Below are 115,343 nucleotides of genomic sequence, written 5' to 3' on the forward strand. Positions count from 1 at the left end.
AGCAAACGAACGTCCTGACCTGCCAGGGATAAACGCGCGGTGTAGCCAAAAAACTTACTTTCTTCTTTTAACTGCTGGTTGTGCTGGCGGGCCAGAAGATCAACATACCAGGCGCCCGCGTTGTGGCGGGTTTGGGCATATTCGGCTCCGGGATTGGCCAGCCCGACGATCAATTTAATGCTGCTCACGGTTTTCGCTTCTTAATCGGGTGAGGTTTAGCGGGGTAGTTTACCTGTCAGTTTTCGCTGTGCCAAATATCCGGCCACGTTATTCCGTTAAATGGGGTCGTTTCTGAATAGTTTCTAAAGTTAATTATTAACTCTCCGAATGTATCTGACTGGAAAACGTAAAGAATTGTCATCTAATGTTCTCTGTCTGTGATCGTGACCGCAAAGTGAACCGGATGGGACGTCTATAGTTAAGGCAGGAAATGACAAGACAGCAATGATGCTAAGACTATCGACAACCGGAGGTGACAGATGAAACGTAAAACCGCAATGAGACTGGGCAATGCCCTGATGGGACTCGGTTTGCTCACAATGGTCGGTGGCGTTGGTTATTCCATTTTAAATCAATTGCCTGAATTGGGATTACCGCAGTTTATGGCTCACGGTGCTGTCGGCAGTATTTTCATCGGGGCTATTTTGTGGCTGGCCGGTGCCAGAGTCGGCGGGCGCGAACGCGTTGCAGATCGCTACTGGTGGGTGCGTCACTACGACTCACGGTGCTCAAACAGTAAGACACATCGCCATTCCTGATTAAACGGCCTGAAAAGAAAAAACCGTTGTCGCTCACGCTTCAACGGTTTTTTGCATTTCTGAATCAGTAAGTTTTTACAGAAAACAAAACGCCCCTGAAAAGGGGCGTTGTGATTAATGCTCGAACATCGCAGAAATGGATTCTTCATTGCTGATGCGGCGGATAGCCTCAGCCAGCATGCCTGACAGGGTCAGGGTGCGTACTTTTTTCAGTGCGCGAATTTCTGCGGACAGCGGAATGGTGTCGCATACAATCACTTCGTCGATGACGGAGTTTTTGATGTTTTCCACTGCGTTGCCGGAGAAGATTGGGTGAGTTGCGTAAGCGAATACGCGCTTAGCACCGCGTTCTTTCAGTGCTTCAGCGGCTTTACACAAGGTGCCACCGGTGTCGATCATGTCATCAACCAGCACACAGTCACGGCCCGCGACGTCACCGATGATGTGCATCACCTGAGAAACGTTGGCACGTGGACGGCGTTTATCGATGATAGCCATGTCGGTATCGTTCAGCAGTTTCGCCACGGCACGGGCACGAACAACGCCGCCGATATCCGGGGAAACAACGATTGGGTTTTCCAGGTTCTGTTGCAGCATATCTTCGAGCAGGATAGGGCTGCCGAAAACGTTGTCTACTGGTACATCAAAGAAGCCCTGAATCTGCTCTGCGTGCAGGTCAACGGTCAGAACGCGGTCAACACCGACGCTGGACAGGAAGTCAGCCACAACTTTCGCGGTGATTGGCACACGGGCAGAACGCACCCGGCGATCCTGACGTGCGTAGCCGAAATAAGGAATAACGGCTGTGATACGACCAGCGGAGGCGCGGCGTAAGGCATCAACCATGACGACCAGTTCCATCAGGTTATCGTTAGTAGGCGCGCAGGTGGACTGGATAATGAAAATATCTCCGCCACGTACATTTTCGTTAATTTGCACACTTACTTCACCGTCGCTGAAACGACTGACGGCGGCGTCACCAAGGCTGGTGTATAAACGGTTGGCAATACGTTGTGCTAGTTCCGGGGTGGCGTTACCAGCAAAAAGCTTCATATCAGGCACGAGAAGAACCTCAGGCTTGCGTCCAGGGAAGACATTGGCTTTTGGCACCACCGGGCGGTGAGCGGTACCAAAGCATTATGCTCACGATACTTCTAAATCTTACTGCTTAAACAAAAACCGGTGAATAATTCGCTGGCAAAGAACAGACACAAAACCGCTGTGACTCTCTACGCTTTGCCCGCAGTTCTCAACGCGGCTTCGCGAAAACGGTGTAACGGAGAAACGTTGACACCGCGTGCAACAAAACCCCGACTCCATGCCGGAATTTCATTTAATACCTGACGGGCTTCGGTTTCGGTGTCGAATTCAGCAAACACACAAGCACCTGTTCCGGTCAGTCGCGACGGCGCGTATTCTAACAGCCAAGAAAGTAGCTGTTCAACCTCGTAAAAACGTTTTCTCGCAATCGGTTCGCAATCATTTGCGTAAGGCGTGTTCAAAAGCACATTTACAGGGCGTTTTGGTGTATTTCTGGTCAGTTCCGGATCGCCGAAAATCACCGGGGTCGGAATGTGAACACCGGGATGAACCACCAGGAACCATTTTTCCTCCGGTGTGACCGGTTGCAGGATTTCACCAATGCCTTCGGCAAACGCGGCAAAACCCATCACAAATACCGGCACGTCCGCGCCCAGCGTGATGCCGAGTTCAGCCATTTCCGTATCCGTCAGCCCGCAATTCCACAAGGTGTTCAGGGCAACCAGAACGGTGGCAGCGTTAGAGGAACCGCCACCCAGGCCGCCGCCCATCGGGATCTGCTTTTGCAGAGTAATATCCGCGCCAAGCGGGGTTCCCGTGTGTTTCTGTAAAAGACGTGCGGCGCGCACCACCAGATTTTCGTCGTCTGAAACGCCCTCAACCGGCGTGGTCAGGGCGATAACGCCGTCGGTGCGCACGTTAAAACTCAGGGCGTCGCCGTAATCGAGAAACTGAAACAGCGTCTGCAAATCATGGTAGCCGTTGGGCCGCTGTCCGGTGATATAAAGGAACAAATTGAGTTTAGCCGGAGACGGCCACAATTGCTGCGTCATCTCAGTTTAATGTCCAGTTATCCATTTTCAGCTTGATGCGCTGTTCGCCCTGGGTCATTTCCAGACGTTGCGGCAGGGACGGTTTGGCGTCGTCGTCATAAGCCTGATACACCACGGTGCCGCTCTGACCATTCTGGCTGAACTTAACCTGGGACAGACGATACTGGCTGTCGAGGGTGAAATCAGTGCCATCACCCGGCAGGCCGAGTATCCACAAACGCAGGTTGGACAACGGAATCGACATCCCGGTCAGCTTGCGGATCATGTCGTCAGGATTGTCGCTGGTGTAATGCTTGCCTTCGTTGTTGGTCAGCTGTGCGATGCCGCTTTGCACTTTCAGCTCCATTTCGGTGCTGCCAAGCGGATTGGTCAGCAGCAGACGGTAGCTTTCCGGGGAGTATTGTTGCCAGAAGAAGCGGGCATAGACTTTCTGTTTATCGGAAATGTAGGCGAATGAGCCGCGGGTCTGATAATGCTCGAGTTGTTTGACCTGGGCTTCATGTTCACGCCATTGCGGAGACGTCGGGCTGGTCGCCGGGCCTTTCGGCGCATTAATCGAACACGCAGCAAGCACTAAACTTGCCAGAGGGAGAAGGCGAACAAAATGTGTTTTACGCATTGGCATAACAGGTTAAATCCTTTGTGCTTTGGCGGCAGTGGCTTTTATAAACAGAAAAGGGGCCAGTCAGATACGGCGTGCGCTAGTTTAGCACAGCCAGTGCATCGGGTGATCGGCACCCGGTACAGATGATCGACGATCGGAGAGTTTTGGGACAATACTGATTTGTAAATGGATTTAACGTTAGATGCTGTACGGCTTTTATTGATCCCGCGCATCTTGTAGAATGCGCAGCAGACGTAAACCCATACTATTATAAAGTATAAGTCGATAATCGCTTCCCATATGACCCTGCTTGCATTAGGTATCAACCACAAAACCGCCCCGGTGTCTCTGCGTGAACGGGTAACATTTTCACCCGAGACTCTTGATCAGGCGCTCTCCAGTCTGCTCCAGCAACCGCTGGTGCAGGGCGGAGTCGTGTTGTCTACCTGTAACCGGACGGAGCTCTATCTGAGCGTCGAACAACAGGAAAACCTGCAAGAACAGCTGGTTAAATGGTTATGCGATTATCATCATCTCAGTGAAGATGAAGTCCGTAAAAGCTTGTACTGGCACCATGATAATGACGCCGTCAGCCATCTGATGCGCGTGGCGAGCGGGCTGGATTCGCTGGTATTGGGCGAACCGCAGATCCTCGGGCAGGTCAAAAAAGCCTTCGCCGAATCGCAAAATGGCCGTGCCGTTTCCGGCGAACTGGAACGTCTGTTCCAGAAATCCTTCTCCGTTGCCAAGCGTGTCCGCACTGAAACCGATATCGGCGCAAGTGCCGTTTCCGTCGCCTTCGCCGCCTGTACGCTGGCGCGACAGATTTTCGAATCCCTTTCTGATGTGAATGTGTTGCTGGTCGGTGCGGGTGAAACCATCGAACTGGTGGCGCGTCATCTGCATCAGCACAACGTCCGTCACATGATGATTGCGAACCGTACCCGCGAACGTGCGCAGGCGCTGGCGACAGAAGTGAATGCGGAAGTGATCAGCTTGCAGGATATTGATTCACGTCTGGCCGAAGCCGACATTATTATCAGTTCTACCGCCAGCCCGCTGCCGATTATCGGTAAAGGGATGGTGGAGCGTGCGCTCAAAGCGCGCCGTAATCAGCCGATGCTGATGGTTGATATCGCCGTTCCGCGTGATATCGAACCGGAAGTCGGTAAGCTTGCCAACGCGTATTTATACAGCGTTGATGACCTGCACAGCATTATTCAAAACAATCTTGCCCAACGTAAAGCCGCCGCTGTTCAGGCGGAAACCATCGTTGAGCAGGAAAGCTCAAACTTCATGGCCTGGCTGCGTTCGCAGGGAGCCGTTGAAATTATTCGTGATTATCGCTCACGTGCTGATATTATTCGCGCCGACGCACAAGCAAAAGCCTTAGCCGCCATCGCGCAGGGCGCTGACGTCGAAGCGGTGATCCAGGAATTAGCCCACAAATTGACCAACCGCCTTATTCACGCGCCAACCCGTTCTCTGCAACAGGCAGCCAGCGACGGTGATGTGGAGCGTTTGCAAATTTTACGCGACAGCCTCGGGCTGGATCAGCAGTAATTCTCCTTTTCTCACAGGGTTAAACACCACGCATGAAGCCTTCTATTGTTGCCAAACTGGAAGCGTTACAAGAGCGCCACGAAGAAGTGCAGGCGATGCTCGGCGATGCCAGCGTCATTGCCGATCAGGATAAATTCCGCAGTCTTTCCCGCGAATACGCTCAGCTAACGTCTGTCTCTGAATGTTTTCTGGCCTGGCGTCAGGCGCAGGAAGATTTAGAAACTGCCGAAATGATGCTCGACGATCCCGAGATGCGCGAAATGGCGCAGGACGAAATCAAAGACTGCAAAGCCACCATCGAAGATCTCGAACAAAAATTACAACTTCTGTTACTGCCGAAAGACCCTGATGATGAACGCGGGTGTTTCCTTGAAATTCGTGCAGGAACCGGCGGTGATGAAGCGGCGATTTTTGCCGGTGATTTATTCCGCATGTACAGCCGTTACGCAGAATCGCGTCGCTGGCGTGTGGAAATCGTGAGCGCCAACGAAGGCGAGCACGGCGGATATAAAGAAGTCATCGCCAAAGTGAGCGGTGAGGGCGCGTACGGCCAGTTCAAATTTGAATCCGGCGGTCATCGCGTTCAGCGTGTGCCGGAAACTGAATCTCAGGGACGTATTCATACGTCAGCCTGTACGGTTGCCGTGATGCCGGAAATTCCGGAAGCCGAATTGCCGGAAATTAACGCCGGTGATCTGCGCATTGATACGTTCCGCTCTTCCGGCGCGGGTGGTCAGCACGTTAACACCACCGATTCCGCAATCCGTATTACCCATATTCCGACCGGGATTGTGGTGGAATGTCAGGACGAACGTTCTCAGCACAAAAACAAAGCCAAGGCGATGTCCGTGCTCGGCGCACGTATCCGTGCGGCAGAAGTGGCGAAACGTCAGGCGGAAGAAGCCTCTACGCGCCGTAACCTGCTGGGCAGCGGCGACCGTTCTGACCGTAACCGGACCTATAATTTCCCTCAGGGCCGCGTGACCGATCACCGCATCAACCTGACCATTTACCGTCTGGATGAAGTGATGGAAGGCAAACTCGACTCGCTGATCCAGCCGATTGTGCAGGAATATCAGGCCGATCAGCTCGCAGCACTTTCTGAGCAGGACTAATGGATTTTCAGCGCTGGCTGCGTGATGCCACCCGCCGTCTGGCTGCGGGTGAAAGCCCGAAGCGTGACGCTGAAATCCTGCTCGGCTTTGTGACTGGCCGGGCAAGAACCTTCATTATGGCGTTTAGCGAAACATCGCTGACAACCACTCAGCTTCAACAACTGGAAACTCTGCTGGCGCGACGCGAGCAGGGTGAACCCGTTGCCTATCTGACCGGTGAACGCGAGTTCTGGTCGTTGCCGCTGTCCGTTTCTCCTGCCACGTTAATTCCGCGCCCGGATACCGAATGTCTGGTCGAACAGGCGCTTGCCCGTCTGCCGCCAGAGCCGGTGAAAGTGTTGGATTTGGGCACAGGAACGGGTGCGATTGCATTAGCGCTGGCCAGCGAGCGGCCTGACTGCCAGCTGACCGGTATCGATTTGCAGCCAGACGCGGTAACACTGGCACAACACAACGCGCAAAAACTGAATATCACCAACGTGCGTTTCTTACAGGGCAGCTGGTTTTCACCGGTTGCCGGTGAAACGTTCGCGCTGATCGCCAGTAATCCGCCGTACATTGACGCCGCCGATCCGCATCTGGCGCAGGGTGATGTCCGTTTTGAGCCGTCGAGTGCGCTGGTGGCAGAAAATGCCGGTCTGGCTGATCTGGCTCATATTATTCAGACGGCACCCGCGTATCTTCAAAAAGATGGCTGGCTGTTGCTCGAACACGGCTGGCAGCAGGCGGCAGACGTACAAAAACTGCTGTGCGAGGCCGGTTATCAGCAGGTTTCGACCGTGAAAGATTATGGCGGCAACGATCGCGTCAGCCTCGGGCAGTGGAATTCGTAGTCAAAACCTTTTGAATTCAAAACAATAAAAGAAGGAAACAGGCAATGGCGTATGTCTGGATAAAGCATCTCCATCTGGTCACGATCACCCTGAGTATTGCGCTGTTTGTTTTACGATTTTTTTGGAAATGGTCGGGTTCTGCTATCATGCAGAAACGCTGGGTGAAGATAGTTCCGCACATTGTGGACACCTTGCTGCTTTTGAGCGGCATTTCGCTTATCTTCATCACACACTTTTATCCGTTCAGCCCACAGGGAACCTGGCTGACCGAAAAGATTTTTGGCGTTATTATCTATATCGCGCTGGGCTTTGTGGCCCTGAGCAAGCGACCTGTTAGCCAGAAAACCCGCTGGCTGGCCTTTATTCTGGCGCTCGCTTGCCTGTATCTGGTCCTCAAACTGGCGCTGACGAAAATACCGCTGCTAATGGGATAACTATGAGTACCCTTGCTGATTTTGAATTTAACACCACCCGGCTCAGTACCGGGGTGATCAAAGTAACGGAATCTGTGCGTTTTGATTTCAATGCGGACGATGTGCGCCAACAGCTGCAAACGCTGGTTGATGAAGCACGCCGCGTGGTTCCTGAGGAGCTTGATCAGGATCAGCAGCTTGAAGTGTTGATTGAACTGTTTTACCGCACCTGGGGATTTGGTGGCGCGGGCGGGGTTTACCGCCTTTCAGACGCTATCTGGATCGACAAAGTGCTGGCTTCGCGACAGGGCACGCCGGTTTCGCTGGGCGTGATTTTCCTTCACATCGCGCATGAGCTGGATTTACCGCTGATGCCGGTCATCTTTCCGACACAACTGATCCTCCGCGCTGACTGGATGGATGAAGAAATGTGGCTGCTCAACCCGATCAACGGCGACACGCTCAATGAGCACATGCTCAACGTGTGGCTGAAAGGGAACCTGGGCGTGACGGCGATTATCGAAGACGATGACCTTGAAGAATCCGACAACACGATGATCGTGCGTAAAATGCTCGACACGCTGAAAGCCGCGCTGATGGAAGAAAAACAGTTCGAACTGGCATTGCGGGCGAGTGAAACGGTTTTACAGTTTGATCCGGATGACCCGTATGAAATCCGTGACCGGGGTCTGATTTATGCTCAGCTGGAGTGTGACCACGTGGCGATTTCCGATCTCAGTTATTTTGTTGAGCAGTGCCCGGAAGACCCGATTTCAGAAGTGATTAAAGTGCAGATCCACTCGATTGAGCACAAGCAAGTCACGCTGCACTAATTTTAAATTACCTTACGTTATCACCGGATAAATGCTGATGAAACAACGCGTTGATGCATTTTCAGGTGAAGGATTTACCATTAAAAAGGCCAAAGCATGAAACATAAAGTGGTTAGCATTCAGGACATTAAAGTCGCCAACGATCTGCCGTTTGTGTTGTTCGGTGGGATGAACGTACTCGAATCACGCGATATGGCGATGCGTGTGTGTGAACATTACGTCACCGTGACACAGAAACTCGGCATTCCTTACGTTTTCAAAGCGTCTTTTGATAAAGCCAACCGCTCCTCTATTCATTCCTACCGCGGTCCGGGTCTGGATGAAGGTATGAAAATCTTCCAGGAACTGAAGAAAACCTTCGGCGTGAAAATCATCACCGACGTTCACGAATCCTGGCAGGCACAGCCGGTTGCAGACGTGGTTGATGTGATTCAGCTGCCTGCTTTCCTGGCACGTCAGACCGATCTGGTTGAAGCTATGGCGAAAACCGGTGCCGTGATCAACGTGAAAAAACCACAGTTCGTGAGCCCTGGCCAGATGGGTAACATCGTGGATAAATTCAAAGAAGGTGGCAACGATCAGGTTATCCTGTGCGATCGCGGCAGCAACTTCGGTTACGACAACCTGGTTGTCGACATGCTGGGCATGAACGTGATGATCAACGCCACGGGCGGACATCCGGTGATCTTCGACGTGACTCACGCACTGCAAACCCGTGACCCGTTCGGCGCGGCTTCCGGCGGTCGTCGTGCGCAGGTTGCAGAACTGGCGCGTGCAGGTATGGCGGTCGGTATCGCGGGCCTGTTCATTGAAGCACACGAAGATCCGGCTCACGCGAAATGCGACGGCCCGTCAGCGCTGCCGCTGGACAAACTGGAGCCATTCCTGGTTCAGATGAAAGCCATCGACGATCTGGTGAAAAGCTTCCCGGCGCTCGATACCAGCAAGTAATTTGCGGTTTGAATGTCAGTAAAAAGGCGACCCTTGGGTCGCCTTTGTTGTTTCTGAAACAGATGTTTTGAAGACTTACATCGCCTCCGCCAGACTCCCGTGGAAGCTCAGGCGGCCTTCGACCGGCTGCATTCTGGCGCGCGCCAGCGTTTTCAGCGGCTGGAAGGGGATTTCTGCAATTCGCAGCTCCGTATCTTCCGGCAGTGCGTCAATGAAATTGCGCAAGGCGTTAACGCCGCCGGCATCCAGAACGGCGACGCGATCCCACAGCAGGACGATCACTTTTTTGCCTTCGGCACGCGCCTGGAGTTCGCTGAAAATGCGCTCGGCGGCGGCGAAGAATAACGGCCCGTTGACGCGCAGAACCAGCGTGTTATCCGGTGTTTCGACGGCAACTTCAGACAGGCGCGTCAGCCGTGCAATACGGCGCATAAACAGCAGCGAAGCCATCACAATCCCGGCCGTAATCGCAATCACCATATCGAACAATACCGTCAGGCTCATGCAGGTCAGCATCACCAGAATGTCGTCTTTCGGCGCGCGGCGCAGTAAATCCACCACTTTATGCGCTTCACTCATATTCCACGCCACCATCAGCAGCAGTGCTGCCATCGCCGCCAGCGGAAGCCACGAAAGCAGCGGAGCAAGAATGAGCAGGGCAAGAATGACCAGCAGCGAGTGAATAATGGCGGAAACCGGCGATGTCGCACCGGCACGCACGTTCGCCGCCGACCGCGCGATGGCCGCCGTGGCCGTAATGCCGCCAAAGAACGGGCTGACCATGTTACCAATACCCTGACCGATCAGCTCATTGTCTGAGTGATGCTTTTTGCCGGTCATACCGTCGAGCACGACCGCACAAAGCAGGGATTCAATCGCGCCGAGCATCGCCATGGAAAATGCGGCGGGGAGCAATGCCTGAACCAGCGACCAGCTCAGGCCGCTGCCGTCAGGCTGTGTCCACGGCAGCGCGAACTGAGGCAGGATCGGCGGAATGCCGTTGCCCTGCGTGCCATCCGGCAAAAGGAAGTGAAAACGCGAACCGATGGTGGCAACCGGATGACCTGTCTGCATGAATATTGCCATCACGGCGCAACCGGCGAGTAATGCAGGAAGATGGCCGGGAACGCGCAGCCCGAGTTTCGGCCACAGAATCAGCACGCCAAGCGTCACGATACCAATTGCCGCATCGCCGATATCCAGCGTCGGTAGCGCCATTACCAGCGCGGCGACTTTACTGAGGTAATGTTCCGGCACGCTCGCCATCGTCAGGCCAAAGAAATCCTTGAACTGCATCGTCCCGATGGTGATCGCAATACCGGACGTAAAACCGAGCGTCACCGGCAACGGAATATATTCGATTAACCGCCCAAAACGCGCGAGGCCCATCAGCAGCAGAATAAACCCGGACATCAGCGTCGCCAGCAATAATCCCGACAAACCGAACTGCTGTGAAACCGGATAGAGAATGACGACAAACGCCGCCGTGGGGCCGGAAACGCTGAAACGCGAGCCACCGAAAATGGCAATAACGATGCCCGCAATCGCCGAAGTGTACAGCCCGTACTGCGGCGGAACCCCGCTGCCAATTGCCAGTGCCATCGCCAGCGGGATGGCGATGATTCCCACGGTGACGCCTGCAATGGCATCTTTGAGTAAACGCTGAAGGGTATATTTTTCACGAAAACAGGCGTCTGTCAGGGCGCTGAAAAGCCTGACATGGCGTCTTCCTGAGGTATTCATAGGGCGTAAACCACCTGGAGAAAATATTGAAAAGAACCCGGTCTTCCTAAACCGGAAATTTGTAGCCTACGCCGGTTACACTGATTTTGCATGGACCTAAATCAAAGCAGGGCAAAGCAGCCGGATACGGACTTCTCCTTATTATGATTGCTGGCAATGTGACATGTCGCCAGTTATTTCACAGACGCACACGACGAACGCATTCATCATCTATATTTAAGTTAATACCCGTAAATCGGTCAGGGAAAGCGTAAGAGGGCGCCGTTATCTATGCCGGACATAATGTCACTGGGAAGTTTGTATGGGGATATTTGCGTCACCTACGCCACGCTTTCAATCAGTTTTTTTGTCCTGAGCCGCAGTGAACCTTTCACGTTTAAAGGCGCCCACTGGAAACGGCTGGCGTTCGGACTGGTTGCGGGGATCACAGCCTTGTACCTGCGCGGTAACCAGCTGGTGCTGAACGAAAATTTGTCCTTCAGTTTTGAAATGTTGCCGATGATTTTAGTGACATTTTTCGGTGGCTGGCTCAGCGGGTTAACCAGCTATTTCGTTGCATTTCTCTTCAGTGGCATGTTCACGCTGAATAATCTGTTTATCGGTATTATTCTCGGCACGCTGTTTTTATTTCGCGTCTGGCGAAGGCGTAAACATCGCGAACTGTATATTACGATCGTGCTGGTGGGTATTTTCCGTCTGGCGCTGGTTTCCGGTATTCACGGTATTGCAGTGCCGTGGACAGAGCTGATTTTCTATCAGGCGATTGCCGCCTGCTGCATGATCCTTTGTTATCACGCGCTGAATTATAAAGAAATCTACATGAATAAAGTCTTCACCATCCGCGTGAAGGCCGCCACAGACGAACTGACTCAAATTAATAACCGCGCCAGTCTGGATTACTGGCTGGCTCAGCGGCAAATCCGGCGCGAAGCCTGCGGGTTAATTCTGCTGGATATTGATAACTTCAAACGGGTCAATGACACGCTCGGCCATCTGGTGGGCGATCGTGTATTAATTGAGGTAGGACGTTTATTACGCCACCTGACGCGCAACGAAGATTTTGCCGGGCGTTACGGCGGCGAGGAATTTCTGGTGATGACGTCAGCGTATGATCCCGCCACGTTACTGGCGATTGCTGAACGTATCCGCAAGGAAGTGGAGGATTGCGTGATCATTCTCGAAGATGGTCGCACGCTGAGAGTGACAGTGTCACTGGGTGTCTCGTTATATTTATCGGGTATGATTATCCGCAAGTCGCTGAAACTGGCCGATCTTTCGTTATATGAAGCGAAACGGAAAGGGAAAAACTGTGTCGTAGCCAGTTCCATTCTGACGCTGGCCGCGCTCGGCGCTAAACGCCACCCGCAACGAATGTAAACAAGGAGCCATCAGCGGCTCCTTGTTTACCTGTTTACCGCTACTTCTGCGTGCCTTCTTCAATTTTTGGCGGATAGGTCAGATCCGCGTCTTTACGCATTTTCGCCACGTCTTTCGCCGTCACCGTTGCGCCTGCCGGATTACCGAACTGCGTGCTGACATAATTGCTCAGCGTCGCAATCTGCTCATCATTCAGCTGGTTTGCGAACGAAGGCATCATGATTTCGCCTTTATCCATATGGCGCTGGACGCCATTTAAGATCACCGAAACCTGATTACGGCTGTCATAAGAACCGGTGCTGGTGTGGCTGAACAGCGACGGATAGGCGTGGAATCCTTCGCCGCTGCCCGCGCCGCCTTTACCGTGACAGGCTGCGCAGCTGGCGTTAAACAGCGCGGCGGCGGATTCATTCACAGTCTGGCCTTCGGCGCGCAGAGGATACACATCCTGATTCTGCTGGCCCCAGGCATCACGCGGTTTGGTCTGCTTGTCGTCACCAACAGCCGGAACGGAACGGATATAGGTCGCGATCGCGTTCAGGTCGCTGTCAGACAGATGTTGCAGGCTGTGCTCGATAGCTTCACCCATCGCACCGGACGCTGACGCTTTCCCGGCCACAAAACCGGTTTTCAGGTACGTCACCAGTTCCTGTTGCGACCACGTGCCGATCCCGGCGTTTTTGTCCGGCGTGATGTTAAATGCCACCCAGGAACCTAAATCACCGCCGGAAAACGCTTTGTCGGTGTCCATGCCCATGGTCAGCGTGCGCGGCGTGTGGCAGGTGCCGCAGTGTTCAAGCGCTTCCACCAGATACGCGCCGCGGTTCCAGTCCGCAGATTTGGACGGATCGTTTTTCAGCTCGCCTTTGTCGAAGTTAAATAACTTCCACACGCGCATGCCCCAGCGCTGATTGAACGGGAAAGACAAATCGGTTTGTGGCCCGGCGGAATGCACCGCAGGCAGCGACATCAGATAAGCTTTCACCGCCAGCACGTCGTCGCGTTTCATCTTAGTGAAAGAGTCATACGGCATTGCCGGATACAACTGCTGCCCGTCTTTGCCGACACCTTCTCGCACCGCACGCACGAACTCATCATCCGTCCAGCTGCCGATACCAAATTCTTTATCGGAGGAAATATTGGTGCCGTAAATCACCCCGAACGGCGAGGCCAGCGGGTAACCGCCGCCAAATTTCGCGGTTTTATCCGCACCCGGTGCCGTATGACACGCGGTGCAGTCACCCGCAGTCGCCAGATACTCGCCGCGTTTAATCAGTTCCGCATTACCGGAGGCGTCATCCGCCCAGGCGCTGGTCGCTGCCACTAACGGCAGCATCGCCAGCATGAATTTCATTTTCATTGCTCAGTCCTCAGAAAATCAATCAGGCCAGGCTTTTCAGCACCGTGTCCGCCATGCGTAATGCCAGTGCTGTACCGGACAGCGTGGAGTTCACCGTGGAGGCCGACGGCATAATGCCGGTACCGGCAATGAACAGGTTCGGGTGGTCATGTGTACGACAGTCGCCATCCACCACGGAATCCTTCGGATCGCTGCCCATAATCATGGTGCCGGTGATGTGCTGGTTGTTGTCGTAAACGCCACGCTTGCTGTACACCACTTCGGTGCCGCCCATCTCTTTGACGATTTTCTGGAAATCGAGCATTGACTGGTCATAGCCGCGATGTACGTATTCCGGGAATTTGTAGTGGACTTCCAGACGCGGAATGCCCCATTCGTCTTTCTCCGTTTTACTTAGCACCACGCGGTTTTCCGGCTCAGGCAGCATTTCCAGCAGGCATTTCAGCTGGATAAAACGCTCGGACTGGAACGCCAGTTTGTCGTTCAGCGCTTTGCCGTAATAGCCCTGATGCACCAGCCGTTCCGTGAGATAACGTACCGGAGACGTATTGGCGACGTCGATACGTAACGCGGAACGGTCGCTGCGGAATTCACCGTCGCGCAGGTTATTGATACTGCCCGGACGCATCGGGCCGCGGCCAAAATAGACCGGTTCATCGGCATAGAACTCTACCGAGGTGCCGGGGTGATCCATCAGGTTACGACCGACCATGCCGGAACTGTTGGCGATGCCGTCCGGGTATTTATCACTGGTGGACATCAGCAGCAGTTTCGGGCTTTCGATGCCGTTGGCGGTCAGAACGAAACGCTTACCGGTGACTTTGTGCGTGACTTTGTCAGCATCGAGATAATGCACGGCCACAATCTCACCGCTGTCGCTGGCTTCGATCTTGTACACCACGGCATTGGCAATCACGCGGACACCGGCTTCGATGGCTTTACGGGCGGAAATTCCGCCGTGGTATTGCGCATCAATCGGGCAGACCGGCATGCAGTTATTGTTGCCGCAGCAGGCAGGGCGGCCATCGTAAGGAATACTGTTGCGCGCCTGCGGGCCGATGCCCAGCACGTAGCCCAGTTTGGCAATACGCTTGCTGATGCGGTCAAAGCCGTAAGGCAGCGGAATGCCCGGCAGCGGATACGGCTGCGAACGCGGGGAATCCAGCGCATCGTCACCGGAAACGCCCATCTGAATTTCGGCTTCGGTGTAGTACGGTTCCAGCTCTTCATAACTGATGGGCCAGTCGCGTCCGATGCCATACAGCGTTTTGATTTTCATGTCGTTTGGCAGCAAACGGAACGCCTGTCCCGCCCAGTGCCAGGTGGTGCCACCGACGCCGCGCAGGTATTGCGCGGCATACAGATCCGGGCCTTTCTGAATCAGATAATTGTTATCTTTTGGCTGGAATTTCGGTTGCGGCGCCCAGGGTTTTGGCGGATAGGGTTCGGTAAAATCGCCTTTCAGCGGCGACTGACGAAACAGTTCGACTGCTTCGTCACGTTTAATTACCGGGCCGGAATCCAGCATCAGTACGGAAACACCGGCTTTCACCATTTTCAGCGCGGCGAGAGAACCGGCGATACCGGCACCAATGACGACGACGTCAGCATTCAGCGCATCAGCCATGAGTGACCTCCGGGGAATTTTGTTGCGTTGTGGCAGGTTTGTTAACCCAGAAATTCGGCTCGCCCGGCGCGTAGCTTGGCGGCAGCAGGTTATTTTTCAGCAGCTGATAGCTGACGATGTTTTCGAATCCGATGCATTTCTGGCTGCCGGGCTGGCCGACCACGCCGAGGTACCAGCCGCTGACCAGTTGCTGATAAAGCTGCGCCAGTTCCGCGGGCTGTTGTGCCAGCAGCTGATGAAGATCATCGCCGACCACGCCGTCATGCGCGGTGAGCAGAGCGGAAAGGGCGTCGAGCTGGGCATCGAGTTGCTTACCATGCAACCAGCTGTAGAGCGCCTGGCCGAGATGCGGTTCGAGCGATGCCATACCGGTCAGTTGTTTTGACAGCGTCATAAACCCGGCGGGCATAGTGATGGCTGAAGCCAGTGGTGGTGCGGCATGTGCCAGTGTGGCAAATACGCCACCGCCAAGCATCTGGCTGCCAAAACCCGCAGCCAGCACGCCCGCGGTGCCGAGAACCATCCGGCGACGAGAGAGATTGATCATGCTGAAATTCCGTATACGTTCTGAAACGGCCACGGGCGTGACCGTCAACAAGAAGAATTAGAGAAAAGTGCCTGTTATTTCAGGACGCCGGCCGCTTTTTCAGAAGACTGGTTATCAATATCCTGCTTCGGTGTGCTGACGCCTACGGCGCCAACCACTTCGCCGTTCAGGGTCAGCGGGAACCCGCCACCCAGCGCAACCGCGTGCGGGATCGCCAGCACCGTGGTTTCGCCACCGGCCAGACGCTGCATGAACTTCAGCGACGGCGCGTGATACAGCGCAGAGGTGCGGGCTTTGCCAATTGATGCATCGACACAACCGGCCGGGGAACCGTCGAGGCGCTGGAATGCCAGTAATGAACCAGATGCGTCAACAACGGCCACGCAGCCGGTGCTGTGCTGTTCGGCCAGCGTGGATTTCACGCTGTCGATCACTTTGGCAGCCTGGGCGTTATCGAGCTGAGGATGCCCGGCAGCGAAGGCGGATGTGGCAGAAAACAGCAGTGAGGAGACACAAAGTAGTGTTTTAGCGGTGTGTTTTTTTACAGACATAGACTCATCCCTTGTAACAGTAGCAACAACATTGCCTTGAAAGTGTTTTGAAATAAAAACGCTGAAAATAAATAAGTTAAAAGCCAATAACGTTGCCGGGCTGAGCATTTATCGATGCTTCTTAATGCCACAACGAAGAAAGTGTTATTGCTTTTTGTTTCGTGGATGTTAATTCAATTAACAAAATAGCAGAAGTGACGGTTGCGGCTGGCAACTAATTCTTACAGGGGGTTTGTGGGGGTATTTCCACCAAATCGGGCTTGCAAGCCTTGCAGAATAAGGGTTGAGCATTTTGTGCGGTTATGTACCAGATGATCCGTTTGTATTAACAAAGTGTGATCCAATTAACAAAAAACCTCCCGTTAAAGAGGTTTTTTGTGAAGGCACAGGTGCGGGATATCAGTGCGTCAGGGGGCGTGGGCTGCCTTCCGGTGAGAGCCCCGCAAGGGCGCGATCGCGGTTTTCCAGCCAGGCGATAATGCTGCTTGCCGCCTGACGCCCGTCGTCCATTGCGGTCACCACCAGATCCGCGCCGCGTACCACATCACCTCCGGCAAAAATCTGCGGATGGCGGGTCTGGTACGGGTAAGCTCCCGCGTGCGATGTGACCAGACGCCCGGCCGAATCGCGCTCAACGCCCGGTTCGTTCAGCCACGGCATGGCGTGCGGCTGGAATCCGAACGCCATAATAATGGCATCAGCCTCGAGTAAAAATTCAGAACCGGGGATCGGTTCAGGGCGTCGTCGTCCGCTGGCGTCCGGCGCGCCGGGCGCGGTACGTAACAGGCGGATCCCGCAAACCCGGCCCTGTGAATTCAGTTCGATACTGACCGGCTGAACGTTGAACTGGAATTCCGCGCCTTCCTCACGGGCATTTTTCACCTCTTTTTTTGAGCCGGGCATGTTTTTCTCGTCACGACGATACGCGCAGATCACGCTGGCGGCGTCCTGTCTTAATGACGTCCGCAGGCAATCCATCGCCGTATCGCCGCCGCCCAGAACCACCACGCGCTGGCCCTTCATGCTGATGTACGGCTCGTGCGGCAGTTCCGGCAAGTGCATCAGATGTTTGGCATTGGCAATCAAAAACGGCAGGGCGCTGAACACACCCGGTGCGTCTTCGTGCTCAAGTCCGGCTTTCATCGACTGATATGTCCCGACGCCGAGGAAAACAGCGTCAAATTCTTCGAGCAAATCCGCAATGCCGGTATCCGTACCGATTTCACTGTTCAGACGAAACTCTATGCCCATGTCAGTGAAAATCTCCCGGCGTTTCACCAGCACTTGCTTATCGAGCTTGAACGCCGGAATGCCAAACGTCAGCAGCCCGCCAATTTCCGGATGACGGTCAAACACTACTGTGCTGACGCCGTTGCGCGCCAGGATGTCCGCGCATCCCAGTCCCGCTGGCCCTGCGCCGACAATCGCGACGCGGTAATCGCGTTGTTTCACGGCAGACAAGTCTGGTTTCCAGCCCATCGCCAGCGCGGTGTCGGTGATGAAACGCTCGATATTCCCGATGCTCGCTGATCCCGGTTTTTTCAACGTACAGGAGCCTTCACACAACCGGTCCTGCGGGCAGACGCGGCCGCAGATTTCCGGCAGGCTGCTGGTGCGGTGAGAAAGTTCGGCGGCTTCGAGAATTTTGCCCTCTTTGACCAGCGACATCAGGCCGGGAATGTCGTTATGCAGCGGGCAGGTCCAGGCGCAGAAAGGGTGGTCGCTGCACTGAATGCAGCGCCCGGATTGTTCCTGCGCCTGTTCAGACGTAAAACGGCGGTAGATCTCATTGAACGTACTTTTACGCTCGGTGAGTGCGATCCGGATGGCATCCAGACGCGGCGGGTTCAGCGCACCGGCGAACACGGTTTCTGTGGCGCGTGCGCGTGGGGCTGGCCGGTGACTGGTTTCCGCCAGTGCGGAAAGCCGCTGTTTACTGGCGCGGTTTTGCCGCAACGATTGCCCGGTCACCAGATGCAACGCCTGCGTCGGACACGCATTCACGCAGGCCTGACCGGCGCTGTTTGCGGCGCAAAGATCGCATTTTTGTACGGTTGCCTGTGGCGTAACAGGATTTTCGGAATACCCGATAATATCCAGCGCACCAAACGGGCAGGCAATTACGCAGGTTTTACAGCCGATACATTTTTCTGCCAGTAACTGAACGCCGTTGTCGCGGTAAACCATCGCCTGCGTCGGACAGACGCTAACGCACGGGGCTTCTTCACAGTGGCGGCACAGCACGGCATTGCTGAAAGTATCATTCTGAATGACGTGAATACGCGGTAAAAATGCGTCTTTTGAAGGATAACGTTGTGCATTGTGCGATAAAACGCAGGCCACTTCACAGGCCCGGCAACCGATACAATCATGCGGATCGGCAAGAACAAATTGATTCATTTTTCGCGTCTCAGCCCGGCCTTCGGTGCGAACTGAAAGCAGGAACTCTTTATGTGCCCGGGGTTTTATTTTGAAAAGAATAAGAGGGGTAAACCTCGGGTTTTGCAGGCGGAGTCACATTTTACAGCTGTAAACGTTTCAGCTTTGGTAATTAACCACAAATAAATAAAGGGTAATTTTATGCCCGGATTTTGAGCGAATTTTCAATTGGGCGTCAGCACGGGTTTTCCCGTCAGGAACAGGCATTTGTACAGGTTTTTAAGTGAGGTTATCTTCAGGGGAATCATTCACCGAACTTGTCACCGCCCCGCATTGACCCGGAATAACCGGTTAACGCGGGGCGGCAGATGGGCCCGGTTTATTTCGCCGTCGGCCAGCTGATTCGGCATTCGTCACGACGGAAATTCAGCACGCGGCTGCGGTTTGAAATCAGCCGGACGCTGTAACCCTGGAAGTAGAGGCAGAAGTTTTTCTTCCAAGGCCCGTCGGGGAGTTCGACCAGCAGACGCCCTGCACCGAGCGACGTCAGTTGCCCGCAGGCGCGTAAAGTGCCAACCCCAATCCTGAGCTGATCGCCTTCGATATCAAAAGCGGCTTTGGATTCGGGATGGACCCAGCGCCCCTGAACCATTTTCAGGCAATCATTGGGTTCTACGGGCGTGAAATACCGTGATGCATGGCCGATTTCGCCCTGAATCGCTTTGCCATCCCAGCGCAAACGCATCGGCATGTGTGCGGAAAGCGTAATGGCTTCTTCCGCGTCTGCGCCCTGATATAAGTTGTCGGCGGAACCGAGATAGCTGGCGGTGCCGTTGCTGACTTTCAGCCAGTACGGCTCGGCGGTGCTGGCGTAAAGACCGTCCGGCAGCGCGTTGCTGCGCGGCGGTAACGGGGCGGCGAGCAGGGCGGACATGACTTCCAGCGCGTGAGTGTACGCGGTGGTGTCTTCGCGGTTGGAAACCAGCGCCACGCCGACGTCCAGTTCAGGATGCAACAGGAAATAGGTTTTATAGCCAGCATGTGAACCGCCGTGGCCGTAAACCGTATGTTCACCGATTTGTGAAGACGTGGTGCCCAGCCCGTATGCCGACGGGATCTCGCCGTGCAGATAACGTTGTTGCGTGAGGGTTTTCAGCACGCCTGCGCCGGGACCGGTATTGCTGAGTAAGCTTTGCAGCCAGACGGTCAGCGAGCGCACGCTGCCGGTCAGGCTGCCGGACGCGGAAAGGTGAAGCCCGGCGACGGCGGTTTTCCAGCCGGTCACGTCCTGCCAGTAGCCGGGCACCAGCCCGTGGACGATATCAAACCAGGTTTCCGGCGCGTGGAAAGCAATGTCCAGCGGTTGCGCGATATGCTTTTGCAGCAGGTCTTCGAACAGAATGCCTTTTTGTTTCAGGATCTCTTCAACCAGCCGGTAGCCGGTGTTGCTGTAAGAAATCTCGGTACCCGCCGGGAAATTCAGCGCGCCGTCCTGCGCCAGAAAATCCATGATTGCCCCGGCTTCACTGACGTTATAAACCGATACGCCCAGCAGCGATAAGGTTTCGCGCACGTCCGGCAAACCCCCGGTCATGTCCAGCGCCTGGCCTATCGTCACTTGTGCCATCGGGGCTTTTAGCTGGGGTAAATACTGGCCGAGGGTATCGCTGAGGGAAAGTCCTGCATCACTGCGAAGCAGTGCGAGAGTGGCAAAAATATGTTTGGTGACGGAGGCATAGCGCACGACGGAATCAACGCTGAAAGGTTCTGTGGTCGTCAGATTCGACAGGCCGCCGGTGGCATAACCGCGCAGCGTTTTGCTGTCAAAAAGGGTGATTGCGCCACCCGGTTCACCGGGTTTATTCCATTTTTCAGTGATGCGTTTTGCTGTCGTTTCAGCCGCCTGCCACTGTAAAGCAGACTGTGCGGTGGATGTCATTAACATCTCCTTAATTGTCTATCAGTGAATAAGACGGGCAGCCCGGACTGCCCGTGAAAACCGAATCCGCCGCCGGGGCTATTCGGGCTCCTCTAAACTGAGACTTAACGATCTTAACTCTGCTGTGTGCGGATGGGTGACGTTGCCTGTCCGCAAATCGTCTGCACTCAGAAGCTCGACCATTTCACCACCAATCATCACGCCGATGCTGGTGCAAAGATGCGCTACGACGGCCAGATTGTGGCTGACCAGAATATAGGTGAGTTTCCGGCGCTCACGCAGATCGCTCAGCAGGTTCAGAATTTCGGCCTGAACCGAAACGTCCAGCGCCGACGTGGGTTCATCAAGCAGCAGGATTTCCGGCTCTGAAATCATCGCCCGCGCAATCGCCACGCGCTGGCGCTGCCCGCCGGAAAGCTGGTGCGGGAAACGAAAACCCACCGCCTGCGGCAGCCCGACTTCGGCCAGGGCATCGGTAATGCGCTTTTCGATATTCAGAAAACCGTGAACGATCAGCGGTTCACTCAGAATGCGGTCGATGGTCTGACGCGGATGCAGCGAGCCGTACGGATCCTGAAAAACCATCTGCACACGGCGGAAAAATCGCTTCTGCCGCACCGGCATCTGGTCTTCGCCGCCAATCACCATTTCACCCGACCACGACCGGTTCAGCCCGGCCAGTGCGCGTAAAATCGTGGATTTACCCGAGCCGCTTTCGCCGACAATGCCAAAGCATTCGCCGGGTGCCACGCTGAAGCTGACGCCTTTGACCACTTCCGTATCGCCGAACGCGATGCGCAGGTTATTGAGGATGATTTTGCTGTTATCTAAAGAAGGGGATTCTACTGTCATGAGGTTTTCCAGGCTACATCACGCACCAGCACCGGCAGTCTGTCACGCGGATGTTTCAGTGACGGCAGGCATTCCAGCAACCCGCGCGTGTAAGGATGTTGGGCTTTCAGCAAATCACCGGCCTGTAACGTTTCGACGATGCGCCCCGCGTACATCACCGCCACGCGGTCGCAGAATTTGGAGACCAGCGGCAAATCGTGGCTGATCAGAATCAGGCCCATTCCCCGGCTGGACACCAGGTCATCCAGCAAACGCAAAATTTCCGCCTGGACGGTGGCATCGAGCGCGCTGGTGGGTTCGTCGGCAATCATCAGTTCAGGATCCGGTGCCAGCATCATGGCAATCATGATGCGCTGGCCCATACCGCCGGAGACTTCGTGCGCGTAACGTTGTGCCACTTTATGCGGCTCACGGATTTTCACCTGATCAAGCAGTTCAATGGCGGCGTTCATCGCCTGTTTATTCGAGCCACCTTTGTGCGTCTGCCACGCTTCGGCCACCTGTTTGCCAACCGGCATCACCGGGTTGAGCGAGTATTTCGGATCCTGAAGGATAAAGCCGACGCGCTTTCCGCGTATCTGGCGCATCTGTTTTTCACTGGCATTACGCAGATCAATGCCGTCGAAAGAGAGCGTTTCCGCGCGGCATTTCGCGCTGGACGGCAACAGGTTCATCAGACAGCGTGCGGTCAGGGATTTTCCCGAACCGCTTTCGCCCACGATGCCGAATTTTTCCTTGCCCAGAGAGAGTGAAACGCCGCGAACGGCATCAAAACTGCCGCTGTTGGTCTGGAAGGTAATATGCAGATCTTTGATATCAACCAGCATCATTTCTCCTTAGGATCGAGGACGTCGCGCAGCCCGTCGCCGAGGAAGTTAAACGCCAGAGACGTCACGAAAATAGCAATCGCCGGGATCAGTGGCACCCACCATTCGCTGAACAGGAAACGGCGTGCGGTCGCAATCATCGCGCCCCATTCCGGCGACGGCGGTTGTGCGCCCATGCCCAAAAATCCGAGGCTGGCGGCGGTGATAATGATTGAACTCATGTCCAGCGTGATGCGCACGACCAGACTTGGCACGCACAGCGGCATGATATGGCGCAGCACAATGCGGGCGGGCGTCGCACCGGTCAGACGGCAGGCAGCAATGTAATCCGTGCCGCGCACCTGCATGGTTTCGGCGCGTGCCAGACGGGCATACGGCGGCCAGGCTGTGAGGGCGATGGCGAGAATGGCGCTTTCGATGCCGGGCCTGAGTGCCGCCACGAAAGCCAGCGCCAGAATCAGACGCGGGAAGGCCAGAAAGATGTCGGTGATGCGCATCAGTATGCGATCCAGCAATCCTCCGGCGTAGCCCGCGACACAGCCGATCAGCAGGCCAACCGGCGCGACAATCGCCACGACGATAATCACCATGCCGAGCGTGATGCGTCCGCCGTACAGAATGCGGCTCAGCGTGTCACGACCCAGCTCATCGGTGCCGAGCCAGTGCAGGGACGACGGTTTCGCCAGACGGTGCGCCAGATCCTGCGCACCCGGATCATAGCCGGTCAGCCACGGCGCACAGATTGAAATCAGCAGAACCACCAGCACGGTAAACAGGCCGGTGATCGCCAGTGGATTCTTGCGCAGGCCGAGCCAGATGCGGTATCTGCGTCCCCAGACCGCTTGTCTGCGGGTGTGAGGCGTATCCGCCAGCAGCCAGGCGCGGCTGCCTGCGCGGGGTTGCGATGTGACAGGTAAAATGCTCATGTTACTCGGGGATCCAATAGTCGGTAGAGAAGGTCGGCCAGCAGGTTAAGCAGCACGTAAATGGCGCCAATCAGCAACGTAGAGCCGATCACCGGGTTCATATCGGCGTTCATCAATGACACGGTGAGATATTGCCCGAGGCCCGGCCACGAGAAGACGTTTTCCGTGACGACGGCGCCCTCGAGTAAACCGGCGTAAGTCAGGGCCAGAACCGTAATCAGCTGCACGCCCACGGTCGGAAACGCGTGTTTCCAGATGACACGCTGTGCTGACAACCCTTTGGCGCGCGCGGTGATGACGTATTCGCCACCGAGCGCGTTGAGCATGAAAGTGCGGGTCATACGTGTGATGTAGGCCATGCTGAAATACGCGAGGATCAGAACTGGCTGAGCCATGTGCGCCAGCGCATCCCAAAATGCCCCCATATCGCCTGCGATCAGCGAATCGACCGTCAGTAAACCGGTGACCTGCGGGATCATGTCCTGATAGATGATGTCCTGACGGCCCGGGCCGGGCGCGATGCCTAACGCGGAGTAGAAGATCAGCAGGCTGAGCAGCGCGAGCACAAACACCGGCAGGGAGTGGCCGGCCAGACACACCACGCGGATGGTCTGGTCAATCCAGCTTCCCTGACGCGTTGCCGCCCAGACGCCCAGCGGAATGCCGACGATGGCCGCAATAATTATCGCCGCCGTGGCCAGTTCGAGCGTGGCCGGGAAGAAACGCGCGATATCGGTCGTGACCAGATTGGACGTCAGGGCAGACCGGCCTAAGTCACCGTGAAAGACCTGACTGATGTAATGAAAGAACTGCATCCAGAGGGGCTGATCCAGCCCCATTTCATGACGAACCCGTTCGACGACTGCCTGCGGTGCATTGTCGCCCACCGCAGCCAGAACCGGGTCCGTCGGCATGACGCGACCTATAAAGAAAGTCACCACCGACAGACCAAACAAAGTAAGACAAACGCTGATGCAGGTACTCAGAAATCCATTGAGTCTCTTGCTCACGCTTTAACAACCTTCTCGTAAGGGCTGGTGCTCATTACAGTTAATACCACACCGGAAATCACGTTACGGCAGGCGGCGGTCATGGTCGGTTGCAGCATGATGGCAAACGGGCTGTTTTCCATATGTTTGGTCTGCAATTCTTCGTAGAGTTTGATGCGGGTGGCCGGATCTGATTCTTTCAGCGCCTGAGTGCTGAGGTCAGAGATTGATTTATCCTGCCAGCTGCAACGCCACGCCAGCGTGCGGCTTTTTGCGGCATCGGTGTTATCCGGGTTGCTGCAAAACGCTTCGGCGTTAGAGTTTGGATCAAAGTAGTCCGCACCCCATTGGGTCATAGCCAGCTGTTGCTGACGCGCACGCATTTTGGTCAGTACCTGACGGCTTTCTGCCGCGAGCAGCGTCACTTTGATCCCGACTTCGGCGAGGTTAGATTGCAATGCCTGCACGATGTCAGAAGAAGGCGACGCGGAATAGTGATCGAGCGTGATTTCAAACCCGTTCGGGAAACCGGCTTCGGCCAGCAGCGCTTTGGATTTCGCCACGTCGCGTTTGTACATGATGGTGTTCACCGCCGCCGGGAACCCTTCAGGCAGGAAGCTCTGATGGATTTTGTGCGTCAGCGGCACGATATGCTGCTGAATGTTTTCGTAATCGATCGCCCATTTGATCGCCTGCCAGACCTGCGGTTTCGCCAGGTTCGGGTGCGCGGTATTGGCGGAAAGCATGAATGTTCCGGCAATGCCTTTCTGAACCAGCGTGAAGTTTTTATCTTTCAGCAGCGGACGCAGCTGTTCGGTGGTCAGGTTACGTGCGATATCGATATCGCCTTTTTGCAACATCAGCAGCTGGGCAGACGGGTCGATAATGTGGCGCATGATGATGCGCTGGATTTTGCCCGCGTGCGGGTTGTTCTTGTTGCTTTCGAGAATAACGGATTCACTGACTTTCCAGTCACGCAGTTTGAAGGCACCGGAACCGGCGCTGTTTTTCTTCAGCCAGGCGTTACCTAAATCCTCACCGGCCTGATTCGCCAGACAGGCGGATTTCTGCACGATGCTGCCGACGTTGGCGGTCAGGCAATATAAGAGGAAGGATTCGGAAGCGGGTTCAGCGGTTTTGATCACCAGAGTTTCGGCGTCTGGTGCAGTAATCAGGCTGTCAACGTTGTCTTTGGTGTAACCAAACTGGTTGATGATGTAGGCCGGGCTTTTATCCAGTTTGACCACGCGTTGCAGGGAGAACGCGGCATCTTCAGCGGTAACCGGTTTGCCGTCGGCCCATTTGGCTTTCGGATCCAGTTTGAAGGTGAAGGTTTTTTTATCGTCAGAAGCGGTCCATGAAAGGGCCAGATCGCCTTCGATTTCATCAGGGGAGGCCAGCTTGGGTTTCACCAGTTGCTGATACATATTGCCGGTAATTTCGCTGCCCACGGACTCGAAGCTTTCATGCGGGTCAAGGCTGGTAATGATGTCGAGTTGGATCGCCATCACCAGAATCGAGGCGGGCGTGGCCGCAAACACGGAATCAAATTTAAGGTATGACAGCACAGGTATTGCAGAAAAACCGGTAACAAATTGACGCCTGGTAACCATAACTACTCCCATCGTGTTGATATATAAAAGTAAAATTAAAAATTACGTTGTCAGACCCTTGACTTAAACTCAGGCAACTGGCTTAAATGAAAAAACGTTGCTTTGCACCTGTCGACGTTTCGTATCGAAAAAACTAATCTGAAGCGTACTGTGTTTGTTCTTCGCTGGTGCAATCGTTCGCAGGTGATGCACTTCGTCTGAGCAAATCTCCGTTGTCTTAGTCATGCTTAATCAAAGGTAGACCTTTTTTATGAATAACGTAGCGCACGGAACTGAAGAATTAATGCCGGTATTTGATGGACATAACGATGTTTTGTTACAGCTTTGGAAAGAACATCGTCAAAATCCTGAACGCGCATTCCTTCAGGGACCCGCCAGCGGACAATTAGACCTGCCGCGCTGTCGTGAAGCGGGCTTTGCCGGCGGGCTGTTTGCCGCGTGGGTACCCACTCCAGATATTGATCTTGCAAATAGCGTGCCTGATCGCTCAGTCGACACGCGATTCCTTGTGGAAGGTACTCAAAAACATCCTGATTTTTCTCCGACACCTTCTTTCGATTTTGCACGTGATGTCACATTTGGCATGATGGCTTTTTTGCTCAGAATTGAAGAACAGTCGCAAGGAAAGGTGAAAATTTGCCGCACGGCGCAGGAAATCCGTCACTCCATCGATAACCATGCATTAGCTGTGGTGATGCACATCGAAGGAGCGGAGGCGATTGATGAGGATTTGTATAATCTGGACGTGTTGTACAGCATGGGGCTGCGCTCTCTGGGGCCGGTCTGGAGCCGTCCGAACATTTTCGGTCACGGCGTGCCGTTCAAATATCAAACCTCGCCGGATACCGGCCCGGGGCTGACGGAAGCGGGCGTCCGGCTGGTGAAAGCCTGCAATCAGAAACGCATCATGATTGATCTGTCGCACCTCAATGAAAAAGGCTTCTGGGAAATTGCCCAGCTGAGTGATGCGCCGCTGGTCGCCAGCCATTCCAATGCGTTCAGCATCTGCCCGCAGTCACGCAATCTGACCGACAAACAGCTGGCTGCTATCAAAGAGAGCAACGGTTTCGTCGGCCTGAACTTTGCCGTGCCGTTCCTGCGTGAAGACGGTAAAAGAAGCGACGATACCGGCACCGACATTATGGTGCGCCATGTGGATTATCTGGTGGAACATCTGGGCGAAGACAACGTGGGCTTTGGCTCGGATTTTGACGGCGCGTCAATGGCACCGTTCTTGTCGGATGTGCGCGGTTTGCCTGTGCTGGTCAATGCGCTGCGTGAAGCGGGTTACGGGCAGGCGCTGCTGGAGAAGATTTGCTACAAAAACTGGGTTAACGTTCTGGAAAGAACCTGGGGAAAATAACGTTCGCTGAGAACCACGCAGCGACGTGAATTGCAGAAAGTAAAAAGGCAGCCCTGAAAGGCTGCCTTTTGTATTTCAGCGTTAGTCAGACTTATTTGAAGAAGTCTGCGCTTACGGTCAGGTTGCCGCCGCTTTTGTTCTGCCACTGACGGGTAATGTGGTAGAACTTGGCGCCTTTCGCCGCAGCACGGTTCGCCACTTCCTGAGAAACGTCGGTGGTGCTGTTGAAGTGGCCGGTGAAGGTAGTGGAATCGAACGGAACCATCTGAGCAGCGGTGACGTCGTTCACTTCCTGAATTTTAGCCCCGTTAGTTGCCGTGACGGTGTAACGCTGGCCGGTAGAAGACTGCGTTTCGAAGAAACGGCCTACTGAACGGCTTGGGCTGCCAGAAGAAGCCACGCCCGGGATCTCAACTTTCTTCGCTGCTGCACCGCCTGCTGCCAGCGCCGCTTTACCCGCTTCGGAATCAGCAGGAATGGCATCCGGAGACTGAACTACGCGTTTAGGTGCATCTTTTTTATAAATGAACGCAGTGATGTACTGGTTGCCGCCGCTGTTGGCATCAATCTGGCGCACGATGAAGAAGGAGTAAGCCCCTTTCTGTTTCGCGGCCTGAGTAATAGCATCATTAACGTCTGGCTGGCTGCGGTAGAAACCGCTGACAGTCACAGTATCAAAAGGCTCAAGGCCGTACGCGACGTCTTTCGGAAGCTCTACAACGCCGTTAATCACGCGGTAATGCGGGTCATTGCTGACTTCAGGCGCATCTTTTTTATAGATATCTGCAACTACGCGCCAGTTACCGCTATTGTTAGTGGTATTGGTATCTTGAATATAGAAATAATCTGCACCCAGCGTATCGGCACGGCGGGAGACGGCGTCAGACGCGTCGCCCAGCGTGTTAAATCGCCCGGTAATAACAATGCGATCAAAAGGCTTGATGGCTGCTGCTTTCTGCGGGCTAATTTCCTGCGCGGCATGTGCTGCGTACAGCGCAGAAATAGAAAACAGGGCCGATGCGATGATCGTTTTTGTCAGCTTCATAAAAAATCCTTTCACCTTGCGCTGTAATGTTGAAACGTGCTGAATTCTTGATGTGTAACAGGTTAGCGGCCGATTATTGCATGTAACAATGCTGAGTGTCTCAGCAATTTATGGCAATAATGCGAGCGGCATCGTGATATCACACCTCTTTTTTTACTGTCCCTAACTTATATAAGTTTGATGAATAAACCAAGTAGTGAAATAAATGTTAATTATTCACTATTTTCTAACTTTTATGCCCGCGCCGGGCGGGGTAGAGTGAGACTTACCTGAGTGATTGATCCGGTATAAATAGGATTATCAGGTGAAATAAAGGCCTGTTTCTCACGGTTTGCAGCAGGTTTGCGGACCATATCAATTTTTTTATTATTAATTGCCTGACTATCGCTGCGATACGTAGATTATTGATTAGATATTCAGTAGGTTATACCCAGCCTGCAAAAACAGATTTTCGGTCGTTTATATAACCGACAGGCTGGTAATTGAATTGTTATGTCGATGACACAAATCATCAATGAAAAGGGTGAAGGGAATACTATGCGTATTGGTGTACCAAAAGAGCGGTTGACCAATGAAGCCAGGGTTGCAGCCACGCCGAAGACGGTGGAACAGTTGCTCAAACTCGGCTTCACGGTGGCTATCGAACAGGGTGCCGGTAAGTTAGCCAGCTTTGAAGATTCCGCGTATGAAGAAGCGGGGGCCTCGGTCGTCACTGGCGATGATGTATGGCAATCAGATATCGTTTTGAAGGTCAATGCGCCTGAAACCGATGAAATTGACAAATTACAGGCAGGAACCACGCTGGTCAGCTTTATCTGGCCTGCGCAAAATCCTGAACTGATCCAAAAATTGGCCGACCGTCAGGTGACGGCGATGGCAATGGATTCTGTGCCACGTATTTCCCGCGCGCAATCTCTGGATGCCCTGAGCTCGATGGCTAACATCGCCGGTTACCGTGCGATTGTTGAAGCTGCACATGAATTTGGCCGTTTCTTCACCGGGCAAATCACCGCCGCCGGTAAAGTTCCGCCTGCAAAAGTCATGATTATCGGTGCCGGTGTGGCTGGCCTTGCTGCCATCGGTGCAGCAGGCAGCCTTGGTGCCATTGTTCGTGCGTTTGATACCCGCCCTGAAGTTAAGGAGCAGGTGCAAAGTATGGGCGCTGAGTTCCTGGAACTGGACTTCGAAGAAGAAGCGGGCAGCGGTGACGGCTACGCGAAAGTGATGTCCGAAGCGTTCATCAAAGCGGAAATGGCGCTGTTTGCAGCTCAGGCTGAAGAAGTGGATATCATCGTGACTACCGCGCTGATCCCGGGCCGCCCGGCACCTAAGCTCATCACCAAAGAAATGGTCGCCTCCATGAAACCGGGCAGCGTGATTGTCGATCTGGCGGCGCAAACCGGCGGTAACTGTGAACTGACCGTTGCCGACAAAATCACCACGACTGAAAACGGTGTGAAGATCATCGGTTACACCGATCTGCCAAGCCGCCTGCCAACACAGTCTTCGCAACTGTACGGCACCAACCTGGTTAACCTGCTGAAACTGCTGTGCAAAGAGAAAAACGGCGAAATCGAAATTGATTTCGAAGATACCGTTGTGCGCGGCGTGACTGTGGTGAAAACCGGCGAAGTCACCTGGCCTGCGCCACCGATTCAGGTTTCTGCACAGCCACAAGCTGCGAAAGCCGCTGAACCTGTAGTAAAAGCAGAAGCTAAACCGGCTAACCCGTGGACCAAATTCATCATCATGGCCGTCGCCATCGTGCTGTTTGGCTGGCTGGCCAATGTTGCTCCGAAAGAATTCCTTTCTCACTTTACCGTTTTCGCGCTGTCCTGCGTGGTCGGTTATTACGTGGTTTGGAATGTCAGTCATGCGTTGCATACCCCGTTAATGTCGGTCACTAACGCCATTTCAGGGATCATCGTGGTGGGTGCCGTGCTGCAAATCGGTCATGGCGGTTGGGTCAGTTTCCTGTCCTTTATTGCCGTTCTGATTGCCAGTATCAATATTTTCGGCGGATTCACCGTCACTCAGCGCATGCTGAAGATGTTTCGCAAGAACTAAGGGGTAACATATGTCTGGGGGTTTAGTTACAGCAGCATATATTGTTGCCGCTATTCTGTTTATTTGCAGCCTTGCGGGGCTGTCAAAACATGAAACGTCAAAGCAGGGTAACATTTTCGGTGTCACCGGGATGGCTATCGCGCTGATCGCCACCATTCTGGGGCCAGACTCCGGCAATGTAGGCTGGATCATCGTGGCGATGGTGATTGGTGGTGCAATTGGCGTATATCTGGCTCGCAAAGTCGAAATGACGGAAATGCCTGAGCTGGTGGCAATCCTTCACAGCTTCGTGGGTCTGGCGGCGGTTCTGGTGGGCTTTAACAGCTATCTGGATCACGGCGCTGTACCGATGGAAGGCGTGATGGAGAACATCCATCTGACCGAAGTGTTCCTCGGCATCTTCATCGGTGCGGTGACCTTCACCGGTTCGATTGTGGCGTTTGGCAAACTGCGCGGGATTTTCTCTTCCAAACCGCTCGCACTGCCACACCGTCACAAGCTGAATCTGGCGGCGCTGGTCGTTTCTTTCCTGCTGATGGTAACGTTCGTTCGTACCGATAGCGTGGGCCTGCAAGTTCTGGCACTGCTTATCATGACCATTATTGCCCTGGGTTTCGGCTGGCATCTGGTTTCTTCCATCGGTGGTGCGGATATGCCGGTGGTCGTTTCCATGCTGAACTCCTATTCCGGTTGGGCCGCGGCGGCCGCAGGTTTCATGCTGAGCAACGACCTGCTGATCGTCACCGGTGCGCTGGTGGGTTCTTCCGGTGCGATTCTGTCCTACATCATGTGTAAAGCGATGAACCGTTCGTTCATCAGCGTGATTGCGGGTGGTTTCGGTACTGACGGTTCTTCTACCGGCGATGCGGAAGAAATGGGCGAATACCATGAAGCGTCAGCCGAAGAAGTGGCCGACATGCTGAAAAACGCCAGCTCAGTGATCATCACCCCGGGCTATGGCATGGCGGTGGCACAGGCACAATATCCTGTACACGACATCACGGCTAAACTGCGTGCGAAAGGTATCAAAGTCCGTTTTGGTATTCACCCGGTGGCCGGGCGTTTACCGGGCCACATGAACGTGCTCCTGGCTGAAGCAAAAGTCCCGTATGACATCGTGCTGGAAATGGACGAGATCAACGACGACTTTAGCAATACCGACGTGGTGCTGGTGATCGGTGCGAATGACACGGTGAACCCGGCCGCGCAGGAAGATCCGCGCAGCCCGATCGCCGGCATGCCGGTGCTGGAAGTGTGGAAAGCGCAGAACGTTATCGTATTTAAACGTTCAATGAACACCGGTTATGCCGGCGTACAGAACCCGCTGTTCTTCAAAGAAAATACGCAAATGCTGTTTGGCGATGCGAAAGAAAGCGTGGAGAAAATCCTGCGCGCGCTGTAATTCTCCATCAGTAACTCAGTAATGAAAAAGGCCAGTCTGTTGACTGGCCTTTGTTTTATCCGTTGTTCAGACGTTATTCGTCGTCATCTTCTTCGTCATCGTCCGACGTAATAGGGCACTCGAAATCATCGGGCTTAATGGCCAGCAAATCACATTTCAGATGGTCGATCACCTGTTCTGTGGTATTGCCCAGAAACGCCGCAGACAACCCGGTACGCCCGATAGACCCCAGCACCACCACACCCGCTTGCAGATGCTCCGCAAGATCAGGAATGACTTCTTCCGGCAGGCCTTTTTCCACATGCGTGAATTTTTCGTCGAGCTGGAATTTCTGGCGTAGCGCTTTCATCGCAATCAGATGCTGACCGCGTATCGCGTCGTTGTAAACGCTGGGGTCAAAATCGGGAAGTTCGATGGCAATGTTAATGGGTGTCACAGGATATGCGCCGACCAGATGGACTTCGGTCTGATTCACATGGCTGGCGAGTTCGATGGTCTCTTTCACCAGTTTGATGTTGAGCGGGTCGTGATACGGCTCTTCGCTGGAAAGGTTAACGGCAACCACCGCTTTACCGCCTTCCGGCCACGGCTGGTCTTTCACCATCCAGACCGGACAAGGGCATTTGCGCAGCAAATTCCAGTCCGTCGGAGTGAAAATAACGGATTCCAGACGGTCATGCTGATGGGCCATTTTCAGAAGCAAATCATGATTTCCGGAAATCACTTCCTGAATAATCGCTTCAAAAGGTTTGTTGTGCCAGACGACTTTCACATCAATCGGAATGCCCGCGTCGACATAATAGTGGCATTGCTCTTTGATCCATTCTTCTCTTTCGCTGATCACGCTCTGGCGCATGCTGGTTCGCTCATCCGGCGAAAGCATGGTCGTCATTTCGTACGAAAAGTCATAAATGGACAGGAAAGCTTTGATGCGGCCACCGTTACGCTGCACCAGATAAACGGCACGACGCAGTGCGGGTTGGTCATCCTGATTGGGGTCTATAGCAACCAGTAAATTCTGATACTTAGCCATGGGGACTCCTTAACACCTGTAAGAGAACGGCGGTCAGTGTATTAAGTACAGAGTAAACCAAGATTAAGCAATCGGACAGAGGAGAAATTGAGTCGGATCAACAAATTATTCCTTGAATGATCCGACGCCAATCTATTAGAAGAAAATCAAAACGGTCAGGCAGAAACGGGGGCAGACTGTCCGGCTAACTGAGAAAGCATTTCGTGATTCTCAATCGTAATGTATTTGCCTTTAACACTCAGCATTTCTGATTTTTGGAAACGGCCCAGCAGACGGCTGATGGTTTCAACGGTCAGGCCGAGATAGTTGCCGATGTCACCACGGGTCATGGTCAGGCGGAATTCGCGCTGAGAGAAGCCACGTTGTGCAAAACGGCGGGAGAGGTTGTAGATAAACGCCGCCAGTCTTTCTTCAGCATTTTTCTTCGACAACAGCAGGATCATGTCCTGGTCGCCTTTGATCTCACCGCTCATCAGGCGCATCATTTGCTGGCGCAGATTTGGCATTTTCCCGGAGAGGTCATCAAGTGTCTCAAACGGAATTTCACAAACCATGGACGTTTCCAGAGCCTGTGCGAAACTTGGGTGCTGCAAACCACCAATAGCATCAAAACCGACTAAATCGCCTGCCAGATGGAAACCGGTAATCTGTTCGTCACCTTGTTCAGTGATGGTATAGCTTTTGATGGTCCCTGAACGGATGGCATAAAGGGATTTCAGTTCATCACCGGCTTTAAACAATGCCTGACCTTTTTGGATCGGCTTTTTCCTTTCGATGATGTTATCCAGCTGATCGAGTTCATGCTCGTTCAGGGTGAAAGGAATACAAAGCTGGCTGATGCTACAGTCCTGACAATGGATTGCACAGCCACCAGATTGGATACGTCGAATAATACGTTTTTCTGGGATCATGATAGTCACTCTGGCAATATTGATATGGGTCAATTTTAACATCTTTTGCAGCGAGTGATAAGTAGCTGAATGGAGCGAAAAGAGCGAAATGTTAAAAAACCCCGATTTTAAACAGGTTTTTTTTCGGAATATTTTGATCTGAACTGGGAATTAAGTCGAATTGAGAATCAATGAGATTTAAAACTGCGTCAAATTATCCGTTAAAATTATAATTCTATTTTAATGAATTAGCCGTCTGAATCAATTTATAGCAACCTAAGGATATTCTCTGACGAAGAATTATTCGCGGGCGTGAGATTCAATTTCCACCCATAATTTGCCGCGCGAGATTATGGCACAAAATGCCACCTGCCAACGACTTTGATACCCATTCGCTTCGCAACCGCATACAATGCGCAGATTCGTTTAGCTTTCGTTTAACTTTAGGAAAGGTGTAATGCAGTCTGATTCTCTGGGATTCCCATTCGAAACGACCGTGGTTTTTGTTGTCGTGGCCGTCGCCGCGCTGCTGATTGATATCTTCGCGCATCGCAGCCACAAACCGATTGGCCTGAAAAGCGCTTCAATCTGGACCGTCTTCTGGATTGCTGTTTCTCTCAGCTTCGCCGGTTTTTTGTATATCCATCATGGCAAAGAAGTCGCCAGCCTGTTTCTGACCGGTTACGCACTGGAGCAGGTATTGTCCGTGGACAACCTGTTCGTGATTATGGCGATTTTTGCCTGGTTTAAAGTGCCCGATGGTTATCGTCATCGCATTCTTTACTGGGGCGTCATCGGTGCCATCGTTTTCCGCGGGATTTTCGTGGTGATCGGCACCAGCCTCCTGGCGCTGGGGCCGTGGGTTGAAATGGTGTTTGCCGTTGTCATTTTGTGGACGGCGATCCTGATGATGCGCGCTGGTAACGATGATGAAGAGAATGATGATTACTCGGATCACATCGCTAACCGTCTGGTGCGCCGCTTCTTCCCGGTGTTCCCGAAACTGGTGGGGCCGCATTTTCTGGTCAGCAGCGAGCAGGTCGAAGCTGAACTGGCGAAACCGGAAAATCAGGGCTTCAGCTTTACCGTGAAGAAGGGTGTACGCTACGCGACGCCGCTGTTGCTGTGTATTGCCGTTGTGGAAATCTCCGACCTGATGTTTGCTTTTGACAGCGTGCCTGCGGTCATTGCCGTCAGCCGCGAACCGCTGATTGTTTATTCCGCCATGATGTTCGCCGTGCTGGGCTTACGTACGATGTATTTCGTACTAGAAGCGCTGCGCAAATATCTGGTGCATCTGGAAAAATCTGTGATTTTCCTGCTGTTTTTTGTTGCAGCAAAACTGGCGCTGAACTCAAGTAATCATCTGTGGCATCACGGGATAGAAATTGAGGCGTTAACCAGTCTTTACGTGGTGCTGGGTGTGCTGGCGCTGGGAATTGTGGCCAGCTTACTTTTCCCTGGCAAAAAAGAATCTGCCTAGTTTCTAATCCGTAATTCGCTGGTCAGTTCCATAAAAAAACGCTGCTATTGCAGCGTTTTTCTTTTCTGTTTTCAGAATCCTCAGGGCGTTACACGTCGCCTTCGTTATCTTTTTCCACCGCTTCATGAATGCGATCCAGCATGTCCGGAAAAGCCGACTGCACACGGCTCCAGCTCGGAATAAACGGTTTTTCACTCGGCGTATCCACAAACGCCTGACCGGCTTCCATGATCGCGCCGGAGAAGAGTTCTACTGCGGATTCTTCACTGTGGCGGTCAAACGACAGGCCATTCATCCGCGCATCATTCTCAAAACTGTCAATCATATCCAGCGCGTTGCGGTAATAGGTAGCTTTCAGAATACGGAACGACTCGCTGGTGATATTCACGCCGAGAATTGCCATCTTACGGTACAGCGCTTTGGTGATATCAATACTCATGCGCTGCAAACCGTTGGTGGCGTCATCTTCTGACATCGGCTGATGCTTGTGATCGTAATTATCAGCGATGTCTACCTGACAGATACGGCGCGTTGCGGTATTGCGGTGAAGTTCGGACAACACACCGATTTCCAGACCCCAGTCGCTGGGAATGCGCAAATCATTCAGAACGTGCGTACGCATGGCGAATTCACCGGAAAGCGGATAGCGGAAGGTACGCAGATATTCCAGAAAATCCGAATGACCATAAACAATTTGCAGCGATTTGAGCAGCGGGAACACGAGCAGACGCCCGACGCGGCCGTTAAATTTCCCGTCCGCCACACGGGCGTAATAGCCCTTGCAGAAATCGTAATGGAAATTCGGGTTTGCCACCGGATACATCAGACGCGCCAGCATGTCGCGGCTGTAGGTGACAATGTCACAATCGTGCAGCCCGACCACCGAGGTGCGGCGCGATGCCAGCGTATACCCGGCGCAGAACCACACGTTGCGGCCTTTGCCCGGTTCATTTGGCGACAGATTTTCTTTTTTAAGCTCTTCATCCAGCGCCTTCAGACGCGGGCCGTCATTCCACAAAATACGGTGACGCTGCGGCAGGCGGGAAAAAAACTCGCGGGCAAATAAAAACTGATCGCGGTCTGCGCGATCTAAACCTATTACGATTTCTTCCAGATAGGGGACTTTTGTCAGCTCATCAACAATATGGGTCAGCGCCGGGCCTTCAAGTTCAGAAAACAATGAAGGTAATATTAATCCCATTGAACGGCGGCCTGAAAACACCTGCAAATCGTATTCCAGTTCTTCAACTTTACGGTTAGTCAGGTTATGAAAATTAGTGATTACACCATCCTGATAAAAATCGCTCATACGGTATTCTCCAATTTTAGAATAGATAAAATTATTGGAAGTCTTATCGGTAAAACAAAGAGCAATAAACAATGCAAAACCCGGCATTGAATAAACAACTTTCCCTTTAACGCCTCCCTTTAGGGAAGGGTAATAAAATGATTCAGCCCCTGGCTCCAGCCGTGCGGGCCAAACTCCGTGGTACGAAATACCCGTGAGCCGTTCCCGTCGTTCACCGGCATCTGATGCTCGTGATAGCCTTTAATCACCACGGCGTAATCCACGGTCTCCAGCATCGATAAATCGTTCGGACCATCTCCCAGCCCGATACTGGCGACCGGCACGCCGCGCTGTTGCCGGTACAGTTGCGACAGCCATTGCACCGCCTGACCTTTTCCGGCGTCGGTGCCCATGATTCCGGCGTCGGTGCCCATGACATGCCAGAAGCGGCCGCCGCGCGTAAGCGCCAGACCTTCACGGGACAGGCACTTTTTCAGATGTGCAAAATCCAGATCGTTACCAAACCACACCAGCGGTTCGGACGCTTCGCGCTGCATCGCCAGTTCAGCCTGTGCTTCAGATAAGCCCGTCCAGACTGCGACCTGTTTTGGCGTGACGTCACCAAAGCCGCGAAACTCAAAATCATAACGCTGGCGCAAATCGACCAGCGCCTGACGGATATCGCTGTAACGGGCACCCATGACGTGAACCGGTTCCTGTTCATGCGTTTGCCAGCCGGGCGGCAGGTGGATAATCGCCCCGTTTTCTGCAATAAAAGGCTGATGCGTTAAGTGCAGGGCGGTCTGTAATGCCGCGACCTCGGCGGAGGTTTTACTGGTGGTCAGAATTAACGGGACATTCGCGGCAGCCAGTTTATCCAGCCACGGCTGCGCGGGTTTCCAGCTGTAATCGTGATGGTCGAGCAGTGATCCATCCAGGTCTGTGAAAATAATTAAGGGATCATCAAGGTACGGCATCTTTTCTCCTCAATTTGACGGGGTTACAGAAGCGCATTGGTCGGAATGCTTTTCTGCCCCAGCAGCTAAGTATAGATTCAAAAATGACTTTTACCGGTTATCCGGCTATTTCAGAATTCTTTACCGGCGTTCATCAGACGGAACCCGGCTTTACCCGCAGGGCATTTGCAGGGATAATTTACCCCGGTCCCACCGCTGAAAAAGAGGTAAGAAATGAGCGATGATGATGATTTATTCAGTCAGGAAATGGCGGGAGTGCAGCCTCTGGCGTCGGATAAACGGGTGGTCTACCTCAGGAACTCAGCCACAGGGAATAAACCGGAAAGCGGTGATGCCGCCGAAAAGCGTGAAAATCCGCTGACCACCGGTTTTCTGAATATCCAGCCGTGCGACGAGCCGCTGGAATACAAACACGACGGCGTACAGCAGGGCGTGCTCGACAAACTCCGGCAGGGGAAATATCCGCTGGAAGCCAGCCTGAACTTGCTGCGTAAACCGGTCGAACAGTGCCGGCAGGAGCTTTTTGCTTTCTTCTGTCAGGCGCAGGCGGAGAATTTACGCACCCTGTTAATCATTCATGGCCGTGGCCGGGATGACGAAAGCCACGCCAATATCGTGCGCAGCTACGTCGCCAAGTGGCTGAAACAGCTTGATGACGTGCAGGCTTTCAGCGTGGCAATCCAGAAAGACGGCGGTGCGGGCGCCTGCTACGTTGCGCTGAAGAAAACAGCGCAGGCCAAACAGGAAAACTGGGAGCGCCACGCCAAGCGCAGCCGCTGACCCGAAAACTTTGACAGAAACTTTGTTGCGTCGTGGTTTAAGCGCGACCCCTTAATGTCCTGATACTTTTTCTGCCCGGCAACGGGCACTCAACTGAGCCATTTTCATGTTTTCAAAACCGGTTTATGTAGGTTGCACACTGTTGCTGTGTGCGGTGAGTCTGCTGTCTGCCTGCGATGGTGGCGCATCTGATGCAAAAGATGCGCTGGTGATTGAAGGGAAAACCATGGGCACGTTTTACCGTGTCAGCCTGGCGGGAGTGGATAAAAACCGGGAAGCCTCGCTGCGTGAACAAATCGAAGCGCAGCTCAAAGAGGACGATCACGAGCTGTCGACCTACAAAGAAGACTCGGTTTTATCGCGTTTTAACCAGTATCAGGGCAACGTGCCGCAACCGGTCAGCGCGGGAATGGCGGACGCCGTGGTGACGTCAATGCGCATTGGTCAGCTGACCGGCGGCGCGATGGACATTACCGTCGGACCGCTGGTAAATCTGTGGGGTTTCGGCCCGGATAAACAGCCGGTGAAAATGCCGACGCCGGAACAGATTGCGGATGCCCGTCAGCGCACGGGTTTACAACATCTGAAAGTGATCCAGCAGAGTGACGGGCAATATCTGCAAAAAGATTTGCAGGGGATGTATGTCGATCTCTCGACCGTTGGCGAAGGTTACGCGACCGATCATCTGGCGCGCCTGATTGAAGGTAACGGTATCAGTAATTATCTGGTGTCGGTGGGCGGTGCGGTGGTTTCACGCGGACACAATCCGAAGGGTAATCCCTGGCAGGTGGCGATTCAGAAACCGACGGACAAAGAGACGGCGGTGCAGGCGATTGTCGATTTGCAGGGCATGGGGATCAGCACCTCCGGCAGCTACCGTAATTACTACGAGCTGAACGGCAAACGGCTGTCGCACATTATCGACCCGGCGACCGGTTCGCCGATCACCCATAAGCTGGTTTCTGCGACCGTGATTGCGCCAACCGCGCTGGAAGCGGATGGCTGGGACACCGGCCTGATGGTGCTGGGCACCCACAAAGCGCTGGCGCTGGCGGAGAAAGAACATCTGGCGGTGTATCTCATCACCAAAGAGGGCGACACGTTCAAAACCTACATGTCGCCGCAGTTCAAAGCCTACCTGAAAGATCCGGAATAACCGTTTTACAGCGTTCCGTGCAGTTTCCCGGCCAGAAAATCGAGAAACACGCGTAACGCCGGAGACTGACCTTTGTGGCTGGCATACAGCGCCGAAATCTCAGACGGCGGTGTTTGCCAGTCCGGCAGAAAATAGTGCAGCCTTCCTGACGCTAAATCCTCTTTGCACGCCGTTTCCGGCAGCAGTGCAACGCCCAATCCGTCCACTGCGGCCTGACGCAGCACCAGCAGATTATTGCTGATCATCTTCGGCGTTAATTCTACTTTGCGGGTACCGTCTTGCGGATGCGACAGTTCCCAGTGGCTCGCCGCCCACGGCGTTTTGCGCACCAACGTTGGCAGATAACTCAGCTGATCCGCTGAGGGGGCGGACGTCAGCGCTGCAATAAACGCCGGGCTGGCAACCAGCACGTAGCGAAGCAGGCCGAGCGCTTTACGGTACAAACCGGAATCATCGAGCGGCTCGCTGTGCGAATGCACGGTGACGTCGAAATTCTCCTCCAGCAAATCCACCGACCGGTTGATGGCCAGAAGCTCCAGCTGGATATCGGGAAACCGGGTCAGAAATTCCGTCATCAGCGGAGCGACCACCATTTCCGCCATCATCACCGGCGTACACACGCGCAGCAGCCCGCGCGGGTTTTGCTGCAAATCGTCGATGACCTGCCGCGCCGCCTGGGCCTGTTGCAGTAATTTCTGGCATTCAACCGCGTAGCATTCACCCAAGCTGGTGACTGAAAAGTGGCGCGACGTGCGTTGCAGCAAACGTACGCCGAGGCGGGTTTCCAGCGCGTCAATCCGGCGGCTGAGCAGGGATTTCGACACGCCCAGCGCGCGGCCTGCGGCGGTAAAACCCTGATGTTTCACTACGGCGGCAAACAGCGCCATGTCGTTGAGATCTTCCGTCATCGGTGAAAGCTTCCGTCGTTGCATTAATGGGACGATGTGTTGCGATATTAGGTATTTTTCATCATTACAACAACGATTACCCTGTATTCATGCAAACAAACTTATTGAAACAGGATAACCCGATGAAAATTTTACACCTCGATTCCAGCCCGTTTACCACGGGTTCTGTCTCCCGCGAGCTTTCTGCCATGATTGTCGCCGAACTTTGCGCACGTAATCCCGGCGCAGAAGTCACCTACCGCGATCTGGGCGTCACGCCGCCGCCTCATCTTTCTGCCGCCGCCATGAGCCTGCTGCACAACGCGCAGGATGAAGTGATTACACCGCAACTTCAGGCGGAACTGGACGGGATTTATCAGTCCATCGAAGAGCTGACGGCCTGCGACGTACTGGTGATTGGCGCGCCGATGTATAACCACGCGGTCCCGAGCAACCTGAAGGCCTGGATTGACCAGGTCTGTCAGAAAGGGAAAACGTTCCGTTATACGCCACAAGGCGTCATCGGGCTGATCCCCGGCAAAACGGCGTTTATCGCCTCAACCCGTGGCGGCGTTTACAGTACGGAGGAAGGCAAGTTGCATGATTTCCAGGAGCCGTATCTGACCTCTATTCTGGAACTGATGGGCGTGTCGGATTGCCACATTATTCGTGCGGAAGGCGTGAGCCGTCAGGCCATCGGGCGTGAGAAAGGGCTGGCGCAAGGGCGCGAAACGCTGCTTCAGATTTTGAATGCCTGAAGCAGCGCGGCGGGTTCAGTGCTTGGCGGTGCTCACCAGTTCAAACAGCACGACGGTTCGTGACGTACAGATGTATTCGCGGCCAAACTCAAAGTTATGCTCATTCACATCATCGGGCTGGAAAGTATCAAGAATATGACGCCAGCCTTCGCCGTGCGCCACGGACGGGAGCGTGAACACGACATCTTTATGCGAGGCGTTAAACAGCAGCAACACCGTGCTTAATGACCCCTGACGCAGCAAGCCGGTCGGCTGTGCTCGCCCATCAAGCAGCATTGCGATGCATTTTGCGTGCGGATCTTTCCATGCGGCATCGGTCATTTCCGGCCCTTGCGGCTGGAACCAGCTGACGTCTTTCACGCCGAGTTTTTCATGCACCGCGCCGGTCAGAAAGCGGCCACGGTGCAGGATCGGAAAACGCTTTCGCAGGGCAATCAGCCGGTAAGTGAAGAGCAGTAATGACTGGCCTTTTTCCTCAATATTCCAGTTTACCCACGCGATATCGGTGTCCTGACAATAGGCATTGTTGTTGCCGTTTTGCGATCGCGCGAATTCATCACCGGCGAGCAGCATTGGGGTGCCCTGCGAAAACAGCAGCGTCGCCAGCATATTGCGCATCTGCCGCAGCCGCAGTTCATTGATCGCCGGATCCTCCGCCGGGCCTTCCACGCCGTAGTTCGCCGAAATGTTGTTATCGCTGCCGTCTTTGCCGTTTTCGCCGTTGGCCTCGTTGTGCTTGTTCGCGTAGGACACCCAGTCGTTAAGCGTGAAACCGTCGTGCGCGGTAATAAAGTTCACCGACGCATAAGGTTTGCGCCCCCGGTGATTAAACAAATCTGCCGAGCCGGAAAGTCGGGTGGCAAACTGCGCGAGCTGGCCTTCGTCGCCGCGCCAGAATTTACGCACCGTGTCGCGGAACCGGTCATTCCACTCCATCCAGCCCGGCGGGAAGCCACCGACCTGATAGCCGCCGGGGCCGCAGTCCCAGGGTTCTGCAATCAGCTTGCACTGGCTGAGCACCGGATCCTGGCGGCAGGTATCGAGGAAACCGCAGCCTTCGTCGAAACCGTAGCTTTCGCGCCCGAGAATGGTCGCCAGGTCAAAGCGGAAACCGTCAACCTGCATTTCGGTCGCCCAGTAGCGCAGTGAATCCGTCACCATTTGCAGCACACGCGGATGGCTGAGATTGAGCGTATTGCCGGTTCCCGTGTCATTGATGTAATAACGCTTATTGTCCGGCATCAGGCGGTAATAGCTGGCGTTATCGATGCCTTTGAACGAGAGCGTCGGGCCAAGTTCATTGCCTTCCGCCGTGTGGTTGTAAACCACGTCGAGAATGACCTCAATATTCGCCGCGTGCAGCGTGGCAATCATCTGCTTGAATTCATTCACGGTGTGCGTCGCCATATATTGCGGGTGTGGCGCGAAGAAACTCAGCGTGTTGTAACCCCAGAAATTATGCAGCCCTTTATCCTGCAAATGCCGGTCATCGGTGAACGCATGAATTGGCATCAGCTCCACCGACGTCACGCCGAGCGAACGGAGATATTCCACGATGTGCGGCGTACTCATCCCCGAAAATGTGCCGCGCAAATGCTCCGGCACCGCCGGATGACGCATGGTGTAACCGCGCACGTGCGTTTCATATATCAGCGTTTTTTCCCACGGGATATGGCGTTTGCGCGAGCGCGCCCAGGAAAATGCCGGATCGATAACGCGGCACTTTGGCAAAAATTCCGCACTGTCGCTGTTATCAATGTGCAGGTCTTTCTTCGCGCTTTGCATGTCATAAGCAAACAGCGCGTCGTCCCATTTCAGTTCGCCGACAATTTGCTTGGCATACGGATCGAGCAGTAATTTGGCCGGATTAAACCGGTGGCCGTCGTGCGGCGCATAAGGGCCGTGAACGCGGTACGCATAAAGCAGGCCGGGGCGGGCGTCCGGCAGATAGCCATGCCAGACCTCATCGGTGTATTCGGGCAGTTCAATCACGTCATACTGCTCACCGGCTTCATTAAACAGGCACAGCTCAACTTTTGTGGCGTTGGCGGAAAACAGCGCAAAGTTTACGCCCAGACCGTCCCAGGTTGCGCCGAGCGGGACGGGCAATCCTTCGCGCACGCGGGTGGTGTGTCCGGAATCGAAGCTGCGGACAATTTCGCCGTCGCTGTAAGGATGAATGATGCGGACACCCAAACCGTCAACGGCGATATCAACCTGTGCATGAGATGGGACGGTGCGGACTTCGTCCGCCGTGGCTGTGGGTTTACTTGTCTTACCAGATCGGGCCTTTGTCATACTCGACGTCACTCCGTTTCAGGGAAATCTGACAAAAAAATACCGAAAGAGGCCTGTCTGCGCATGCACAGGCAATATCAAGGAGTGTAGACCGGACTGGCAAAATTGACCTGAAAACCGCGAAAAGCTGTACAAGCTGAGAGGCTTCGTCAATAGTGAAAATGAAAAGCTAGCCTGCTAGTGATTATAAGAATTCATCCCCGAGGATTTCCTTTATGACCATCGCTTTGCTGAGCCACATCGAACTTGATGCGGGTTACCCTGAACGGTTTGAAGCTGCCGGATATTGCCTGCATTTCGCCACCACGCCGGAACAGCGCGCCAATATTGACCCGGACATTGCACGAACCCTCCGCGCCATTTTAACCATCGGCACCATTGGTGTGAGCGCGGCGGAAATCGCGGCATTGCCCGCGCTGGAAATCATCTGTGCGCAGGGCGTCGGCTTTGAACATATCGATGTGGCGGCGGCAAAACAGCGCGGCATTCTGGTCACACACGGGCCGGGCACCAACAGTTCTTCTGTTGCAGATCACACGCTGGCGCTGATGCTGGCAATCACCCGGCGGATCCCGCAGTTCGATGCTGCCGTGCGCGCCGGAGAATGGAAAAAAACGCGCTGGAATGTGGACGGAATGGCCGGTAAACGACTGGGGATTATTGGTCTGGGCAACATCGGTGCGCTGATTGCCCGCCGCGCCGCCGGTGGCTTTGATATGGACGTGGGATATCACAACCGCCGTGCGCAGGAAAACAGCCCGTATCAGTATTTCCCAGGCGTCACAGAACTGGCCGCCTGGGCGGATTATCTGGTTGTCGCCACGCCTGGCGGTGCCAATACCACCCGGCTGGTGGATGCGGAGGTTTTGAAAGCACTGGGGGAAAACGGTTATCTGATTAACATTTCGCGGGGCAGCGTGGTGGACAGTGACGCGCTGATCGCCAGTCTGCAACGCCGTGAAATCGCCGGAGCCGCGCTGGATGTGGTTGACGGAGAACCGAAAGTGCCGGCAGAAATGCTGACGCTGGATAATCTGGTGCTGACGCCGCATGTGGCCGGGCGGTCGCCGGAATCTGTCGAAAATATGATGACGCTGGTGCAGTCAAATCTGGATGCCTTTTTTTCAGGTCAGCCGGTCGTGACGCCGGTGCCTGAATAATCCGCCGGTTTATTCACACGATAATGAGAGAAAACGCCGCCTGCCGGCGTTTTTTTATGGGCGTTGAAAATCCGGTGAGCAGGCTATAGTCGTAAAAAGCATAAGTAACCGCTTTTTCTTATTTGTCTGGCATAGCGACAGATCGTAACAATAGGGTTTTCAGGCAGAACAGAGGCAGACAGCGGTGAATTTTCAACAACTCAAAATTATACGTGAATCCGCGCGATGCAATTACAACCTGACCGAAGTCTCGAACATGTTGTTCACTTCGCAGTCAGGCGTCAGCCGTCATATTCGCGAGCTGGAAGATGAACTGGGCGTTGAGATTTTCATCCGTCGCGGCAAGCGTCTGCTGGGGCTGACAGAACCGGGCAAAGAGCTGCTGGCCGTCGCCGAGCGCATTCTCAACGAAGCGCAGAATATTCGCCGTCTGGCCGATGTGTTTTCGAAAGAAGACGCGGGCGTACTGACCATCGCCACCACGCACACGCAGGCGCGTTACAGTCTGCCCAAAGTGATCAAAGCCTTCCGCGCGATTTATCCGGGCGTGCGGCTGGAACTCCATCAGGGCTCGCCGCAGGAAGTGCTGGCGATGTTACTGAGCGGGCAGGCGGACGTGGCCATCGCCAGCGAAAAACTGATGAACGACCCGGCGGTGGCGGCGTTCCCGTATTACCGCTGGCATCACGCGATTGTAGTTCCGCAGGGCCATCCGCTGACGTTGCAGCACCCGGTCACGTTGCAGCATCTCAGCGAACAACCGCTGATCACTTATCGTCAGGGCATCACCGGGCGTTCCCGCCTGGATGAAGCCTTCAGCCGCGCGGCGCTCAGCGCGGATATCGTACTCAGCGCGCAGGATTCTGACGTGATTAAAACCTACGTCGAACTGGGATTAGGCGTGGGGATCCTGGCAGATAAAGCCTTTGAAGCCGCGCGCGATACCGGCCTTCAGCTGATTAACGCAGAGCATTTGTTCGAAGGCAATACTGTCTGGCTGGGGCTTAAAAAAGCGCAGTTGCAGAGAAACTACGTCTGGCGGTTTATCGAATTGTGTAATCCGGGGTTATCGGTGAATGAGATCAAGGAGAAGGTGTTTGCGGTAGGGGATGAGCCGGTCATTGACTATCAGATTTGATGGTATGAGGCGTCATACGGGCGCCTGATAATTCAACTTTCAACTTTAAGACCTTGGGCTCGCCGCCCAAACTGGCCCAAAGGGTTTTAAACGAAACCCTTTGGAATCCTGCGTTTTTTTAACTGCGCGCTATCGCTCGCTGGCTATGTTTCAGTAACCCCATTTATTGCCGCAAAATCCCGCCGCTGCGCGGTTCCTTTCAGTCGGATTACAAACCGCGCGAAAAGATACGCGGTTTTCCACCTCTCCTTTCAGCGTGATTTTTGAAAGCGGCCAGGGGTTTTTTAGTTCACAACCTTACTGTGCCATTTATTATTCTGAAAAACGAAAAAGCATGAAAATCGATTCTTTTGAACGGTGAGATGGCGCGCTCAGAAATTTTGCTGACCGAGGGTTCGAGACCGAAAGGCTCGAAGCCCTCGGGGAAGGTACCGCGCAGCGGCAAGATTTCGCGCCACACGCAGGAGGAACAGAACATGTCCGTCGTCCCAGCGGTAGCGCGTGTTGTAAACAAGCGTGGGAGATCAAAGAGGGAGGTGCTTTCCTCCCTCTTTGTCGGTTTCGGCGCTGCGAGTTAAGTGAACACTGTTATTGAAAAACCGAAATTTTCTCGATCCCGATCGCAAACCAGCTCTTCCAAAGGCGCCCGCGCTCGCCCAAAGCGCATAAAAAAAGCCGATTCCTGAGAACCGGCTCTGATGCACATCAAACGACCAGGCGTTCGCTAAGCTGCAGGCTTGGCAATCACATTGCGATTTTCCATCCGCACTTCGGCGATATTGACATCAATGATGTCACTCTGACGATAGGCGACTTCGCCTTTAATCAGCACGGTGCCGGTGTCTGCACTGCATACCAGCTCGTCGCGCACGCTGTGCAGGAACGGAGCAGGGATGAAGGCAACGGCGCCGATATCTTGCAGGCGGACGCGCAAACCACCGCGGGTCACGTCGATAATTTCAGCGCTGAATTTCACATCCGTGCCGACTTTGTCTTCCAGATAACGGGCGTACAGCCAGTCACCGACGTCGCGTTCGGCCATGCGGTTCGCCCGGCGGCGTTCGGCCAGCTGAACGGTCATGTCGTCCTGAGGTTTCTCAGCAGACTGTTGCAGGATCATCGCTTTCAGCAGACGGTGGTTCACCATATCGCCGTATTTCCGGATAGGTGATGTCCAGGTCGCGTAAGCTTCCAGACCCAGACCGAAGTGCGGCCCCGGTGTGGTGCTGATTTCTGCAAAGGTCTGGAAACGACGGATACGGCTGTCAAGGAACTGTGTTGGCAGGGCATCCAGTTTCCGGCGCAGCGCGCAGAAACCTGGCAAGGTCAGCAGTTCCTGGGCGTTAGCTTCAACGTCATTGGCCGCAAGCACGGTAACCGCGTTTTCAACCAGCAACGGGTCGAAACCGGTATGCACGTTGTAAACGCCGAAACCGAGGCTGTCGCGCAGTGCAATGGCTGCACAGACGTTAGCGGCGATCATGGATTCTTCAACGATGCGGTTCGCGATACGGCGGTGCTCGGCGATGATTTCCAGCACGTTGCCTTTTTCACCCAGCACAAAGCGGTAATCAGGACGATCTTTAAACACCAGCGCGTGTTCGGTGCGCCATGCACTGCGTACATCGCAAACGCGTTTCAGCAGACGGATTTGATCAGCAATCACATCGCTGGCCGGTTGCCATGCGCTTTTCTCATCTGCTTCCAGCCAGTCGGACACATCGTCGTAGGCCAGTTTTGCTTTAGATTCGATAGTGGCGGCGAAGAAACGAATGTCGCTGCCCAGCGCGCCATCGGAGCCCAGCGTGACGGAGCAGGCGAGAACAGGGCGGCTGACGTCCGGCCACAGGGAACACACGTCATCGGACAATTCACGCGGCAGCATCGGGATGTTAAAGCCCGGCAGGTAGTTGGTGAATGCGCGTTTTTTGGCGATGTTATCGAGTTCGCTGCCTTCGGTGACGTACGCCGTCGGGTCAGCAATCGCGATAGTCATCAGCAGGGTGCCGTCGCCGTTGTCTTTCACATACAGCGCGTCATCCATGTCCTGCGTGCTGCCGCTGTCGATGGTGACAAATGGCAGGGCAGTCAGGTCTTCGCGGGTCAGGCCTTCCTCGCGCAGTTCAGCGATGTCAGATTTTGGCGCTTCACGTTCAAGATTATGACGGGCCAGCGTGACCCACCACGGCGCGAGATCGTCGGTGCCGGTGGTGATCCATTCGGTGATTTCAGCCTGGAAGCTGTGATCGCCTTCTTTCAGCGGGTGGCGGCGCATTTCGGCCACGCACCAGTCGCCGTCACTGACTTCGTGATTGATGTTGCGCGCAACGCGACACTGGATCGCATCACGTAATAAAGGATGGTCGGGGATGATAGAAAGACGGTCGTCTTTTTTCGTCACGCGGCCCACAAAACGGCTGAGGAAAGGTTCAACCAGTGTTTCCGGCTGGACGACTTCACGCTCTTTTTCGGTTTGCAGCGAGGCGATTACGCGGTCACCGTGCATGACTTTTTTCATGTACGGAGGCGGAATGAAATAGCTTTTTTGACCGTCTACTTCAAGAAAGCCAAAGCCTTTCTCAGTCCCTTTTACGATGCCTTCGACACGTGGAGTCTGAGAGTGAAGTTGCTGTTTTAGCTGCGCGAGCAGCGGGTTATCTTGAAACATATCGTCCAGAGAATTAGGGTTAATGTGGCTCGATTAGCGGCAGACAGTTTTACGCGATTCAGCCCCTGCGGGCAAGCGGCATCTGCCCCTTTTGCCTCATAACCCTGAAGCAAAAGGGGAGATTTACGGCGCATCCCGCAGAACGGGTTATGCGATACGTTGCAGGTCGACTTTTTGCTCGCAGCGACGGATGGTCACCGGAACGGCTTTGGAAGTTGGCGTGTGCGTCTGGTCACCAAAACTGGACATCGGCACCAGCGGGTTGGTTTCCGGGTAATAGGCGGCCAGATTGCCGCGTGGAATGTCGTAGCTGACCAGTTTAAACCCGGTCACCTTGCGCTCGATACCGTCGTTCCACAGGGTTTCGATTTCTACCAGTTCGCCGTCTTTCAGGCCCAGATCGGCCAGATCCTGCGGGTGAATGAACAGCACTTCGCGCTGGCCGTATACGCCGCGATAGCGGTCATCAAGGCCGTAAATTGTGGTGTTGTACTGGTCGTGAGAGCGCAAAGTTTGCAGCGTAAACGGCGCATTCTGGTCGCCCATCGGGATCAGCACATCCGGCAACGGCGCGGCGCTGAAATTAGCTTTGCTGCTCAGGGTATTGAAGTTCAGCTCGGCTGCCGCATTCCCCAGATAGAAACCGCCCTTGATATCACAGCGCGCGTTGAAATCCTTGAATCCTGGGATTGTCGCTTCGATATGGTCACGGATCAGGTTGTAATCGTCGGCCAGCGCCATCCAGTCCAGATATTTGTCGCCCAGCACGGCGTTGGCGATACCGCAGACAATCGCGGTTTCTGAACGCTGCTCTTTCGACAACGGGATCCCCACGCCTTCTGACGCGTGCACCATGCTGAAAGAATCTTCCACGGTGATGAACTGCGAACCGGTCGCCTGCATATCCAGCTCGGTACGCCCAAGCGTTGGCAGGATCAGCGCTTCAGCGCCCGGCGTCAGGTGCGTGCGGTTCAGCTTGGTGCTGATTTGCACGGATAAATCCAGATTGCTCAGCGCCTGTTCGGTGCGCGGCGTGTCCGGCGCTGCGGCGGCCAGATTACCGCCGAGGCAAATCAGGACTTTGGCTTCATGACGCAGCATGGCTTCCAGCGCTTCCACGGTATTGTGGCCGGGAACGCGCGGTGGGGTAAATTTGAAGTGGCTTTCCATCGCATCAAGCAGGGCTTTCGGCGCTTTTTCGTCGATACCCATTGTGCGGTTGCCCTGCACATTACTGTGACCACGCACCGGACACAAACCGGCACCCGGTTTACCCAGCTGACCGAACAGCAGTTGCAGGTTGGTGATTTCACGCACGGTCGGCACGGAGTGTTTATGCTGCGTCACGCCCATCGCCCAGGTACAAATCACGCGTTCGGCATTCATATAGATCGCCGCGGCTTCGCGCAGGTCCTGCTCGCTCAGGCCGGACTGTTCAGTGATTTTGTCCCAGCTGGTGTCATCGACGATAGCCAGATACTCGTCCACACCGGCGCAGTTTGCCGCAATAAATTCTTCATCAAACAGGGAAGGCTGGCCGGACGCAATGCGCTCGCGGTGCGTCTGCAATAATGCTTTCACGATCCCGCGCACGGCAGCCATGTCTCCGCCGAGATTCGGCTGGTAATAAGCAGAACTGATACGACCGGCTTTCGGTGTCACCACTTCCAGCGGTTTTTGCGGATCGGCAAAACGTTCCAGTCCCCGTTCACGCAGGGTATTGAAGCTGACGACTTTCGCGCCGCGGTCTGACGCATGACGCAGGCTGTGCAGCATGCGCGGATGGTTGGTACCTGGGTTCTGGCCGAAGACGAAAATCGCATCCGCTTTTTCGAAATCATCCAGACGGATGGTGCCTTTACCGACGCCGATACTTTGCTTGAGGCCCACGCCGCTGGCTTCGTGACACATATTCGAGCAGTCAGGGAAATTGTTGGTGCCGAACATCCGCCCAAAGACCTGATAAAGGTAAGAGGCTTCGTTACTGGCGCGGCCGGAGGTGTAGAAATCTGCCTGATCCGGGCTTTCAAGGCCTTTGAGATGGCTGGCGATCAGCGAAAATGCGGCGTCCCAGCTGATCGGTTCGTAATGGTCGGTGGTGCGGTTATAGCGCATCGGGTGGGTCAGGCGACCCTGATATTCGAGGAAGTAATCGCTCTGCGCACGCAGTTTGGTCACGCTGTGCCGGGCGAAAAATTCCGGCTCAACCGCTTTGCGGGTGGCTTCCCAGCTGACGGCTTTCGCGCCGTTTTCACAGAAACTGAATGTACTGTGGTTATCATCACCCCAGGCACAACCCGGGCAGTCAAAACCGCGACCTTTGTTAACACGCATCAGGTTACGCAGATTGGAGAGGACTTTTTTACTGTCGAAGACGAAACGGGTGGTGGATTCCAGTGCACCCCAGCCACCGGCCGCGCCGTGGTAGGGTTTGATCTCAGTTTTAAATTTCATAGTTATGCTTCGCAGGTGGTTTTTGTCTGGTCTGTAAACAATCAGAACGGTGAATTGTTAATCCGATTGTTAATTTTATGTCACAAGTTTAGGAGGGAGATGCAGCGGCGTCTAATCGAATGCCATGATGGTGTGATTAGATCTGTCTATTGCCCAAAAATCTGCACGAATAACGGATTTTACCGGCAGAATGCGACGCGCGTTATGATTTTCAGACTGAGTTAAAACAGCGGGTTGCGATAAGAAAGGGTGATGACGGCACCGTGTGAGGTTTTTGGTCAAATTAAGGTCAAGATGTAACAGAACCGTTTCACTATGAAATGGTTAGCAAAAGACTAAGGGTTTTTCTGAGCGACGATTTAGGGCACCCTATGCGGCAAATAATATTCCGTATTTTTTTATCTGCTGGCAGGGTCGCATTTTGCGCCTGCCGGTAAGGCGCGTTTAAGGATGATTCAGTGAAACGTAGTGTAATTAGTGTCCTATCTTGTGTGTTGATGTTCTCCGCAGGCAGCGTTAAAGCTGTCGCTCCACTGGATTTTCCGGTAGTTCCGCCGAGCATTGATGCCGCGTCCTTCGTGCTGATGGATTACGCCAGCGGTGATGTGCTGGCCGCCGGGAACCCGGACGACCGCCGCAACCCGGCAAGCCTGACGAAACTGATGACTGGTTATGTTATCGACCGCGCGCTGGACCACAAAAAAATCACCATGGACGATGTGGTGACCGTTCCTCAGGAAGCCTGGGTGGCCGGTAACAAGAGCCTCGAAGGTTCTTCCCTGATGTTCCTCAAACCGGGCGACCGCGTTTCCGTACGCGACCTTATCCGCGGCATTATCATTACTTCCGGCAACGACGCGTGCGTGGCGATGGCGGATTACGTGGCCGGAAGCCAGGATTCTTTCGTCGGCATGATGAACCAGTACGTGGTCAGCATGGGCCTGACCAACACGCATTTCGAAACCGTACACGGTCTGGATGCGCCGGGGCAGTTCACCACCTCATACGATCTGGCAAAACTCTCCCGCGCCATTATCGGCGGCGAGCCAGAGGAATACCGTATGTATGCTGAGAAATCGCTGACATACGACAACATCACCCAGCAGAACCGCAACGGTCTGTTGTGGGATAAAAACCTGCAAGTCGATGGCCTGAAAACCGGTCACACCGAAAGCGCCGGTTTCAACATTATCGCGTCCGCCACGCAGGGCGATCGTCGTCTGATTGCTGTCGTCATGGGCGGGAAAAGTGCAAAAGGGCGTGAAGAACAGGCACGTAAATTGCTGACCTGGGGCTTCCGCGAATACACCAGCAAGCAGATTTTCAAGGCGAATCAGACCGTTTCCAGCGAGCACGTCTGGTTCGGTGCGAATCCTCAGGTCAAAGTCGGTTCCCTGAGCGATGTGTTCATCAGCGTTCCGCAGTCTGACGCCGATAAACTGAAAGCGCAGTACGTGCTGACCAATCCGCAGATTGATGCGCCGCTGAAAAAAGGCCAGGAACTGGGCAGCATTAATATCGTGGATAACGGTAAAGTCATCAAAACCGTGCCGCTGGTGGCGCTGGAAGACGTGGCACAGGGCGGGATTATCAGCCGTGCGATTGACTACGTAAAACTGAAAATCTAAGACGCATTCTCATCATGCAAAAAGGCGCCCGTGTGGCGCCTTTCTTGTTTCAGGAAGATCTGACGGGCGGCTGGCTCACAACCGCCCGGAAACGCAGTCCTGATGTCAGAAAACTTTCGACGAGAAATCCGTTTTCACTTCGCTTTCGATGTAGGTATTGAGCCCCCAACCGGCGCGGGCGAGTTCTTTCATTTTTTCGAGATGTTCCGGGCCGGGATGGCGGATATCGTAGAGATAAACGTGATTATTTTTGAAGCGGACTTTGATCGAGTTGGCATCAATCTGAAAGCTGACAACCTGTGAATCACCACTTTTGTTCGCGTAATTTTCCATGCTGCATCCTGTTAGCTGAGCCTGATGACGGGCGACGTCTTCTATTAACCACGTCTGAAATTTGCGTACAGGGCGGCAGTTCACAGTTTACGAAACACAGGGAAAACACGGCTTATCAGTGTGTTATAGCGCACAAAGAGAGCAGGCAAAAATGCAAACACCGGCACTAAGCCGGTGTTTATGAAGGTGCGGCAGAAACCGCGTGACGCTATTTCAGCAGGAAAGAATGGTCAAAGGTGCCGGTGACATTCAGCGCGACCGGCAACAGTCCCTGCGCATGATAGAAATCGGCAGTCTGCTGTTGCTGCGTTTGCGTAGCAGCGTCGATGGGTTGCCAGTAGGATTTACGGCGTTCAAAAGACAGCTTTGCCGCGTCCAGCGGGAAGCCAATAATCTTCGCCAGCTTTTCGCTGTAGGCATCCAGATTTTTATACGCCCAGATCTGCGCGTCGCTCAGCCGTTGCAGGTAATCCGCAATCGCCTGACGTTTACCCTGATCTTTAAGCGCCGTGTCAGTCGCTGCAAGGAAGCTGTTCCCCGACCACAAACCGCGCCCGTTCACCAGCACACGCAGATGATCCTGCGTTTCAGCAAACGCGGTGTAGGGTTCCCACGTCGCCCACACATCTACGGAACTCTGTGTCAGCGCCAGTTTGGCATCGCTCGGCGGGAGAAAACGGAACGTGACATCTTTAGCGCTCAGCCCGGCGGAGGCCAGCGCTTTCAGCGCCACGAAATGTCCGATAGAACCGCGGTTGGTGGCGATGCTTTTACCTTTCAAATCCGCCGCCGATTTAATCGGGCTGTCAGCTTTCACCAGTAACGCGGTGCCGTAAGCGTCAGATTTGTCGACGGCGATGGCTTTCACCTGCGCGCCCGCCGCTTCGGCAAACAGCAGCGGCGCATCGCCAATAATGCCGACATCCACAGCCTGGGCATTCAGGGCTTCCGCCAGCGGGGCGGCGGCGGGGAATTCTGACCATTCAATTTTGTAGGGCAGATTATCCAGTTTATTCGCCGCTTCCAGCTGTGCCCGCATATTTCCTTTCTGGTCGGCAACGCGCAGGGTGACCTGTTCGGCAAAGGCAGACGATACGCCGCCGACCAAAGACATCATTAACAGCAGATTTTTCAGAGTATGTAATGTATTGACAGAAACTCGCATCGGGATCCCTTAAACCAGCGTGGGCTGGGTGGTCGGACGGACAGCCTGACGTGCGGCGATTTTCGCACGAGTCAGGGGAATCAGGCTTTTGCCATACTCAACGGCGTCGTTAAGCGGGTCAAAGCCACGGATCAGGAAAGTGGTAATGCCCAGATCGTAATATTTCAGCAGGGCGTCAGACACCTGTTCGGGCGTACCGACCAGCGCGGTCGAGTTTGACCCGCCGCCTATCAGCCCGGCTATACCGGTCCACAGGCAGGAATCCAGACGATCGCCCTGCGCCACGGCATTCAGCAACCGCTGTGCGCCAACGCTTTGCGGTTTCGGTGCCAGCGCCGTCCCTTTTTCCGCCTGCTGCGCGGTGGCCTTCGCCAGAATTTCATCCGCCTTTGCCCAGGCTTCTTCTTCGGTATTGCCCAGAATCGGGCGGAAAGAAATGCTGAAATCAATCTCACGCTGATGTCTGGCCGCAGAGGCTTTCACCGCCTCAACGGTTTCCCTGGCGCTGTCCAGCGGTTCGCCCCACAGCGCAAAAACGTCAGCCTGTTTACCGGCTACGCGGATGGCGTCGTCAGAGGATCCGCCGAAAAAGACCGGTAAGTGTTTCTGGAAAGGTTTGATGGCGGAGAAGGCGTTTTCCGCCTGATAAAACTCGCCCTGGTGGTCGTAGCCTTTTTCCGAATACCAGCTCTGTTTCAGCACATCGATATATTCGTCGGTGCGGCGGTAGCGGGAATCTTTCGGCTCGAAATCGCCGTCACGCTTTTGCTCAGCATCGCTGCCGCCGCTGATGATGTGTACCGCCAGACGGCCATCGAGCAGATGATCGAGCGTCGCCAGTTTACGGGCCGCCAGCGTCGGCGCGACAAAACCGGGACGATGCGCCAGCAGGAAATGAATACGGGAAGTGCTGGCACCGGCATGGGCGGTCACCAGAAATGCGTCGGGCTGGTCAGAAGCGTATGCCACCAGAATGCGGTCAAAACCGGCATTTTCATGGGCACGGGCGAAATCCGCGATGTATTGCTTATCAAAAATCGGTCCGGTCGGCGGGATGATTTCAGATGCCAGACGATGGCCGATCATACCAATAAATTTCACGCTCACAGGCTGTCACTCCTCGGGTCAGAGGCCAGCGGGATTGTGGCTGCGCTGGCAGGAGTTATCACCATAAACGGGATGGTACTATGTTAAAAATTAATTATATGGATAAGCTAATATAAAAAATGTGCATTGTATGGGGCCGGGGTTTAGCTGTGGGCATGGGGCAAGACCTTGGGGCAAACTACCTCAGGGTCAAAATCAAAACCTTGGGTTGCCACCCAAACAGGCAAAACCTTGGGCTCGCCGCCCAAACTGGCCCAAAGGGCGCGTTAACGCGCGCGCCCTCTGGACACCCGCGCTTTTTAACTGCGCGCTATCGCTTGTAAAGTATGTTTCAGGTACGGCAGTTATTGCCGCAAACGTCGCCGCTGCGCGGTCCTCTCATTTCGGATTCGAACCAGCTCGAAAAAAGACTCTCGCTGTTTCTCATCACTCATTCGACGCCGTTTTGAAAGCGGCCAGAGACTTTCTAATTCGAAACCTAACTATTTCCGAACTAAGAAATGCAGTGCAAACTTCTGTTTTTGAAAGCTTCTGGCCGCTTTCAAAAATCACGCCGTAGGAGTGGTGGAAAATCGAGCGTGTTTTTGCGAGGTTTGTAACCCGAACGAAGGGAACCGCGCAGCGGCGGGATTTTGCGGCAATAAATGAAGTAGCTGAAACATAGCCAGCGAGCGGCAGCGCGCAGTTTAAGAGCCCGGGATTTTCAAGGGGTGCGGCGATAGGCGCCCCTTGAAGCCGGTTTGGGTGGCAACCCAAGGTCTTGATTTTGGCTTAAGACCGGTTTGGGCGGCGAGCCCAAGGTTTTGATTTTGAAATTAAGGCCAGTTTGACAGCCACCCCAAGGTTTTAGCCCGTTTGGGCGGCAACCCCAAGATCCAGCCCCTCGGCTACTGCCGCTGCAAACGCGTCAATCGCCGGAACCTGACTCGCCGGGACATTCGGATACACCAGCCATAACTGGCTTCGCGGGGCGAAATCTTTCAGGGCGTAAATCTCAAGCTCATCGCGCAGCGTATGGCGTTCTACCAATGGTTTAGGCATCAGGCCGAGCCCGCGGCCTTCGGCGATCAGCGATAACTGGAGCGTGGTGCCAAAGGCTTCGAGATTGATGAGCAGCGGCAAACCCTGTTCGGTCAGGGCGCGTTGCAGGGCGGCGCGAAAACCGCAGCCTTCGGGATTGAGGATCCAGCCGCGCTGATAACAATCTTCCAGCCGCTGCGGCAGGGTGCCGGTGGCTTTCGGGCCGACAACCACCAGGTCAACCGCGCCGAGTGGCTGGTTTTCCACGCCCTCGGGGAATTGCTTACTGGCCGGAAACAGCACCACGGCGGCCTCCAGTTCCTGACGCTGAATGCGTAACAACAATTCTTCTCCCCAGCCGCTGGAGAGACGCGGCTGAATCTCCGGAAACTGCGCGGAGAGGCTCTTCAGCGCGGGAAGCAGGCTGCCTTCGCTCAGGCTTTGTGGCACTGCCAGACGTAACAGGCCGGAAGGCGGGCTGTCGGCGGCGACCAGATCACTGAGCGCATCCACTTCGCGCAGAATATGACGGCACTGCTGATAAACGCGGTTGCCCATCAGCGTCGGTTTCAGGGGTTTGGTCTGGCGGTTTAACAGCGGAATACCCAGCGACTCTTCGAAATTCTGCACCCGGCGGGTAATTGCCGGCTGTGTCAGCCCCAGCTCATCAGCCGCAAGTCGCGTTGACTGCAACCGGATAACCGCCACAAAAGCGGTCAAATCTTCAATTTTCATCGGGACCCAATATCGGAAAGTAAACGTTATGCGTCTCCACAGGATAAAACAATTCCACCGGTGAGGCTGGATCCCATCGCACATTTTTATGTGTGAATTGCATATTAGCTTATCCATAAAATGAATTTTGCTTGAGTTTGACCGGTGCTAGCCTGAAGGAAATCAGAATCGCTTATAGAAGAAAGAGGTGAAGGTATGGCGGCTTTACAGGTGGCACCGCTGCGGCAGTTTCTGGCGGATTTTACCCGGCTGGTGCAGGAGCCTCACGGACAGACCGAATTACTGGCGCAGGGCAGTACGTTGCTGGAAAAGCTCGTCAGCACGGATAACTGGCTGCCGGAGGACACTGCGCAACCGCACGCTGAGCATTATCAGCAATACCTGTTGTATACCGATCCGCTTTCACGTTTTTCCGTTGTCAGTTTTGTCTGGGGACCAGGGCAGAAAACGCCGGTACACGATCACCGCGTCTGGGGGCTGATTGGCATGCTGCGCGGCGGGGAAACCAGCCAGAATTATGTCCGTCACAGCGACGGCAGTTTGCATCCGGAAGGCGCTGCCGTGACGCTACAGCCAGGCGATGTGGAAAAAATCTCGCCGGATTTACTCGATATCCATCAGGTCAGCAACCTGTATGACGACCGGGTTTCAGTCAGTATTCACGTCTACGGCGGCAATATCGGCGCGGTGTCGCGGGCGGTTTATCTGCCGGACGGCACCGAAAAAACCTTCATCTCCGGTTATTCCAATTCGCACATTCCCAATATCTGGGATCTGTCAAAAGAGAACACTCATGTCTGAATCTCATCCGTTACCTCTGCGTCATTTTTCACAACTGCATCAGGCCCTGCGTGAAGGGCAGGAAGTGGCTCTGGTTGATCTGCGTGAAGAAGGGGCGTTTGCCACCGGGCATCCGCTGTTTGCCGCCAATCTGGCGTTGTCCAAACTGGAACTGGAAGTGCAGGACCGCATTCCTAACCGGCAGACCGCCATCACGCTCTATGATAACGGTGAGTTTTATGACGAACGCCGCGGCGAACGCAAAACCACGCGCGCGGCGGCGTTGCTGAAATCGCTGGGTTACAGGGATATCGCGCTGCTGGCGGGGGATCTGGCTGGCTGGAAAGAAGCGGGCGGCGAGATTTTTATTGATGTGAATGCGCCGGGTAAGGCGTTTGGTGAATGGGTTGAACATCATTATAAAACGCCGTCGCTGACGGCTAATGAAGTTCAGGCGTTACAGGCAAAGGGCGCGAATGTGGCGGTGCTGGATGTGCGCCGGTTCGATGAGTTTCAGGCGATGAGTATTCCGGGTGGCATGAGCGTGCCGGGCGGAGAACTGGCGCTGCGTTTACGCGACGTGGTGCCTGATAAAAAAACGCAAATCATCGTCAACTGCGCCGGTCGTACCCGCAGCATTATCGGTACGCAATCGCTGATCAATGCCGGATTCACGCAGCCGATTGCGGCATTGCGTAACGGTACCATTGGCTGGACGCTGGCGGGGCAAACGCTGGCGCATCAGGAACATGCCCATTATCCGGCGCTGAGCGAAGATTCCCGTCGCATTGCCCTGAAAGGCGCGCAGGCGCTGGCAATTCGTGCGGGTGTGCGCTCGGTGACATTGTCACAAATCCACGAATGGCAGCAGGATCCGCAACGGACGTTGTATCTGTTTGATGTCCGCACGGCGGATGAATACCGTGCCGGGCATCTCACCGGTGCGCGGCATGTTCCGGGCGGCCAGCTGATTCAGGAAACCGATCATTATGCGACGGTGCGCGGCGCGCGCGTCGTTCTGGCCGACAGCGACGGCGTGCGTGCCCGGATGGCGGCTTCCTGGCTGGCACAGATGAACTGGGAAGTGTACGTCGCGGAATTCAAAGAAGAAGATTTCGCAGAACAGGGCGACTGGAAAGCACAGGTCGCGCCTGCGCCTGCCGTGGAATCCGTCACGCCGGAACAGCTGCAACACTGGCTGGCAGAAGGCAGCACGGGCGTAATTGATCTCACCACCAGCGCGAATTTCCGCAATCGCCGCATTCCCGGCGCAATCTGGACGACGCGGGGCAATATTCCGCAGGTCATCGCCGCACAGCCGGAGAAAACGCGCTGGGTCGTGACCTGCACCAGCGGTTTGCTGGCGCGTTACGCTGTCACGGAAGTCGCGGCGCTGACCGGTAAAGAGACGTATTTGCTGGAAAAGGGCACGGTCGGCTGGATTAACGCCGGAGAATCACTGGAGCGCGGCGAGTCGGTATATCTGGAGAATGCGCAAGATCGCTATCAGCGTCCGTATGAAGGCACGGCGGTGAGCGCGCAGGCGATGCAGGATTATCTGGACTGGGAATACGGTCTGGTGGCGCAGCTGGAAAAAGACGGGAGTCACGGCTTTAAGTTGCTGAAGTAAAAAAGGTTAACGCGATGTTCTGAGCTGACCCTCTGCGTAATACACGAAGAGGGTCAGTTTGTTCTTAACGGCGGCCGCGCGGATGGGTGCGGGCAGTCCAGTCATAGGTCGCTGAGGTGCTTGGAACCGCTTTATTGCGGCGTTTCTCGGCACGCGCACGCGCGGCCACTTTCTCTTTCTCTTCCATCAGCTTGTCGATGTAGTCATCTTTAATCCGGTTGTTTTCCGAATTAGTCAACTCACGGCCCTGAGCTTTGCGGGCTTTGTCGAGCAACGTTTTCAGCTCGCGTTGTTCGCTTTCCGTCATATCTTGTTGTGTCAGTCTTTTCATCATTACTGCGTCCTGTGAGGAAAGTGGCTACCAGTGTAGTCGAATTACGGGCAGGCGTCGCTGCAAACTGGCGTGCGCGCGTTACCCAACCCTGTAGTAGTGGGCAATCATCACATTGCGACAAATAACGATAATCATTATCATCTCAGCCTTTGTGACGGGTTTTGAGGTGTTATGCGTAAGTTCACACAGTCTCTGCTGGTTTCCTGCCTGTTATTATCCGGCCTGGCGCAGGCCAGAAGCGTGACCGATATTTCTAACCGGACGGTCACCGTGCCGGATAATCCGCAGCGGATCGTGGTGGGCGAAAGCCGTATGTTGTATACGCTGGCGCTGGTGCAGGACGGAAACCCTGCGAAGCACGTGATTGGCTGGCCGGGCGACATGGCGCAGCTCGATGCCCAAAGCTGGGCGATGTACGTGAAAGCGTTTCCGGAAATCGCCACCATCCCGCTGCTCGGGCAAAACAACTATACGCAGCTGAACGCGGAGAAGGTGATTGCGCTGAAACCCGATCTGGTGATTTTGCCGGTGTATGCGAAGAAACAAACCGACCGCGACCAGATGGAAATCACGCTGACCAGTGCGGGGATCCCGGTGATCTACGTCGATCTGCGCGTGGATCAACTGCATAACACGATCCCCAGCGTAAAATTGCTGGGCGACGTGCTGAATCATCCGCAGAAAGCGGCGCGCTTTATCGCTTTTTATCAGCAGCATATGGATCGCGTTCGTGAACGCATTGCGGCGTATCAGGGCAAAAGACAGACGGTGATGCTGCAATTGCATCTGGGGCGCCGTGAAGGGTGCTGCACCACGGTTTCTCACGGAAATCTTGCCGATCTGCTGGCATTTGCCGGCGGGGATAACATCGCCAAAGGTGCTTTTGGCAGCGTATACGGAGATCTGAACGCAGAGAAAGTGATTATGGCCAACCCGGATGTGTATATCACCACGGGCATGGCGGGCCCGGAAGGGAAAAGAGTGTCCAACCTGATGCTGGGGCCACAGGTCACGCAACAGGATGCGGAGCAAAGTTTCCGGCAGATTATGGATAAACAGCCGGTGCTTTCCACGCTGAAAGCGGTGCGCGAAGGGCGGGCGTACAGCGTCTGGCATAATTTCTATCTCAGCCCGTATCACATGGTCGACGTCGAAGTGTTCGCCAAAGCGCTGTATCCGCAGCTGTTTAAAGATGTTGATCCGCAGGAAACCATGAAAGAACTGTATACGCAGTTCCTGCCGGTTCAGTTCAGCGGCACCTACTGGAGTCAGTTGCCACCGGCGAAGTAATTCCTCCACATCATCCGTTCGCAACAGACAATAAAAAACCGGCACAATCGTGTGCCGGTTTTTGTTTATGGGGCAAATGCTGTTATCAGAAATCCACCGCGGCGGGGGAGGAAAACCGGCATTATTCGACGGTGGAATATTTCACGTAATGGTTTGAGCAGTTGAAGTGCGCCACATAACCCAGCGTGCCGTTAGGCCCTTTGGCGCTGAAAGGAATGTGGTAAGTGCCTTTGTCTTCTTTGACGTCATCGCTGATGAAATTCAACACCGGCACGGAGGTACCCATATTGTCTTTATCGTTGCCCCAGTTGGGAATGCGGTTTTGCATGTAATCGCGGGTCACAGTGTCGATGGCGTTATCTTTGGTGATGGTGCTGCATGCGCCTTCAGTCGTGCGCTGCATCCACCACGGATACACATAGACCGAGCCCAACATCAGCACCATCAGGGCGAAAATGACGGAAATGATCCCGATTAAAACAACTTTACTCATAGTGCTGCGACTCCTGAAAATTCTCAGTCAAATCAGAGTTGCCGGGGCATTATGGGACAGCCCTGGCACGAAAGCGCGTATGTTACGCCACTTCGCTGGAAGAGGTTAAGTATTATAAGCCCTTCTGTTGCATCTGGTTACAGAAGCCGGTTCCGCCGCAGGGTCTGCGATGATAGCCTTTTGAATACATTTAACGTTTGCACAAGGAGTAAGACATGAGTCAGCAACCTGTAGTCGCGGTGCTCGGTTTGGGGGCGATGGGACATGCATTTGCCACCAATCTGATTAAAAAAGGTTTCACCACCCGCGTGTGGAACCGGACAGCATCGCGTGGTGACGATCTGGTGAAGGCGGGCGCGCAACGCGGCCTGACACCGCGTGAAACCGCAGAAGGTGCCGATGTGGTGATTACCATGTTGTCGGACGGCAAAACCTCTCTGGAAGTTTATCAGGGCGATAACGGGCTTTTAGCCGGGCTGAAGCAGGGCGGAATTATCGCGCAAATGGGAACGCTGGGCGTCGATGCCACTGAATCACTGATTGCGCTGATTAAAGAACAGCGCCCGGACGTGGTGTTCTTTGATGCGCCGGTTTCTGGTACCAAAGCGCCCGCTGAACAGGCGCAAATTGTGGTGCTGGCCAGCGGTGACCGTGAGGCGGGTGCGGCCGTTGAACCGGTTTTTGCCGCCATTTCGAAAGCCACTAAATGGCTGGGTGAAGCCGGTCGTGCGTCTAAAATGAAACTGGTGGTTAACGCGTGGCTGATTGCCATGATGGAAGGCATCGCCGAAAGCACCCAGCTGGCCGAAGAACTGGGCTTTACGCCGGATGACCTGTGGGACGTGCTCGACGGCGGCCCTCTGGCGGCGCCGTACATTAAAGGCAAAATGGCGATGTTCAAAAGCGGCGATTATACCCCGCAGATGCAGCTGACCTGGGCGCTGAAAGATATCAATCTGGCGATTGATGCAGGCAGTAAGCTCGAGTTGCCTGTGATGAAACGCATCAGTGAAACCTGGCAGGCCGCCGTGGATGGCGGGTATGGCGACCAGGATCTGGCGGTGGTTTACCGTTATCTCGGTTCCCGCTGACCGGCGCAGCCCACGGACGGGCGTGTTATAACCGGTTAATATCCCGCGTAGTTTTTTCATAACCCCGAAGCATAAACCAGATTATCTGGCTATTGGTCGGCCGCTCCGGCGCTGTGATAGCGTTGACGATTATCACCCCATAATCACGGCGGAGTAAGCAATGAGCCAGACGTCAGCAACTATCCCTTTGGTCGATTTCAGCCAGTTTTCCGGTACGCCAGAAGAGCGTGAAGCGTTTTTGTCGCAACTGCGTTACGCCGCCCGCGAAATCGGGTTCTTCTATCTGAAAAACCACGGCGTGGATGCCACGTTGCTTCACGACGTGCAGCGCGTGGCGCGGGAATTCTTCGCCTTGCCGGAAGAGGATAAGCTGGCTGTCGCCATGATCAATTCTCCGCATTTTCGCGGCTATAACCGAGCTGCGTCAGAGATTACCCGCGGTCAGCCGGACTGGCGCGAACAGTTTGACCTGGGTGCCGAACGGCCAAAATTACCGGTCAGCGGAGAAACGCCTGCGTGGGCGAGATTGCAGGGGCCGAATCAGTGGCCGGAAGCGCTGCCTGAGTTGCGCCCGCTGCTGTTGCGCTGGCAGAGGGAAATGACGGCGATGTCGCTGCGTTTATTGCGCGCTTTTGCGCTGGCGCTGAAACTGCCGGAAGACGCCTTTGATCCTTTGTATGGCGAAAAACCCAATGAGCACATCAAGCTGATCCGTTATCCGGGGCGGGCGGCTGGCGCGGGAAATCAGGGCGTCGGCGCGCATAAAGACTCGGGTTTTCTGAGCTTTTTATTGCAGGATGAACAGCGCGGTTTGCAGGTTGAAGTTGAAGAAAATGAATGGGTCGATGCGCTGCCGGTGGCGGATACGCTGGTGGTGAATATCGGCGAACTGCTGGAGCTGGCCACCAACGGTTACTTGCGTGCGACGGTTCACCGCGTGGTGTCTCCGCCTGCTGAAGGCGAACGGCTGTCGCTGGCCTTTTTCCTCGGCGCGCAGCTGGACGCCGTTGTGCCGCTCTTTCCGCTGCCGCCGGAGCTGGCAAAAGAAGCCCGTGGCGATGCCAGCGATCCGCTGAATCCGCTGTTCCGCGACGTGGGATTCAACTATCTGAAAGGGCGGCTGCGCTCTCATCCTGACGTTGCGCAGCGCTATTACGCTGATATTGTCAGCTGATTCAGATTTTGGGTGCCTTTGAGGTATCAACGCTGACGACCGTGGACATTCCCGGTCGCAGCTGGTCGCTCTGCGCCTGATCCGGTTCCAGCTCAATGCGTACGGCGATACGCTGAGAAATCTTGGTGAAATTCCCGGTCGCATTATCGGCTTTCAGGACACTGAATTCCGAACCGGCGGCCGGAGAAATCCGCACCACGTGGCCCTTAAACGGATGATCGTTCAGCGCATCCACCGTGAAAGACGCAGGCGTCCCGACAGTTATTCCCGCCAGCTGCCGCTCTTTAAAATTGGCCGTCACCCAGACCTGTTTTGGCGTGACCGACGTGAGTTGCGTTCCGGTACTGACGTATTGCCCCATACGGGCGCTGATTTCGCCGAGCTGCCCGTCGGACGGCGCGATAATCTGCGTGTGCTGTAAATTGATTTGTGCCACTTCAACTTTCGCCTGCGCGGCTTTTAATGCCGCAGCCAGCGACGCTTTGTTGGCCTCCACCAGAGCGAGACTCTGGCGTGCGATATTCACGGATGCGCGCGCTTTTGCCACGTTGGCCTCCGCCGTCAGCAACGCCGCCTGAAGTTCATCTCCGGTGGTTTTTGACACCAATCCTTTTTGCAGCAATGGCCCGTTGCGATGGGTATCGAGTGACGCCTTGCTTTGTGTTGCCTGCGCGCTTTGCAATTCCGCTTCTGCAAGTTGCAGGCTGGCAGCACCGGACGCACGATTCTGCTCGAAGTTTTGCAGCGTCACCTGCGCCTGCGCCGCCGCGGCTTCGGCCTGTAACAGCTCCTGCCGGTAAGTGCTGTCGTCAATCACAAACAACACATCGCCTTTTTTCACCGGCATAAAATCCTGCACTTTCACCCCGGTGATGTAACCCGAAACCTGCGGGCTGAGCAGGGTGACGTTTCCGCGGATATACGCGTTATCGGTCGATTCCACCCTGGAGTTAAATGGAAACAGCTGCCAGCTGTACAACACAATCATCACGCCAATAATGCCTAAGCAAAGCACTACAATAATGGATGGATAACGAAAGATATTTTTCATCACTTTGTCCGTATACCTCGTTTCAGTTCGTCAACAGGATCTGTTTATTCAGGCAACCGCTTCGGAGGCTGCGCGTTTTTTTGTCTGGATCCTTCCGGCAATAATGTGCGCGCCGAGCACGGCAATACAGCCCAGCGACATATAAAAAACCACTCTAAAAACATCGTTGTAGGCCAGCAGTCCCGCCTGCTGGGTGATCTTCGTGCTCAGCTGCGCCAGACCTTCGGCGCTCAGTTGCGTGCCGTCCGTCAGAACCGGTTTCAGCAGGTGGCTGTACTGGGAAATTCGTTCGACCACCAGCGGATTCTGCAAACTGATATGTTCAACCAGAACGGCGGAATGATACTTCTCGCGCAATATCTGAATGGTGCCCAGGAAAGCGCCGCCGACCTGTGCGCCGACGTTTTGCGTTGACAGAAACACCAGAACGAAACTGATGATCTGGCTTTGCCCGAACTGCAACGCGCGGATAAAACCCAGCCATAAGGACGTCGGCAGAAAGATGGCACCGGCAAACGCAATCATGCCCTGTGTCAGGTAAAACTGTTCAGGGCGGGTGTCTGCAGTGGAACTGGCGTCCATCAGCGAGGCCACGGCAATCAGGGCAATGGAAAACAGATGGATGTAAACGATGCGGTTCGCTTTATGAATAATGCTGACGACCACCAGCCCGGCAACGGTGGCGGCCAGAATCACGCAAAACAGCGTAACCAGCTGGTCATTCACCAGACCAACCAGATTCAGAAAGCCAACCATGCCGGTGGTTTGCTCGGAAAGCAGCATACGGATAAACAGCATCGAACCGGTGAACAGCAGCATTTCCGGCGTCATCAGCCAGCGCAAATCGATAATCGGATTCTTACGTTTGAGCTCGACCATAAAAGACAGTGTCAGCGCAATAATCCCGACCACCAGCACTTCGCCGATCCAGTCTTTTTCCTGCCACCAGTAATAACGGCCCATTGTCAGCACCACGGACATACAGGCGACAGCGGTGGCGATCAGCGGATAGCTGATCCAGTCGATGCGTTCGAATACCTTCACGCGGGGCGGATGTGTCAGCGGCAGGATCCAGATAATTGCCAGACAAATCAGGGAAAGACCGGATTCCAGCATCGTCAGCTGGTGCCAGTGACCGAGATCGAGAAGATGCGGCGAAATAATGCGTGAAACCGGCAGGGCAATCTGGCTGCCCGCCAGCCCGAAACACAGCCCGGCGGTCAGTTTTTTAGCGGGCGGGAAAATCTCGAACATATAAAACAACGCCAGCGGGCCGAGAGAGGCCATCGCAAAACCCATGACGGCGCGGACGGCCAGCGCGGTTTGAAAATCATGGGTAAAGGTTTGTGCCAGAGACGCCACGGCAAAAAACAGCAGCCCATATTCCCCGAAACGCCGGAAGCCAAACTGGGTACGGATTTTATAAAGCAGGATCGTGCCGGTGACACTGGTCGCGGTATAGGCTGCCACCAGCCAGTAACTTTCCACATTGGAAATCCCCAGCGAGCCCTGAATACCCGTCAGATTAGAGCTGACCAGGTTAATCCCCAGCCCCTGCGTCAGGCCAATAATCAGCGAGGCCAGCGCATAAACTGCAATCCGCCCGCGCGGATAGTGCCAGAGCCAGGTGCTGACGCGGACGGCAAAAGGGTGATGCTGTGACGGAGGCACCGAGGCTGGCTGCGGTCTCGGTAATCCTTCAGGCGGTGGTGCGGAGAGTTCTTTTTCTGGTGATGCATCCCGTGTTGTTAATTCACCGGCGTCCTGCCGGACATCTGAATCAGAACGCGTCGTCATCGTTATGCCTTGTAAGTCGTTACCCAACTAGTTTGTAGCTTGCTACATAATGTAATAAGGCGTTTCAGATGTGTCTAGTCCAATTATTCATATTGGTGATATTTACAAACGCAAATAACGAATAACAAATCAGTAACGCAAGTGATTAATGCAGAGAAAAGGGGGACAAACGGGAAGGGGAAAACGCCACTAAAGCGCGGCGATATTAGCGGTGATGCTGGCGAGAACGTCGCGGGCGACATCGATATCTTTATCCGGAATGCCTTCCATTACGCGGATCAAAATGTCATCGGTCATGCTGCGAACCTGATTCGCCAGTTCAATTCCGGCATCTGTCAGCTTAATGTCTTTCGAACGACGGTCAGAATCTCCGGGGCAGCGTTCCAGCAAACCCAGCTCGGCAAGGCTGTCAAACAGGCGTATGGCGGTAGGGTGCTCGACTTCCAGCAGGGCAGTCAGTTCTCCCTGAGGCAGGCGACCCTGAGCCGCCTCTAAGTGCAACAGTACCTGCCCGCGGGCGAGCGTCAGCCCAATGGTTTTGAAACGGGCATCACAGTAAGTGCGCAACTGACGGCCGATATGGATAGTTTCCGGGAGGAAACGGAGCCTGGGAATGGATGCTTCCGGGCGGCGGCGTAAAGTGGTCAAAGGTTCCTCACTGTCGGGCGTAAGCAGGTTTTCAGTGGCGTAAGATTAGCACGATCAGCAACATTTACCATTAATCCCCCGGCTCCATTAACATTTTGAGACAACAGGAAGACATCGTGTATATTCCAAAATTACCATGACAAATTTTATTCAATCTTCGTTCAGTGTGCTTACCCACAAATCAAACCCATGTTGTTTGATATTCAGGCAAGTACGCTGATAATTTCGTACAGACTGTATTTTTGTGATTTTTAAATCAATAGCCTGGAGTCAGTTATGCAACCTGTCATCAATATGATTACGCTCGGTGTGAAGGATTTAGCTGTCGCAACGGAGTTTTACCAGAACGGTCTGGGGTTCCCCAAAGTGGTTATTGATTCTGACGGCGTAAGTTTCTTTGAGCTGGCAGGGGCGTGGCTGTCACTGTTCCCGTGGGATGAGCTGGCCAAAGATGCCGAACTCAGCCCGGAAGGTCAGGGATTTCGCGGAATGGCGCTGGCGCAGACTGTCGCCAGTGAAGCAAAAGTAGACGCCGTTTTAGAACAGGCTGTGAAGGCGGGCGGTACGCTGATAAAGCCAGGGCAGAAAGTTTTCTGGGGCGGATATTCGGGGTACTTCGCCGATCCGGACGGACATATGTGGGAAATAGCCTATAACCCGTTTATGAAAATAGGGCCGCAGGAGTAACGCATTTCGTTCAAAACGCAGACACTTAGTTACAACATACAGTTTATTGTTCGAAACAAGGAGTCTGTCTGAAACAACTGTAAAAACACCGCCTTACGGCGGTGTCTCATTATACTGTCTGGTAGGAAAAGAGGGGTTATAAACCTCTTTTTTCCATCAGCAGGGCCAGATCAACCAGACGGTTTGAGAAGCCCCATTCGTTATCGTACCAGGCCAGAATTTTCACCAGCTTACCGCCGATAACCAGCGTGGAAAGCCCGTCAACAATCGAAGAACGTGGGTCGCCGCGATAATCGCTGGAAACCAGCGGTTCTTCGCTGTAGCCCAGGATAGCTTTCAGCGGGCCAGACTCCGAAGCTTTACGGAATGCCGCATTGATTTCTTCGACCGTGGCTTCGCGTTTCAGGTTGACGGTCAGGTCAACAATCGACACAACGGGAACCGGCACGCGCAGGGAATAACCGGTCATTTTGCCATCCAGTTCAGGAATGACTTTACCGATAGCTTTGGCCGCTCCACTGGAATACGGAACAATCGACACCGCCGCCGCACGCGCACCACGCAAATCTTTCTCCGGCTGATCGTGCAACGCCTGGCTGTTGGTATACGCATGCGTGGTGTTCATCAGGCCATGCTCAATCCCGAAGGTTGAATGCAAAACCTGCGCCGCCGGTGCCAGACCGTTGGTGGTGCAACTGCCGTTACTGACCACTTTGTGTTTGGCCGGGTCATAGTCGCCGTCATTTACGCCCATCACGATAGTGATATCGTCATTTTTGGCCGGTGCGGAAATAATGACGCGTTTGGCGCCGCCTTTGGTGATATGCAATTCGGCTTTGTCTTTTTCAGTGAAGAAGCCGGTCGCCTCAATAACGATATCCACACCGACGCTACTCCACGGAATCGCTGCCGGATCTCTTTCGGAGAAGACGCGGATAGCTCTGCCATCGAGCAGCAGCTGCCCTTCGCCTGCTTCGACTTTGGCATTTAACGTGCCGGAGAGTGAATCATATTTCAGAAGATGCGCGAGGGTTTTACTGTCGGTGAGATCGTTGATAGCGACGACCTGGAAGTCATCACGACCCAGTGCAGCGCGTAAAACATTTCGACCAATCCTGCCGAACCCGTTGATACCAACTTTGACCATGATGAAACTCCTTTATTATCAGACCTGCATGTAATGTAGACCGAAGGAGATATGGCGTAAATGACAATAAAAGATCTATTTACGCCAACATGCGTGAGCAGAAGCGTTCCCGGTATTCCGTCGGGGTCAGGTGTAAATTCCTTTCAAAAACACGCCGCAAATTCAGACCACTGCCAAATCCGGTGACCTGTGCGATTTGCTCGACGCCTTGTGTGGTTTGTTCAAGCCGCTGCCTGGCCGCATTAAGGCGAACTTCTTCAACATATTTGGCCGGCGTGATCCCGGTTTCGCGGGTGAAAACCCGGGTAAAATTACGCGGGCTCATGGCGGCACGTTCAGCCAGAGCTTCGACAGATAAATCGACGGTGAGGTTCTCCGGTAACCAGAGCTGAAGCTCGCGGATAGGGCCTTCGCTGGCCTGATTCAAAAGATAGCGGCTAAACTGTGCCTGTCCACCAGGCCTGCGCAGAAACATCACTAAATCCTGTGCAACGTCTCTGGCCAGATTAAAACCCTGATCGTCTTCCACCAGTGCGAGCGTAAGATCAAAGCCGGAACTGACGCCGCCGGAAGTCCAGACCGGGCCATCCTGCACATAAATAGGCCCGCGTTCGACGGTGATCTGCGGGAATTCAGCCTGCAACGTGTCCAGTAACCGCCAGTGCGTCGTGGCGTGACGTCCATCCAGCAAGCCGGTTTTCGCCAGTAACATGGCCCCGCCACAAATGGAGACAACACGCCGGGCATGGGGTGCAGCGCGTTTGACCCAGTCAACGACGTCCGATCCTTCTTCTTCGGTCAGCCCTTTGCCAGTGATCAGAATAGTGTCGCGGGGAAGTTCAGGGTCAAGGTCGCAAAGCCGGTGGTCAGCCAGCAAATTCAGGCCGGAAACGCCGTGAACCACGCGGTGAGGTTGCGTGGTGGCGACCGTGACCTGATAAGGCGAATTCGTACCGCCAGCAGGCATCAGACGATTCGCCTGCATAAGGATGTCGGCGATACCGGCAGCTTCGAATAACATGCCCCCGTCAGGGACGATAATCAGAAAAGTTTTCATGGCATTAAAAATACAATCTGTATTAAATAAGTCAATACACCATTAAGGCTAAGCCCGTAAAAGAAGAAACGGCAGGGGGTTTGCATTGCGCATTTTTGGCACACGTAAAACGTGAAAAAATTCAATTAAACCATGATACTCAGCGGCGTTAAGGGTATCTTGTCAGCGTCCAAAATGACGCATTTAACCGTGAGATTTCATGAATTCATTACTCAAAAAGCCGTCACGGATCAGCCTGTTGATCATGCTGATGATTCTGGCGGGTTGCTCTGGCAAAACGCATTATAAAAAATACGATACCCACGCTTATGACGATATCATTGAAGATGCGGCCGATAATTACAAAGTTGACCGGAAACTGATCAAAGCGATTATCCAGGTTGAGTCCAGCTACAATCCGGACGCCGTCAGCCCGTCGAATGCCATTGGCCTGATGCAACTCAAAGCCTCGACCAGCGGTTGCGATGCATACCGGTATAAAGGTAAACGCGGTTGCCCGAGCGACAGACAATTGCATGATCCGGAAACCAACATTGATTTGGGTACGGCATATCTCAGCGGATTACAGCATCAGCAATTAAACTGGATTAACGATCCGCTGACGCGTCGCTATGCTACAGAAGTCGCTTACGCCAACGGTGCCGGTGCTTTATTGCGGACTTTTTCCCCAAACCGCCAGACGGCAATTCAGATGATCAATCAGCTGACGCCGGAAGCGTTTAACTGGCATGTTCGTCAGTATCATCCGGCGCCGCAGGCACCACGATATATGGCGAAGGTCGAGAAGGTTTATGCCGGGTTATAGCTGAAACCGGCCAAAATGAAGAATGCGCTACGTGAATTCTGCAGCATTATGGTACTGCCAGAAATTCAGAATTCGCGTAGCGTTGTCAGTTTGAACTGGTTGAAATCCGCCGTAAGGAGAGCCCGCATGCTGTCTAATTTATTTTCCGGTTTACCGGTTACTGCCAGTGCGCAGGAAAACGAAACCTTCGACGCGCTGTTGAACATACCGGGCATGCGTATCGAGAGAATTGTTTCAACCGGCCAGGCAAGTCCGCCAGATTTCTGGTATTGCCAGACGCAAAGCGAGTGGGTCACGGTTCTGCAAGGTTCAGCCGGTTTGCGAATGGAAAACGAAACGCAGACGCGTGTAATGCACGCCGGTGACTGCATCAACATTCCGGCGTTATGCAAACACCGTGTGGAGTGGACAGCCGCAAATGAAATCACAATCTGGCTGGCCGTGCATTATGGTGATATTGAAGATCAAAGCACAGGTGAAGAGTCATGAAAAAGGAACAGAATGGCAGGAGAGACGGTGGATTGATGGTGGGTTCGTTAATAGCATTCCTATTTAACATAATATACATTATGCGTACTTTGGTTATCTTAGAAACCCAGGATATCCGGCCTTAGTCCGTGACGTGATTCCATAAAGTCTGCCAGTTCTGCATCCTTTCATTCCGGCAGCTTTCACCACTTCACTGACTTATCTCAGCCTTTAAACTGTGCCAGCCAGATGGTATGTCCTGCACATGTCGGGTCTTCGGCAACCATCTTCACTTCCCTGAAACCATGTTCATCAAACAGCGCACGGTATTCTTCCGGAGCCAGACTTGCGTGATACAGATCTTCACCCTCAAATGTGCCAATCGCCTCACCGTTGCCCGGACCGCTGGTGAACATCAATGCTGCATCAGGCTTTGCGTGTTTCTCAAAAATGGCAAACATGGCGCGCTGATCATCGCGCGTCAGATGAAAAAAGCTGTCCCAGGCAATCAGCCCGTCGAACTTCTCGTTCAGCGATAACAAACGCATGTCGGCAACCTGCCAGTGTTGTTCCGGGAAACGTTCACGGCAAATCGAAATCATCGGTTCTGAAGAATCGACGCCGGTCACTGAGAAATGACGTTCTATAAAATATTCGGCGATGGGTTTTCCTGCTCCGCAACCGATGTCCAGAATGCGGCCTTCTGACGGGATCAGAGCCAGAAAACGGTCCAGCCACGCCTTTTCATATCCCTGATCTTTACGCAATTTATCCCAGATATCAGCATGTCGCTGATACAGTGAAATGATGTTTTTCGCCGAAATATCGTCCATTTCCTCTCCGTTCTGACCGTTATTTGATCGCGCTACGTGAATTCTGAGTGTCTCACGCGACCTCAGCACCTGTCAGCGAAAGATTTGGATTTGTTTGTAATTCATCACTTTTTTATCATATTTATCAATGTGTTTGTTGATTTTACCGGCATGCTTCGTATGATGTGGCGAACAAGACTTTAACGTAGCGCTGAGGGATAACATCTGATGAAAGACATCACATTTTACGGTCGTTTCGAGGCCGATATTCTGGCCGGGCGCAAAACGATCACGCTCCGTGAAGCCAGCGATGCGGATTTTGTTGCGGGTGATCGTGTTCGCGTAAGTCGTTATGAAGACAACGTTTTCTTCTGCAATATCGAGATTATCGACGTTACGCCGGTACAATTTGACGAGCTGAATGACGCCCATGCCGTGCAGGAAAATATGACATTACCTGAGCTGAAACAGGTGATCAGCGAGATTTACCCCGGTCTGAAATCACTGTTTATGATTGAGTTTCGTCTGGTCTGACAGTTTTGTACGACAGGAAAACGCACCGGAATCTTGCCCGGTGCGCCCTTTTCTTCTTATCCCTGCCAGCGGGATCCGCGGATCACCGAACAGAAATTGCCTCTGATGAAATCGGCTTCTTTGTCGGCAATGACATCCGCTTTCACGTTGCCAAATGTGGTTTGCGGTCTGTTTTTGATGCCATCATAAAATGCCTGAATGATGTCTTCTTTAAATGCTGGTGTCCTCGGATGCGCATCCACAACAGCATTTCGCACGTCGTCATCGTATCCCTGATAATTAATCCCGAGAACATCCATTTCCACACCCGCTGTCACCAGCGCAATGACCGGATCCATAAATTCAGGGATCCCGGGTGTCGTGTGCAAGGCAATCGCGGTCCAGACTTTATCAATATCCTGCGTGCTGACGCCGTGTTGCTGCATAAATTTGCGGGCCGCGTTTGCGCCGTCCACTTCAAAGCGTTTATCGCAGCTACAATTTTCGTGGGTCAGCCCCATGTCGTGGAACATACAGCCGATATACAGCAATTCGTGATCGACTTTAAGCTGACGTTGCTGACCGGCAAGTGCCGCCCAGTAATACACGCGGCTGGAATGATGGAACAGCAAATCGGTTTCTGTGTCGCGGACCAGTTCGGTGGCTTCGCGCGCCATTTTGCTGTCGGGAATGCGGATGCCCTGAATGTTCAGACTCATAATATTTCTCCGGTGGGGTTGAATGAGTCCAGAATAAGCTTCACTATGAATGTCATCAATCGTCGCAATATGACGATTAAGGACATAGCCGCATTCTGCGACAGGAAATCATCTCATGCCCAAACACATCATCATTCTGGCCGTGCCAGGCGTTCAGTTGCTGGATGTCTCCGGCCCGCTGGACGTTTTTGCCGAGGCAAATCAGCAACGCGGGCGTGAGGTGTATAAACTCAGCGTGATGGCCGTGGCCGATCCGACCGTTGTTTCATCTTCCGGCGCCCGCCTGCTGGCCGATCTGACACTCGACGCCCCGCTTCCCGACGCGCTGGACACCTTCCTGGTTGCCGGTGCGCCGGTGCTCGACAGCTTCATTTCAGATGAAAAGCTGCATGAAAATATTTGCCGCTGGAGCCATCACGCACAGCGTTTCGGTTCGGTTTGCAGCGGCGCGATGTTGCTTGCGGCGGCTGGATTAATCAACGGGCGTCGCGTCACCACACACTGGACTGTCGCGGAACGGCTTCATCAGGAATATCCGCAAGTGAACGTAGAAGCTGACGCAATTTTTATTGCCGATGCCGAACTTCGCACCGCGGCTGGCGTAACGTCCGGGCTGGATTTGGCACTGAATATGGTGGATGAAGATCTCGGGCGGGAAACGGCACTCGACGTTGCCGCACAGCTGGTGATGTTTTTTAAACGTCCCGGCGGCCAGTTACAATTTAGCCGCCATGGGCAGGCTTCGTTAAGCGGGCGTTCTGCTTTGCAGGACGTTCAGCGCTGGGTGCTGAACACTCTGGATCAGCCACATAATGTGCAAAGTCTCGCCACACATATGGGGATCAGCGCCCGGCACATTACCCGTTTATTTAATCAGGAACTGAATCAGTCCCCGGCCGAATGGCTTGAACAGCAGCGTGTATTTCACGCGCGTCAGCTGCTGGAAACTGGCGAGCTGGCGGTGAAACAAATCGCGGCGGAATGCGGATTTTCCAGCGTCGATATCCTGCGACGGGCGTTTGTCAGACAACTTTCAGTGACACCGTCACAATATCAAAAGCATCACAGCTCATGATATTTATTACTTATCATTCAGTAGGTTTCAGGCATCTTCTGCAACCTGAGCACGTCGAAAACAGTCGGGATGATGCGTATTGATCAGGCCCGTCGCTTCCATCCAGGCATAAACAATCGTCGGGCCGACGAAGGAAAATCCCCTTTTCTTCAGATCCTTCGAAATCCGTTCTGACAGCGCATCTTTCGTTGGAACCGGGCCGGTGTGCTGAATGGCTTTTCCACCAATTTGTGCCCAAATCCACTCACCAAATTCTTCGCCTGACGCCTGCATGGCCAGATACGCACGGGCGTTTTTAATCACTGCGGTGATCTTGCTGCGCGAACGAATAATGGCGGCGTCATTCACTAATCTTTCGATATCTTCTTCAGTAAATTCAGCCACTTTTTGCGGGTCAAAATGGTAAAATGCCTGCCGCAAAGCATCGCGTTTTTTCAGTACGATCCGCCATGACAAACCCGCCTGGAAACCGTCCAGCATCAGCTTTTCCCATAAGGCACGGCTGTCGCGAACCGGTTTTCCCCATTCGCGATCGTGGTAATTGCGCATCATCGGGTCATTATCACCCCACGGGCAGCGCGGTAAATCATCAGGAAATTCAGAGTTCATGGCAGGCCTTCTGGCAATGTGATGATCAAGCTTACGATAAAGCCGCGCAGGTTTAAACCGCCGCCCTTTTTCCCTGATAAACAGCATTAAAATCCCAGAATCAATAAAAAAACCGAAGGTCAGGTGTGCACGGTTTTGAATTATGTCATAAACTGTATGTTGTAACTAACTGGAGGTTTTATGGCAGATTATGATTTAATTGCCCGGATGAACGGTTGTTTTAACGAACTGGAACTGGCTTTGCACGATCTGGGTAATTTCCTGAATCAGCTGGAATTATTGCAGGCCAGAGTGTTTGCCTTGCCGGAGATTGCCAAGGGCGAAGAACATAATCCTGCGGATAAAATTCAGGTCACCCCTTTTACCGGTGAAGCAGCGCAGCAGCTGGCGTTACAGCATTTTCAGCGTCTGTTTATCCATCATAATAACGAGAATGTGAGCAGTAAATCCGCCGTCCGTCTGCCCGGCGTGTTGTGTTATGCGGTGGACGAAGCCGAACATCAGTCCGCCCTGCTGCTGATTGAAGAGGTGAATAAATTAAAAGCCGAGCTGGAGAATATTGTCACCGTTGAATCAGGTCTCGCCCGCGAACAGCGATTTGAATTTGTTCATACTCACCTGCGCGGGCTGATTACGCTGAACGCTTACCGCTCGGTCAATTTTCTGAATGATCCGGATTCCGTGCGGTTTGGCTGGGCGAACAAACACATCATTAAAAACGTCACGCGTGATGAAGTGCTGGCTCAGCTGGAAAAGAGCCTGAATGCGGGCCGCGCTGTTTCGCCATACACTCGCGAACAGTGGATGGAAAATATTAACCGTGAAATGAACGACGTAAAGCGCCTGCCTGAGCATGCGGCGCTGAAATTTAAACGTCCGGTGAAAGTCCAGCCGATTGCGCGCGTGTGGTACCACAACAGTCAGAAGCAGGTGCAACATCCCTGCCCGCTGCCGCTGATTGCGCTGTGTCTGCGCACGCCGGTAATGCAGGTGCCAAAACTCGGCGAATTGCAGGATTACGATGCGTCATCGGTGAAACATAAATATAAGCCGAAATCACAGCCGCTCAGCCTGCTGATCAAACGTCTTCATTTATATACCGACTATCCGTTATAAAGCGCGGCACATAAAAAAGGTCCGGAAATCCGGACCTCATTTTGCGTTATTACTTTTAACCGGAAACGATCAGCGCTTCATGCTGCCCACCATGTCTTCCGGACGCACCCACTCATCAAACTGTTCTTCCGTCAGATAACCGAGTTTCAGGGCTGAGCCTTTCAGCGTCAGGCCTTCGTGGTGCGCTTTTTTGGCAATTTCTGCCGCTTTGTCGTAACCGATATGCGTATTCAGCGCGGTCACCAGCATCAGAGATTCGTTGAGCAACTGCGAAATACGGTCACGGTTAGGCTCGATGCCCACTGCGCAATGCTCGTTAAAGCCGCGCAGTCCGTCAGCCAGCAAACGAACGGATTGCAGGAAATTGTGGATCACCAGCGGACGGAACACGTTCAGTTCGAAGTTACCGGAAGCACCGCCGATATTCACCGCCACATCATTACCCAGAACCTGCGCGCACAGCATGGTCATTGCTTCGCACTGCGTCGGGTTCACTTTACCCGGCATGATGGAGCTGCCCGGTTCGTTTTCAGGAATCGAGATCTCGCCGATGCCGCAACGCGGGCCAGATGACAACCAGCGCACATCGTTGGCAATTTTCATCAGCGACGCGGCCAGGCCTTTCAGCGCGCCATGCCCGTGAACCAGCGCATCGCAGGTGGCCAGCGCCTCAAATTTATTCGGTGACGTCACAAACGGTTGACCGGTCAGTTCGGCCAGCGCTTTCGCCACGCGCACGGCATATTCCGGATGCGTATTCAGGCCGGTACCGACCGCAGTGCCACCGAGCGCCAGTTCGGCGATATGCGGAATGCTGTTTTCGATATGCTTAAGGTTATTTTCCAGCATCGCCACCCAGCCGGAAATCTCCTGGCCCAGCGTCAGCGGCGTGGCATCCTGAAGGTGTGTACGCCCAATTTTGACGATATCGCGAAATGCTTCGGCCTTAGCCTGAAGGGTTTTGTGCAACACGTTCAGTTCAGGGATCAGCTTTTCGCGTAGCTCAGTCACCGCCGCCACATGCATTGCAGTCGGGAAGACATCGTTCGAGCTTTGGCTTTTGTTCACGTCATCGTTCGGATGAACTTTGCGCCCTTCGCCGCGCTCGCCGCCGAGGATTTCACTCGCCCGGTTGGCCAGCACTTCGTTCATGTTCATGTTGGTCTGGGTGCCGGAGCCGGTCTGCCAGATTGAAAGCGGGAATTCTGTGGTGTGTTTGTCGGCCAGCACTTCGTCTGCCGCCGCAATAATGGCGTTACCGCGTTCAGCGGGTAACAAACCCAGATCGATATTCACACTGGCCGCTGCACGTTTTGTTTGGGCCAGTGCGTGGATCAGGGCCACCGGCATTTTTTCCGAGGAAATACGAAAGTGTTCAAGCGAACGTTGTGTCTGTGCGCCCCAAAGCTTATCTGCCGGAACATCGATAGGCCCCATTGAGTCTTTTTCAATGCGAGTCGCTGCCATTACAGTCTCCTTAGCTTTTTTGCCCGAATGATGAATTCGGTTGATAATTGTGGTTTTTTGCAGGTTTTTGAGTGCCGGATGCGGTCCCACGCATTCACGAAGCTATGCCTCGAGTATAGTGTCATATAAGGCAGACGTATAATTCGAATCGGTTCTGATTCCGAGTTTTCGCCCTAACCGCACTTTTTGAGGCATCTTAGTTGTAAAGCCCGCTTTGTCATTGTTTACTATGCCCAGAACTTTTCTATTCAGGATGAAGCAATGCAAAAGATGCATAACGGTGTACAAAATTACGCCTGGGGCAGTAAAGACGCGCTGACTAAACTTTACGGTATCACCGACCCGCAAGGCCGTCCGATGGCTGAACTGTGGATGGGTGCTCACCCGAAAAGCAGTTCTCAGGTTGAGAATGCCGAAGGCCAGACCCTTTCCCTGCGTGATCAAATCAGCGCTGACCTTGATGGCCAGCTGGGTAAAAAAGTCGCCAAACGTTTCGGCGAATTGCCTTTCCTGTTTAAAGTCCTGTGTGCCGACCAGCCGCTTTCCATTCAGGTTCACCCGAGCAAAGGTGCTGCCGAAATTGGTTTTGCGAAAGAAAATGCGGCGGGCATTCCTCTGGACGCCGCAGAGCGTAACTATAAAGATCCGAACCACAAGCCTGAGCTGGTTTACGCCCTGACGCCTTTCCAGGCGATGAACGGTTTCCGTGAACTGCGTGACATCGTTTCCCTGCTGCAACCCGTTGCCGGTGCACATCAGCTGATTGCCAGCTTCCTGAATTATCCTGATGTCGATCATCTGCGTGCCCTTTTCGCCGGCCTGCTGAGTCTGGAAGGCGAAGACAAATCCCGTGCGCTGGACGTGCTGAAATCCGTGCTCCGTGAACAACACGGCGAGCCGTGGGACACCGTGCGCAGTATTTCTGAATTCTATCCGGACGATTCCGGTCTCTTCTCTCCGCTGCTGCTCAACGTGATCACCCTGCAACCGGGCGAAGGCATGTTCCTGTATGCCGAAACGCCGCACGCCTACCTGAAAGGCGTATCTCTGGAAGTGATGGCGAACTCAGACAACGTGCTGCGCGCCGGTCTGACCCCGAAATACATCGATATCCCTGAGCTGCTGGCAAACCTGAAATTCAACGCCAAGCCTGCCGGTGAACTGCTGACCACGCCGGTGCAAAAAGGCTCGGAACTCAACTTCCCTATTCCTGTCGAAGATTTTGCCTTCTCGATTCATGAGATTGCCGCGGAACCACAAACGCTGGAACAAGACAGCGCCGCAATCGTCTTCTGTATTGAAGGCCAGAGTGTGCTGTCAAAACAGGGTGAAACGCTGACGCTGCTGCCGGGTGAATCCTGTTACCTGGCCGCCAGCGAATCGCCGGTGACCGTGAGCGGTAACGGTCGCATTGCGCGGGTCTTCAATACCCTGAGCAAGTAAGGTGAGATGAAATGAAGATGAAACAAATTGGGGCTCCGTGCCCCAATTTGATGATTTTTCTGTTGATTCAGCTACACTCAGGAGACTAATAACGCCGTAAGGCGTTTTTTATTTTCGGGATATTTCATAAGGATAAACAGAGATATGAAGAAGTCGATAGTCGCTGTAAGCGTCATTGTAGTCCTTGGCGCGGCCTGGACAGGCGTCTCGTGGTATACGGGTAAACTTATTGAACAACATCTGGATGAACAGGTTGCGGCGGCTAACAGCCAGTTGCAAAGCGCTTATCCAAAAGCAGGTCTGAAAGTCAGCTATCAGGATTACCATCGCGGGCTGTTCAGCAGTAACTTGCGTCTTGTTTTGCAACCTGATGCGGCGGCTGCCGCGGCCGGTACCAGCGTGCTGAAAACCGGTGATGAAATTGCCTTTATCGAAACCATCGATCATGGCCCGTTCCCTGCCGCTCAGCTGAAAAGATTCAATCTGATCCCAAGCATGGCTTCCGTGCATTCAGAGCTGCAAAACACCCCGACGCTGAAAGGTCTGTTTGACGTCACCAAGGGTAAATCGCTGATCACCGCGGACTCGCGTCTGTCTTACAGCGGCGCCAGCGCGTCAGCGATTGATATCATTCCGGTGACATACCAGAAAGATGAAAGTCAGCTGCAATTTTCCGGCGGTACAATCAATGTTGATGTTGATAAAGACATGACTGCGATGAAACTGAAAGCCAGCACCGACAGCGTGGCGCTTACCTCTAAAAACCAGTGGGGCCAGCTTGAGAAAGTGACGCTGGCCGGTTTCAGCATGGACAGCGATACGCAGCAAGGGAAATTCCAGGTTGGCGTGGGCGATCAAAATCTGATCGTGAAACAGATTCTGGTCAACATTGACGGCAAAGACGCCGGTTCACTGGACAATTTCAAGCTGGTGAGCAAGTTCTCTGAAAGCGGCAATAACATCAACGGTCAGCAGGATTACACCATTGATGCGCTGAAAATTCAGGGCGCGGATTTCGGCTCTGCCAAACTGACGCTGAAACTGGATAAACTGGACGGCGCTGCACTGAAAGAGTTTGCCGACAAATACAATAATCAATCCCGTGAACTGCTGATGCGTCAGAGTGAACTGGATCCGGCGGTTTATCAGCAACAGGCTGCCGATTTACTTCTGGCCGGTCTCCCGACGCTGCTCAAAGGCAACCCGAGCATCAGCATTGCGCCGCTGAGCTGGAAGAACAGCAAAGGCGAAAGCACCTTCAACCTGCAACTGGATTTGAAAGATCCGGCCGCAGCGCCAGCACAGACGCAAGATCAGATGTTGTCTCAGCTGGTGAATAAGGTTGATGCCACACTGAACATTCCACTGCCGATGGCGACTCAGGTCACCACGCAGGTTGCGCAGCTTGAAGGCTACAGCGCCGATGACGCCGCGAAACTGGCTCAGCAGCAGGTTCAGGGTCTGGCCGCGATGGGTCAGATGTTCAAACTGACCACCGTGAAAGATGACACCATCACCAGCAGCTTCCATTACGCTGACAATCAGATTGACCTGAATGGCCAGAAAATGACGTTGCAGGAATTCGCCGGTCTTTTCGGTATTCTGGGCGGGCCAGCAGCGCCAGCACCAACACCTGAACAGGAAGCACCTGCCGCTCCTGCACCCGTTCCGGCTCAGTAATATTCTTTACTCCTCCCCCTGCGAAGGGGGAGGTTGGGAGGGGGTTTTACACACGACACCTTCTGGCCTGCGTTAACCCACACCCCATCCCAACCTTCCCCTCGTGAGAGGGGAAGGAGTAAGACCCCCTACCGTTATCAAAGGATTTTCAGGCGTGACCACTCCTACTGACCTCCTCAGGCTGAACGATGTTTCGTTCACCCTCAATAATATTCCGCTCCTTGAGCCCGTTTCATTAACCCTGAATCCCGGTGAATTTACCCTGCTGACCGGTCCTTCCGGCAGCGGAAAAAGCACGCTGCTGAAAATCATCGCATCACTGCAAAACCCGACCGGCGGCAACCTGTATTTTAAAGGCGAAGACATCAGCCGGATTAAACCTGAAACCTATCGCCAGCGTGTTTCCTATTGCTTCCAGACGCCGTCGCTGTTTGGCGAAACGGTCTACGACAACCTCGCACTGCCTTACCAGATCCGCAATAAAAAGGTGGATGAAACACAGCTGCGCGCCTGGCTGACCAAAGTGAACCTGGCAGAGGATATGCTGACGAAGCGGGTTCAGGAGTTGTCCGGCGGTGAGAAACAGCGCGTCGCCCTGCTGCGTAATTTGCAGTTTTTGCCTGATGTGCTGCTGCTCGATGAAATCACCAGTGCGCTGGACGAGGAAAATAAGGTCAATATTAATGACATTATTGCCAGCCTGGTCGCCGAAAAACAGCTGGCCGTGTTGTGGGTCAGCCATGACCTGAACGAAATTCGTCACGCCAGACACGTCATTACCCTGACCCGCCACACGCAAGGAAGTCCGGCTCATGAATCAGCATAATATTACCGACCAGTCACTGGCGCTGGCGTTGATCCTGGTGGTCGTCGCCCTGCTGGTCAGCAAGAAAGAAAAACTCGGGCTGGAAAAAGACATCATCTGGAGCGTGGCGCGCGCCATTGTTCAGCTGGTGGTCGTCGGCTATGTCCTGAAATATATTTTCGATATCAATAACAGCCTGTTAACCGTGCTCATGGTGCTGTTTATCTGCGTCAATGCGGCGCTGAATGCGAAGAAACGCAGTAAGAATATCGATAACGGTTTTGTTATTTCGTTTGTCGCCATTACGGTCGGTACAGCGCTGACGTTAACAATCCTGATCCTTAGCGGATCAATAGAATTCCTGCCAATGCAGGTGATCCCGATTTCAGGGATGATTGCGGGGAATGCGATGGTGGCGGTGGGTTTGTGCTACAGCAACCTGAATCAGCGCTTTATCGACAATCAGCAGAAAATCCTCGAAATGCTGAGCCTCGGCGCGCCGACAAAAATGGCCTCCGGGAAGATTATCCGTGACAGCATTCGTGCGGCGATGATCCCGACCATTGATGCCGCAAAAACCGTGGGGATCGTGAGTTTGCCGGGCATGATGTCCGGCCTGATTTTTGCGGGTATCGACCCGGTGAAAGCGATTAAATATCAGATTATGGTGACGTTTATGCTGCTGGCGACCGCCAGTTTATCGACGATTATTGCCGGCTATCTGGCGTATCAGCGCTTCTATAATGATCGCGCGCAGTTGCGCTCATTGAAATCTTCATAGCCTTCACAGCGCCCTGCCAGCTGATCCGCGGCGGGCGCACTTTTCTTCCGGCCTAGAGATCCGACAGCACCTGACGAAGATTAATTTCTCCCGACGCTTCATCATCCAGATCCAGAACCCTTTCCAGTTCGTTCAGATGTTCCTGCATCGACTGCACGGCCAGCGCATTGTCGCCCCTTTCCAGCGCCTCAATAATCGCCTGATGCTCATCGCACTGGCACGAAGACACATCGGCGCGCTGATACAACGCCACAATCAGGGAACTGCGCACCATCAGGTTCGAGAGGATTTCACTCAGCACGCTGTTGCCTGAGATTTCCCCGAGGATCAGATGAAACTCGCTCAGCTCACGCACAATCACACGACGGTCTTCGGATTTCGCCGCTTCCCTCTCGCCGTCCAGATGCGTCTGAATGCGCTGACGATGCTGACGGATACAGTCCGGGCTAATCCCTTCCACTATCGCGCGCTCAATCGCACGTCGGGCAATAAACACTTCACGGGCTTCTTTCGCCGTGGGCTGTGACACCATCGCCCCGCGGTTAGGTTCAATGGTGACGATGCGCTGCATAGACAGGCGCTGTAGCGCAACCTGCACATGATTACGGTTAGCGCTGAGTGCCTCAACCAGCTGCGACTCTACCAGACGGGTGCCGGGACGCAGACGTTGCTGCGCGATAGCCTTCGATAAAACGTCGACAATGCGCTGAACTTCCAGCTGCTTGGCGGTTGTAATTTGATTACTCATGGAATGCTAAATAGCCTCTTTATGGCAGTTTTCGTGCAAACTATCACCGGCCGTCAACTTTCGTCATTAGCAAATGAAGTCTGACCGTGAATAATGCACAAGTCCGCAACAAAACGGCACGTATTATTCATCATAATTATCATTCCCGCACGCATTCCCTAAATTCTTACATTATCAAAACGAATCCGCATTCCGGCTGACGAAGTTGCGCAGGCTCCCCGCGATGACAGGGAGTGCGGGTCTGTGAAATGAATCTGTTGCTGGAAGTGATAAAACGAGGGGGAATTACGCCAGGGATCCTGTGTCTGTATGCGCAATGTGTCCGAACATAAAACTCACCGGCAATTCAGCAACCTGATGAATAAGCGCCAGCAAAGGTTCGCAGGGATGCGCATTATCCAGCCCGCGCACGGTCCGTAAAAAGGTCAGCGCGGTTTCGGGCGTCGGGAATTTATCCTGCTGGGTGAAATACAGATAAAGCGCCAGCACCGCCACCGAACGGCTGCGCCCGCCACGACAGTGAATCAGCACGTTGGCCGCGCGGTGTGGCGGATAACTGCGTTTACCGGGGCTGGCCTGTCCGAGTAAACCGTCCAGCGCCAGCACGCCTGCGAGCAGGTGATTTACCGTATTGCCCGCCCCGTCAATCAGGCCGATTTGAGTTCGCCGCAGCCAGGTGCCATCGGGCAGCGCCAGATCACCGAGCTGGAGATTAACCGCCATATTCAGCGCCGAGGTAATATTGTGCTGGTGTAACAGATAAGCATCCTGCGCCGCCGGGCCATTTCCGAGGTATAACCAGCGGTGGCTTTGTCCGGTCACCGGGACGAGTTTAATGAGTAGCGGCCGGCTGTCTTCTTCTTGTTCAGCTTGTTTACGCGTTTGTAGGGAATCAGTCATTATCATCTTCCTGATATCAGTGAGTTCCGAAACGGTAACACATCTGAAAGTCGCAAACCTTTGCCTGTTTAGCACTTTACCGACTTCCTTAATTCATACCCTCCACGGCAGTACACCTTCCGGCAAACGTCGGGCAAACAGCGACGCCAGTAACATCAGGATCAGCACCACGCCAATCATCAGGCAACCTGTAGCCGCAGCGAGCGTCGAAGAACCGCCCTCGTCGAGAAACACAATCATCGGGCCAAGCGTTTGTGTGCCGGACGTCACCAGTAAGATTGATACCTGAATTTCATTAAGCGCCGTCAGGAATACCAGAATCGTCCCCGCCATTGCCGAAGGCGCCGCCAGCGGCATCAGGATATCTCGCATCCGCCGCAGAAAACCGGCACCAAAAATTTGTGCGGCCTCATCCAGAGAACGTTCTATCTGCGCAAAGCCTGCCATTGTGGGCCGCAGGACCAGCGCCATAAAGTTGGAAAGATAGGCCGCAAGAATAATCCACACCGTGCCATACAGGCTGACGTGGACAAGCGGCAGCGGTTTAAGGAAAAACAGAATGGACGCAATCCCCGTGACAATCCCCGGTAACGCATAAGCCAGCTCCGTGGATAACTGTAAAACGCGCACCAGCCGCGTGCGCTGCCAGCTGAGAAAATAAGCCAGAAACAGCGAGGCGACGGTCAGGATCACCGCCGTAAGCAGCGTCAGCCCCAGACTGGTGAAAAAGGCCTGGCGGATAGCCGGATACCCGAACAGCGCATTGGCATAATTACTCAGCGTCAGGCTGCTGAACGTCAGCGCCTGACCGAATCCCTGCGTCAGTGATGTTGTCAGCAGCGCGGAAAGCGGCAGCAACAGGGTCAGGATCATCCAGAGCCATACGATAATCTCTACCGGCAAACGCCAGCGGCCGAGCGGATGATGCAAAGAACGCGGCGTACCGGTCACGCGCACATCCTGACGCCCGCCCAGCCACCGGCTGAGCATCAGACCCGCCAGCGTAATCGCGGCAATCAGCAAAGAAAGTACCGCCATGTCCGCCAGCGCTGACGCGCCAAGGGTATTGAGCTGCTGATAAACCAGCGTGATCAGTGTAGGCACGCGCCCCGGAATGCCCAGCATCGCCTGAATGCCGAAATTTCCCGCCGCTGTGACAAACGACAGCGCCGTACCGGCAAAAATCGCCGGACGCACCAGCGGCAAAATGATCGTAAACAGAACCCGCCACGGTTTCGCCCCGCCAGCCCGCGCCGCTTCAACCAGATCGGCGGGCAAACGACGCAGCCCCGCGCGCACCATCAGAAACACCAGCGGCGCATTGTGTAACCCGAGCAAGATAATGATGCCGCTCATCGAATATAACGGCGATGGCGACCCCGGCGGCAGGCTCAGTCCGAAGAATTGCAAGACCGGGCTGGACGGCGAAAGCGCCTGAACCCACGCCAGCGCCGTTACCTGCGGAGGGATCATCAGCGGCAGGATGAACGTGAAAACCCATGCCTGTTTGCCGCGCAGATTGGTTAACGCGATAAGCAGCGCCGCCACGGTGCCAAGCAACATCGCCAGCAACGTGGAAACAACGGCGATCGTCAGCGTATTCACCGTGGCGATCAGCACCCGTCGGGTGCCCAGCAGATGGCTGAACCGCGAGAGATCCGGGATCCCCTGTGGTGCCACCGCCGCCCACACCAGCCGCGCCAGCGGTGCGACCGACAGAATACCTATCAGCAACGTCAGCCCCCAGAGAACCGCCTTCTCGCTGCCCGGCCAGTAACGCCTGCGCGCAGCCACCGTGCGGCGCTGAATTTCACTCATCACGCTCATCTGCCTTTCCCTTCAGCCATCAGCCGCCGAAGATTTCTGTGAATTTCGCACGTACCTGCTTATCGTCAGCCACGGCTTTGTCAGAATCGAGCGTCAGCAGTTTGATGGAATCCACCGGCGCAAAGCCTTCCGGTGCAGGAACGGTTGCATCAATCGGACGGTTACCCTGTTTTGCCACCAGTTGCTGCCCCTGCGGCGAGAGCATGAAATTCACAAACGCTTTGGCTGCCGGCACGTTATGCGCCCCGGCGAGGATAGCTACCGGCTCCGTCACAAAGGACGCGCCTTCTTTCGGATACACCAGATCAATCGGGGAGCCTTGTTTCTTCGCACGGATAATATCGGCATCCGTGATCACACCGTATTTCGCCATGCCGCTGGCAACGGCTTTCAGCGCCGGGCCATTTCCACCTTCCGGTGTAATCCCGTTTGCCGCCAGTTTCTGATAAAACGCCCAGCCAATATCCGGCGTGTTAATGGCCGTATGCAGGTGATAAAGCGCAGCCCCGGAATACAACGGGCTTGGCACCGCCACCTGGCCTTTATTCTGTGCGTCGGTCAGTGCCATCCAGCTGTCGACCGGTTTGGCATTTTTCGTGTTGTACGCAATAACCGTGGCGATGATTTTTGTGCCGAACCAGGTTTTATCTTTATCGTAGAAATCCGGGCTGATATTGCTGACCGGGGCATCAGGATACGCCATCAGCTTGCCGTCTTTTTTCAACGCACCCAGATTGATGGAATCTGCCACCAGCAGTACATCGGCTTTCACATCTCCGGCCATCATTTCCGTCTGCAACACATTCATCAGCTGCGTGGTGCCGTTACGCGTCCATTCCACCTGAACGTCGGGATATGCCGCTTTAAAGGCATCGACTGTCTGTTGTGCGATTTCCGGTGCCTGAGAGGTATAAATCACCAGTTTGCCCGACGCCGTTTCTGCCGCATTGGCAAAAGTGAACAGCACGGTAGCCAGTGACAGCGTGCAAAAACTCAATCTGATGGTAGTAGAAATGTGCATAGCCCTGTCCTTTTGAGAATCAGTAGTTTTAAGAATGAGTGAATTGAGAAGGGATCATTGAGGAAGTACCCAGCCGTCTTCGATGATAAAAGTGACATTGTCACCCGGCTGAACCTCTTTTTTAGAATGAATGGATAATCTGAGTTCCGGCGCAGCGTACGGCGTGATGTCTGTCTGGTAGTAGCCGCCGCGATAAATCTGCCGGGAAACCCGTGCCGGAGTCCCCGTTTCCCCCGGTTCGGCAAAACGTAAATCCGCCGCGTGAACACACGCCTGCGCCTTTGCCATGGAAAGCTGTGAAACCGGCGACCGTAACCTGACGTGGGTGCCGAAAATCGCTACCCGCGCATGGCCGTTACCGTCCGGCCAGACATCCGTCACCGGAATGACGCGCCCGTCATCGATAAACGTGGCGACCATTTCATTGGCCGGTTCCCGGTACAAAATCTGCGGCGTGGCGAACTGCATCACACGCCCTTCGTTCATCACCACCACGCGATCCGCCAGCGACATCGCCTCCTGCTGGTCATGAGTGATATACAACAGCGTCGCGCCGGTGTGCTGATGAAAGCGGCTGAACTCTTCTTCCATTGCCGCCCGCAGGTGTACATCGAGATTTGCCAGCGGTTCATCGAGCAGCACTACGCCCGGGCGTGTAACCAGACAACGTGCCAGCGCAACCCGCTGCCGCTGACCTCCCGATAAATCCGCTGGCCGCCGTGTTGCATATTCGCGTAACCCGACCAGCGCCAGCGCCTCTTGTGTGCGGACGCGCCGTTCATTGCGATCCATTCCCGCGACTTTCAGGCTGTACGCCACGTTCTCTTCTACCGACATATGCGGCCACAACGCGTAATTCTGAAACACAATCCCCAGCTCACGTTTCTCCGGCTGTACATGCACATCGGGCGATGAAAACAGACGATCGCCTACGGTGATCGTGCCGCTGTTGACCGGCTCAAACCCGGCCACAGTCCGCAGGAGCGTCGTTTTTCCGCAACCCGACGGGCCCAGCACGGCCACAAACTCCCCCGGCCGGATATGCAGGGAGACATCGTTAAGCACCGGTTGTGTGGCGAAGGATTTACTCAGGTGGGAAATCTGGATGGCAGACATGCGTCGGTATTTTCCTCAAAGCGGCGATGGCCTGTTCAATGAGAAAACAAATTACTGCGGTTTTGTGACTGTTTTATGAACGGGTTGAGAAGGTTTGGTTTGTCTTATGTTTCAGTAATTTATTTTTTGCGAGACATCGCGGAGGAAAAGATCGCCCTTCTGAATTCCCTGCAAATACCCGACAGGATGCGCGGGTGCGATGGCACAACGCGTCGGGCGCGGGAAAGAATGTGAACCCCGTTCCCGATTAAAAATAATCATAAATGATTACTTCCACTTTGCACAAAACGTAATCATACTCCACCGCAAGGAACGCCATTGTGTACGACGTGACGGTATTACCCGCTGCCATGAAGGAGCTTCGCAAGTTGCCTCCCACGCTGAGTGCCAGCATTGCTGATGCTTTGAAGGAGCTGGAGATCTACGGTGCCGCGTTACAGGATCCGCAGGTCCGGTATGTCGGAAATGGAATACGGGAAGTCCGGGTAACCAGTCTGGAGGGCCTGGGCAGAGCGTTTTATTTTTTTATGCAGGGTCGCCGCATTTATGTCGTGCATATCCTGCATAAGAAAACGGCTAAAACGCCGCTTCAGGATTTAGAACTGGCATTACAACGTATGAAAAATATCAAAAAGGATGAATATGAAAGATTACGATGAAAACAAGCTCATTCCCCTCAGCGCAGTTATGGAGGAGATGATGCAGGATCCTGAATTCGCCGCAGCGTATGAGGCAATTCAGGTGCACAAAAAAATGGTCGCCGAACTCAAGGCGGCGCGGCTGGCGGAATCCCTGACGCAGGAGGATATCGCGCGGCGCACCGGCATGAAAAAACAAAATATCAGCCGGTTTGAAAACGGTGCCGCATCCCCGACGCTGAATACCGTCAGTCGTTACGCGGTCGCGCTTGGCGGCACTTTTGAATTCAAAAAACTGCACGGCTAGCCTTTAGCGGGTCCGGGTAAAATTCGGTCAGTTAACCGCCGGATTTTGCGCCCCATACGCCGCGATAAATTCCCCCGCTATCGCCACTGCGATTTCAGCGGGGAGTTTACCCCGCACATCCGGCAGACCGACCGGGCAACGCATTCTCATCAGTTGCTCGCCGGAAATCCCCTTGCCGGATAAACGATAATCAAAGCGTTTGCGTTTCGTCTCAGAACCAATCAGCCCGAAGTAGCGGAAATCACCGCGTTTCAGAATCTTTTCGCTGAGGGCAAAATCCAGCTGATGATCGTGGGTCAGAACCATGAAATAACTGCCCGCGGGCATTTGCGCCACGGTGCCTTCCGGCTCGTCATCCACCACACAGGTAATCTGCGGGTCAACGTGAACAGGAAATTCACTGGCGCGCGCATCCACCCAGGTTATCCGGCACGGTAATGTACTGAGTATGTTCACCAGCGCCCGGCCGACGTGTCCGGCGCCATACACCACCGCATGCGGCTGAGGTTGCCCGAGGGGTTCCAGCAGAACGGACGCCATGCCGCCACAGCATTGACCGAGCCGTGCGCCTAACGAGAAACGCTCTAACCGGCTGGTTTTCGCGCCCTGTTGCAGCATTTCGCGGGCAATGGCAGTGACCTGAAACTCCAGATTTCCGCCGCCCAGGGTATAAAACTGGTCACCGGCGGTGATCAGCATTTTACTGCCCGCATCACGCGGCGTTGAACCTTGCTGATCGACCAGCGTCGCCACCACGCAAGGCTCGCCGCGCTGCCGGAGGTCATGTAAACGGGTTACCCAGTCATCGGTACGCATTAAAACCTCCGTTAACCGTTCGCTTTTTCGGCATTTGCGCTGACGACACTTGTGACAACGTCACCGTAAAATCTCAGCTGGTTAATGCCGTTCAGCACTCTTTCCGGCGTGGCAGGCGCATCGATATGCGGATGAACGCGGTAATCCGCGAGGCTGGAAACCGCGTCTTTAATCGCGCACCAGACAGATATTCCGTGCATAAACGGTGGTTCACCCACGGCTTTAGAATGGAAAACCGTGTCTTCCGGGTTCTTGCGGTTTTCCACCAGATGAACGCGCAAATCCTGCGGGATATCACCGATAGCCGGGATTTTGTACGCCGCCGGGCCACTGGTCATCAGCCGTCCTTTGTCGTTCCATACCAGTTCTTCGGTCGTCAGCCAGCCCATGCCCTGAACAAATCCGCCTTCCACCTGGCCGATGTCTATCGCCGGATTCAGCGAATCGCCGACGTCATGCAAAATATCGGCACGCAGCAGTTTGTATTCGCCGGTCAGCGTATCAACCAGCACCTCGGCGCAGGCCGCACCATAGGAGAAATAATAGAAAGGATGCCCGGCTGCCTTGCTGCGGTCATAGAAAATCTTCGGCGTTTTGTAATAACCGGTGCTGGAAAGCGGCACCTGATTGAGCCAGCACTGGGTGGCGACCTGCTCAAAGCTGAAATACTCGTTTTTGACCCGCACCTGACCGTTGCTGAACTCCACGTCACTTTCTGCCGCGTCGTGAACGCGCATCAGCATTTCCACCATGCGCGCTTTAATGATCTCGGCCGCATTCTGCGCCGCTTTACCGTTAAGGTCCGCGCCGGAAGAGGCGGCCGTCGGCGAGGTATTCGGCACTTTTCCGGTGTCGGTAGCCGTTATCTGAATACGGCTGATATCCACCTGAAAAACTTCGGCGACCACCTGCGCGACTTTGGTATTGAGCCCCTGTCCCATTTCCGTGCCACCGTGATTGAGCTGAATGCTGCCGTCGGTGTAAACCAGCACCAGAGCCCCGGCCTGATTGAGAAAACTGGCGGTAAAGGAGATGCCGAATTTCACCGGCGTCAGCGCCAGTCCCTTTTTAAGGTACGGATTGTTTTGATTAAACTGTGTGACAGCGTCACGCCTTACGGCATATTCCGCGCTTTCTTCCAGCTGGCGGGTCATCTCCTCAAGCAGATTCTGGCCGACCGGCTGGTGATAATGCGTGATGTTGCGGCTTTCCTGGCCGTAGTAATTATTTTTACGCACGGTCAGCGGATCCTTCCCCAGTTCGCGGGCGATGTGATCGACAATATGCTCAATGGCCAGAATTCCCTGCGGCCCGCCAAAACCGCGGTAAGCCGTATTCGACGCCATATTGGTTTTACAGCGGTAACCGGTAATTAAGGCGTCGCCGAGGTAATAGGCGTTATCGGAATGGAACATCGCCCGGTCAACAATGGAACCGGAGAGATCCAGTGAATACCCGCAGTTGGCCGCCAGCTTCAGGTCGATACCGTGAAAGATGCCGTCATCCGTAAACCCGACGTCGTAGCTGACGTGAAACGGATGTCGTTTGCCGGTGATCAGCATGTCGTCCTGCCGCGCCAGACGCATTTTCGCCGGGCGTCCGGTAAGATGTGCCGCCAGCGCGGCCAGACAGGCCGTGCCTGCCGCCTGCGTTTCCTTACCACCAAAACCGCCGCCCATGCGCCGCATATCGACCACCACTTTGCGCATCGGCAAATCCAGCACCGAGGCCACCAGTTTCTGGACTTCAGTCGGATGCTGCGTCGAGCTGTAAACCAGCATCGCGCCGTCTTCGCCCGGCATCACCGACGCAATCTGCGTTTCCAGATAAAAATGCTCCTGCCCGCCAATCTCCAGCTCGCCCTGCAAGCGGTGCGGCGCACTGGCCAGCGCCATTCCTGCATCGCCGCGTTTATGCTGATGCGGTTCTTCCACGTAATGCTCAAGTGCCAGCGCCTGTCTGATAGTCAGCACGGCGTCACGGGGCTGATATTCCACTTTAGCCAGCGCAACGGCGGCGCGGGCGGCTTCCGGAGAAGTTGCGGCGACCACCAGCACAATCTGCCCGACGTATTCCACCACACCCTGCGCCATCAGCGGATCGCCGTGGGTCAGCGGCGCGATATCGGGATTACCCGGCACATCTTCCGCCGTCATCACCCGCACCACGCCCGGCACGCTGTAACAAGGTCCGGTATCGATATGCAGAATGTCGGCGTGCGCGTGCGGGCTGAGCAGCGGCACCAGATGCAGCTGGCGCGGAAACTCCAGCCGGTCATCGGTGTACACCGCTTCTCCGCTGACGTGTTTATCCGCGCTTTCGTGTTTCTGGCTTTTGCCCACGCCGCTTTGAAGTCCGGCACGGAACAACTGTTCCATCTCCTGCCGGGAAAGTGACGGTTTGGATTCAGACATAATGAGTTACCCGCATCAGCGTTTCAGGAGACGTCAGTTCGATATGGCAGCGGCGCAGCAGGTTTTTGGCGACCTGCATGCGGTATTCGCGGCTGGCGCGGAAATCAGTGATCGGTGTGAAATCCTGCTCCAGCGCCTGACATGCCCGCTCAAGGGTGGCGGTTTGCCACGGTTGCCCGAGCAGTTGCGCTTCACAATGGGTAGCGCGTTTCGCCACTTCCGCCATGCCGCCGAACGCGATGCGTGCATGCACCACCACGCCGTCGCGGACTTCAATCTGTAGCGCGGCGCACACCGCTGAAATGTCGTCCTCAAGCCGTTTCGACACTTTATAAACCCGCAACTGCCGCGCCTCCGACGTCACGCGCGGGATGCGGATCTGCTCGATAAATTCGCCCGGCTGCAAGGCCGTTTTGCGATAGCCGAGGAAGAATTCGTCCAGCGGTAATTCGCGTTGTGCCGCGCCACAGCGCAAAAGTAATGACGCGCCCAGCGCCAGCAGAACCGGGCCGCCGTCGCCAATCGGTGAGCCGTTGGCGATATTGCCGCCAAATGTGCCCTGATTACGGATTTGCTGCGAAGCAAAACGCTCAAGCAGCTCACCAAACGCCGGAAATTCACGGTGCAGAACCGGCATACAGGCGCTCAGCGTCGCCGCCGCGCCAATATGAATTGCCTGACCGGTCAGCGTAATGTCTTTCAGTTCTTCCACATGGCTGAGCGAAATCAGTTTCGGGATACGCTGATAACGTTGCGTCACGTCCAGCGCCAGATCGGTGCCACCGGCCACCAGACGGGAATCCGGCTCCGCCAGATACCGTTGCGCCAGCTGCTCAATCGTGACCGGTTGTTGCGTCGCGGAAATCGCCCGCAGTTTTTCGAGCGAATGCAGAGTATTGGCGTCAAACTGATCGGCCTGCGGGGCTTCGCAAACCGCCTGCGCCGCCGCCATAATCGGCCGGTAACCGGTGCAGCGGCAGAGATTGCCGGAAAACGCCTGCAGGGCTTTTTCGCGGTTAAACGGCTCGCGGTAAGACGCCCGTTTTTGCTTTTCCAGCGCAAACAGCGACATCACAAAACCCGGCGTGCAGAACCCGCACTGCGAAGCATGGTTATCCGCCATCGCCCGCTGAACAGGGTGCAGCTCGCCCTTATGTTTCAGATCTTCAACGGTGATCAGCTGTTTGCCGTGTATCGCAGGCATAAATGTCAGGCAGGCGTTGACCGTGGTGTATTTCAGCCCGTCGCCCTCTTTTTCGGCCAGCACGACGGTGCAGGCGCCGCAGTCACCGGAGGCGCAGCCTTCTTTGGTACCGCAACGCCCGGCATCGCGGCGCAGATACTGAAGAACCGTGGTATCGTCCGGCAGATTTTCCGTCTGGATCCTGCCGTTCATCAGAAACTGGATCATGCGTTATCCCCCTTCCGGCACCCGTTCAAAATCAGCGTGGTGACTTCGCCGATGATGTGTTCCCGCGCGACGTCATCGCCGTCAAAATTGCCGTACATGTGTTTCACCTGCACGGCGAAATCGGCGTAATACTGCGTCAGCGCCCAGATGTGCATGATGAACAGACGCGCATCCAGCGGGCGGATTTTGCCCTCAACAATCCACTGATGGATCAGGTTTTCTTTTCCGACGATGTTCTGCGTCGCCTGCGGCCAGTATTTTTGCAAATAATGTCCGCCACTCAGCACTTCGCTGGTGAAAATGCGTGACAGTTCCGGCTGGTCGAACGAAAAACTCAGCTTGTTGCGGATGTAGCGGCTCAGCACGGCTTCCGGTTCACTGAGCGTCGGGTCGAACTGAATAATGTCGCCCCAGACTTTCAGCACTTTCTGCAAGAGCTCCTCGTACAGCTCTTCTTTTCCGGCAATGTAGTAATGCAGTTGGGCTTTTTTGATGCCCGCACGCTGTGCAATCGCCTGTGTGGTGGCGCCCTGAAAGCCTTTTTCACTGAACTCCGCAATCGCTGCCGCATGGATATTTTCCAGCGTGCGCTCGCGGGCTACGCGAACTTTACTGCCGGTATCGCTGTTCATCATGCGCAAAAATCTCCTGACATTTCGTCCCGTGCATAGGCCAGTTCGCCGTCGATGTACGTGCAGTACACGTTTCGGTCGTCGCCGAGCGTCATCAGCACAAACAGTTTCTCCGCCAGCGTTTTGCTGTTGGCAGCACGCAGTTTTTGCAGCGCGCTGACGCCCGGCTCGAGCACCACGAAATCGGCTTCTTTTCCGGCGTCGAAATTGCCGATTTTGTCATCGAGATGCAGCGCCCGTGCGCCGCCCAGCGTGGCGTGATAGAAGGCTTCGAAAGCCGATAACCGGTAACGTTGCAACTGGCCGACTTTGTAAGCTTCAAGCAACGTTTGCAGCATGTTGAAAGTGGTGCCAGCGCCAACGTCGGTGCCCATCCCCACGCGGATCTGCTTCTGCCAGGTTTTTTGCAGGTTGAACAAACCGCTGCCGAGAAACAGGTTGGACGTCGGGCAAAACGCAATCGTCGAATCCGTTTCGCTCAGACACTCCCATTCGCTGTCATCAAGATGCAGGCAGTGCGCGAAAACGCAGCGCTCGCCGGTCAGACCGTGCTGATGATAAACGTCGAGATAATGCTGATGTTCCGGGTGCATTTCTTTTACCCAGGAGAGTTCTGCCACGTTTTCGCTGAGATGGGTGTGCATATACACGTCCGGGAATTCCTGCTTCAGCAGACGGACTTTTTGCAGCAGTTCGGATGAGGACGTTGGCGCAAAACGCGGCGTCAGCGCGTAGCTCAGGCGCTGACGGTTATGCCAGCGCGCAATAAGGGCGCGCGTATCGGCCTCACTTTGCTCCGGGGTTTCAAGCAGTGCGTCGGGAGCGTTTTTGTCCATCATCACTTTGCCAGCCACCAGCCGCATGTTGATGTCAGACGCTTCTTTAAACAGCGCATCGACCGACTGCGGATGCACGGTGCCAAACACCAGCGCCGTGGTGGTGCCGTTGAGTAAAAGCTGATTGATGAAGAATTTCGACATGCGCCTGGCGTAATCCGCGCAGTGATATTGCTGTTCCGTCGGGAAGGTGTAGCGCGTCAGCCATTCGAGCAGTTGCTCGCCGTACGCGCCGATCATTTCGGTTTGCGGGTAGTGAATATGGGTATCGACAAAACCGGGAACGATCAGTTTGTCGCGGTAATCATCAATTTCCAGCCCGGCGGTTTTTCGCACGCTGGCGAGCTTTGCTTCGCCCTCCAGCCATTCCCCGAGCCAGACGATATGCCCGCCGCTCAGCAGCATCAGGCCGTCTTCGATATAACGCACGCTGGCTTCAAGTTCTTCCGGCCCGGTGACCGGCTGGCGGATATCAAAGAAGTTTCCGCGTACCGCGCGGGTGATAACCTGACTCATGGCATAGTCCTTCTGTGCAACATTCTTATTGATGATTAATAACAGAACGTTTGCAAAGCTTATGCCAAATCTGACCAACCGGTCAGACCGTCTGGTTCTTTTTTCTCACGCCAGCCAGAACTACTTCAGCAACACCTCATATTGCGGATTGAATTCATCAAAGATCGGCAACGCCGCCGCGCCCAGCGCCGGGGTGTCACTACCGGACATGCCCAGGCGAATTCTCGCCGTCTGCGCATAGCGGCTTCGTACCGAACTGTACAGCGGCGTCAGGCGCCGGATCAGCTTCTCCACCAGCGGTTTCGGCATCGTGCCGCCGATGATTACGCTCTGCGCATCAAACACGCATTCCATAATATTGATGGCCTGAAGCGCCGGTTCGACCGCGGTATCCAGCCATTTATCGAACAAGGCCTCATCGACGTTCAGCAAATCTTCCGGCATGGCGGACATCGGATCCAGCCCGCAGGCTTCGTACGCGGCCTGCAAAGAAACGTAGCGTTCAAGGCAACCTTTGTTGCCGCAGTAACATTCTCGGCCGCCCGGTTGCACCACAATGTGGCCGACCTCGCCCGCATTATGTGCATGACCGGTGTAAATCCGCCCGTCGGTAAATATCCCCGCGCCGAGGCCGGTGCCGATATAGAGATACACAAACGAGGAAAGTTGCTTGGCAATGCCGTGAAAACGCTCGCCGATGGCCGCTACCGTTGCATCGTTTTCAAGCGTGACCGGCCAGCCGGTAGAGGCACTTAACCGCGCTTCAATATCCACATTATCCCAGCCGTGCAGCGTGGTCGGCCCCTGCGAAGAAATGCCCTCAACGCCAAATGGCCCCGGCATCACCACACCGACGCCCAGCATTTTGCGCCAGTCGATTTTCACCTGTTGGCGCATTTCTTGCAGTATCTGATCAATCAGGGCCAGCGTGGGCTCAGGCTGAGGTTTCTGAATGTGGATCTGGTGGCGAAAACGCACCGAGCCCGTGAGATCCACCAGCACAATCAGCAGCGACTGATGATCAAGATGGATGCCGATGGAATAGGCGCTGTCAGGATTGAGTGTCAGTGGCGTTGCCGGTTGACCACGTCCGCCCGCACGACGCGGCAGATGGGAAGAGAGTATGCCCGCCTGTTCAAGTTCGGTCGCAATATTGGAAACCGTCTGCGGCGTGAGCGACGTCAGCCGGGCAATTTCCGCGCGGGTCAGCTCACCGTTGAGGCGAATGGCTTCGATGACGACCCGGCGATTGTGCGCGCGGGCATGTTCAAGATTGGTACCAGAAGTTGTTATCACGGCCTTGTACCCAGAGGGAAACCTGTGGGCAGTATGCGGAGAGTGATTACAGCAATCAAATTGATTTTATAAATATCAGAATATGAATATGACGATGCCATCACAGCTTTCAATGTTATTGGTATGTTAATAATAATCGTCAGTCACTATTCAGTTTGCACCGTTTATAGAATTCGTTTTAAGCCTCAGGTAGCAAGTATCAATCCGGCAGGGACGCAGGGGTTGCCGCCATCAACGGCCATCCCACTTTTTTTTAGCCGATTAAAGCAATCAAATTGATTTAATAAACTTAACCCTGTTTCGGAGAATGACGATGAGCCTACGACTTACCCCTGCGGCCACCCTGTGCGCCCTCTCTGCCCTCACTCTGGGATATTCCGCCAGCGCGCTGGCTGAAACCACGCTCAGTGCCTTGTTTATGACTCAGGCGGCGTACAGCGAAACCGATATCCGCGCCATGACTGCGGACTTCACCAAACAACACCCTGACATCAAAGTGAATCTGGAATTTGTGCCGTACGAAGCGCTGCACGACAAAATCGTGGCCGCCCGCGGTGCCGGTGACAAAGGTTATGACGTGGTGCTGTTCGATGCGATCTGGCCCGCCGAATTCAACAAATACGGCCTGTTGCAGGATGTCACGGCGCGTATCCCTGCCGACGAAAGCAGCAAGATTTTCGACGGCGCGATTTCTACCGTGACCTACAAAGACAAACGCTGGGGCATGCCGTGGATCCTCGACACCAAATATCTGTATTACAACAAAGCGATGCTGGCAAAAGCCGGGATCACCACCCCGCCTGCGACCTGGGCTGACGTGGAGAAACAGTCTGAGATCCTGAAAGAAAAAGGCATCGTGAAATTCCCGCTGGTCTGGAGCTGGTCACAATCCGAAGCCTTGCTGTGCGACTACACCACGCTGGTTTCGGCGTTCAAAGGCGATTTCTACAAAGACGGCAAGCTGAACTTCACCAATACCGGCGCAATGAAAGCCATCAACTACATGAAAGAGACGCTGGATAAAGGGCTGACCAACCCGAACTCCCGCGAATATCTGGAAGAAGATGTGCGTAAGTCTTTCTCCAACGGTGACGCAGCCTTCGCGCTTAACTGGACCTACATGTACAACATGGCCAACGATCCGAAACAGAGCAAAGTCGCGGGTGACGTCGGTGTGATCCCGGCTCCGGGCGAAACCGCCGGTGAGGCGTCCGGCGTGAACGGTTCGATGGGGCTGGGCATCGCCAAAGCCAGTGCGCATCCGGATCAGGCGTGGGAATACATCAGCTACATGACCTCCCAGCCGGTGCAGGACAAATACGCCAAACTGAGCCTGCCAATCTGGAAATCCTCCTATGACGACCCGGCGGTGCAGAAAGATCAGGAAGCGCTGATTGCGGCGGCAAAAGTCTCGCTGAACGTGATGCTTTCGCGCCCGGTAACGGCGGATTACTCACGCTTGTCGAATATTTTGCAGCAAAACATTCAGGCGGTATTGCAGGGTAAAACCCCGGCGAAAGACGGTATGGAAGCCGCAACCACAGCCGCTGACCGTTTACGTTAAGTTTTTTAAAGCCAACACAACGCCCCGGATACTGCGGTATGCGGGGCAAACCAACACCACGGAAAACTATGCTGACTTTACCGCAACGAGAACGTCGACAAGCCTGGTTGCTCCTTGCGCCCATGTTGTTAATGATGTTTCTGCTGACCGCCTGGCCGCTGGCCCGCACGCTGTGGCTCAGTTTCACCGACGCTGGCCTGATTGGCGACGGTTCTGCGCCCAACTGGGTCGGCAGCGACAATTTTATTTATGCCCTGACCGATCCGGATTTTCGCGCCGCGCTGTGGCGGACACTCTATTTCACCGTGGTTTCGGTGATTTTCGAAGGCTTTATCGGCTTGCTGGTGGCGCTGCTGCTGAACCAGAAATTTTGGGGGCGCAGCGCGTTACGCGTACTGGTGATCTTACCCTGGGCGCTGCCGACGATTGTTAACGCCACCATGTGGCGGCTGAACTTCAATCCGGACTACGGCAGCATCAACGCCCTGCTTTCCCAGCTTGGCCTTATCGACACCTACCGCAGCTGGCTCGGCGACCCGTCGTCGGCCATTAACGCCGTGATGTTTGCCGATATCTGGAAGAACTATCCGCTGATCACCCTGCTGGTGCTGGCGGCGCTGCAAACCATTCCTGAGGATCTGTTTGAAGCGGCGCGGCTCGACGGCGCGTCGGCGTTCCTGCGTTTTCGTAAAATCACCTTACCGGCGATCGCGGCTCCGCTGGCAGTGGCGCTGATTTTGCGCACCATCGACGCGTTTAAAGTCTTCGACATCATTTACGTGATGACCCGCGGCGGCCCGCTCGACAGCACCAAAACCGTCAGCTTCTTCGTTTATCAGGAATCCTTCAGCTATCTGCGGGCGGGCAGCGGTGCCGCTTACGCCATCCTCATGACGCTGATTTGCGCCCTGTTAATTCTGGTTTATATGGTCATGCTGCTGCGCCAGCGCCGTTCGGGGAACGCAGAATGAAACAGAAAATCCGACTCGTTTTACGTTATCTCGCCGCGCTGGTTCTGGCCCTCTCCATTCTCGCGCCGCTGTTGTGGATGTTCCTGATGAGCGTCAGTTCGGCGGAAGATCTGACCCGTATTCCGCTGGAATGGCTGCCGCGACACTGGGATTTCAGCCGCTACGCCAGCCTGCTGACGCTTCAGGCCGGGCAACCGGGCGCGCTTTTCCTGCATGCGCTCGGCAACAGTTTGCTGGTGGCCTGCGGGGCGACGATTATTTCCCTGCTGCTGGCGATCCCCGCGGCGTACAGCTTCTCACGCTATCCGGGCCGCGACGGCTGGCTGTTTGGCAGTCTGGCTATTTATATGGTGCCGCCGGTGGCATTCGTTCTGCCGCTGTATTTCATCCTGGAAAAACTGACCCTGCTCAACACCCATCTCGGGCTGATTCTGGTGTATTGCTCAATGATTTTGCCGTTCCTGACCTGGATGCTGAAAAACCAGTTCGATGCGTTACCGGTAGATATCGAACAGGCATCGCGCCTCGACGGTTTGCGTTACTGGCAGGTGTTGTTGCGCATCACCCTGCCGCTGGCGAAACCGGCGCTTGGCGCTTCTGCGATGTTCGGCTGGCTACTGGCCTGGGATGAATTTTTCTACGCCCTGCTGTTTACCAACAATATCGACGCCCAGACGCTGCCGGTGACTATCGCCGGATTCACCGCCGGGCGCGCCACCGATGACGGGCTGATTGCCGCCGTCGGCATTCTTGCGGCCATTCCGCCGCTCTTTATTGCGCTTTGGCTGCAAAAAACGTTGGTCAGCGGGTTAACCGCCGGCGGCAGCAAAGGCTGAATATGAACATCAGGGAATCTCATCAATGATTACAAGACCTGACACCCGCGCCACGCTGTATGTGGTGGGCAATATTAACGTGGATTTGATCATGAGCACGCTCCACGCGTGGCCGAAAAAAGGCACCGAAGCGATGCTCGAAAGCAGCTCTCTGCGCCCCGGCGGTTCTGCCGGAAACTGCGCGCTGGCGCTGGCGGCGCTGAACGTCCCGCACCGGCTGGTGGCCAATCAGGGCAACGACCAGTTCACCGGCTGGCTGGCGGGTTTGTTCCCGGAAAGCGCGCCGCACTGGCCGACCTGCGACTGCGAAACGTCGCTGACGTTTGGCGTCACGCATCCCGACCACGAACGGACGTTTTTCAGCAATCAGGGGCATATTGTCCGCCTTTCCATGCAGGACGTTCTGGCGCAGTTACCCGAAAACGCACAACCCGGCGACTGGGTTTTACTGTGCGGCACCTGGTTGTGTACAGCGCTGTATGCGGATTATCCGCCGTTGCTTTCCGCACTCAGAACCCGCGGTTATCGCGTCGCCATCGACAGCGGCTGGCCGCCGGAAGACTGGAGCGACACGTTGCGCACCCAGGCTGCGCAGTGGCTGCCGTTTTGCGATGCACTGCTGCTCAATGAAGTCGAAACGCTCGGGCTGGCCGATGCTCAGACGCTGGACGCCGCCGCGCAAAAACTGCTGGCGCAGATGGCCGGGAATGCTTTTTGTGTTGCGAAATGCGGCCCGGACGGTGCGCGTCTGTGGAGCGCGGATCAGACGTTGCATCAGCACGCCGAGCCGGTTGAGGTGGTCGATACGATCGGCGCCGGAGACAGTTTTAACGCCGGATTTTTATCCGCGCTGATTTATGGCCTGCCGCCTGCCACGGCGTTGCAATGGGGTGTCCGCGTCGCCGGTTGTGCGATCAGCAGTTCCCCGCGCCGTTATCCTGACTGGCAATCGCTTTTTGGCCTTGTGGAGAAACTCTGAATGGCTCTGGTAGAACTGGTAAAAGTCGCCAAACATTATGGCAAAGTACAGGTGCTCAAACCGCTGGATCTGACCATTCCCGATGGCAGCTTTACCGTGCTGGTCGGGCCGTCCGGATGCGGTAAATCCACCCTGCTGCGCCTGCTGGCCGGGCTGGAATCCTTATCCGACGGCGACATCCTGCTCGATAAACAGCAAATCAATAATTTTGACCCGGCGGATCGTGATATCGCCATGGTCTTCCAGAGTTACGCGCTGTATCCGCACCTGACCGTGGCCGAGAACATGGCGTTCCACATGCAGGTGAAAAAGGTGCCGAAAGCTGAACAGCAGGCCAAAGTGCAACAGGCCGCAAAAGTGTTAGGCATTGATCATCTGCTGAAACGCCTGCCGAAAGATTTGTCCGGCGGGCAGCGCCAGCGCGTTGCGATGGGCCGCGCACTGGTGAGAAATCCGAAAGTGTTTCTGTTCGACGAACCGCTGTCTAACCTTGACGCGCAGCTGCGCATGGAGCTGCGGGCGGAAATCAAATCCCTGCACCAGCAGTTCCGCACCACCACGGTTTACGTCACGCACGATCAGATTGAGGCCATGACGCTGGCGGATAACATTGTGGTGATGAAAGACGGTTTTATCGTGCAGCAAGGCGATCCGCTGTCGATTTACGACAAACCGGTGAACACCTTTGTGGCGCGCTTTATCGGTTCACCGCCAATGAATTTACTCAGCGGCGTGTTCCAGAGCATCGGCGGCAAACCGGGCGTGACCTGCAATCAGCTGTGGTTTGCCCTGCCGGAGAAATGGGCGTTACAGGCGCGACATTCCGAAGGCGAACCAGTCACACTCGGCCTGCGCCCGCATGACCTCAGGCCCGTTCAGCACAGCGCGCAACCTGCTGCCATACTGCGTCTGCTGGAAGTCACCGGCGAAAGCAGCCTGCTGCACATCGACTGGAGCGGCTTCCCGCTGCACGTCCAGTTCGCTGGCCGCGCCCGCGTCAGCACCGACCAACCGCTGTACCTCGAAGCTAACAGCGACGCCATTCATCTGTTCGATGCGCAGACCGGGGAACGGCTGGCAGAAACAGAACTCTGAATTAATGTGCAAAATCTCCCCTTTCACCGGGGGAGATCCACAATCCCACCGTTGACGCCTTCCCCCGATGCGCTATGCTCAGACTTTGCTTATTTCATTAGCGCGCTTACCTTCTATGAGCTTCTTCTCAAAAAAAAAATTCCCGCTGCCGCCGGGTTCCGCTTTGCCGTTGCTGGTGGCGGGCGCGTTCTTTATGGAAAATCTGGATGCCACGGTGATTGTCACCGCGCTGCCGCAGATGGCGAAAGATTTCGGCGTGCATCCGGTCGATATGAATATCGGCGTATCGGCTTACATTCTGACGCTCACGGTGTTTATTCCGGCCAGCGGCTGGATCGCTAACCGGTTTGGCACGCGTAACGTCTTTTCGCTGGCGCTGATCCTGTTCACCCTCGCGTCATTGTTATGTTCCGCCAGCGACAGTCTCGGCACGTTTACCGCCGCCCGCATGTTGCAGGGGTTTGCCGGTGCGCTGATGGTGCCGGTCGGGCGGCTGGTGGTACTGAAAAATACGCAAAAATCAGATCTGATCCGCGCAATCGCGACGATTACCTGGCCCGGACTGGTGGCGCCGATCCTCGGTCCGCCGCTGGGCGGATTCATTACGACGTATGCTTCCTGGCACTGGATATTTCTGCTCAATCTGCCGCTCGGGGTTATCGCACTGATGTTCAGCCGTAAACTGATCCCGCAGGTCAAGGGGCAGAAAGGCGTGCCGTTTGATATCACCGGTTTTGTGCTGACCGGCGCGGCGTGTCTGGGGTTAATCTTCGGGCTGGATATGTTTAATCAGGGCACCATTAACTGGAAACCGGTGACGATGGTGGGCGGCGCGGTGATCGTCGGGGCGCTGGCGGTCTGGCATTCCGGGCGGGCGGCGTATCCGTTGCTGCCGCTGACGGCGCTGAAAATTAAAAGTTACGCCGTCACGATTTACGGCGGTTCATTGTTCCGCGTAGCTATCGGCGCCCTGCCGTTTTTGCTGCCGCTGATGTTCCAGCTGGGTTACGGCATGAACGCGTTTGATGCCGGGCTGCTGGTGCTCGCCGTGTTCGCCGGTAATCTGGCGATGAAGCCGTTTACCTCGCCGATTTTGCACCGCTTCCGCTTTAAGTCGATTATGCTGGTTAACGGCCTGCTCAATTCTGCGACGATATTTGCCTGCGCGTTGCTGACACCGGAAGTGCCGACTGCCATCACGCTGCTGTTGCTGTTCGCCAGCGGCATGACCCGTTCGATGCAGTTCACCGCGCTCAATACACTGGCCTTTTCGCAGGTTCCGGCAGAACAAATGAGCGGCGCAAATACGTTATTTAACACCGCGCAACAGCTCTCTACCGGGCTGGGCATTGCCATCGGCGCGCTTTCCCTGCGAGTCGCGGAACATTTTTTACCGGCCAGCGCCGGGATGCAGACCGGAACGTTCCATATCGCTTTTATTATTATCGGGGTGTTTTCTCTGGCGGGAACACTCGACAGTCTGACGCTCGACCCTACCGCGGGCGATGAAATACGCCGCAAAAAAGAATCTGTACCGCAACCGGCTTCGTCACAAAAATAATGACGTTGCTAAACTGAAATTAAGTATCCGATAAATGGAGAAAACCCATGGAATACCGTCTGTTAGGCCATTCCGGCCTGAAAGTTTCAGTTCTCAGCCTGGGCACCATGACGTTTGGTGGTCAGGGAAAATTCGCTAAAACCGGCCAGACCGACGTCAGTGCCGCACAGCGCCAGATCGGCCTGTGTCTGGACGCTGGCATTAATTTATTTGATACCGCCGACGTTTATTCAGGCGGTGAATCGGAAGTGATTCTGGGCAAGGCGCTGGGCAGCCAGCGTCATGACGTGCTGGTTGCCAGCAAAGCCCGCTTCCCGATGGGCGATGGCCCTAACAATCGCGGTTCATCACGCCACCATATTCTGCGCGCCTGCGAAGCCAGCCTGAAGCGCCTGAATACGGACTATCTGGATTTGTATCAGTTGCATGAATGGGACGGTCAGACGCCGCTGGAAGAAACGCTGCGCGCGCTCGACGACCTGATCAGCAGCGGCAAAGTACGTTATGTCGGTGTCTCCAACTTTTCCGCCTGGCATGTGATGAAAACGCTGGGTGTTGCGGCAGCAAATCACTATATCCGCCCGGTCAGTCAGCAAATCCATTACACGCTTCAGGCGCGTGAAGCCGAATACGAACTCCTGCCGGTGGCGCAGGATCAGGGGCTGGGCGTTCTGGTCTGGAGCCCGCTGGCCGGTGGCCTGCTTTCCGGTAAATACCGCCGTAATCAGGCCGCGCCCGAAGGGACTCGCCATCTGGCGGACTGGGGCGAGCCGCCGGTGCGTGACGAAAATGCGCTGTATGACGTGGTGGATGTTCTGGTGGATATCGCCGGGCAACGCGGCGTTTCCGCCGCGCAAATCGCGCTGGCGTGGCTGATTGCGCGCCCGCAGGTAACGTCCGTGATTGTCGGCGCGCGTAACGACACCCAGTTGCAGGACAACCTGCTTGCGGCAAACCTGACCCTGAATAGCGAAGAAATTGAAAGGCTTAATCAAGTCAGCCAGTTGCCGTTGCTGTATCCTTACTGGCATCAGGCGCAGACCGCGCCGGACCGGCTTTCTGCGGCAGATTTATCGCTAATTGCGCCTTACCTTAAAAAGTGACCGCAATAAAATGATACCAAGTCAGACCGGCATCCGCTGCCGGTCTGGTTATTTTTGTGTTAATACTTATAGAGTTTCTTTTTCTGCACGCCGTGCGCGAGCAAACGCGTTCATTTTTGATTCAATTTTTATTTCATTCTATTTGTTTAAATACTAAGGATTACCGGGATGATTATTTTTGTGACCGGCGCGACCGCCGGATTTGGTGCTGAAATCGCGCGCCGCTTTGTCAAAGAAGGCCATAAAGTGATTGCCTCCGGCCGCCGTAAAGAGCGTCTGGACGACCTGAAAGCGGAGCTGGGTGACGCGCTGTATACCGTTGAGCTGGATGTGACCAACCGTGCCTCCATCAAAGATGCCATCGACAGCCTGCCTGCCGAATGGAGCAACATCGATGTGCTGGTCAATAACGCCGGTCTGGCACTCGGTCTGGAAAAAGCCGACAAAGCGTCGCTGGAAGACTGGGACAAAATGATCGACACCAACACCAAAGGTCTGGTGTACATGACCCGCGCCGTCCTGCCGGGCATGGTTGAACGCAACACCGGCCATGTGATTAACATCGGTTCAACGGCGGGTAACTGGCCGTATGCCGGTGGCAACGTGTATGGCGCGACCAAAGCCTTCGTCCGTCAGTTCAGCCTGAACCTGCGCACCGACCTGCACGGCACTCACGTTCGCGTGACCAATATCGAGCCGGGCCTGTGCGGCGGAACGGAATTCTCCAACATCCGCTTTAAAGGCGATGACGAGAAAGCCAGCAAAACCTACGACAAGACTAACCCGCTGACGGCAAAAGACGTCGCCGAATCCGTGTTCTGGGTTTCCACATTGCCTGAGCACGTGAACATCAACAGCATCGAGATGATGCCTGTCAGCCAGTCTCTGGCCGGTTTGCAGGTTCACCGCGAAGATTGATCAGACATTGTGATGCACATGAAAAGCAGCTCCGGCTGCTTTTTTTTATTGGGTTTTCAGCCGATTTTGAGCACAAAAAAAGGCGCGGTAGTCAAACCCGCGCCTTTTCCGACCCGAAGAGCGGTTACGCGCTCAGCCAGCCCAGTTTGATCACGAACAGAATCGACAGAACGATCAGCGCGGAATTCAGTTCACGCCAGCGGCCGGTCAGCAGTTTTGCCAGCGTCCAGGTGATGAAACCAAACGCGATACCGTTAGCAATGGAATACGTGAACGGCATGGTCAGCGCAGTCACGGTCACCGGTGCGGCAACGGTGATGTCTTTCCAGTCAATTTCAGCCAGACCTGAGGTCATCAGAACCGCGATGAACAGCAGAGCCGGCGCGGTGGCGAATGCCGGAACGCTGCCTGCCAGCGGTGCGAAGAACAGGCTCAGCAGGAACAGGATCGCGACCACGATGGCCGTCAGACCGGTACGGCCCCCGGCGCTCACGCCCGCCGCAGATTCGATATAACTGGTGGTGGTTGATGTCCCTAAGAGTGAACCGAACAGCGCAGCCGCACTGTCCGCGACCAGCGCACGCCCCATTTTCGGGATGTTGCCATCTTCGTCCGCCAGACCTGCGCGTTTGGTTACGCCGATCAGGGTGCCGGAGTTATCGAAGACGTCTACGAACAGGAATGCGAACACGACGCTGATCAGCGAAACGTTGAATGCGCCTTTGATGTCCAGCTGCATAAAGGTTGGTGCGATGGAAGGGGGCATAGACATCACGCCGCCAAACGGTGAGTAGCCCAGCGCAATCGCCAGAACCGTCACCGCCAGCACGCCAATCAGCACAGCACCGGTCACTTTACGCGCTTCCAGAACCACAATCAGAATGAAACCGAGCATCGCAAACAGCGGACCCGGCTTGGTCAGGTCGCCCAGACCGACCAGCGTGGCCGGGTTTGCAATCACAATACCGGCGTTTTCCAGCGCAATCAGCGCCAGGAATAACCCGATACCGGCCGCAATCGCCGAACGCAGCGGCAGCGGAATACTGCGGATAATCCATTCACGAATTTTGAAAATCGACAACGCGAAGAAGATACACGCGGAAAGGAAAACAGCACCCAACGCGATCTGCCAGGTGTAACCCATGTGCAGCACAACGGTGTAGGTGAAGAAGGCGTTTAAACCCATGCCCGGCGCCAGTGCAATCGGGTAGTTGGCGATAAAGCCCATCAGTGCGGAACCGATTGCGGCAGCAAGACAAGTTGCCACGAAAACCGAGCCTTTATCCATTCCCGTCGCGCCCAAAATGGACGGGTTAACGAACAGAATATAGGCCATTGCTAAAAATGTAGTCAGTCCTGCCACAATCTCAGTCCGCACGTTAGTACGGTGAGCTTTTAACTTGAATAGTTTTTCTAACATGAGAAGGAATCTCTTGGTCGCGTGATCACTTCAACCGGGTGATCAAAAGCGCACGCTTGTTATTAGTGTTGTTTTTCAAAACACGCACGCGCGCCAGCAGTACGAATGCCACAATTCGCACCCCTTCTGTCCAAAGAAAAGCGGCTCACGTGCTAAACGTGTTTTGACGAACCCTGTCATTACCCTTTTGACCTCTTTTGTGCAGAGATCTGCACATAAAACAATCTGAGGTGATTGTTTACAAAGGCCATCGCACAATCTAGGAAAAATGAGTGATGCAGTCCATAATAGATATCTCACTTATTCACTGCATAAATTAGTACACCTATGTCACCCTTCTCCCGTTTTTCGCAATATTTTACCGAAGTCGCCCGAACAGGAAGTTTGCGCAAAGCGGCAGAAGCGCTGCACGTCTCCGCTTCGGCCATTAACCGGCAGATTTTACAGGCTGAACAGACGCTGGAAACGCCGCTGTTTGAGCGCCTGCCGACCGGCCTGAAACTGACGTCCGCCGGTGAGATTTTGTTCGATGATATCCGCCGCTGGCGGAAAGAATTTTCCCGTACCCGCGAACGCTTTGATGAAATTCAGGGTTTGCGGCGCGGGCACGTCACCATTTCCATTATCGCGGCGCTCAGTGAAGGAATTATGGCGCAGCTGATTGCCGAAGTCGGCGCTGAGCATCCTTACCTCACGTTTGATATCCGCATTGAAGACAGCCGGAATATCAGTGAACAGGTCAGTTCGGCGGAAGTGGATTTTGGCCTGCTGCTTGACCCTATCGAGCATACCGGGCTGGAAGTGCAGGCGTTCGCGGAATTGCCGATTGGCATCGCGATGCCGGTCGGGCATGAACTTTCAAAGCAGGAATCGCTGTCGTTCAGCGATATCGCGGCTTACCGGCAGATTATTCCGTCGGAACCGCTGATGGTGAACGCCCGCGCGAAGCTGCTGTACAACCGTTATCAGCTGCTGGATACGCCGTCGATTGTCTGTAATGACGTACGCATGATGCGCGAACTTATCCGCAAAGGGGCTGGCGTGGGCGTGCTGAGTTTGCTCGACGTATTGCCCGATTTGCAGGAAAACCGGCTGGCGTTTGTGCCCTTGCAGGGGCGCAGCGCCAAACCGCTGACGCTCGCGCTGTGCGTTGCGCCCCGCCGTCAGCTCTCCCGCGCCGCGCAGATTGTGATTCAGAAAGTGATCGTGATGATGGAAAAACTGTCGCAGTAACCGTTACGCCGCTTTCCAGCCAGAAATGATAATCAGCATCCCGGCCAGCGCCACACAGGCTCCGAGCCAGTCGGTGGTGCTGAGTTTCACGCCATCGACAAACCGCAGCCACAACATCGCCGTCATCACATAGACTCCGCCGTACGCCGCATAGACCCTGCCGCTGGCTGCCGGATGCAGCGTCAGCAACCAGACAAACGCCGCCAGGCTCAGCGCCGCCGGGAAAAGCAGCAGCCAGCTGCCGCCTTTGCGCAGCCAGAGATACGGCAGAAAACAGCCGATGATTTCCGCCAGCGCGGTCGCAAAGAACAGTAAAGTCGTTTTGAGCATGTGAATCGCCAGGTTTACAGTCGTAAGTTAAACATGAATTCAACCCGTTAGCAGGCTTTGGGTGACGTGACTCAGGGTGATGTTATAATTGAAGGTATTCGCCTGAGCGATGTGTAAATTAAAAGGATTAGCTAATGAATACAACGTTTTTACGCCGTTTACTGCCTGTTGCGCTGCTTGTTATGACAGCAAGCTGGCAGGCACCTGCGCTGGCAGCCACCAACTGTGCGGGCGGAACCTGTGTCTTTGGCGGCAGCGGCAATGACGCCATGTCCAACGAAGAAGCGCGCCAGAGCAAAGAGCAGTGGAACGAAACCCAGCGTCTGCGGGCTTTGAAAAACCAGCGCGCTGAGAAAGATTATTCCAAGTACGATAATTCTGTGGATCTGCGTGATAAATGCAACGCCAGCCAGAATATCAACGCGTACTGGGAAGATAACACCCAGCGCTGCCTCGACCGCCGCACTGGCCGTCAGCTGATGGCACCGTAATACCGTAAAAAAGTCTTTCCGCTCTTTTCCTGCCCGACAGCGGCAAACTTTGCCGCTGTCTCTATCTGCTAAACTCATTAATACACTGTTTCTCATAAAAGGAATGAATGATGAAAAAGACACTCTTAGCTGGCCTTGCGGTCATGATGTTAGCGCCGCTGGCAGTTCAGGCTGCCACCTGTGAAAGCGTGAAAGCGGATATCACCCAGAAAATCGTCGCCAACGGTTTGCCGGAATCCGGCTTTAAGCTCGACATCGTCCCGAACGATCAGGCTGATCAGGCCGGTGGCCAGGTTGTGGGTCATTGCGGGAATGATACGCAGAAGATTATCTACACGAAGACCGCTGGCGCGGATGATGCGACAGCAGCGAGTCCTAAGACGGGGACAAGCCAGGATTCTCAGTGATGCAGACCGGCATCACGCTCGGTAATATTTTGCGCAACCCAGGTCAAGACCTTGGGTTGCCGCCCAAACCGGCCTTAAGACAAAATCAAGACCTTGGGTTGCCACCCAAACCGGCTTCAAGGGGCGCCTATCGCCGCACCCCTTGAAAATCCCGGGCTCTTAAACTGCGCGCTGCCGCTCGCTGGCTATGTTTCAGCGGCTACCGTTAGTGCCGCAAACGCCGCCGCTGCGCGGTTCTCTCGCCTCGGGTTCGAACCTGCTCGAAAAAAGACTCTCGCTGTTTCTCACTCCTCACTCGACGTCGTTTTGAAAGCGGCCASAGRCTTTCTAGTTCGCAACCTTACTGCTGATTGTTATTTAAAAAATGCTGCTAAATTTGGATAAGCTTCCAGCCGCTTTCAGAAAGCTTGCTGAATGAGTGTTTCGAGACCGAAAGGCTCGAAGACCGAAATGAAGGTACCGCGCAGCGGCAAGTTTTTGCGGCACTAGCCGGAGTTGCTGAAACATAGCCAGCGAGCGGAGCGCGTGTTGAAAAAGCGTGGGGAAATCCAAAAGGGGAAAAGCACTTTCCCCTTTTGGTCGGTTTCGGCACCCGGCGCTGAGTGATAACTGCAATTGAGAAACCGAAACTTACACCTTATCCAATCCAATCCAATCACACCAAGCGTCAGCGTTAAAAAGCGTGATTAAACAGCGCCCTGTTTATACCTCTCCGATCCCCATGCCAGCATCCTCGCCAGCAATGGCTTCAACAAAGCCTGGAGCTCAGAGGCCTTATCCTCTGAATAGCTGAACGGCTCAATCTCCTCCATGTAATTCACCTGCGCCAGTTCAAGCTGAACAGCATGCACATCGTTTTCCGGCTGGCCATAAGCCCGCGTGATGTACCCGCCTTTAAAGCGGCCGTTCAGAACATGCGTGAAACGCGTCTGCTGCTGGCAGGTTTTTTCGAGGACTTCACTCAGCGCGGGCGCACAGCTTTCGCCGCTGTTGGTGCCGAGATTCAGATCCGGCAACTGGCCTTCGAAAAGACGCGGGATCACGGAGGCAATTGAATGTGCGTCAAACAGCAGCGCATAGCCGAATTCCTGTTTCATCCGCGCCAGTTCTGACTGAATTTTCTGGTGATACGGCTGCCAGATTTCATCGAGATATTGCTGACGCTGAGCGTCAGTCGGCGTCATTCCCGGTTTAAAGGTGGCGCGCCCGTCAAACAATGTGTCCGGAAACAAACCGGTCGTGGCCGTGGTGTAGAGCGGTTTATCGTCGGACGGACGGTTCAGGTCAATCACGAAACGCGAATACTGGCCGACCAGAATGCTGGCACCCAGTGCGCGGGCAAAGTCATACAGCTTCGGGATATGCCAGTCGGTATCCGAAAGCGGCAGGGCGGCGTCACTCAGCCCGCTGGCGACTTCCGGCGTCAGGTGTGTGCCTGCGTGGGGAATGCTGATCAGTATTGGTGCTGTGCCGGGAATGAAATGGTAAGGATCGGCGATGACGTTAGCTGCTGAAAGGCTCATGAACGAAATTCTCCCCGGATTTCTCCGCGATAAACGATAGTGCAGGGCAACTGCCCGCCCAGCCAGTAAACCAGTTCTGCCGGTCGCGACAGCGGCCAGTGGATGAAATCAGCGACTTTGCCCGTTTCCAGCGTGCCGTGCGTTTCCTGTAATCCCAGCGCCCGCGCGCCGTGACAGGTGATCCCGGCCAGTGCTTCTTCCGGCGTGAGACGAAACAGCGTGCAACCCATATTGAGCATCAGACGCAGCGAAAGCGCCGGAGAGGTTCCCGGATTGGCGTCGCTTGCCAGCGCCATCGGCACGTTATGCTGGCGGAAATGCGCCACCGGCGGGCACTGCGTTTCGCGCAGCAAATAATAGGCACCCGGCAGTAAAACGGCGACCGTTCCGCTGGCGGCCATCGCTTTAGCGTCGTCTTCGGTAGCGTATTCCAGATGATCGGCGGAGAGCGCGTGGTGTCTTGCGGCGAGCGCGCTGCCGTGCAGTGAGGAAAGCTGCTCCGCGTGCAGTTTGACCGGTAAACCCAGCGCCGCAGCAGCAGTAAATACCCGTTCAACCTGATCCGGCGAGAACGCCAGATGCTCACAGAACGCATCCACCGCATCGGCCAGATTTTCGCTGGCGACCACCGGCAGCAACGTGTCGCAAATCAGGTCAATATACTCATCGGCGCGGCCCTTAAATTCAGGCGGCAGGGCGTGCGCGGCAAGGCAGGTGGATTTCACCTCAACCGGCAACATTACGCCCAGCCTGCGGATCACGCGCAGCATTTTCAGCTCGCTTTCCACACTCAGGCCGTAGCCGGATTTAATCTCAACGCAGGTAACGCCTTCGGCCAGCAGCGGTTTGAGGCGAAATAACGCCTGCGCCAGCAGTTCATCTTCTGTGGCGTCACGCGTGGCGTTAACGGTCGAGAGAATTCCGCCGCCTGCTGCCGCGATTTCGGCATAACTTACACCGTTCAAACGCTGTTCAAATTCAGCGCTGCGATCGCCCCCGAACACCAGATGCGTATGGCAGTCGACAAAACCCGGCGTGATGATGCCGCCGTCAAAATCGTGCTGTTTTGCGTCAGAAAAGGCCGGGCAATCCACGGCACTCCCTGTCCAGACAATCTTGCCGCCGGTGACGGCAATCGCGCCGTTTTCGATCAGGTTGTAATGCCCGTCTTTCATGGTCACGAGCGTGGCGCCGCGCCATACGCTGTCACAGTGAAAGGGCGGTTCGGAAGACAAACGGGGGGAAAGTGCTACCGGCATGACAGGCTCCAGGCTGAATTCATCTTGTATAGACAACTAAAGTCAACCTAACGCATAACCGCTGAACCGGCAAGGCAGCCAGCGATAGTTTTTTCTTATTACGAGACGTCTTCCAAAATTTAAACGAAAGCATAGCGGCCCGGAACGGCCGCGATTAGGGTATGGCGAAATGAAAGGGCATCAGCCGTGGCTGGTGAAACGCCCGAACAGCTGGTAGCGGGAACCCGGATAAATCAGGCGCGCCGAAGTCACTACGCGGCTGCCGCTCCAGGTACGTCGATGAATCAGGAGGCAGGGCTCATGCTCACTGAGTTGCAAAAGCTCGCGCTGTTCATCGCTGGCACCGACGGCTTCAACGCGGTGTTCACCGGTAGTCAGGGGGGCGATTTCCATCAGATAGGTGTAAGGCGTTTGCTTATTGAGCACCTGCTGAAGGTAATCCGGCGCAGTTTCCGGGTTTACAAAACGGTCTTCAATCTGCACCGGCACATTGTTTTCGTAATGCACAATCTGCGAGTAAAACAGCATCGCGCCCGGCGCAATACCCAGCTGAAGCGCCTGTTCTGCGTCGGCCAGACGGGCTTCACAGACCAGAATTTTGCTGTCGTGGCGGTGTCCGCGCTGGGCAATTTCATCGGCGATGTTATGCACTTCGAGCATCGGCGTGTAGGCCTTGGCTTCGGCAACGAACGTCCCGACGCCCTGCATGCGAATCAGAAAACCTTCGCTGGTCAGCTCGCGCAGCGCACGGTTGATGGTCATGCGGCTGACGCCCAGTTCGTTGACCAGTTCACTTTCAGAAGGCACGCGCTGATGCGGTTTCCAGACACCGGCGCGGATCTGTCCGATGATTGCCTGTTTCACGCGCTGATAGATCGGCGCGGGCGTGTCGCTCATGGCCGCAGCCAGTTCGGACAATGTCTGCTGCGACACTCCCTGTTGCGCTGCACTTTGCGAAGAAAGTGGTGTGGGCTCCGACATGTCTCTGACCTCTCAAAAAATACACAGGTATCTGGAAAGTTTCCCGGAATGTCCGCCGGTTTCCCTTCAGGAAAAGAAACGGAAAGGCGTGACGGAAAACTAAATTTATAAAAAAAGGATTGTTGCAAGTTTACAGCGCAATCAGGCATATGTATATGTATAGACAAGTCACTTAAAAGTTTTGCAATTGTTTCTATAAAATTGCGTTTATGTTTCTCATTGCTGATCAGGAACGCTGTTATGCCTGCTTATTTTGCTTCACGCGCCTTACTTGCCCACGGCTGGTCGCACAATGTGCGTCTGGACGTTGATGCCGCCGGAACACTGAGCGCCGTGACGCCCGGTGGTGATCCGCAAGGCTGTATCCGCCTTTCCGGCCCGGTTGTGCCGGGTATGCCAAACCTGCACTCTCACGCTTTTCAGCGGGTAATGGCAGGGTTGGCGGAAGTCGCCGGTGATCCGCAGGACAGCTTCTGGACATGGCGTGACCTGATGTATCGCATGGTCCGGCGCCTGACGCCTGAACAGGTTGGCGTTATCGCCCGTCAGTTGTACATCGAAATGCTTAAAGGTGGCTACACGCAAGTTGCCGAATTCCACTATCTCCACAACGATATCAGCGGAAATTCTTATGCCAGTCGCGGTGAAATGGCCGCGCATCTGAGCCAGGCGGCTGCGCAAACCGGTATCGGCCTGACCATGCTGCCCGTGCTTTACACCTACGCCGGATTCGGCGCTCAGCCCGCGCAGGCCGGGCAAAAGCGGTTTATTCAGGATGCTGACGGTTACCTGCAACAGCAGGACATTATCCGCAGCCAGATTAAAAACCAGCCGCTGCAAAATCAGGGGGTGTGCTTCCATTCGCTGCGCGCCGTTTCGCTCGAACAAATGCAGCAGGTGCTGGCGGCGGGCGATAAACAGTCGCCGGTGCATATCCATATCGCCGAGCAGCAAAAAGAAGTGAACGATTGTCTGGGCTGGAGCGGGCAGCGCCCGATCGCCTGGTTGTATGACAATCTCGACATCGATGCCCGCTGGTGCCTGATCCACGCCACGCACGCCGACCGGTTTGAACTGGCGAGCATGGCGAACAGCGGGGCAGTTGCCGGGCTTTGTCCGACGACAGAAGCCAATCTTGGCGACGGCATTTTCCACGGTGTGGATTACCTCGCGCAATCTGGCCGCTGGGGAATTGGCTCCGACAGCCATGTGTCCCTCAACGTGGTGGAAGAGCTTCGCTGGTTTGAATACGGCCAGCGCCTGCGTGACCAGCGCCGGAACCGACTGACCACAACCTCGCAAAATTCCGTCGGCGATGTGCTGTATACGCAGGCCTTACAGGGCGGCGCGCAGGCGTGCGGTGCGGCAATCGGGCAGTTATCCGCAGGTTACCGCGCCGACTGGCTGGTGCTCGACGGGCAGGATCCTTATCTTTCCGCCGCCAGAGACAGCGAGTTGCTTAACCGCTGGCTGTTTGCCGGAAATACCGGGCAAATCCGCGATGTGTTCGTCGGCGGTGTCGCGCGCATTGTCGGCGGGCAGCATGAACAGCAACAGGAAGCGGCGGAAGATTTCCTGCACCTGCTGAATCAGCTGGCAGAGGATGCCGCATGACGAACTGGCAGCATTTCTCCTTTGAAAACTTACCGGTAAGCCCGTGGAAAAACGGTGGCGGCGAAACCCGCGAAATCCTCAGCTGGCCGCCGGGTAAAACTGATTTCGACTGGCGCGCCAGCATTGCCACCATTGCGCAGGACGGCCCGTTTTCCGCATTTCCCGGCATTGACCGCTCTATCACGTTGCTGAGCGGCGGGGGCGTTCATCTGCTTTCCGAACCGGAGATTAATCATCATCTCAGTGAAACGGGGACGCCTTTCGCATTCAGCGGAGACATCGCGCTGAATGCAAGTCTGTTGGGCGGAACAACGACAGATTTCAATATCATGACCCGCCGCAACGTGTGTTCTGCGCAGGTGATTTCCACCGCTAAAAGC

At 54.6% G+C, this 115,343-nt stretch carries 104 protein-coding genes (2 of these 104 cut by a window edge); 48 read left to right on the forward strand and 56 right to left on the reverse strand.

The window, feature by feature from the left end; all coding sequences use genetic code 11:
* Positions 1–188, reverse strand: partial view of an aminoacyl-tRNA hydrolase gene (gene pth, locus KWG64_RS16680; protein ID WP_192938081.1) — the 5' end (the start) only. The gene continues 403 nt to the left of window position 1, outside the view; only the first 188 of its 591 coding nucleotides appear in the window; its start codon is at positions 186–188; its stop codon lies beyond the left edge, outside the window.
* A 291-nt stretch (positions 189–479) separates the two neighbouring features.
* Between pth and ychH the strand changes: the two genes are divergently transcribed.
* Positions 480–758 carry a stress-induced protein YchH gene (ychH, locus tag KWG64_RS16685; RefSeq protein ID WP_152326296.1) on the forward strand — a complete coding sequence of 93 codons (279 nt, stop codon included), beginning with the start codon at positions 480–482 and terminating at the stop codon, positions 756–758.
* A 114-nt stretch (positions 759–872) separates the two neighbouring features.
* Here ychH and prs read toward each other — a convergent pair whose 3' ends face one another.
* From prs to lolB, 3 genes are all read right to left on the reverse strand, one after another.
* Positions 873–1,820, reverse strand: coding sequence for a ribose-phosphate diphosphokinase (gene prs / locus KWG64_RS16690; protein WP_013575591.1), 948 nt, complete (start codon positions 1,818–1,820; stop codon positions 873–875).
* Positions 1,821–1,987: 167 nt separating this feature from the next.
* Entirely contained in the window at positions 1,988–2,851 is an 864-nt protein-coding gene (ispE, locus tag KWG64_RS16695; RefSeq protein ID WP_218522521.1) for a 4-(cytidine 5'-diphospho)-2-C-methyl-D-erythritol kinase, read from the reverse strand.
* Position 2,852: 1 nt separating this feature from the next.
* On the reverse strand, positions 2,853–3,476 hold the full coding sequence (gene lolB / locus KWG64_RS16700) for a lipoprotein insertase outer membrane protein LolB (RefSeq protein ID WP_218522522.1): 624 nt from the start codon (positions 3,474–3,476) through the stop codon (positions 2,853–2,855).
* Between the two features lie 279 nt (positions 3,477–3,755).
* Here lolB and hemA point away from each other — a divergent pair, with 279 nt between their 5' ends.
* The 6 genes from hemA (at position 3,756) to kdsA (ending at position 9,163) form a co-directional block, all read left to right on the forward strand.
* The gene (gene hemA, locus KWG64_RS16705) at positions 3,756–5,018 is read left to right on the forward strand and encodes a glutamyl-tRNA reductase (protein WP_195815062.1); all 1,263 of its coding nucleotides are present in this window, start codon (positions 3,756–3,758) and stop codon (positions 5,016–5,018) included.
* Positions 5,019–5,050: 32 nt separating this feature from the next.
* Positions 5,051–6,133, forward strand: a complete 1,083-nt coding sequence (prfA, locus tag KWG64_RS16710; protein ID WP_195815063.1) for a peptide chain release factor 1 — start codon at positions 5,051–5,053, stop codon at positions 6,131–6,133.
* The gene (gene prmC, locus KWG64_RS16715) at positions 6,133–6,966 is read left to right on the forward strand and encodes a peptide chain release factor N(5)-glutamine methyltransferase (RefSeq protein WP_218522523.1); all 834 of its coding nucleotides are present in this window, start codon (positions 6,133–6,135) and stop codon (positions 6,964–6,966) included. Before prfA ends, prmC begins: the two co-directional genes overlap by 1 nt.
* 44 nt (positions 6,967–7,010) lie before the next feature.
* A complete protein-coding gene (locus KWG64_RS16720) occupies positions 7,011–7,400 on the forward strand; it encodes a SirB2 family protein (protein WP_218522524.1) in 390 nt (129 codons plus the stop codon).
* Positions 7,401–7,402: 2 nt separating this feature from the next.
* Complete coding sequence (gene sirB1 / locus KWG64_RS16725; RefSeq protein WP_195815066.1) at positions 7,403–8,212, forward strand: invasion regulator SirB1; 810 nt, start codon at positions 7,403–7,405, stop codon at positions 8,210–8,212.
* Between the two features lie 96 nt (positions 8,213–8,308).
* On the forward strand, positions 8,309–9,163 hold the full coding sequence (gene kdsA / locus KWG64_RS16730) for a 3-deoxy-8-phosphooctulonate synthase (RefSeq protein ID WP_152326288.1): 855 nt from the start codon (positions 8,309–8,311) through the stop codon (positions 9,161–9,163).
* 75 nt (positions 9,164–9,238) lie between these two features.
* Here kdsA and dauA read toward each other — a convergent pair whose 3' ends face one another.
* Positions 9,239–10,906 (reverse strand): C4-dicarboxylic acid transporter DauA, encoded by a 1,668-nt coding sequence (gene dauA / locus KWG64_RS16735; protein ID WP_218522525.1) that lies wholly within the window; start codon positions 10,904–10,906, stop codon positions 9,239–9,241.
* A gap of 282 nt (positions 10,907–11,188) precedes the next feature.
* Between dauA and KWG64_RS16740 the strand changes: the two genes are divergently transcribed.
* Complete coding sequence (locus KWG64_RS16740) at positions 11,189–12,283, forward strand: GGDEF domain-containing protein (protein WP_255562211.1); 1,095 nt, start codon at positions 11,189–11,191, stop codon at positions 12,281–12,283.
* A 40-nt stretch (positions 12,284–12,323) separates the two neighbouring features.
* Here KWG64_RS16740 and KWG64_RS16745 read toward each other — a convergent pair whose 3' ends face one another.
* The 11 genes from KWG64_RS16745 to KWG64_RS16795 form a co-directional block, all read right to left on the reverse strand.
* Positions 12,324–13,643 (reverse strand): cytochrome c, encoded by a 1,320-nt coding sequence (locus KWG64_RS16745; RefSeq protein ID WP_218522527.1) that lies wholly within the window; start codon positions 13,641–13,643, stop codon positions 12,324–12,326.
* Positions 13,644–13,665: 22 nt separating this feature from the next.
* A complete protein-coding gene (locus KWG64_RS16750; protein ID WP_218522528.1) occupies positions 13,666–15,270 on the reverse strand; it encodes a GMC family oxidoreductase in 1,605 nt (534 codons plus the stop codon).
* A complete protein-coding gene (locus tag KWG64_RS16755) occupies positions 15,263–15,817 on the reverse strand; it encodes a sorbitol dehydrogenase family protein (RefSeq protein ID WP_218522529.1) in 555 nt (184 codons plus the stop codon). Before KWG64_RS16755 ends, KWG64_RS16750 begins: the two co-directional genes overlap by 8 nt.
* 74 nt (positions 15,818–15,891) lie before the next feature.
* Positions 15,892–16,368 carry a heme-binding protein gene (locus KWG64_RS16760; RefSeq protein WP_152326282.1) on the reverse strand — a complete coding sequence of 159 codons (477 nt, stop codon included), beginning with the start codon at positions 16,366–16,368 and terminating at the stop codon, positions 15,892–15,894.
* A 399-nt stretch (positions 16,369–16,767) separates the two neighbouring features.
* Positions 16,768–18,768 carry a formate-dependent uric acid utilization protein AegA gene (gene aegA / locus KWG64_RS16765; RefSeq protein ID WP_218522530.1) on the reverse strand — a complete coding sequence of 667 codons (2,001 nt, stop codon included), beginning with the start codon at positions 18,766–18,768 and terminating at the stop codon, positions 16,768–16,770.
* 358 nt (positions 18,769–19,126) lie between these two features.
* Positions 19,127–20,686, reverse strand: a complete 1,560-nt coding sequence (locus KWG64_RS16770; RefSeq protein ID WP_218522531.1) for a serine hydrolase — start codon at positions 20,684–20,686, stop codon at positions 19,127–19,129.
* Between the two features lie 78 nt (positions 20,687–20,764).
* Positions 20,765–21,538 (reverse strand): ABC transporter ATP-binding protein, encoded by a 774-nt coding sequence (locus KWG64_RS16775; RefSeq protein ID WP_218522532.1) that lies wholly within the window; start codon positions 21,536–21,538, stop codon positions 20,765–20,767.
* Complete coding sequence (locus tag KWG64_RS16780) at positions 21,535–22,365, reverse strand: ABC transporter ATP-binding protein (RefSeq protein ID WP_218522624.1); 831 nt, start codon at positions 22,363–22,365, stop codon at positions 21,535–21,537. Before KWG64_RS16780 ends, KWG64_RS16775 begins: the two co-directional genes overlap by 4 nt.
* A complete protein-coding gene (locus KWG64_RS16785) occupies positions 22,365–23,291 on the reverse strand; it encodes an ABC transporter permease (protein ID WP_218522533.1) in 927 nt (308 codons plus the stop codon). Before KWG64_RS16785 ends, KWG64_RS16780 begins: the two co-directional genes overlap by 1 nt.
* Entirely contained in the window at positions 23,288–24,301 is a 1,014-nt protein-coding gene (locus KWG64_RS16790) for an ABC transporter permease (protein WP_152326277.1), read from the reverse strand. Before KWG64_RS16790 ends, KWG64_RS16785 begins: the two co-directional genes overlap by 4 nt.
* On the reverse strand, positions 24,298–25,893 hold the full coding sequence (locus KWG64_RS16795) for an ABC transporter substrate-binding protein (protein ID WP_195815088.1): 1,596 nt from the start codon (positions 25,891–25,893) through the stop codon (positions 24,298–24,300). The genes KWG64_RS16790 and KWG64_RS16795 overlap by 4 nt, the downstream gene beginning before the upstream one ends.
* 250 nt (positions 25,894–26,143) lie before the next feature.
* On the opposite strand from KWG64_RS16795, the gene KWG64_RS16800 reads away from it, so the two are divergent.
* Positions 26,144–27,256, forward strand: a complete 1,113-nt coding sequence (locus KWG64_RS16800; RefSeq protein ID WP_218522534.1) for a dipeptidase — start codon at positions 26,144–26,146, stop codon at positions 27,254–27,256.
* A gap of 91 nt (positions 27,257–27,347) precedes the next feature.
* Here KWG64_RS16800 and ydgH read toward each other — a convergent pair whose 3' ends face one another.
* Positions 27,348–28,301, reverse strand: coding sequence for a DUF1471 family protein YdgH (ydgH, locus tag KWG64_RS16805; RefSeq protein WP_218522535.1), 954 nt, complete (start codon positions 28,299–28,301; stop codon positions 27,348–27,350).
* A gap of 537 nt (positions 28,302–28,838) precedes the next feature.
* Here ydgH and pntA point away from each other — a divergent pair.
* Together pntA and pntB are read left to right on the forward strand one after the other, a co-directional pair.
* The gene (gene pntA / locus KWG64_RS16810; RefSeq protein WP_218522625.1) at positions 28,839–30,368 is read left to right on the forward strand and encodes a Re/Si-specific NAD(P)(+) transhydrogenase subunit alpha; all 1,530 of its coding nucleotides are present in this window, start codon (positions 28,839–28,841) and stop codon (positions 30,366–30,368) included.
* A gap of 10 nt (positions 30,369–30,378) precedes the next feature.
* The gene (gene pntB / locus KWG64_RS16815) at positions 30,379–31,770 is read left to right on the forward strand and encodes a Re/Si-specific NAD(P)(+) transhydrogenase subunit beta (RefSeq protein WP_218522536.1); all 1,392 of its coding nucleotides are present in this window, start codon (positions 30,379–30,381) and stop codon (positions 31,768–31,770) included.
* 73 nt (positions 31,771–31,843) lie between these two features.
* Here the strand turns inward: pntB and uspE are convergent, their stop codons facing one another.
* Together uspE and KWG64_RS16825 are read right to left on the reverse strand one after the other, a co-directional pair.
* A complete protein-coding gene (gene uspE / locus KWG64_RS16820; protein ID WP_195815092.1) occupies positions 31,844–32,803 on the reverse strand; it encodes a universal stress protein UspE in 960 nt (319 codons plus the stop codon).
* 155 nt (positions 32,804–32,958) lie between these two features.
* Positions 32,959–33,714, reverse strand: a complete 756-nt coding sequence (locus KWG64_RS16825) for an FNR family transcription factor (RefSeq protein WP_013575564.1) — start codon at positions 33,712–33,714, stop codon at positions 32,959–32,961.
* Between the two features lie 436 nt (positions 33,715–34,150).
* On the opposite strand from KWG64_RS16825, the gene KWG64_RS16830 reads away from it, so the two are divergent.
* Complete coding sequence (locus KWG64_RS16830) at positions 34,151–35,176, forward strand: TerC/Alx family metal homeostasis membrane protein (RefSeq protein ID WP_218522537.1); 1,026 nt, start codon at positions 34,151–34,153, stop codon at positions 35,174–35,176.
* A gap of 88 nt (positions 35,177–35,264) precedes the next feature.
* On the opposite strand, the gene KWG64_RS16835 is transcribed toward KWG64_RS16830, so the two are convergent.
* Together KWG64_RS16835 and KWG64_RS16840 are read right to left on the reverse strand one after the other, a co-directional pair.
* Entirely contained in the window at positions 35,265–36,485 is a 1,221-nt protein-coding gene (locus KWG64_RS16835; protein ID WP_152326270.1) for a glycosyl transferase, read from the reverse strand.
* A gap of 119 nt (positions 36,486–36,604) precedes the next feature.
* A complete protein-coding gene (locus tag KWG64_RS16840; RefSeq protein WP_218522538.1) occupies positions 36,605–37,441 on the reverse strand; it encodes a mannosyl-3-phosphoglycerate phosphatase-related protein in 837 nt (278 codons plus the stop codon).
* Between the two features lie 213 nt (positions 37,442–37,654).
* Between KWG64_RS16840 and smrA the strand changes: the two genes are divergently transcribed.
* Both smrA and apbE read left to right on the forward strand, forming a co-directional pair.
* Positions 37,655–38,221 carry a DNA endonuclease SmrA gene (gene smrA / locus KWG64_RS16845; protein WP_218522539.1) on the forward strand — a complete coding sequence of 189 codons (567 nt, stop codon included), beginning with the start codon at positions 37,655–37,657 and terminating at the stop codon, positions 38,219–38,221.
* A gap of 106 nt (positions 38,222–38,327) precedes the next feature.
* A complete protein-coding gene (gene apbE, locus KWG64_RS16850) occupies positions 38,328–39,377 on the forward strand; it encodes an FAD:protein FMN transferase ApbE (protein WP_195823330.1) in 1,050 nt (349 codons plus the stop codon).
* Between the two features lie 5 nt (positions 39,378–39,382).
* Here apbE and KWG64_RS16855 read toward each other — a convergent pair whose 3' ends face one another.
* Positions 39,383–40,285 carry a LysR substrate-binding domain-containing protein gene (locus KWG64_RS16855; protein ID WP_218522540.1) on the reverse strand — a complete coding sequence of 301 codons (903 nt, stop codon included), beginning with the start codon at positions 40,283–40,285 and terminating at the stop codon, positions 39,383–39,385.
* A 122-nt stretch (positions 40,286–40,407) separates the two neighbouring features.
* On the opposite strand from KWG64_RS16855, the gene KWG64_RS16860 reads away from it, so the two are divergent.
* Positions 40,408–41,022 (forward strand): FMN-dependent NADH-azoreductase, encoded by a 615-nt coding sequence (locus tag KWG64_RS16860; protein ID WP_218522541.1) that lies wholly within the window; start codon positions 40,408–40,410, stop codon positions 41,020–41,022.
* Positions 41,023–41,037: 15 nt separating this feature from the next.
* Here KWG64_RS16860 and glgX read toward each other — a convergent pair whose 3' ends face one another.
* A complete protein-coding gene (gene glgX, locus KWG64_RS16865) occupies positions 41,038–43,320 on the reverse strand; it encodes a glycogen debranching protein GlgX (RefSeq protein ID WP_218522542.1) in 2,283 nt (760 codons plus the stop codon).
* A 215-nt stretch (positions 43,321–43,535) separates the two neighbouring features.
* Between glgX and KWG64_RS16870 the strand changes: the two genes are divergently transcribed.
* Together KWG64_RS16870 and cbl are read left to right on the forward strand one after the other, a co-directional pair.
* Positions 43,536–44,480 carry a 2-hydroxyacid dehydrogenase gene (locus tag KWG64_RS16870; protein WP_218522543.1) on the forward strand — a complete coding sequence of 315 codons (945 nt, stop codon included), beginning with the start codon at positions 43,536–43,538 and terminating at the stop codon, positions 44,478–44,480.
* A 184-nt stretch (positions 44,481–44,664) separates the two neighbouring features.
* On the forward strand, positions 44,665–45,618 hold the full coding sequence (gene cbl / locus KWG64_RS16875) for an HTH-type transcriptional regulator Cbl (RefSeq protein WP_152326262.1): 954 nt from the start codon (positions 44,665–44,667) through the stop codon (positions 45,616–45,618).
* Positions 45,619–46,342: 724 nt separating this feature from the next.
* On the opposite strand, the gene KWG64_RS16880 is transcribed toward cbl, so the two are convergent.
* Together KWG64_RS16880 and KWG64_RS16885 are read right to left on the reverse strand one after the other, a co-directional pair.
* A complete protein-coding gene (locus KWG64_RS16880) occupies positions 46,343–48,286 on the reverse strand; it encodes an exoribonuclease II (protein WP_195823336.1) in 1,944 nt (647 codons plus the stop codon).
* Positions 48,287–48,433: 147 nt separating this feature from the next.
* Entirely contained in the window at positions 48,434–50,740 is a 2,307-nt protein-coding gene (locus tag KWG64_RS16885; RefSeq protein WP_218522544.1) for an FdhF/YdeP family oxidoreductase, read from the reverse strand.
* 458 nt (positions 50,741–51,198) lie between these two features.
* Between KWG64_RS16885 and KWG64_RS16890 the strand changes: the two genes are divergently transcribed.
* On the forward strand, positions 51,199–52,368 hold the full coding sequence (locus tag KWG64_RS16890; RefSeq protein WP_152326259.1) for a serine hydrolase: 1,170 nt from the start codon (positions 51,199–51,201) through the stop codon (positions 52,366–52,368).
* Positions 52,369–52,473: 105 nt separating this feature from the next.
* Here the strand turns inward: KWG64_RS16890 and KWG64_RS16895 are convergent, their stop codons facing one another.
* From KWG64_RS16895 to KWG64_RS16910, 4 genes are all read right to left on the reverse strand, one after another.
* On the reverse strand, positions 52,474–52,701 hold the full coding sequence (locus KWG64_RS16895; protein ID WP_015697366.1) for a hypothetical protein: 228 nt from the start codon (positions 52,699–52,701) through the stop codon (positions 52,474–52,476).
* A gap of 208 nt (positions 52,702–52,909) precedes the next feature.
* Complete coding sequence (locus KWG64_RS16900; protein WP_218522545.1) at positions 52,910–53,866, reverse strand: ABC transporter substrate-binding protein; 957 nt, start codon at positions 53,864–53,866, stop codon at positions 52,910–52,912.
* Between the two features lie 9 nt (positions 53,867–53,875).
* Positions 53,876–54,973 carry an LLM class flavin-dependent oxidoreductase gene (locus tag KWG64_RS16905; protein WP_218522546.1) on the reverse strand — a complete coding sequence of 366 codons (1,098 nt, stop codon included), beginning with the start codon at positions 54,971–54,973 and terminating at the stop codon, positions 53,876–53,878.
* Positions 54,974–55,819: 846 nt separating this feature from the next.
* Positions 55,820–56,728, reverse strand: a complete 909-nt coding sequence (locus tag KWG64_RS16910; RefSeq protein ID WP_218522547.1) for a LysR family transcriptional regulator — start codon at positions 56,726–56,728, stop codon at positions 55,820–55,822.
* Positions 56,729–56,923: 195 nt separating this feature from the next.
* On the opposite strand from KWG64_RS16910, the gene KWG64_RS16915 reads away from it, so the two are divergent.
* Positions 56,924–57,529, forward strand: coding sequence for a cysteine dioxygenase (locus KWG64_RS16915; RefSeq protein ID WP_218522548.1), 606 nt, complete (start codon positions 56,924–56,926; stop codon positions 57,527–57,529).
* On the forward strand, positions 57,522–59,138 hold the full coding sequence (locus KWG64_RS16920; RefSeq protein WP_218522549.1) for a rhodanese-like domain-containing protein: 1,617 nt from the start codon (positions 57,522–57,524) through the stop codon (positions 59,136–59,138). The genes KWG64_RS16915 and KWG64_RS16920 overlap by 8 nt, the downstream gene beginning before the upstream one ends.
* Before the next feature lie 64 nt (positions 59,139–59,202).
* On the opposite strand, the gene KWG64_RS16925 is transcribed toward KWG64_RS16920, so the two are convergent.
* On the reverse strand, positions 59,203–59,469 hold the full coding sequence (locus KWG64_RS16925) for a DUF3811 domain-containing protein (protein ID WP_095922033.1): 267 nt from the start codon (positions 59,467–59,469) through the stop codon (positions 59,203–59,205).
* 174 nt (positions 59,470–59,643) lie between these two features.
* On the opposite strand from KWG64_RS16925, the gene KWG64_RS16930 reads away from it, so the two are divergent.
* On the forward strand, positions 59,644–60,762 hold the full coding sequence (locus KWG64_RS16930; protein WP_218522550.1) for an ABC transporter substrate-binding protein: 1,119 nt from the start codon (positions 59,644–59,646) through the stop codon (positions 60,760–60,762).
* Between the two features lie 121 nt (positions 60,763–60,883).
* Here the strand turns inward: KWG64_RS16930 and KWG64_RS16935 are convergent, their stop codons facing one another.
* A complete protein-coding gene (locus tag KWG64_RS16935) occupies positions 60,884–61,255 on the reverse strand; it encodes a protein YebF (RefSeq protein ID WP_104922019.1) in 372 nt (123 codons plus the stop codon).
* Between the two features lie 215 nt (positions 61,256–61,470).
* Here KWG64_RS16935 and KWG64_RS16940 point away from each other — a divergent pair, with 215 nt between their 5' ends.
* Positions 61,471–62,346, forward strand: a complete 876-nt coding sequence (locus tag KWG64_RS16940; RefSeq protein ID WP_218522551.1) for an NAD(P)-dependent oxidoreductase — start codon at positions 61,471–61,473, stop codon at positions 62,344–62,346.
* Between the two features lie 160 nt (positions 62,347–62,506).
* Positions 62,507–63,520 (forward strand): isopenicillin N synthase family oxygenase, encoded by a 1,014-nt coding sequence (locus KWG64_RS16945; RefSeq protein WP_195823346.1) that lies wholly within the window; start codon positions 62,507–62,509, stop codon positions 63,518–63,520.
* Position 63,521: 1 nt separating this feature from the next.
* Here KWG64_RS16945 and KWG64_RS16950 read toward each other — a convergent pair whose 3' ends face one another.
* From KWG64_RS16950 to KWG64_RS16960, 3 genes are all read right to left on the reverse strand, one after another.
* Positions 63,522–64,571 carry an HlyD family secretion protein gene (locus KWG64_RS16950; protein WP_218522552.1) on the reverse strand — a complete coding sequence of 350 codons (1,050 nt, stop codon included), beginning with the start codon at positions 64,569–64,571 and terminating at the stop codon, positions 63,522–63,524.
* A 48-nt stretch (positions 64,572–64,619) separates the two neighbouring features.
* Complete coding sequence (locus KWG64_RS16955) at positions 64,620–66,368, reverse strand: MFS transporter (protein WP_218522553.1); 1,749 nt, start codon at positions 66,366–66,368, stop codon at positions 64,620–64,622.
* Between the two features lie 189 nt (positions 66,369–66,557).
* Positions 66,558–67,016: a MarR family winged helix-turn-helix transcriptional regulator gene (locus KWG64_RS16960; protein WP_152326247.1), complete on the reverse strand. Its 459-nt coding sequence runs from the start codon at positions 67,014–67,016 to the stop codon at positions 66,558–66,560.
* A gap of 276 nt (positions 67,017–67,292) precedes the next feature.
* Here KWG64_RS16960 and KWG64_RS16965 point away from each other — a divergent pair, with 276 nt between their 5' ends.
* Positions 67,293–67,703 (forward strand): VOC family protein, encoded by a 411-nt coding sequence (locus KWG64_RS16965; protein ID WP_218522554.1) that lies wholly within the window; start codon positions 67,293–67,295, stop codon positions 67,701–67,703.
* Positions 67,704–67,839: 136 nt separating this feature from the next.
* Here KWG64_RS16965 and gap read toward each other — a convergent pair whose 3' ends face one another.
* Positions 67,840–68,850, reverse strand: a complete 1,011-nt coding sequence (gap, locus tag KWG64_RS16970; RefSeq protein WP_218522555.1) for a type I glyceraldehyde-3-phosphate dehydrogenase — start codon at positions 68,848–68,850, stop codon at positions 67,840–67,842.
* Positions 68,851–68,929: 79 nt separating this feature from the next.
* Entirely contained in the window at positions 68,930–69,907 is a 978-nt protein-coding gene (locus KWG64_RS16975) for a GlxA family transcriptional regulator (protein WP_218522556.1), read from the reverse strand.
* A gap of 199 nt (positions 69,908–70,106) precedes the next feature.
* Between KWG64_RS16975 and KWG64_RS16980 the strand changes: the two genes are divergently transcribed.
* Both KWG64_RS16980 and KWG64_RS16985 read left to right on the forward strand, forming a co-directional pair.
* Positions 70,107–70,712 carry a transglycosylase SLT domain-containing protein gene (locus tag KWG64_RS16980; protein WP_218522557.1) on the forward strand — a complete coding sequence of 202 codons (606 nt, stop codon included), beginning with the start codon at positions 70,107–70,109 and terminating at the stop codon, positions 70,710–70,712.
* Between the two features lie 126 nt (positions 70,713–70,838).
* On the forward strand, positions 70,839–71,201 hold the full coding sequence (locus KWG64_RS16985; protein ID WP_218522558.1) for a cupin domain-containing protein: 363 nt from the start codon (positions 70,839–70,841) through the stop codon (positions 71,199–71,201).
* 203 nt (positions 71,202–71,404) lie between these two features.
* On the opposite strand, the gene KWG64_RS16990 is transcribed toward KWG64_RS16985, so the two are convergent.
* Positions 71,405–72,013 (reverse strand): class I SAM-dependent methyltransferase, encoded by a 609-nt coding sequence (locus KWG64_RS16990; protein ID WP_218522559.1) that lies wholly within the window; start codon positions 72,011–72,013, stop codon positions 71,405–71,407.
* Between the two features lie 204 nt (positions 72,014–72,217).
* Here KWG64_RS16990 and yqfB point away from each other — a divergent pair, with 204 nt between their 5' ends.
* Positions 72,218–72,526: a N(4)-acetylcytidine aminohydrolase gene (yqfB, locus tag KWG64_RS16995; protein WP_218522626.1), complete on the forward strand. Its 309-nt coding sequence runs from the start codon at positions 72,218–72,220 to the stop codon at positions 72,524–72,526.
* 56 nt (positions 72,527–72,582) lie between these two features.
* Here yqfB and KWG64_RS17000 read toward each other — a convergent pair whose 3' ends face one another.
* Entirely contained in the window at positions 72,583–73,224 is a 642-nt protein-coding gene (locus tag KWG64_RS17000; RefSeq protein WP_218522560.1) for an HD domain-containing protein, read from the reverse strand.
* 115 nt (positions 73,225–73,339) lie between these two features.
* Here KWG64_RS17000 and KWG64_RS17005 point away from each other — a divergent pair, with 115 nt between their 5' ends.
* Entirely contained in the window at positions 73,340–74,299 is a 960-nt protein-coding gene (locus tag KWG64_RS17005) for a GlxA family transcriptional regulator (protein WP_218522561.1), read from the forward strand.
* Positions 74,300–74,326: 27 nt separating this feature from the next.
* Here the strand turns inward: KWG64_RS17005 and KWG64_RS17010 are convergent, their stop codons facing one another.
* Positions 74,327–74,908 carry a DNA-3-methyladenine glycosylase I gene (locus KWG64_RS17010; RefSeq protein WP_218522562.1) on the reverse strand — a complete coding sequence of 194 codons (582 nt, stop codon included), beginning with the start codon at positions 74,906–74,908 and terminating at the stop codon, positions 74,327–74,329.
* 180 nt (positions 74,909–75,088) lie between these two features.
* Between KWG64_RS17010 and tus the strand changes: the two genes are divergently transcribed.
* Positions 75,089–76,024, forward strand: a complete 936-nt coding sequence (gene tus / locus KWG64_RS17015) for a DNA replication terminus site-binding protein (RefSeq protein ID WP_218522563.1) — start codon at positions 75,089–75,091, stop codon at positions 76,022–76,024.
* A gap of 69 nt (positions 76,025–76,093) precedes the next feature.
* Here the strand turns inward: tus and fumC are convergent, their stop codons facing one another.
* Complete coding sequence (gene fumC / locus KWG64_RS17020; RefSeq protein ID WP_218522564.1) at positions 76,094–77,491, reverse strand: class II fumarate hydratase; 1,398 nt, start codon at positions 77,489–77,491, stop codon at positions 76,094–76,096.
* A 261-nt stretch (positions 77,492–77,752) separates the two neighbouring features.
* On the opposite strand from fumC, the gene manA reads away from it, so the two are divergent.
* The 4 genes from manA to fetB all read left to right on the forward strand — a co-directional run bounded on the left by manA (position 77,753) and on the right by fetB (position 82,200).
* Complete coding sequence (gene manA, locus KWG64_RS17025; protein ID WP_218522565.1) at positions 77,753–78,934, forward strand: mannose-6-phosphate isomerase; 1,182 nt, start codon at positions 77,753–77,755, stop codon at positions 78,932–78,934.
* Between the two features lie 144 nt (positions 78,935–79,078).
* Positions 79,079–80,614, forward strand: coding sequence for a YdgA family protein (locus tag KWG64_RS17030; protein WP_218522566.1), 1,536 nt, complete (start codon positions 79,079–79,081; stop codon positions 80,612–80,614).
* 154 nt (positions 80,615–80,768) lie between these two features.
* Positions 80,769–81,440: an iron ABC transporter ATP-binding protein FetA gene (gene fetA, locus KWG64_RS17035; RefSeq protein WP_218522567.1), complete on the forward strand. Its 672-nt coding sequence runs from the start codon at positions 80,769–80,771 to the stop codon at positions 81,438–81,440.
* On the forward strand, positions 81,427–82,200 hold the full coding sequence (gene fetB, locus KWG64_RS17040) for an iron export ABC transporter permease subunit FetB (protein WP_195815131.1): 774 nt from the start codon (positions 81,427–81,429) through the stop codon (positions 82,198–82,200). Before fetA ends, fetB begins: the two co-directional genes overlap by 14 nt.
* Positions 82,201–82,252: 52 nt before the next feature.
* On the opposite strand, the gene KWG64_RS17045 is transcribed toward fetB, so the two are convergent.
* The 5 genes from KWG64_RS17045 to KWG64_RS17065 all read right to left on the reverse strand — a co-directional run bounded on the left by KWG64_RS17045 (position 82,253) and on the right by KWG64_RS17065 (position 87,812).
* Positions 82,253–82,948 carry a GntR family transcriptional regulator gene (locus tag KWG64_RS17045; protein ID WP_195815132.1) on the reverse strand — a complete coding sequence of 232 codons (696 nt, stop codon included), beginning with the start codon at positions 82,946–82,948 and terminating at the stop codon, positions 82,253–82,255.
* A gap of 285 nt (positions 82,949–83,233) precedes the next feature.
* Positions 83,234–83,848 carry a dual specificity protein phosphatase gene (locus KWG64_RS17050; protein ID WP_255562212.1) on the reverse strand — a complete coding sequence of 205 codons (615 nt, stop codon included), beginning with the start codon at positions 83,846–83,848 and terminating at the stop codon, positions 83,234–83,236.
* 93 nt (positions 83,849–83,941) lie between these two features.
* Entirely contained in the window at positions 83,942–85,675 is a 1,734-nt protein-coding gene (locus tag KWG64_RS17055; RefSeq protein ID WP_218522569.1) for an iron ABC transporter permease, read from the reverse strand.
* Positions 85,676–85,694: 19 nt separating this feature from the next.
* Positions 85,695–86,696 (reverse strand): ABC transporter substrate-binding protein, encoded by a 1,002-nt coding sequence (locus tag KWG64_RS17060; RefSeq protein ID WP_370628707.1) that lies wholly within the window; start codon positions 86,694–86,696, stop codon positions 85,695–85,697.
* 54 nt (positions 86,697–86,750) lie between these two features.
* Entirely contained in the window at positions 86,751–87,812 is a 1,062-nt protein-coding gene (locus tag KWG64_RS17065) for an ABC transporter ATP-binding protein (RefSeq protein WP_218522570.1), read from the reverse strand.
* A gap of 320 nt (positions 87,813–88,132) precedes the next feature.
* Between KWG64_RS17065 and KWG64_RS17070 the strand changes: the two genes are divergently transcribed.
* Together KWG64_RS17070 and KWG64_RS17075 are read left to right on the forward strand one after the other, a co-directional pair.
* Positions 88,133–88,471 carry a type II toxin-antitoxin system RelE/ParE family toxin gene (locus KWG64_RS17070; protein WP_255562213.1) on the forward strand — a complete coding sequence of 113 codons (339 nt, stop codon included), beginning with the start codon at positions 88,133–88,135 and terminating at the stop codon, positions 88,469–88,471.
* Positions 88,455–88,757: a helix-turn-helix transcriptional regulator gene (locus KWG64_RS17075; RefSeq protein ID WP_152326227.1), complete on the forward strand. Its 303-nt coding sequence runs from the start codon at positions 88,455–88,457 to the stop codon at positions 88,755–88,757. The genes KWG64_RS17070 and KWG64_RS17075 overlap by 17 nt, the downstream gene beginning before the upstream one ends.
* A gap of 27 nt (positions 88,758–88,784) precedes the next feature.
* On the opposite strand, the gene xdhC is transcribed toward KWG64_RS17075, so the two are convergent.
* The 6 genes from xdhC to KWG64_RS17105 all read right to left on the reverse strand — a co-directional run bounded on the left by xdhC (position 88,785) and on the right by KWG64_RS17105 (position 96,675).
* Positions 88,785–89,573 carry a xanthine dehydrogenase accessory protein XdhC gene (xdhC, locus tag KWG64_RS17080; protein WP_218522571.1) on the reverse strand — a complete coding sequence of 263 codons (789 nt, stop codon included), beginning with the start codon at positions 89,571–89,573 and terminating at the stop codon, positions 88,785–88,787.
* An 11-nt stretch (positions 89,574–89,584) separates the two neighbouring features.
* Positions 89,585–91,987 carry a xanthine dehydrogenase molybdopterin binding subunit gene (gene xdhB, locus KWG64_RS17085; RefSeq protein WP_218522572.1) on the reverse strand — a complete coding sequence of 801 codons (2,403 nt, stop codon included), beginning with the start codon at positions 91,985–91,987 and terminating at the stop codon, positions 89,585–89,587.
* Complete coding sequence (xdhA, locus tag KWG64_RS17090) at positions 91,980–93,398, reverse strand: xanthine dehydrogenase small subunit (protein WP_218522573.1); 1,419 nt, start codon at positions 93,396–93,398, stop codon at positions 91,980–91,982. The genes xdhB and xdhA overlap by 8 nt, the downstream gene beginning before the upstream one ends.
* Positions 93,395–94,033, reverse strand: coding sequence for a TetR family transcriptional regulator C-terminal domain-containing protein (locus tag KWG64_RS17095; protein ID WP_218522574.1), 639 nt, complete (start codon positions 94,031–94,033; stop codon positions 93,395–93,397). The genes xdhA and KWG64_RS17095 overlap by 4 nt, the downstream gene beginning before the upstream one ends.
* Positions 94,030–95,382: a guanine deaminase gene (guaD, locus tag KWG64_RS17100; protein ID WP_218522575.1), complete on the reverse strand. Its 1,353-nt coding sequence runs from the start codon at positions 95,380–95,382 to the stop codon at positions 94,030–94,032. The genes KWG64_RS17095 and guaD overlap by 4 nt, the downstream gene beginning before the upstream one ends.
* A gap of 120 nt (positions 95,383–95,502) precedes the next feature.
* On the reverse strand, positions 95,503–96,675 hold the full coding sequence (locus tag KWG64_RS17105; RefSeq protein WP_195815203.1) for an ROK family transcriptional regulator: 1,173 nt from the start codon (positions 96,673–96,675) through the stop codon (positions 95,503–95,505).
* Positions 96,676–96,991: 316 nt separating this feature from the next.
* Here KWG64_RS17105 and KWG64_RS17110 point away from each other — a divergent pair, with 316 nt between their 5' ends.
* The 8 genes from KWG64_RS17110 to ydfG all read left to right on the forward strand — a co-directional run bounded on the left by KWG64_RS17110 (position 96,992) and on the right by ydfG (position 105,705).
* Positions 96,992–98,242, forward strand: a complete 1,251-nt coding sequence (locus KWG64_RS17110) for an extracellular solute-binding protein (protein WP_218522576.1) — start codon at positions 96,992–96,994, stop codon at positions 98,240–98,242.
* A 68-nt stretch (positions 98,243–98,310) separates the two neighbouring features.
* A complete protein-coding gene (locus KWG64_RS17115; protein WP_218522577.1) occupies positions 98,311–99,213 on the forward strand; it encodes a carbohydrate ABC transporter permease in 903 nt (300 codons plus the stop codon).
* On the forward strand, positions 99,210–100,049 hold the full coding sequence (locus KWG64_RS17120; protein ID WP_218522578.1) for a carbohydrate ABC transporter permease: 840 nt from the start codon (positions 99,210–99,212) through the stop codon (positions 100,047–100,049). The genes KWG64_RS17115 and KWG64_RS17120 overlap by 4 nt, the downstream gene beginning before the upstream one ends.
* Before the next feature lie 25 nt (positions 100,050–100,074).
* Positions 100,075–101,028 (forward strand): carbohydrate kinase family protein, encoded by a 954-nt coding sequence (locus tag KWG64_RS17125; RefSeq protein ID WP_218522579.1) that lies wholly within the window; start codon positions 100,075–100,077, stop codon positions 101,026–101,028.
* Positions 101,029–102,123: an ABC transporter ATP-binding protein gene (locus tag KWG64_RS17130; RefSeq protein ID WP_218522580.1), complete on the forward strand. Its 1,095-nt coding sequence runs from the start codon at positions 101,029–101,031 to the stop codon at positions 102,121–102,123. It begins immediately after the preceding gene.
* A 115-nt stretch (positions 102,124–102,238) separates the two neighbouring features.
* Positions 102,239–103,684 (forward strand): MFS transporter, encoded by a 1,446-nt coding sequence (locus tag KWG64_RS17135; RefSeq protein ID WP_218522581.1) that lies wholly within the window; start codon positions 102,239–102,241, stop codon positions 103,682–103,684.
* Between the two features lie 47 nt (positions 103,685–103,731).
* Complete coding sequence (locus KWG64_RS17140; protein ID WP_218522582.1) at positions 103,732–104,787, forward strand: aldo/keto reductase; 1,056 nt, start codon at positions 103,732–103,734, stop codon at positions 104,785–104,787.
* 168 nt (positions 104,788–104,955) lie between these two features.
* Positions 104,956–105,705 (forward strand): bifunctional NADP-dependent 3-hydroxy acid dehydrogenase/3-hydroxypropionate dehydrogenase YdfG, encoded by a 750-nt coding sequence (gene ydfG, locus KWG64_RS17145; protein ID WP_104922060.1) that lies wholly within the window; start codon positions 104,956–104,958, stop codon positions 105,703–105,705.
* 124 nt (positions 105,706–105,829) lie between these two features.
* On the opposite strand, the gene KWG64_RS17150 is transcribed toward ydfG, so the two are convergent.
* A complete protein-coding gene (locus tag KWG64_RS17150; RefSeq protein ID WP_104922061.1) occupies positions 105,830–107,125 on the reverse strand; it encodes an NCS2 family permease in 1,296 nt (431 codons plus the stop codon).
* Positions 107,126–107,452: 327 nt separating this feature from the next.
* On the opposite strand from KWG64_RS17150, the gene KWG64_RS17155 reads away from it, so the two are divergent.
* Complete coding sequence (locus KWG64_RS17155; RefSeq protein ID WP_195815150.1) at positions 107,453–108,358, forward strand: LysR family transcriptional regulator; 906 nt, start codon at positions 107,453–107,455, stop codon at positions 108,356–108,358.
* A 3-nt stretch (positions 108,359–108,361) separates the two neighbouring features.
* Here the strand turns inward: KWG64_RS17155 and KWG64_RS17160 are convergent, their stop codons facing one another.
* Positions 108,362–108,688, reverse strand: coding sequence for a YnfA family protein (locus KWG64_RS17160; protein ID WP_152326211.1), 327 nt, complete (start codon positions 108,686–108,688; stop codon positions 108,362–108,364).
* A gap of 134 nt (positions 108,689–108,822) precedes the next feature.
* Between KWG64_RS17160 and KWG64_RS17165 the strand changes: the two genes are divergently transcribed.
* Both KWG64_RS17165 and KWG64_RS17170 read left to right on the forward strand, forming a co-directional pair.
* The gene (locus KWG64_RS17165) at positions 108,823–109,179 is read left to right on the forward strand and encodes a DUF1283 family protein (RefSeq protein ID WP_152326210.1); all 357 of its coding nucleotides are present in this window, start codon (positions 108,823–108,825) and stop codon (positions 109,177–109,179) included.
* 110 nt (positions 109,180–109,289) lie between these two features.
* Positions 109,290–109,586 (forward strand): DUF1161 domain-containing protein, encoded by a 297-nt coding sequence (locus KWG64_RS17170; RefSeq protein WP_165057513.1) that lies wholly within the window; start codon positions 109,290–109,292, stop codon positions 109,584–109,586.
* Positions 109,587–110,272: 686 nt separating this feature from the next.
* Here the strand turns inward: KWG64_RS17170 and hutG are convergent.
* The 3 genes from hutG to hutC all read right to left on the reverse strand — a co-directional run bounded on the left by hutG (position 110,273) and on the right by hutC (position 113,349).
* Positions 110,273–111,109: an N-formylglutamate deformylase gene (gene hutG / locus KWG64_RS17175; protein WP_218522583.1), complete on the reverse strand. Its 837-nt coding sequence runs from the start codon at positions 111,107–111,109 to the stop codon at positions 110,273–110,275.
* Entirely contained in the window at positions 111,106–112,368 is a 1,263-nt protein-coding gene (gene hutI / locus KWG64_RS17180; RefSeq protein WP_370628708.1) for an imidazolonepropionase, read from the reverse strand. Before hutI ends, hutG begins: the two co-directional genes overlap by 4 nt.
* 180 nt (positions 112,369–112,548) lie before the next feature.
* Complete coding sequence (gene hutC / locus KWG64_RS17185) at positions 112,549–113,349, reverse strand: histidine utilization repressor (protein WP_218522584.1); 801 nt, start codon at positions 113,347–113,349, stop codon at positions 112,549–112,551.
* A gap of 240 nt (positions 113,350–113,589) precedes the next feature.
* Between hutC and KWG64_RS17190 the strand changes: the two genes are divergently transcribed.
* Positions 113,590–114,963, forward strand: a complete 1,374-nt coding sequence (locus KWG64_RS17190; RefSeq protein WP_218522585.1) for a formimidoylglutamate deiminase — start codon at positions 113,590–113,592, stop codon at positions 114,961–114,963.
* Positions 114,960–115,343 carry the 5' portion of a HutD family protein gene (locus tag KWG64_RS17195; RefSeq protein ID WP_218522586.1) on the forward strand. It continues 198 nt past the right edge of the window, so 384 of the gene's 582 nt are visible here — the first part of the coding sequence; its start codon is at positions 114,960–114,962; its stop codon lies off the right edge, out of view. Before KWG64_RS17190 ends, KWG64_RS17195 begins: the two co-directional genes overlap by 4 nt.

Source organism: Rahnella sp. PD12R, assembly GCF_019200965.1.
GTDB classification, from domain to species: domain Bacteria; phylum Pseudomonadota; class Gammaproteobacteria; order Enterobacterales; family Enterobacteriaceae; genus Rahnella; species Rahnella laticis.

Coding starts and splice junctions, on each gene's coding strand:
- KWG64_RS16910 (WP_218522547.1), bottom strand. CDS start 56,728: ATGAAAATTGAAGATTTGACCGCTTTTGTGGCGGTTATCCGGTTGCAG.
- xdhB (WP_218522572.1), bottom strand. CDS start 91,987: ATGTCTGAATCCAAACCGTCACTTTCCCGGCAGGAGATGGAACAGTTG.
- KWG64_RS17030 (WP_218522566.1), top strand. CDS start 79,079: ATGAAGAAGTCGATAGTCGCTGTAAGCGTCATTGTAGTCCTTGGCGCG.
- KWG64_RS17135 (WP_218522581.1), top strand. CDS start 102,239: ATGAGCTTCTTCTCAAAAAAAAAATTCCCGCTGCCGCCGGGTTCCGCT.
- hutI (WP_370628708.1), bottom strand. CDS start 112,368: ATGCCGGTAGCACTTTCCCCCCGTTTGTCTTCCGAACCGCCCTTTCAC.
- KWG64_RS17140 (WP_218522582.1), top strand. CDS start 103,732: ATGGAATACCGTCTGTTAGGCCATTCCGGCCTGAAAGTTTCAGTTCTC.
- hutG (WP_218522583.1), bottom strand. CDS start 111,109: ATGAGCCTTTCAGCAGCTAACGTCATCGCCGATCCTTACCATTTCATT.
- KWG64_RS16945 (WP_195823346.1), top strand. CDS start 62,507: ATGAGCCAGACGTCAGCAACTATCCCTTTGGTCGATTTCAGCCAGTTT.
- KWG64_RS16750 (WP_218522528.1), bottom strand. CDS start 15,270: ATGGCTGATGCGCTGAATGCTGACGTCGTCGTCATTGGTGCCGGTATC.
- KWG64_RS16940 (WP_218522551.1), top strand. CDS start 61,471: ATGAGTCAGCAACCTGTAGTCGCGGTGCTCGGTTTGGGGGCGATGGGA.
- KWG64_RS16915 (WP_218522548.1), top strand. CDS start 56,924: ATGGCGGCTTTACAGGTGGCACCGCTGCGGCAGTTTCTGGCGGATTTT.
- KWG64_RS17075 (WP_152326227.1), top strand. CDS start 88,455: ATGAAAGATTACGATGAAAACAAGCTCATTCCCCTCAGCGCAGTTATG.
- KWG64_RS17110 (WP_218522576.1), top strand. CDS start 96,992: ATGAGCCTACGACTTACCCCTGCGGCCACCCTGTGCGCCCTCTCTGCC.
- KWG64_RS16785 (WP_218522533.1), bottom strand. CDS start 23,291: ATGAGCATTTTACCTGTCACATCGCAACCCCGCGCAGGCAGCCGCGCC.
- glgX (WP_218522542.1), bottom strand. CDS start 43,320: ATGACAAAGGCCCGATCTGGTAAGACAAGTAAACCCACAGCCACGGCG.
- KWG64_RS17000 (WP_218522560.1), bottom strand. CDS start 73,224: ATGAGTCTGAACATTCAGGGCATCCGCATTCCCGACAGCAAAATGGCG.
- KWG64_RS17005 (WP_218522561.1), top strand. CDS start 73,340: ATGCCCAAACACATCATCATTCTGGCCGTGCCAGGCGTTCAGTTGCTG.
- KWG64_RS16800 (WP_218522534.1), top strand. CDS start 26,144: ATGAATAACGTAGCGCACGGAACTGAAGAATTAATGCCGGTATTTGAT.
- KWG64_RS17165 (WP_152326210.1), top strand. CDS start 108,823: ATGAATACAACGTTTTTACGCCGTTTACTGCCTGTTGCGCTGCTTGTT.
- prmC (WP_218522523.1), top strand. CDS start 6,133: ATGGATTTTCAGCGCTGGCTGCGTGATGCCACCCGCCGTCTGGCTGCG.
- KWG64_RS16840 (WP_218522538.1), bottom strand. CDS start 37,441: ATGCCGTACCTTGATGATCCCTTAATTATTTTCACAGACCTGGATGGA.
- KWG64_RS16980 (WP_218522557.1), top strand. CDS start 70,107: ATGAATTCATTACTCAAAAAGCCGTCACGGATCAGCCTGTTGATCATG.
- sirB1 (WP_195815066.1), top strand. CDS start 7,403: ATGAGTACCCTTGCTGATTTTGAATTTAACACCACCCGGCTCAGTACC.
- KWG64_RS16825 (WP_013575564.1), bottom strand. CDS start 33,714: ATGATCCCAGAAAAACGTATTATTCGACGTATCCAATCTGGTGGCTGT.
- manA (WP_218522565.1), top strand. CDS start 77,753: ATGCAAAAGATGCATAACGGTGTACAAAATTACGCCTGGGGCAGTAAA.
- ispE (WP_218522521.1), bottom strand. CDS start 2,851: ATGACGCAGCAATTGTGGCCGTCTCCGGCTAAACTCAATTTGTTCCTT.
- prfA (WP_195815063.1), top strand. CDS start 5,051: ATGAAGCCTTCTATTGTTGCCAAACTGGAAGCGTTACAAGAGCGCCAC.
- KWG64_RS16830 (WP_218522537.1), top strand. CDS start 34,151: ATGCAGTCTGATTCTCTGGGATTCCCATTCGAAACGACCGTGGTTTTT.
- KWG64_RS17055 (WP_218522569.1), bottom strand. CDS start 85,675: ATGAGCGTGATGAGTGAAATTCAGCGCCGCACGGTGGCTGCGCGCAGG.
- KWG64_RS16740 (WP_255562211.1), top strand. CDS start 11,189: ATGTCACTGGGAAGTTTGTATGGGGATATTTGCGTCACCTACGCCACG.
- apbE (WP_195823330.1), top strand. CDS start 38,328: ATGTTTTCAAAACCGGTTTATGTAGGTTGCACACTGTTGCTGTGTGCG.
- KWG64_RS16870 (WP_218522543.1), top strand. CDS start 43,536: ATGACCATCGCTTTGCTGAGCCACATCGAACTTGATGCGGGTTACCCT.
- KWG64_RS17095 (WP_218522574.1), bottom strand. CDS start 94,033: ATGATGAACAGCGATACCGGCAGTAAAGTTCGCGTAGCCCGCGAGCGC.
- ydgH (WP_218522535.1), bottom strand. CDS start 28,301: ATGAAGCTGACAAAAACGATCATCGCATCGGCCCTGTTTTCTATTTCT.
- KWG64_RS16895 (WP_015697366.1), bottom strand. CDS start 52,701: ATGGAAAATTACGCGAACAAAAGTGGTGATTCACAGGTTGTCAGCTTT.
- KWG64_RS16935 (WP_104922019.1), bottom strand. CDS start 61,255: ATGAGTAAAGTTGTTTTAATCGGGATCATTTCCGTCATTTTCGCCCTG.
- KWG64_RS16855 (WP_218522540.1), bottom strand. CDS start 40,285: ATGACGGAAGATCTCAACGACATGGCGCTGTTTGCCGCCGTAGTGAAA.
- KWG64_RS17045 (WP_195815132.1), bottom strand. CDS start 82,948: ATGAGTAATCAAATTACAACCGCCAAGCAGCTGGAAGTTCAGCGCATT.
- KWG64_RS17150 (WP_104922061.1), bottom strand. CDS start 107,125: ATGTTAGAAAAACTATTCAAGTTAAAAGCTCACCGTACTAACGTGCGG.
- KWG64_RS16900 (WP_218522545.1), bottom strand. CDS start 53,866: ATGCGAGTTTCTGTCAATACATTACATACTCTGAAAAATCTGCTGTTA.
- KWG64_RS16965 (WP_218522554.1), top strand. CDS start 67,293: ATGCAACCTGTCATCAATATGATTACGCTCGGTGTGAAGGATTTAGCT.
- xdhC (WP_218522571.1), bottom strand. CDS start 89,573: ATGCGTACCGATGACTGGGTAACCCGTTTACATGACCTCCGGCAGCGC.
- fetB (WP_195815131.1), top strand. CDS start 81,427: ATGAATCAGCATAATATTACCGACCAGTCACTGGCGCTGGCGTTGATC.
- KWG64_RS17160 (WP_152326211.1), bottom strand. CDS start 108,688: ATGCTCAAAACGACTTTACTGTTCTTTGCGACCGCGCTGGCGGAAATC.
- KWG64_RS16950 (WP_218522552.1), bottom strand. CDS start 64,571: ATGAAAAATATCTTTCGTTATCCATCCATTATTGTAGTGCTTTGCTTA.
- KWG64_RS16985 (WP_218522558.1), top strand. CDS start 70,839: ATGCTGTCTAATTTATTTTCCGGTTTACCGGTTACTGCCAGTGCGCAG.
- ydfG (WP_104922060.1), top strand. CDS start 104,956: ATGATTATTTTTGTGACCGGCGCGACCGCCGGATTTGGTGCTGAAATC.
- hemA (WP_195815062.1), top strand. CDS start 3,756: ATGACCCTGCTTGCATTAGGTATCAACCACAAAACCGCCCCGGTGTCT.
- KWG64_RS17120 (WP_218522578.1), top strand. CDS start 99,210: ATGAAACAGAAAATCCGACTCGTTTTACGTTATCTCGCCGCGCTGGTT.
- KWG64_RS16930 (WP_218522550.1), top strand. CDS start 59,644: ATGCGTAAGTTCACACAGTCTCTGCTGGTTTCCTGCCTGTTATTATCC.
- lolB (WP_218522522.1), bottom strand. CDS start 3,476: ATGCCAATGCGTAAAACACATTTTGTTCGCCTTCTCCCTCTGGCAAGT.
- KWG64_RS16920 (WP_218522549.1), top strand. CDS start 57,522: ATGTCTGAATCTCATCCGTTACCTCTGCGTCATTTTTCACAACTGCAT.
- KWG64_RS17155 (WP_195815150.1), top strand. CDS start 107,453: ATGTCACCCTTCTCCCGTTTTTCGCAATATTTTACCGAAGTCGCCCGA.
- KWG64_RS16770 (WP_218522531.1), bottom strand. CDS start 20,686: ATGACATCCACCGCACAGTCTGCTTTACAGTGGCAGGCGGCTGAAACG.
- KWG64_RS17125 (WP_218522579.1), top strand. CDS start 100,075: ATGATTACAAGACCTGACACCCGCGCCACGCTGTATGTGGTGGGCAAT.
- KWG64_RS16955 (WP_218522553.1), bottom strand. CDS start 66,368: ATGACGACGCGTTCTGATTCAGATGTCCGGCAGGACGCCGGTGAATTA.
- KWG64_RS16880 (WP_195823336.1), bottom strand. CDS start 48,286: ATGTTTCAAGATAACCCGCTGCTCGCGCAGCTAAAACAGCAACTTCAC.
- hutC (WP_218522584.1), bottom strand. CDS start 113,349: ATGTCGGAGCCCACACCACTTTCTTCGCAAAGTGCAGCGCAACAGGGA.
- guaD (WP_218522575.1), bottom strand. CDS start 95,382: ATGAGTCAGGTTATCACCCGCGCGGTACGCGGAAACTTCTTTGATATC.
- KWG64_RS17065 (WP_218522570.1), bottom strand. CDS start 87,812: ATGTCTGCCATCCAGATTTCCCACCTGAGTAAATCCTTCGCCACACAA.
- KWG64_RS16780 (WP_218522624.1), bottom strand. CDS start 22,365: ATGCTGGTTGATATCAAAGATCTGCATATTACCTTCCAGACCAACAGC.
- KWG64_RS17170 (WP_165057513.1), top strand. CDS start 109,290: ATGAAAAAGACACTCTTAGCTGGCCTTGCGGTCATGATGTTAGCGCCG.
- smrA (WP_218522539.1), top strand. CDS start 37,655: ATGAGCGATGATGATGATTTATTCAGTCAGGAAATGGCGGGAGTGCAG.
- KWG64_RS16755 (WP_218522529.1), bottom strand. CDS start 15,817: ATGATCAATCTCTCTCGTCGCCGGATGGTTCTCGGCACCGCGGGCGTG.
- pntB (WP_218522536.1), top strand. CDS start 30,379: ATGTCTGGGGGTTTAGTTACAGCAGCATATATTGTTGCCGCTATTCTG.
- KWG64_RS16835 (WP_152326270.1), bottom strand. CDS start 36,485: ATGAGCGATTTTTATCAGGATGGTGTAATCACTAATTTTCATAACCTG.
- KWG64_RS16760 (WP_152326282.1), bottom strand. CDS start 16,368: ATGTCTGTAAAAAAACACACCGCTAAAACACTACTTTGTGTCTCCTCA.
- aegA (WP_218522530.1), bottom strand. CDS start 18,768: ATGAATCAATTTGTTCTTGCCGATCCGCATGATTGTATCGGTTGCCGG.
- KWG64_RS17190 (WP_218522585.1), top strand. CDS start 113,590: ATGCCTGCTTATTTTGCTTCACGCGCCTTACTTGCCCACGGCTGGTCG.
- KWG64_RS17050 (WP_255562212.1), bottom strand. CDS start 83,848: ATGACTGATTCCCTACAAACGCGTAAACAAGCTGAACAAGAAGAAGAC.
- KWG64_RS16860 (WP_218522541.1), top strand. CDS start 40,408: ATGAAAATTTTACACCTCGATTCCAGCCCGTTTACCACGGGTTCTGTC.
- KWG64_RS16720 (WP_218522524.1), top strand. CDS start 7,011: ATGGCGTATGTCTGGATAAAGCATCTCCATCTGGTCACGATCACCCTG.
- KWG64_RS16925 (WP_095922033.1), bottom strand. CDS start 59,469: ATGAAAAGACTGACACAACAAGATATGACGGAAAGCGAACAACGCGAG.
- KWG64_RS17010 (WP_218522562.1), bottom strand. CDS start 74,908: ATGAACTCTGAATTTCCTGATGATTTACCGCGCTGCCCGTGGGGTGAT.
- KWG64_RS16975 (WP_218522556.1), bottom strand. CDS start 69,907: ATGAAAACTTTTCTGATTATCGTCCCTGACGGGGGCATGTTATTCGAA.
- KWG64_RS16885 (WP_218522544.1), bottom strand. CDS start 50,740: ATGAAATTTAAAACTGAGATCAAACCCTACCACGGCGCGGCCGGTGGC.
- xdhA (WP_218522573.1), bottom strand. CDS start 93,398: ATGATCCAGTTTCTGATGAACGGCAGGATCCAGACGGAAAATCTGCCG.
- ychH (WP_152326296.1), top strand. CDS start 480: ATGAAACGTAAAACCGCAATGAGACTGGGCAATGCCCTGATGGGACTC.
- KWG64_RS17060 (WP_370628707.1), bottom strand. CDS start 86,696: ATGCACATTTCTACTACCATCAGATTGAGTTTTTGCACGCTGTCACTG.
- KWG64_RS16990 (WP_218522559.1), bottom strand. CDS start 72,013: ATGGACGATATTTCGGCGAAAAACATCATTTCACTGTATCAGCGACAT.
- gap (WP_218522555.1), bottom strand. CDS start 68,850: ATGGTCAAAGTTGGTATCAACGGGTTCGGCAGGATTGGTCGAAATGTT.
- KWG64_RS16775 (WP_218522532.1), bottom strand. CDS start 21,538: ATGACAGTAGAATCCCCTTCTTTAGATAACAGCAAAATCATCCTCAAT.
- pntA (WP_218522625.1), top strand. CDS start 28,839: ATGCGTATTGGTGTACCAAAAGAGCGGTTGACCAATGAAGCCAGGGTT.
- kdsA (WP_152326288.1), top strand. CDS start 8,309: ATGAAACATAAAGTGGTTAGCATTCAGGACATTAAAGTCGCCAACGAT.
- dauA (WP_218522525.1), bottom strand. CDS start 10,906: ATGAATACCTCAGGAAGACGCCATGTCAGGCTTTTCAGCGCCCTGACA.
- KWG64_RS16745 (WP_218522527.1), bottom strand. CDS start 13,643: ATGAAAATGAAATTCATGCTGGCGATGCTGCCGTTAGTGGCAGCGACC.
- tus (WP_218522563.1), top strand. CDS start 75,089: ATGGCAGATTATGATTTAATTGCCCGGATGAACGGTTGTTTTAACGAA.
- KWG64_RS17115 (WP_218522577.1), top strand. CDS start 98,311: ATGCTGACTTTACCGCAACGAGAACGTCGACAAGCCTGGTTGCTCCTT.
- uspE (WP_195815092.1), bottom strand. CDS start 32,803: ATGGCTAAGTATCAGAATTTACTGGTTGCTATAGACCCCAATCAGGAT.
- KWG64_RS17130 (WP_218522580.1), top strand. CDS start 101,029: ATGGCTCTGGTAGAACTGGTAAAAGTCGCCAAACATTATGGCAAAGTA.
- KWG64_RS16795 (WP_195815088.1), bottom strand. CDS start 25,893: ATGGTTACCAGGCGTCAATTTGTTACCGGTTTTTCTGCAATACCTGTG.
- fumC (WP_218522564.1), bottom strand. CDS start 77,491: ATGGCAGCGACTCGCATTGAAAAAGACTCAATGGGGCCTATCGATGTT.